The organism is Bradyrhizobium sp. 155 (assembly GCF_023101105.1).
Classification (GTDB): Bacteria; Pseudomonadota; Alphaproteobacteria; order Rhizobiales; family Xanthobacteraceae; genus Bradyrhizobium; species Bradyrhizobium canariense_D.
Genome location: NZ_CP064704.1, coordinates 7,577,628 through 7,692,528 on the forward strand (window position 1 = coordinate 7,577,628; position 114,901 = coordinate 7,692,528).

At 64.3% G+C, this 114,901-nt stretch carries 99 protein-coding genes, 1 tRNA gene and 4 pseudogenes (2 of these 104 only partly in view); 63 read left to right on the forward strand and 41 right to left on the reverse strand.

Going from position 1 to position 114,901, the window contains the following annotated elements; genetic code table 11:
* The 6 genes from IVA93_RS35930 to IVA93_RS35955 all read right to left on the reverse strand — a co-directional run.
* A protein-coding gene (locus IVA93_RS35930; protein WP_204514044.1) for a methyl-accepting chemotaxis protein crosses the window boundary here: on the reverse strand, positions 1–1,151 show its 5' portion. The gene continues 526 nt to the left of window position 1, outside the view; 1,151 of the gene's 1,677 nt are visible here — the first part of the coding sequence; it begins with the start codon at positions 1,149–1,151; its stop codon lies beyond the left edge, outside the window.
* A gap of 358 nt (positions 1,152–1,509) precedes the next feature.
* The gene (locus IVA93_RS35935) at positions 1,510–2,319 is read right to left on the reverse strand and encodes a hypothetical protein (RefSeq protein WP_018455898.1); all 810 of its coding nucleotides are present in this window, start codon (positions 2,317–2,319) and stop codon (positions 1,510–1,512) included.
* Between the two features lie 67 nt (positions 2,320–2,386).
* Entirely contained in the window at positions 2,387–2,896 is a 510-nt protein-coding gene (locus IVA93_RS35940) for an OsmC family protein (protein ID WP_018455897.1), read from the reverse strand.
* A 69-nt stretch (positions 2,897–2,965) separates the two neighbouring features.
* Positions 2,966–3,751: an ABC transporter ATP-binding protein gene (locus tag IVA93_RS35945; protein ID WP_018455896.1), complete on the reverse strand. Its 786-nt coding sequence runs from the start codon at positions 3,749–3,751 to the stop codon at positions 2,966–2,968.
* A 4-nt stretch (positions 3,752–3,755) separates the two neighbouring features.
* The gene (locus IVA93_RS35950) at positions 3,756–4,598 is read right to left on the reverse strand and encodes an ABC transporter permease (RefSeq protein ID WP_247295993.1); all 843 of its coding nucleotides are present in this window, start codon (positions 4,596–4,598) and stop codon (positions 3,756–3,758) included.
* A gap of 231 nt (positions 4,599–4,829) precedes the next feature.
* Positions 4,830–5,801: an aliphatic sulfonate ABC transporter substrate-binding protein gene (locus tag IVA93_RS35955; RefSeq protein ID WP_247295914.1), complete on the reverse strand. Its 972-nt coding sequence runs from the start codon at positions 5,799–5,801 to the stop codon at positions 4,830–4,832.
* 187 nt (positions 5,802–5,988) lie between these two features.
* Here IVA93_RS35955 and IVA93_RS35960 point away from each other — a divergent pair, with 187 nt between their 5' ends.
* Positions 5,989–8,778, forward strand: a complete 2,790-nt coding sequence (locus IVA93_RS35960) for a [protein-PII] uridylyltransferase (protein WP_085361945.1) — start codon at positions 5,989–5,991, stop codon at positions 8,776–8,778.
* Positions 8,779–8,802: 24 nt separating this feature from the next.
* Here the strand turns inward: IVA93_RS35960 and IVA93_RS35965 are convergent, their stop codons facing one another.
* The gene (locus IVA93_RS35965; protein ID WP_018455891.1) at positions 8,803–9,702 is read right to left on the reverse strand and encodes a LysR family transcriptional regulator; all 900 of its coding nucleotides are present in this window, start codon (positions 9,700–9,702) and stop codon (positions 8,803–8,805) included.
* 189 nt (positions 9,703–9,891) lie between these two features.
* On the opposite strand from IVA93_RS35965, the gene IVA93_RS35970 reads away from it, so the two are divergent.
* On the forward strand, positions 9,892–10,260 hold the full coding sequence (locus tag IVA93_RS35970; RefSeq protein WP_247295911.1) for a nuclear transport factor 2 family protein: 369 nt from the start codon (positions 9,892–9,894) through the stop codon (positions 10,258–10,260).
* Positions 10,261–10,354: 94 nt separating this feature from the next.
* Here the strand turns inward: IVA93_RS35970 and IVA93_RS35975 are convergent, their stop codons facing one another.
* Positions 10,355–10,885, reverse strand: coding sequence for a methylated-DNA--[protein]-cysteine S-methyltransferase (locus tag IVA93_RS35975; protein ID WP_018455889.1), 531 nt, complete (start codon positions 10,883–10,885; stop codon positions 10,355–10,357).
* A 90-nt stretch (positions 10,886–10,975) separates the two neighbouring features.
* Between IVA93_RS35975 and IVA93_RS35980 the strand changes: the two genes are divergently transcribed.
* The 3 genes from IVA93_RS35980 to IVA93_RS35990 all read left to right on the forward strand — a co-directional run bounded on the left by IVA93_RS35980 (position 10,976) and on the right by IVA93_RS35990 (position 14,158).
* The gene (locus tag IVA93_RS35980; RefSeq protein WP_231189569.1) at positions 10,976–11,338 is read left to right on the forward strand and encodes a DUF1304 domain-containing protein; all 363 of its coding nucleotides are present in this window, start codon (positions 10,976–10,978) and stop codon (positions 11,336–11,338) included.
* A 135-nt stretch (positions 11,339–11,473) separates the two neighbouring features.
* Positions 11,474–12,700: an ABC transporter substrate-binding protein gene (locus IVA93_RS35985; protein WP_026233046.1), complete on the forward strand. Its 1,227-nt coding sequence runs from the start codon at positions 11,474–11,476 to the stop codon at positions 12,698–12,700.
* Positions 12,701–12,931: 231 nt separating this feature from the next.
* Positions 12,932–14,158 carry an ABC transporter substrate-binding protein gene (locus IVA93_RS35990; RefSeq protein WP_085385519.1) on the forward strand — a complete coding sequence of 409 codons (1,227 nt, stop codon included), beginning with the start codon at positions 12,932–12,934 and terminating at the stop codon, positions 14,156–14,158.
* An 84-nt stretch (positions 14,159–14,242) separates the two neighbouring features.
* Here the strand turns inward: IVA93_RS35990 and IVA93_RS35995 are convergent, their stop codons facing one another.
* On the reverse strand, positions 14,243–14,668 hold the full coding sequence (locus IVA93_RS35995) for a DUF1330 domain-containing protein (RefSeq protein ID WP_018455884.1): 426 nt from the start codon (positions 14,666–14,668) through the stop codon (positions 14,243–14,245).
* Between the two features lie 167 nt (positions 14,669–14,835).
* Here IVA93_RS35995 and IVA93_RS36000 point away from each other — a divergent pair, with 167 nt between their 5' ends.
* Positions 14,836–17,049: a transglycosylase domain-containing protein gene (locus tag IVA93_RS36000; protein ID WP_018455883.1), complete on the forward strand. Its 2,214-nt coding sequence runs from the start codon at positions 14,836–14,838 to the stop codon at positions 17,047–17,049.
* A 355-nt stretch (positions 17,050–17,404) separates the two neighbouring features.
* Positions 17,405–18,064: a hypothetical protein gene (locus tag IVA93_RS36005; RefSeq protein WP_247295909.1), complete on the forward strand. Its 660-nt coding sequence runs from the start codon at positions 17,405–17,407 to the stop codon at positions 18,062–18,064.
* Positions 18,065–18,239: 175 nt separating this feature from the next.
* Here IVA93_RS36005 and IVA93_RS36010 read toward each other — a convergent pair whose 3' ends face one another.
* From IVA93_RS36010 to IVA93_RS36025, 4 genes are all read right to left on the reverse strand, one after another.
* Positions 18,240–19,079: a M48 family metallopeptidase gene (locus IVA93_RS36010; RefSeq protein WP_026233044.1), complete on the reverse strand. Its 840-nt coding sequence runs from the start codon at positions 19,077–19,079 to the stop codon at positions 18,240–18,242.
* A 217-nt stretch (positions 19,080–19,296) separates the two neighbouring features.
* Positions 19,297–20,625 (reverse strand): polyhydroxyalkanoate depolymerase, encoded by a 1,329-nt coding sequence (locus IVA93_RS36015; protein WP_018455880.1) that lies wholly within the window; start codon positions 20,623–20,625, stop codon positions 19,297–19,299.
* Positions 20,626–20,746: 121 nt separating this feature from the next.
* A complete protein-coding gene (locus IVA93_RS36020) occupies positions 20,747–21,565 on the reverse strand; it encodes an ABC transporter permease (RefSeq protein ID WP_018455879.1) in 819 nt (272 codons plus the stop codon).
* Positions 21,566–21,674: 109 nt separating this feature from the next.
* Positions 21,675–22,478, reverse strand: a complete 804-nt coding sequence (locus tag IVA93_RS36025; protein WP_085349757.1) for an ABC transporter ATP-binding protein — start codon at positions 22,476–22,478, stop codon at positions 21,675–21,677.
* Between the two features lie 105 nt (positions 22,479–22,583).
* On the opposite strand from IVA93_RS36025, the gene IVA93_RS36030 reads away from it, so the two are divergent.
* Positions 22,584–23,894 (forward strand): ActS/PrrB/RegB family redox-sensitive histidine kinase, encoded by a 1,311-nt coding sequence (locus IVA93_RS36030; protein WP_018455877.1) that lies wholly within the window; start codon positions 22,584–22,586, stop codon positions 23,892–23,894.
* A gap of 103 nt (positions 23,895–23,997) precedes the next feature.
* Positions 23,998–24,552 carry an ActR/PrrA/RegA family redox response regulator transcription factor gene (locus tag IVA93_RS36035; protein WP_007598178.1) on the forward strand — a complete coding sequence of 185 codons (555 nt, stop codon included), beginning with the start codon at positions 23,998–24,000 and terminating at the stop codon, positions 24,550–24,552.
* A 120-nt stretch (positions 24,553–24,672) separates the two neighbouring features.
* Here IVA93_RS36035 and IVA93_RS36040 read toward each other — a convergent pair whose 3' ends face one another.
* Positions 24,673–25,161 (reverse strand): MmcB family DNA repair protein, encoded by a 489-nt coding sequence (locus IVA93_RS36040; RefSeq protein WP_018455876.1) that lies wholly within the window; start codon positions 25,159–25,161, stop codon positions 24,673–24,675.
* Positions 25,162–25,420: 259 nt separating this feature from the next.
* Between IVA93_RS36040 and IVA93_RS36045 the strand changes: the two genes are divergently transcribed.
* Positions 25,421–27,118 carry an alpha-amylase family protein gene (locus IVA93_RS36045; protein WP_018455875.1) on the forward strand — a complete coding sequence of 566 codons (1,698 nt, stop codon included), beginning with the start codon at positions 25,421–25,423 and terminating at the stop codon, positions 27,116–27,118.
* 158 nt (positions 27,119–27,276) lie between these two features.
* On the opposite strand, the gene IVA93_RS36050 is transcribed toward IVA93_RS36045, so the two are convergent.
* Positions 27,277–28,875 (reverse strand): alpha-amylase family glycosyl hydrolase, encoded by a 1,599-nt coding sequence (locus tag IVA93_RS36050; RefSeq protein ID WP_018455874.1) that lies wholly within the window; start codon positions 28,873–28,875, stop codon positions 27,277–27,279.
* Between the two features lie 171 nt (positions 28,876–29,046).
* Between IVA93_RS36050 and IVA93_RS36055 the strand changes: the two genes are divergently transcribed.
* The gene (locus IVA93_RS36055; RefSeq protein ID WP_018455873.1) at positions 29,047–29,727 is read left to right on the forward strand and encodes an MBL fold metallo-hydrolase; all 681 of its coding nucleotides are present in this window, start codon (positions 29,047–29,049) and stop codon (positions 29,725–29,727) included.
* 118 nt (positions 29,728–29,845) lie between these two features.
* Here the strand turns inward: IVA93_RS36055 and IVA93_RS36060 are convergent, their stop codons facing one another.
* Positions 29,846–31,012, reverse strand: a complete 1,167-nt coding sequence (locus tag IVA93_RS36060) for an extracellular catalytic domain type 1 short-chain-length polyhydroxyalkanoate depolymerase (protein WP_026233043.1) — start codon at positions 31,010–31,012, stop codon at positions 29,846–29,848.
* A gap of 147 nt (positions 31,013–31,159) precedes the next feature.
* Positions 31,160–32,558, reverse strand: a pseudogene (locus IVA93_RS36065) (MFS transporter).
* Positions 32,559–32,788: 230 nt separating this feature from the next.
* Here IVA93_RS36065 and IVA93_RS36070 point away from each other — a divergent pair.
* Positions 32,789–34,024, forward strand: a complete 1,236-nt coding sequence (locus IVA93_RS36070) for an LLM class flavin-dependent oxidoreductase (protein WP_018455870.1) — start codon at positions 32,789–32,791, stop codon at positions 34,022–34,024.
* 64 nt (positions 34,025–34,088) lie between these two features.
* Positions 34,089–35,465: a cytochrome P450 gene (locus IVA93_RS36075; protein ID WP_018455869.1), complete on the forward strand. Its 1,377-nt coding sequence runs from the start codon at positions 34,089–34,091 to the stop codon at positions 35,463–35,465.
* Positions 35,466–35,564: 99 nt separating this feature from the next.
* Here the strand turns inward: IVA93_RS36075 and IVA93_RS36080 are convergent, their stop codons facing one another.
* Entirely contained in the window at positions 35,565–36,407 is an 843-nt protein-coding gene (locus tag IVA93_RS36080) for an SDR family NAD(P)-dependent oxidoreductase (RefSeq protein WP_018455868.1), read from the reverse strand.
* Positions 36,408–36,602: 195 nt separating this feature from the next.
* Between IVA93_RS36080 and IVA93_RS36085 the strand changes: the two genes are divergently transcribed.
* The 10 genes from IVA93_RS36085 to IVA93_RS36130 all read left to right on the forward strand — a co-directional run bounded on the left by IVA93_RS36085 (position 36,603) and on the right by IVA93_RS36130 (position 49,124).
* The gene (locus IVA93_RS36085; protein WP_018455867.1) at positions 36,603–37,568 is read left to right on the forward strand and encodes a sensor histidine kinase; all 966 of its coding nucleotides are present in this window, start codon (positions 36,603–36,605) and stop codon (positions 37,566–37,568) included.
* 208 nt (positions 37,569–37,776) lie between these two features.
* A complete protein-coding gene (locus tag IVA93_RS36090) occupies positions 37,777–39,513 on the forward strand; it encodes a putative bifunctional diguanylate cyclase/phosphodiesterase (RefSeq protein ID WP_018455866.1) in 1,737 nt (578 codons plus the stop codon).
* Between the two features lie 219 nt (positions 39,514–39,732).
* Entirely contained in the window at positions 39,733–40,917 is a 1,185-nt protein-coding gene (locus IVA93_RS36095) for a substrate-binding domain-containing protein (RefSeq protein ID WP_018455865.1), read from the forward strand.
* Between the two features lie 167 nt (positions 40,918–41,084).
* Positions 41,085–41,861 (forward strand): ABC transporter ATP-binding protein, encoded by a 777-nt coding sequence (locus IVA93_RS36100; protein ID WP_018455864.1) that lies wholly within the window; start codon positions 41,085–41,087, stop codon positions 41,859–41,861.
* A complete protein-coding gene (locus tag IVA93_RS36105; RefSeq protein WP_018455863.1) occupies positions 41,858–42,580 on the forward strand; it encodes an ABC transporter ATP-binding protein in 723 nt (240 codons plus the stop codon). Before IVA93_RS36100 ends, IVA93_RS36105 begins: the two co-directional genes overlap by 4 nt.
* Positions 42,577–43,587 (forward strand): branched-chain amino acid ABC transporter permease, encoded by a 1,011-nt coding sequence (locus tag IVA93_RS36110; RefSeq protein ID WP_247295907.1) that lies wholly within the window; start codon positions 42,577–42,579, stop codon positions 43,585–43,587. Before IVA93_RS36105 ends, IVA93_RS36110 begins: the two co-directional genes overlap by 4 nt.
* Positions 43,584–44,669 (forward strand): branched-chain amino acid ABC transporter permease, encoded by a 1,086-nt coding sequence (locus tag IVA93_RS36115; RefSeq protein ID WP_026233042.1) that lies wholly within the window; start codon positions 43,584–43,586, stop codon positions 44,667–44,669. The genes IVA93_RS36110 and IVA93_RS36115 overlap by 4 nt, the downstream gene beginning before the upstream one ends.
* A gap of 136 nt (positions 44,670–44,805) precedes the next feature.
* Positions 44,806–47,916: a bifunctional diguanylate cyclase/phosphodiesterase gene (locus tag IVA93_RS36120; RefSeq protein ID WP_247295905.1), complete on the forward strand. Its 3,111-nt coding sequence runs from the start codon at positions 44,806–44,808 to the stop codon at positions 47,914–47,916.
* Position 47,917: 1 nt separating this feature from the next.
* Positions 47,918–48,973, forward strand: coding sequence for a sensor domain-containing diguanylate cyclase (locus IVA93_RS36125; protein WP_018455859.1), 1,056 nt, complete (start codon positions 47,918–47,920; stop codon positions 48,971–48,973).
* A 74-nt stretch (positions 48,974–49,047) separates the two neighbouring features.
* Positions 49,048–49,124, forward strand: a tRNA-Arg gene (locus tag IVA93_RS36130).
* A 91-nt stretch (positions 49,125–49,215) separates the two neighbouring features.
* Here IVA93_RS36130 and IVA93_RS36135 read toward each other — a convergent pair.
* Entirely contained in the window at positions 49,216–49,425 is a 210-nt protein-coding gene (locus IVA93_RS36135) for a hypothetical protein (protein WP_007598219.1), read from the reverse strand.
* Positions 49,426–49,593: 168 nt separating this feature from the next.
* Here IVA93_RS36135 and dinB point away from each other — a divergent pair, with 168 nt between their 5' ends.
* Entirely contained in the window at positions 49,594–50,697 is a 1,104-nt protein-coding gene (gene dinB / locus IVA93_RS36140; RefSeq protein WP_018455858.1) for a DNA polymerase IV, read from the forward strand.
* Positions 50,698–50,812: 115 nt separating this feature from the next.
* Here dinB and IVA93_RS36145 read toward each other — a convergent pair whose 3' ends face one another.
* The 6 genes from IVA93_RS36145 to IVA93_RS36170 all read right to left on the reverse strand — a co-directional run bounded on the left by IVA93_RS36145 (position 50,813) and on the right by IVA93_RS36170 (position 54,544).
* Entirely contained in the window at positions 50,813–51,106 is a 294-nt protein-coding gene (locus tag IVA93_RS36145) for a hypothetical protein (RefSeq protein ID WP_007598221.1), read from the reverse strand.
* 240 nt (positions 51,107–51,346) lie between these two features.
* Positions 51,347–52,033: a DNA-3-methyladenine glycosylase I gene (locus IVA93_RS36150; RefSeq protein ID WP_018455857.1), complete on the reverse strand. Its 687-nt coding sequence runs from the start codon at positions 52,031–52,033 to the stop codon at positions 51,347–51,349.
* Positions 52,034–52,144: 111 nt separating this feature from the next.
* Entirely contained in the window at positions 52,145–52,672 is a 528-nt protein-coding gene (locus tag IVA93_RS36155) for a GNAT family N-acetyltransferase (protein ID WP_085385541.1), read from the reverse strand.
* A gap of 121 nt (positions 52,673–52,793) precedes the next feature.
* Positions 52,794–53,534, reverse strand: coding sequence for a di-trans,poly-cis-decaprenylcistransferase (locus IVA93_RS36160; protein ID WP_018455855.1), 741 nt, complete (start codon positions 53,532–53,534; stop codon positions 52,794–52,796).
* Between the two features lie 31 nt (positions 53,535–53,565).
* On the reverse strand, positions 53,566–53,940 hold the full coding sequence (locus IVA93_RS36165) for a winged helix-turn-helix domain-containing protein (protein ID WP_007616058.1): 375 nt from the start codon (positions 53,938–53,940) through the stop codon (positions 53,566–53,568).
* A complete protein-coding gene (locus IVA93_RS36170; protein ID WP_018455854.1) occupies positions 53,927–54,544 on the reverse strand; it encodes a hypothetical protein in 618 nt (205 codons plus the stop codon). The genes IVA93_RS36165 and IVA93_RS36170 overlap by 14 nt, the downstream gene beginning before the upstream one ends.
* A gap of 199 nt (positions 54,545–54,743) precedes the next feature.
* Here IVA93_RS36170 and IVA93_RS36175 point away from each other — a divergent pair, with 199 nt between their 5' ends.
* Positions 54,744–55,991 carry a S1C family serine protease gene (locus IVA93_RS36175; RefSeq protein ID WP_026233040.1) on the forward strand — a complete coding sequence of 416 codons (1,248 nt, stop codon included), beginning with the start codon at positions 54,744–54,746 and terminating at the stop codon, positions 55,989–55,991.
* Positions 55,992–56,063: 72 nt separating this feature from the next.
* Here IVA93_RS36175 and IVA93_RS36180 read toward each other — a convergent pair whose 3' ends face one another.
* A complete protein-coding gene (locus IVA93_RS36180; protein WP_083926408.1) occupies positions 56,064–56,342 on the reverse strand; it encodes a DUF3551 domain-containing protein in 279 nt (92 codons plus the stop codon).
* 146 nt (positions 56,343–56,488) lie between these two features.
* Entirely contained in the window at positions 56,489–57,463 is a 975-nt protein-coding gene (locus IVA93_RS36185) for a Bug family tripartite tricarboxylate transporter substrate binding protein (RefSeq protein WP_018455852.1), read from the reverse strand.
* A 125-nt stretch (positions 57,464–57,588) separates the two neighbouring features.
* Here IVA93_RS36185 and IVA93_RS36190 point away from each other — a divergent pair, with 125 nt between their 5' ends.
* Both IVA93_RS36190 and IVA93_RS36195 read left to right on the forward strand, forming a co-directional pair.
* A complete protein-coding gene (locus tag IVA93_RS36190) occupies positions 57,589–58,008 on the forward strand; it encodes a VOC family protein (RefSeq protein ID WP_018455851.1) in 420 nt (139 codons plus the stop codon).
* A 107-nt stretch (positions 58,009–58,115) separates the two neighbouring features.
* Positions 58,116–59,696, forward strand: coding sequence for an AMP-binding protein (locus IVA93_RS36195; RefSeq protein ID WP_018455850.1), 1,581 nt, complete (start codon positions 58,116–58,118; stop codon positions 59,694–59,696).
* A gap of 53 nt (positions 59,697–59,749) precedes the next feature.
* Here IVA93_RS36195 and IVA93_RS36200 read toward each other — a convergent pair whose 3' ends face one another.
* The 3 genes from IVA93_RS36200 to IVA93_RS36210 form a co-directional block, all read right to left on the reverse strand.
* Entirely contained in the window at positions 59,750–60,844 is a 1,095-nt protein-coding gene (locus tag IVA93_RS36200; RefSeq protein ID WP_085349734.1) for an HD-GYP domain-containing protein, read from the reverse strand.
* Between the two features lie 264 nt (positions 60,845–61,108).
* Positions 61,109–63,391, reverse strand: a complete 2,283-nt coding sequence (locus tag IVA93_RS36205; RefSeq protein ID WP_247295899.1) for a xanthine dehydrogenase family protein molybdopterin-binding subunit — start codon at positions 63,389–63,391, stop codon at positions 61,109–61,111.
* Positions 63,388–63,879, reverse strand: coding sequence for a (2Fe-2S)-binding protein (locus IVA93_RS36210; RefSeq protein WP_007616069.1), 492 nt, complete (start codon positions 63,877–63,879; stop codon positions 63,388–63,390). Before IVA93_RS36210 ends, IVA93_RS36205 begins: the two co-directional genes overlap by 4 nt.
* Before the next feature lie 304 nt (positions 63,880–64,183).
* On the opposite strand from IVA93_RS36210, the gene IVA93_RS36215 reads away from it, so the two are divergent.
* From IVA93_RS36215 to IVA93_RS36235, 5 genes are all read left to right on the forward strand, one after another.
* Entirely contained in the window at positions 64,184–64,948 is a 765-nt protein-coding gene (locus IVA93_RS36215) for an alpha/beta fold hydrolase (RefSeq protein WP_018455846.1), read from the forward strand.
* Positions 64,949–64,968: 20 nt separating this feature from the next.
* Positions 64,969–65,304, forward strand: coding sequence for a hypothetical protein (locus IVA93_RS36220; protein WP_026233039.1), 336 nt, complete (start codon positions 64,969–64,971; stop codon positions 65,302–65,304).
* A 12-nt stretch (positions 65,305–65,316) separates the two neighbouring features.
* The gene (locus tag IVA93_RS36225) at positions 65,317–65,487 is read left to right on the forward strand and encodes a hypothetical protein (protein WP_247364342.1); all 171 of its coding nucleotides are present in this window, start codon (positions 65,317–65,319) and stop codon (positions 65,485–65,487) included.
* A gap of 57 nt (positions 65,488–65,544) precedes the next feature.
* Positions 65,545–66,219 (forward strand): dienelactone hydrolase family protein, encoded by a 675-nt coding sequence (locus IVA93_RS36230; protein WP_018455844.1) that lies wholly within the window; start codon positions 65,545–65,547, stop codon positions 66,217–66,219.
* Between the two features lie 136 nt (positions 66,220–66,355).
* Positions 66,356–66,838 carry a hypothetical protein gene (locus IVA93_RS36235; protein WP_026233038.1) on the forward strand — a complete coding sequence of 161 codons (483 nt, stop codon included), beginning with the start codon at positions 66,356–66,358 and terminating at the stop codon, positions 66,836–66,838.
* Positions 66,839–66,938: 100 nt separating this feature from the next.
* Here the strand turns inward: IVA93_RS36235 and IVA93_RS36240 are convergent, their stop codons facing one another.
* The 3 genes from IVA93_RS36240 to IVA93_RS36250 all read right to left on the reverse strand — a co-directional run bounded on the left by IVA93_RS36240 (position 66,939) and on the right by IVA93_RS36250 (position 68,981).
* The gene (locus IVA93_RS36240) at positions 66,939–67,682 is read right to left on the reverse strand and encodes a polysaccharide biosynthesis/export family protein (RefSeq protein WP_018455842.1); all 744 of its coding nucleotides are present in this window, start codon (positions 67,680–67,682) and stop codon (positions 66,939–66,941) included.
* Positions 67,683–67,877: 195 nt separating this feature from the next.
* The gene (msrA, locus tag IVA93_RS36245; protein WP_026233037.1) at positions 67,878–68,534 is read right to left on the reverse strand and encodes a peptide-methionine (S)-S-oxide reductase MsrA; all 657 of its coding nucleotides are present in this window, start codon (positions 68,532–68,534) and stop codon (positions 67,878–67,880) included.
* Between the two features lie 129 nt (positions 68,535–68,663).
* Entirely contained in the window at positions 68,664–68,981 is a 318-nt protein-coding gene (locus IVA93_RS36250; protein WP_007616084.1) for a hypothetical protein, read from the reverse strand.
* 420 nt (positions 68,982–69,401) lie between these two features.
* On the opposite strand from IVA93_RS36250, the gene rpsT reads away from it, so the two are divergent.
* The 12 genes and pseudogenes from rpsT to IVA93_RS36310 all read left to right on the forward strand — a co-directional run bounded on the left by rpsT (position 69,402) and on the right by IVA93_RS36310 (position 85,841).
* On the forward strand, positions 69,402–69,668 hold the full coding sequence (gene rpsT, locus IVA93_RS36255) for a 30S ribosomal protein S20 (protein WP_007598259.1): 267 nt from the start codon (positions 69,402–69,404) through the stop codon (positions 69,666–69,668).
* 1,280 nt (positions 69,669–70,948) lie between these two features.
* Positions 70,949–72,361, forward strand: coding sequence for a chromosomal replication initiator protein DnaA (gene dnaA, locus IVA93_RS36260; protein WP_026233035.1), 1,413 nt, complete (start codon positions 70,949–70,951; stop codon positions 72,359–72,361).
* Positions 72,362–72,741: 380 nt separating this feature from the next.
* Positions 72,742–73,860 (forward strand): DNA polymerase III subunit beta, encoded by a 1,119-nt coding sequence (gene dnaN / locus IVA93_RS36265; protein ID WP_007598262.1) that lies wholly within the window; start codon positions 72,742–72,744, stop codon positions 73,858–73,860.
* 210 nt (positions 73,861–74,070) lie between these two features.
* A pseudogene (locus IVA93_RS36270) lies at positions 74,071–74,435 on the forward strand (endonuclease domain-containing protein).
* Between the two features lie 89 nt (positions 74,436–74,524).
* On the forward strand, positions 74,525–75,661 hold the full coding sequence (recF, locus tag IVA93_RS36275; RefSeq protein WP_018455838.1) for a DNA replication/repair protein RecF: 1,137 nt from the start codon (positions 74,525–74,527) through the stop codon (positions 75,659–75,661).
* A 120-nt stretch (positions 75,662–75,781) separates the two neighbouring features.
* Entirely contained in the window at positions 75,782–76,525 is a 744-nt protein-coding gene (locus IVA93_RS36280; RefSeq protein ID WP_026233034.1) for a hypothetical protein, read from the forward strand.
* Positions 76,526–76,649: 124 nt separating this feature from the next.
* Positions 76,650–78,817: pseudogene (locus IVA93_RS36285) on the forward strand (hypothetical protein).
* Positions 78,818–79,096: 279 nt separating this feature from the next.
* A complete protein-coding gene (gene gyrB / locus IVA93_RS36290) occupies positions 79,097–81,532 on the forward strand; it encodes a DNA topoisomerase (ATP-hydrolyzing) subunit B (RefSeq protein WP_018455834.1) in 2,436 nt (811 codons plus the stop codon).
* Between the two features lie 225 nt (positions 81,533–81,757).
* A complete protein-coding gene (gene murA / locus IVA93_RS36295; protein ID WP_018455833.1) occupies positions 81,758–83,053 on the forward strand; it encodes a UDP-N-acetylglucosamine 1-carboxyvinyltransferase in 1,296 nt (431 codons plus the stop codon).
* A 261-nt stretch (positions 83,054–83,314) separates the two neighbouring features.
* Positions 83,315–84,709 (forward strand): MATE family efflux transporter, encoded by a 1,395-nt coding sequence (locus IVA93_RS36300; RefSeq protein WP_018455832.1) that lies wholly within the window; start codon positions 83,315–83,317, stop codon positions 84,707–84,709.
* Positions 84,706–85,194: a DUF2867 domain-containing protein gene (locus IVA93_RS36305; RefSeq protein WP_018455831.1), complete on the forward strand. Its 489-nt coding sequence runs from the start codon at positions 84,706–84,708 to the stop codon at positions 85,192–85,194. Before IVA93_RS36300 ends, IVA93_RS36305 begins: the two co-directional genes overlap by 4 nt.
* On the forward strand, positions 85,191–85,841 hold the full coding sequence (locus IVA93_RS36310; protein ID WP_018455830.1) for a 2-hydroxychromene-2-carboxylate isomerase: 651 nt from the start codon (positions 85,191–85,193) through the stop codon (positions 85,839–85,841). The genes IVA93_RS36305 and IVA93_RS36310 overlap by 4 nt, the downstream gene beginning before the upstream one ends.
* A 1-nt stretch (position 85,842) precedes the next feature.
* Here IVA93_RS36310 and IVA93_RS36315 read toward each other — a convergent pair whose 3' ends face one another.
* Positions 85,843–86,958 carry an FUSC family protein gene (locus IVA93_RS36315; protein ID WP_018455829.1) on the reverse strand — a complete coding sequence of 372 codons (1,116 nt, stop codon included), beginning with the start codon at positions 86,956–86,958 and terminating at the stop codon, positions 85,843–85,845.
* A 118-nt stretch (positions 86,959–87,076) separates the two neighbouring features.
* Here IVA93_RS36315 and IVA93_RS36320 point away from each other — a divergent pair, with 118 nt between their 5' ends.
* Positions 87,077–88,444, forward strand: a complete 1,368-nt coding sequence (locus IVA93_RS36320; protein WP_018455828.1) for an MmgE/PrpD family protein — start codon at positions 87,077–87,079, stop codon at positions 88,442–88,444.
* A gap of 6 nt (positions 88,445–88,450) precedes the next feature.
* Here IVA93_RS36320 and IVA93_RS36325 read toward each other — a convergent pair whose 3' ends face one another.
* Positions 88,451–89,878 carry a serine hydrolase domain-containing protein gene (locus IVA93_RS36325; protein ID WP_018455827.1) on the reverse strand — a complete coding sequence of 476 codons (1,428 nt, stop codon included), beginning with the start codon at positions 89,876–89,878 and terminating at the stop codon, positions 88,451–88,453.
* A 145-nt stretch (positions 89,879–90,023) separates the two neighbouring features.
* Positions 90,024–91,085 carry an AraC family transcriptional regulator gene (locus IVA93_RS36330; RefSeq protein WP_247789583.1) on the reverse strand — a complete coding sequence of 354 codons (1,062 nt, stop codon included), beginning with the start codon at positions 91,083–91,085 and terminating at the stop codon, positions 90,024–90,026.
* Positions 91,086–91,343: 258 nt separating this feature from the next.
* Between IVA93_RS36330 and IVA93_RS36335 the strand changes: the two genes are divergently transcribed.
* The 3 genes from IVA93_RS36335 (at position 91,344) to IVA93_RS36345 (ending at position 95,732) form a co-directional block, all read left to right on the forward strand.
* Positions 91,344–92,261, forward strand: coding sequence for a pirin family protein (locus IVA93_RS36335; RefSeq protein WP_018455825.1), 918 nt, complete (start codon positions 91,344–91,346; stop codon positions 92,259–92,261).
* Positions 92,262–92,338: 77 nt separating this feature from the next.
* Positions 92,339–93,253 carry a phosphoribosylaminoimidazolesuccinocarboxamide synthase gene (locus tag IVA93_RS36340; protein WP_018455824.1) on the forward strand — a complete coding sequence of 305 codons (915 nt, stop codon included), beginning with the start codon at positions 92,339–92,341 and terminating at the stop codon, positions 93,251–93,253.
* Positions 93,254–93,515: 262 nt separating this feature from the next.
* The gene (locus IVA93_RS36345; RefSeq protein ID WP_018455823.1) at positions 93,516–95,732 is read left to right on the forward strand and encodes an SLC26A/SulP transporter family protein; all 2,217 of its coding nucleotides are present in this window, start codon (positions 93,516–93,518) and stop codon (positions 95,730–95,732) included.
* Here IVA93_RS36345 and IVA93_RS36350 read toward each other — a convergent pair.
* Positions 95,722–96,554 (reverse strand): annotated as a pseudogene (locus IVA93_RS36350) (alpha/beta fold hydrolase). The gene IVA93_RS36345 and the pseudogene IVA93_RS36350 overlap by 11 nt on opposite strands.
* A gap of 221 nt (positions 96,555–96,775) precedes the next feature.
* On the opposite strand from IVA93_RS36350, the gene IVA93_RS36355 reads away from it, so the two are divergent.
* Entirely contained in the window at positions 96,776–97,717 is a 942-nt protein-coding gene (locus tag IVA93_RS36355) for a GlxA family transcriptional regulator (protein ID WP_018455822.1), read from the forward strand.
* Between the two features lie 11 nt (positions 97,718–97,728).
* Here IVA93_RS36355 and IVA93_RS36360 read toward each other — a convergent pair whose 3' ends face one another.
* The 3 genes from IVA93_RS36360 to IVA93_RS36370 form a co-directional block, all read right to left on the reverse strand.
* Entirely contained in the window at positions 97,729–98,448 is a 720-nt protein-coding gene (locus tag IVA93_RS36360) for a hypothetical protein (protein WP_018455821.1), read from the reverse strand.
* 115 nt (positions 98,449–98,563) lie between these two features.
* Complete coding sequence (locus IVA93_RS36365) at positions 98,564–100,057, reverse strand: NAD-dependent succinate-semialdehyde dehydrogenase (protein ID WP_018455820.1); 1,494 nt, start codon at positions 100,055–100,057, stop codon at positions 98,564–98,566.
* A 122-nt stretch (positions 100,058–100,179) separates the two neighbouring features.
* Positions 100,180–100,500 (reverse strand): hypothetical protein, encoded by a 321-nt coding sequence (locus IVA93_RS36370; RefSeq protein ID WP_007603877.1) that lies wholly within the window; start codon positions 100,498–100,500, stop codon positions 100,180–100,182.
* Between the two features lie 347 nt (positions 100,501–100,847).
* On the opposite strand from IVA93_RS36370, the gene IVA93_RS36375 reads away from it, so the two are divergent.
* Positions 100,848–102,041, forward strand: coding sequence for a serine hydrolase domain-containing protein (locus IVA93_RS36375; protein WP_018455819.1), 1,194 nt, complete (start codon positions 100,848–100,850; stop codon positions 102,039–102,041).
* A 79-nt stretch (positions 102,042–102,120) separates the two neighbouring features.
* Positions 102,121–103,815: an AMP-binding protein gene (locus IVA93_RS36380; RefSeq protein WP_018455818.1), complete on the forward strand. Its 1,695-nt coding sequence runs from the start codon at positions 102,121–102,123 to the stop codon at positions 103,813–103,815.
* Between the two features lie 133 nt (positions 103,816–103,948).
* On the opposite strand, the gene IVA93_RS36385 is transcribed toward IVA93_RS36380, so the two are convergent.
* Positions 103,949–104,950, reverse strand: coding sequence for an adenosine kinase (locus IVA93_RS36385; RefSeq protein ID WP_018455817.1), 1,002 nt, complete (start codon positions 104,948–104,950; stop codon positions 103,949–103,951).
* Positions 104,951–105,075: 125 nt separating this feature from the next.
* Here IVA93_RS36385 and murJ point away from each other — a divergent pair, with 125 nt between their 5' ends.
* From murJ to IVA93_RS36445, 12 genes are all read left to right on the forward strand, one after another.
* A complete protein-coding gene (gene murJ, locus IVA93_RS36390) occupies positions 105,076–106,626 on the forward strand; it encodes a murein biosynthesis integral membrane protein MurJ (RefSeq protein ID WP_026233033.1) in 1,551 nt (516 codons plus the stop codon).
* Between the two features lie 73 nt (positions 106,627–106,699).
* Positions 106,700–107,752 carry a tryptophan--tRNA ligase gene (trpS, locus tag IVA93_RS36395; RefSeq protein ID WP_018455815.1) on the forward strand — a complete coding sequence of 351 codons (1,053 nt, stop codon included), beginning with the start codon at positions 106,700–106,702 and terminating at the stop codon, positions 107,750–107,752.
* Positions 107,753–107,860: 108 nt separating this feature from the next.
* Positions 107,861–108,355: a universal stress protein gene (locus IVA93_RS36400; protein ID WP_018455814.1), complete on the forward strand. Its 495-nt coding sequence runs from the start codon at positions 107,861–107,863 to the stop codon at positions 108,353–108,355.
* Positions 108,356–108,529: 174 nt separating this feature from the next.
* Positions 108,530–109,099 carry a NifU family protein gene (locus IVA93_RS36405; protein WP_026233032.1) on the forward strand — a complete coding sequence of 190 codons (570 nt, stop codon included), beginning with the start codon at positions 108,530–108,532 and terminating at the stop codon, positions 109,097–109,099.
* 85 nt (positions 109,100–109,184) lie between these two features.
* Positions 109,185–109,883, forward strand: a complete 699-nt coding sequence (tsaB, locus tag IVA93_RS36410; protein WP_018455812.1) for a tRNA (adenosine(37)-N6)-threonylcarbamoyltransferase complex dimerization subunit type 1 TsaB — start codon at positions 109,185–109,187, stop codon at positions 109,881–109,883.
* Positions 109,880–110,362, forward strand: a complete 483-nt coding sequence (rimI, locus tag IVA93_RS36415) for a ribosomal protein S18-alanine N-acetyltransferase (RefSeq protein WP_018455811.1) — start codon at positions 109,880–109,882, stop codon at positions 110,360–110,362. Before tsaB ends, rimI begins: the two co-directional genes overlap by 4 nt.
* A 38-nt stretch (positions 110,363–110,400) precedes the next feature.
* Entirely contained in the window at positions 110,401–110,856 is a 456-nt protein-coding gene (locus tag IVA93_RS36420; RefSeq protein ID WP_007598312.1) for a Fur family transcriptional regulator, read from the forward strand.
* Positions 110,857–111,537, forward strand: a complete 681-nt coding sequence (locus IVA93_RS36425; protein WP_018455809.1) for an HAD family hydrolase — start codon at positions 110,857–110,859, stop codon at positions 111,535–111,537. It abuts the gene before it with no gap.
* Positions 111,538–111,729: 192 nt separating this feature from the next.
* Entirely contained in the window at positions 111,730–113,118 is a 1,389-nt protein-coding gene (gene miaB / locus IVA93_RS36430) for a tRNA (N6-isopentenyl adenosine(37)-C2)-methylthiotransferase MiaB (RefSeq protein WP_018455808.1), read from the forward strand.
* Between the two features lie 4 nt (positions 113,119–113,122).
* Positions 113,123–114,181, forward strand: a complete 1,059-nt coding sequence (locus IVA93_RS36435) for a PhoH family protein (RefSeq protein WP_081747794.1) — start codon at positions 113,123–113,125, stop codon at positions 114,179–114,181.
* A 61-nt stretch (positions 114,182–114,242) separates the two neighbouring features.
* Positions 114,243–114,752 carry an rRNA maturation RNase YbeY gene (gene ybeY, locus IVA93_RS36440; RefSeq protein ID WP_018455806.1) on the forward strand — a complete coding sequence of 170 codons (510 nt, stop codon included), beginning with the start codon at positions 114,243–114,245 and terminating at the stop codon, positions 114,750–114,752.
* 1 nt (position 114,753) lies between these two features.
* On the forward strand, positions 114,754–114,901 hold the 5' portion of the coding sequence (locus IVA93_RS36445; RefSeq protein WP_026233030.1) for a hemolysin family protein. 971 nt of this gene lie beyond the right edge of the window; only the first 148 of its 1,119 coding nucleotides appear in the window; the start codon lies at positions 114,754–114,756; its stop codon lies off the right edge, out of view.

A 114,901-nucleotide genomic window follows, 5' to 3' on the forward strand; every position in this document is an offset into this window, starting at 1 on the left:
TCCATCATGCCGCGGACGCGCTCGTTGCCCATGCGGACCAGCACCTGTTTCGTGACGTCGGTCGCATATTTCACGACCTTGAACGGCTTGCCGTTGAGATCCATGATCGGATTGTAGGAGGCCTGGATATAGACCTCCCTGCCGCCCTTGCCGATGCGCTTGTATTCGGCCGCCTGATACTGGCCGCGGTTGAGCGCCGCCCAGAACTCGCGATAGCCATTGCCATCGCGCTCCGAGGGCTCGACAAACATGCTGTGGTGCTTGCCCTTGATCTCAGCCAGCGAATAGCCGAGGGCGCCGAGGAAATTGGCGTTGGCGGTGATGATCGTGCCGTCCATGTTGAACTCGATCACCGCCTGCGCCTTCTCGATCGCCGTGATCTGGCCCGCAAGGACGGCATTCTTCAGCTTCTCCGCCGTGACGTCGGTCGCGAACTTGGCGACGCCGAAGGGCTTGCCGTTCTCATCGAGTAGCGGATTGTAGGAGGCGAGAATCCAGACCTCGCGGCCGCCCTTGCCGATGCGCTTGAACTCGCCAGCCTGGTATTCGCCGCGGTTGAGCTTGGCCCAGAACTCGCGATAGGCCGCGCCGTCGCGCTCGGCCTGGGGCATGAAGAGGCTGTGATGCTTGCCCTGGATCTCGGTCAGCGAATAGCCAAGCGCGTTGCAGAAATTCTCGTTGGCCGTGACGATGGTGCCGTCGAGCTTGAACTCGATCACGGCCTGGGCGCGGCCGATAGCGGCGATCTTCGAAGACTCCGTCATGCTCCGGATCTTCTTCTCGGTGATTTCGGTCGCAATCTTGGCGACCATCACCGTCTTGCCGTTGCCGTCGAGCACCGGATTGTAGGATGCTTCGATCCAGATCTCACGGCCGCCCTTCGCGATCCGCTTGAACTCGCTTGCCTGATACTCGCCGCGGTTCAATGCAGCCCAGAACGCCTTGTACTCGGCGCCGTCGCGCTGGTCGGCCGGCATGAACATGGCGTGCTTCTTTCCCTTGATTTCGTCGAGGGAATAGCCGAGGGCGTTCAAGAAATTCTGGTTGGCGCTCAGGATCGTGCCGTCCATGGCAAACTCGATCATGGCCTGCGAGCGGCCGATGGCGGCGAGCTTAGCATCCGCGTCGTTGCGGGACTTGCGGCCAAACATCATTGAATCTCCAAAATCATTAAATTGCGAGACGGGATCAGGTGACGTGACGGCGCGGCACACGCGCTGAATTCCAATCGAATTCCGCCGGTAAAACTCGCGTTGCGAAGACCAAGGCGGATACGCAAGATGATTCAGTACCCATAAGATTCGAATAAAGTGCTAACGAATTCTGGGAGAAGCGATCGCCGACAGAGCAGCCTAAAGCTGCACGACGGTAGGCCTTACACGCTGCTCGGTCGGCGCTGTCACTTGAATGCTTGGTCCTTCAGGAGTTTGAAGGAAAGCGTCTCGCGATCGGTCATGGCGAGTTTTGCTACGGAAGTATCCGGCGACGCCGCGCCGCATGTCCGTAGTGTCACGGCGCTTGCCGCGCCTTGTGCTGCGTACGCCGCCCGATCCCCCACAGCGTCAGATTCCAAACAATGCAGGTGGCGAGTGCAAGCCCAAGACCGACGGCGGAGCCGAACCACGCCACCGCCACGTGCAACACCGCGATCGCCATTCCGAATCCGAGCAGCCCCCAAGCCGAATTGGCCAGCACCGCGGCGGTCGGCGGACCGCCGATTCGCGGATGCAGGATCACCATGATGCTGGAAAACACCACCGGATACAGCGCGATGATGCCGCTGATCCGGGGACCGACCCAGCCCGAGGTCGAGACGACGATTGCGACGAGGGTCGCGACCAGCGCGGCCCGCATCGGCACGTCATACCAGCGCCGCGTCACCAGCGGCATCTTTACATGGCGATAGCCCGCGAGCAGCGGAATGCAGATGCCGAACGCGATCAGATTGGCGGCGAGCCCGGCGGTGAGCGGCCAGTCGAACTGCTTGATGATCGAGGCGAACACGATCCAGACCGCGACCGCGCTTCCGCAACTCACCAGAAGGCTGCGCCGCTGCGCCAGCACCACATAGGTGAGACACATGAAGATCGTCGCGGCATTGACCGGCAAGCTCGACAGCGCGCCCTGCGCGATGAAGGCGGCATCGTGGTCGAGCGCGAGGAAGACGTAGGATGGTCCGGCCGAAACCGGCAAGGTCGCGACCAGCGCGCCGATCACCGGCCCTGAACGCTCGGTGATGATCGACGCCGTCACGACGAACGCCGCCGCGACCATCATGCGCAGAACGAGGATGAGGATGAGGTGGAGCTCGGGGGACATTTTTTTCTTTTGTCGTCCCGGGCTTCGCCGAGACGACACGAATTGTTGGGCGAGCGGCCTTCGCTCGCTACATCCGCTGCATCGACACCGAGACCTTCGGGCCGTTCTTGATGGTCTGATAGACCACGCAGTAGCGCTCGGTGAGCTTGAGCAGCAGGTCGAGCTTGTCTTGCGGCGCATCAGTATCGACGTCGAAGCGCAGACGTATCTCGGCGAAGCCGACCGGCGTCTCCTTGTCGACGCCGAGCGTGCCGCGGAAATCGAGATCGCCCTCGGCGTAGACGTTGCCGGTCTTCAAGGGTACCTCGATCGCGGTCGCGACCGATTTCAGCGTGACGCCGGCGCAGGCGACCAGCGCTTCGAGTAGCATGTCGCCCGAGCAGAGCTCGAGGCCGGAGCCGCCGGTTGCGGGATGCAGGCCGGCCATTGCGATGGCGCGGCCGGTCTCGACCTTGCAGGCGATGCCCTCGCTGTCGGTCGAGCCCTTGGCCCTCAACGTGATCATCGCGGTCTTGGGGTCGGTCTTGTAGCGCTCCTTGATCGGGGCCTGCATCTGGCGCAGTGCTGCGGCGTCCATTTTGTCTCTCCCGGGAAAATCGTCTCTACGAAGTACCGGCTTGCGATGTACCGGCTCGGAGCGAAATTGTCACCACCACATGGCCTGACCGGGACCCTGGGTTGCGTCACGGTCGGGCACGCTGCGGTCGAGCGAACGATCGAGTGACGTCAGCACACTTCGCTTGAAATTCTCGAACAGCGGCGAATTGCGGTCGCGTGGCCTGCCCAGGTTGATCTCGATCTGGTCGAACAGCCGGCCCGGCCGCGGCCGCATCACCAGCACGCGGTCAGCCAGCACCACGGCCTCGTCGACGTCATGGGTGACGAGGATGAGCGTCGGCCGCGTGTCGGCCCAGAGATCGAGCAGATGATCCTGGAGGTCCCTGCGGGTGAAAGCGTCGAGCGCCGAGAACGGCTCGTCGAGCAAGAGCACCTCGGGCTGCGGCACCAGCGCGCGGGCGATCGCGACGCGCTGTGCCTGCCCGCCCGAGAGCTCGCGCGGCCAGGCCTGCGCCTTCTCGGCGAGCCCGACACGCTCGAGCGCACGCGCCACCTTTTCACGCCGCTCGGTCGCGGGCCCATCGGCAAGACCAAAGCCGATATTGTCGGCGACGCTGAGCCAGGGCAGCAGCCGCGGCTCCTGGAAGATGATGCCGATCTTGGCATGCGGCGCGGCGATCGCCTCGTTGTCCAGCGTCACCGTGCCCGAGCTTGCGCGGTCGAGGCCCGCGATGGCGCGCAGCAGCGTGGACTTGCCGCAGCCCGAGCCGCCAATGATGGCGACGATCTCGCCTTGCCTGATCTCGGCGGAGAAGCGCGCCAGCGCCTGCACGCCGTTGGGATAGGTCTTGCTGACCCGGTCGAGCGCCAGCATCGCCTTATGCTCCCGTTGTACGCCCAAAGGCGTCCTGCCAGCGCAGGAAGGGCGCAGCCGCGATCTCGATCAACCAATCCGTGAGCTTGCCGAGGATCGCGAAGATCACGATGGCGGCGAGGATCTGCGCGGGCTTGCCGAGCTGCTGGCCGTCGAGCAGGAGATAGCCGAGGCCTTCGGACGCGCCGATCAGCTCGGCCGCCACCACGAACATCCAGCCCAGACCAAGACCGACGCGCAAGGACACGACATAGGCCGGCAGCACCGCGGGCAGCAGGATACGGCGGATCATGGCAGGCCCGGAGAGACGGAATGTGCGACCGACCTCGACGATCTTGCGATCGACGATGAGGATCGCGCCCATCACGCCGAGATAGACCGGAAAGAACACGCCGACTGCGATCAGCGCGATCTTCGAGGTCTCGAAGATGCCGAGCCAGAGGATGAACAGCGGCACCCAGGCCAGCGACGGGATCGCGCGCAGCGCCTGCACGGTCGGGTCGAGCAGCCGCCGCGCCAGCGACCAATAGCCGGATATGGCGCCGAGCAAGGTCCCCGCGACCACGCCGAACGCAAAGCCAAGGCCGACACGCCACAGCGTTGCGGCGATGTGACGGAACAGTTCGCCGGAGCGCGCAAGATCAACGACGGTGGCGAACAAGCGCGAGGGCGGCGGCACCAGCCGGCCGTTGGACCAGCCGGACCAGACCACGAGTTCCCAGCCAAGCGCGAGGGTCAGTGGCAACAGCAATCCCAGCGTCGGCCCCGCATAGCGCGACAGCCGCGAGGGCGCGGCGCTCTCGGCCGGTTCCGTAGTCTGTTGCAGGACTGGCGCGTCAGAGATCATGGCCGGTAGGAAGCGCGTCCTGTGCGAGATTGCAAGGGCGCGCGGCATTCTCGGCGTCGTCCCGGACAAGCGCAGCGAAGCGGAGCGCAGATCCGGGACCCCTAACCACGGGAAGGCGTGGCTACGGTGACTCGGAGTTGCCCCTTTGGCGCCAAACCACTTCCTGTGGTTATGGGTCCCGGGCTCGCTTCGCGCCCCGGGACGACGACCGAGTTTGCCGCCCGCCTGCCTTTAATTCGTCGGCAGCGGGACCTGATCGTCGATCAACGCATCCAGCGTCGCCTTCACATCGACCTTGGCGTCGACGACGCCGGCCTGTTGCAGGGCGAGGCCCGCGGCGAGGATCGATTCGCGCTGGGGCGCGCCGATGCGGCTGTGGGTCAGCTCGGTGCGCTCCTTGAGTTGCTTGTCGACGACAGGCTCCGGCAGCTTGGTCACGGCGATGAAGGTCTTCTTGAGCTCGTCGTAATTCGCGAGCGAATATTTGCGCGCCTCTTCGTACACCGCGAGCACGCGGCGGGCGGCGTCCGGATAGTCTTTCAAAAACTGCTCGCGCACATTGAGGATGCCCCAAGTGTTGGCGTCGGCCTTGCGATAGAACAGTTTCGCGCCGTCCTCGACCTCGGCCTGCGCCATCATCGGATCGAGCCCGGCCCACGCATCGACGTCGCCGCGGATCAGCGCGGTCTTGCCGTCGGCGTGCTGGAGCAGCACCGGCGTGATGTCCTTTTCGGTGAGACCTGCGCCAAGCAATGCGCGCACCAGGAAGATGTGCGGATCGGTGCCGCGCGTCACCGCGACCCGCTTGCCCTTGAGATCGGCGACATTAGCAATCTTGGAATCCTTTGATGTCACCAACGCCGTCCATTCGGGACGCGAATAGACGTAGATCGACTTGATCGGGTTGCCGTTGATACGCGCGACCAGCGCCGCCGAGCCCGCGGTCGAGCCGAAGTCGATCGAGCCCGCATTGAGGAATTCGAGCGCCTTGTTGGAGCCGGCCGACTGCACCCAGGTGACGGTGATGCCGTCCTTGGCGAACTCCTTTTCCAGGAGTCCCTTCTGCTTCAGGACCATCGACACCGGATTATAGGTCGCCCAGTCGATACGGATTTCCTTGAGCGGATCCGCCGCCCGCGCCGCGGGGGACATGGCAAGAGCGACCGCTCCCGCCAACAGTATGCGTCGTGTAATCCTGGTCATGCCCGACCTCCTCAAAACTTCATTGTTTTTCAATGAGTTAGATCTAGAAATCAACGAGAAAATCCATCCCTCGAAAGCGCGCCGGCTGAGAACAGCTTTGCCCAAAGCCGCACCTTTCCAGCATGGAACGACTATTGCGAGAGAATGGCGGGTGACAGCGCCGGCCGCCTCTTATATCCGGTGAGACATGGACAGCGTCGCGACTGAACACAAGGCCGAGGTGGACGATCGCTTCGACACCGCGCGGATCACCGCCGCGGTCGATGCGCTTGCCGAGAAGCACCAGGGACGCGAGGACGCGTTCCGCACGGCCATGGCGCAACTGCTCAAGGCCGAGCTGATTGCCTCGCGCGCTGCGGCACAGACGATCCTGCTGAAGGACCGTCATGGCCGGCGCTGCGCCGAGCGACTGTGCCACGTGCAGGACGAGATCATCCGCATCCTGTATTCGGCCGCGACCCGCCATCTCTACCGCTCGCCGATTCCGAGCGGTGCCGAGCGCATGGCAGTGGTGGCGACCGGCGGCTATGGCCGCGGCCTGATGGCCCCCGAGTCCGACATCGATCTGCTCTTCATCCTGCCCTACAAGCAGACCGCCTGGGGCGAGCAGGTCGCCGAGGCCATTCTCTATTGCCTCTGGGACATGGGGCTGAAGGTCGGTCACGCCACGCGCTCGGTCGACGAGTCGATCCGGCAGGCGCGCGGCGACATGACCATCCGCACCGCGATCCTGGAGACGCGCTTCCTTACCGGAGACCGGCCGCTCTATGACGAGCTGGTTGCCCGCTTCGACAAGGAGGTCGTGCAAGGCACCGCGTCCGAGTTCGTCACCGCGAAACTCGCCGAGCGTGAGGAGCGGCATCGCCGCGGCGGCCAATCGCGTTATCTGGTCGAACCCAACGTCAAGGACGGCAAGGGTGCGCTCCGCGACCTGCACACGCTGTTCTGGATCGCGAAGTACGTCTACCGCGTGAGCGACACCGACGAACTGGTCGACCGCGGCGTGTTCGACGCGCAGGAATACCGCACCTTCCGCCGCTGCGCCGACTTCCTCTGGTCGGTGCGCTGCAATCTTCACTTTTACTCCGGTCGCCCTGAAGAGCGCCTCTCCTTCGACCTCCAGCGCGAGATCGCGGTCCGGCTCGGCTACACCTCGCATCCCGGCATGCAGGACGTCGAACGCTTCATGAAGCACTACTTCCTGGTCGCCAAGGAAGTCGGCAACCTCACCGCCATCCTCTGCGCCAAGCTCGAGGACCAGCAGGCCAAGCCCGCGCCGGTGCTGAGCCGGATGATGGCGCGGCTGCGCCCCACCGCGGTGAAGCGGCGAGTGCCCGACAGCGACGACTTCATCGTCGACAACAACCGCATCAACGTCGCCGCGCCCGACGTGTTCAAGCATGATCCGGTCAATTTGATCCGCATCTTCCGCCTGGCGCAGAAGAACAATCTCGCCTTCCACCCGGACGCGATGCGCGACGTGACGCGTTCGCTCGGCCTGATCAACGCGCAGATGCGCGAGAATCCCGAAGCCAACCGGCTGTTGATGGAGATCCTGACATCCGACAACGCGGAAATCGTGCTGCGGCGGATGAACGAGACCGGCGTGCTCGGCCATTTCATCCGTGCCTTCGGCAAGATCGTCTCGATGATGCAGTTCAACATGTATCATCACTACACCGTCGACGAGCATTTGATCCGCTGCGTCGGGTTCCTCCAGGACATCGAACGCGGCGGCATCGAGGAATTCGCGGTGGCGAGCGACCTGATGCGCAAGATCCGGCCGGAGCATCGCTCCGTGATCTACATTGCGACGCTGCTGCACGACGTCGCCAAGGGCCGGCCCGAGGATCACTCGATCGCCGGCGCCAAGGTGGCGCGACGGCTCTGCCCGCGGCTCGGCTTCAGTCCGGCCGACACCGAGCTCGTGGCCTGGCTGATCGAGGAGCATCTGACGATGTCCACGGTCGCACAGTCGCGCGATCTCTCCGACCGCAAGACCATCGAGAATTTCGCCGCCGTGGTGCAGTCGGTCGAGCAGATGAAGCTCTTGACGATCCTGACCACCGCCGACATCCGCGGCGTCGGCCCAGGCGTGTGGAACGGCTGGAAGGCGCAGCTCTTGCGCTCGCTGTACTACGAGACCGAACCGGTGCTGACGGGTGGCTTCTCGGAGGTAGACCGCGGCAAGCGGCTCACGGCCGCGTATGCCGAATTCCGTAACGCCTTCGCGGAATGGCCGGCGGAAGAGCTCGACGCCTATATCGCCCGGCACTATCCGGCCTATTGGCTCAAGGTCGAGCTGCCGCGCAAGATCCGCCACGCGCGCTTCGTCCGTGCCAGCGAGCAGGCGGGCCACAAGCTCGCGATCAATGTCGGCTTCGACGAGGTGCGTGGCGTCACCGAGCTGACCATCTTCGCCGCCGACCATCCCTGGCTGCTGTCGATCATCGCAGGCGCCTGTGCCTCGGCCGGTGCCAACATCGTCGATGCCCAGATCTACACCACGACCGACGGTCGCGCGCTCGACACCATCTCGATTTCCAGGGAATACGACCGCGACGAGGACGAGGGACGGCGCGCCACACGCATCGGCGAGATGATCGAGGACGTGCTGGAAGGCAAGCTGCGTCTGCCCGAAGTGGTGGCCCGGCGCACCGTGCGCGGCAAGGCGCGGCCGTTCGTGATCGAGCCGGAAGTGACCATCAACAACCAATGGTCCGACCGCTACACAGTGATCGAAATGTCCGGCCTCGACCGCCCCGGGCTGCTCTACGAGCTGACCACCGCGATCTCGAAGCTCAACCTCAACATCGCCTCGGCCCATGTCGCGACCTTCGGCGAGCGCGCGCGCGACGTGTTCTACGTCACCGATCTCCTGGGCGCACAGATCAGCGCGCCGACACGTCAGGCCGCGATCAAGAGCGCGCTGACCCACGTGATGGCCGGCGACAAGGCGGTTCAGCCAGCGGCCTGACTTCTCTCGTCATTCCCCGCTGAATCATCGCGCCGACTTTTGTTCGGAGAATCGCAGCGCGTTCACCAGCGCAGACAGCGTCGCCGGTTGATGCCGACGACTGGGATAATACATGAAGAAGCCCGGAATTGGCGGAGTCCAATCCTCCAGCACCCGGACAAGGCGGCGCTTCGCAACATATTCGGCGACCTGCTCTTCATAAGCGAGTCCCACACCAACCCCGGCGAGCGCCGCCTGGATCACCAGGTGGGTATCGTCAATGATGAGTGGGCCGTTCACGTTGATCGTGACCGACTTTCGTCCCTGCTGAAACTCCCACCGATATGGTCCACCCGCAAGACGCAGCGTAACGCACCGATGATCGTTCAGATCCTTTGGTTTCTTGGGGATGCTTCGTGAAGCGAAATAGCTTGGCGAGCCCACTACCGCCAATCGCAGTTCGGGCGTGAGGCGAACCGCGATCATATCCTTTTGAATGTACTCGCCAAGCTGGATACCGGCATCGAACTCGCCTGCAACAAGGTCCACGGGGCCAGTGACGGTAACAACGTCCAGAACGATGTCCGGGTAGGACTCAGCGAAAGCTCTCAACCGCGGCAACAACACCATCACGGCAGCTGATCGTGACATTACGATTCGGAGACGACCTTCGGGTCGCTGCCGAACACTTCGGGCCTTGTCGAGGGCGTGACGAATTTGCTCAAGCGCCGGAGACAAGTCTTCCAAAAGAGCTGCCCCCGCAGCGGTTGGCGCAACGCTCTTGGTTGTTCGAGCGAGCAGCTGCAGCTCAAGCCGTTGCTCAAGCCTCCGGATTGTGTGACTCAAGGCAGACTGAGACACACCCAGCTTTATCGCAGCGCGCGTAAAGCTTCGTTCACTGGCCACGATTGCGAACGTCGCGAGCTCGTTCAATTCGTTTGTCATCGTCTATGAATATCGATCATAAGCCCATGCCGCGCAAGTCGGCTGGCTTCATAAACAACTATGCCGTAGGCTCCCACCCGCAATTCGACGACCTACGGTGCTTTTCTGCACGGGCGCCAGGCTGACGCTCGGCACGGCTGGCCGGGCCGGGCCGCATGAATGCCCGGTGTAACGGCTTTGAGGATGACAATGAATACGGACGTTCCCGCCTTGCACTCCCTTGCGCAAACCTATTTCGATGCTGCCTATGAAATGGATGCCGAGAAATTTGCATCCATATTTCACCCCTTGAGTTCCGTGACGAAGGTCGCCGAGGACGGCAACGTGGGCGTGACGCCGATTGCGACCTGGCTGGCAGCGGTCCGCGACATGAAAGCTCCAAAGCAACAGGGCTTCGAGCGAGACGATCAGATCCTGTCGACGGATGTTGAAGGAGAGCTCGCGCTTTTGAAGGTGAAATTGCGCATCCCGCCGCGTTACTTCACAGACCTGTTGTCGTGCTTGAAGGTGAACGGGACCTGGAAGATCGCGCAGAAAGTAATGACGTCGAACGTCTGATGGATTCGGTCACGGCGGGGGAGAGCGGCCGAAGGCTCGCTCGACGGCCCATCGCCGGCCGCCGCCAATCGCTCAACCGTTGTCAAACAGGCGCTTAGACCGCCACGCCTTCATGCCGCAGCAGCCAGCGCTTGCGCTCGAGGCCGCCGCCATACTTCACCAGAGAACCATCGGCGCCGATCAGGCGGTGGCACGGCAGCACCACGCTGATCGGATTGGAGCCGTTGGCATGGCCGACGGCGCGAATGGCTTTGGGCGTGTCGATCCTTGCGGCGAGCGCGCCGTAACTCATTGTGGTGCCGGCAGGGATTTGCGCCAATGCATTCCAGACCTTCTGCTGGAACGGCGTGCCGGCGATGCGCCAGGCGATGTCTGAGAGCTGGCCGAGATCGCCGTCGAAATAGTCCGACAGCGCAGTCCGCATGGCCGCGGGCGCGGGCTGGTCACTCAGGTCCACCAGACCGTAATGCAGGCGCAAGAGCTCGCGCATGCGGTGCTCGTAATCCTCCCAGTCGAGCGCGCGCAAGGCGCCCTCAGCGTCGGTGATCAGCAGCGCGATCCCGATCGGCGTCGCCAGCCGATCGAGGCCGAAGCTTACAGGCGGTTTGGTCGGTCGCGCGGGCATTGCGGCACCATTGCATCGAAACACGCCATCGCACTTGCCACGCCAGCCGTGCTAGCGTCCACCCGAAAGCTGACGCTGGGGGAGCTCAACTTGATCTGGATCGCGAATATCCTGGTGGCGCTGGTCGCCGCACTGCACGCTTACTTCCTGATCCTGGAGATGTTGCTCTGGGACAAGCCGCAGGGCTTGAAGGTTTTCCGCAACACGCCGGAGAAGGCAGCGATCACCAAGGTGCTGGCCGCGAACCAGGGACTCTATAACGGTTTCCTGGCCGCCGGCCTGGTCTGGGGGCTGGTGCACGGCAATCCGGCCTTCGCGTTCCAGATCAAGGCGTTCTTCCTGCTCTGCGTGATCGTGGCCGGCGCTTATGGCGCGGCGACCGTCAGCACGCGGATCCTGATCGTGCAGGCGCTGCCGGCGGCGCTCGCGCTGTTGGCCTTGTTCCTGACCTGAGATGCCATAGCGCGGCACCGCGATCCTTGCGCGGCGCCTGCCGTTCCTCCACAATCTCCGACAGCGATGGCGACCGTTGGCAATCAACGGGACAAGACCGTCGGTCGGAAATTCCGTCAGGAGGAACAAGCCCACATGAGCAATCGCAGAGCCTTCATCACCGCCACGGCGGCGCTCGCCTTCGCGTTCTCCGCCAACCAAGCTCTCGCCCAGAAGAAATACGACACCGGCGCGAGCGACACCGAGATCAAGATCGGCCAGACCGTGCCGTTCTCCGGGCCCTATTCCGTCTACGCCAATATCGGCAAGACCCAGGCCGCCTACTTCAAGATGATCAACGATCAGGGCGGCATCAACGGCCGCAAGATCAATCTGATCCAGTATGACGACGCCTATTCGCCGCCGAAGACGGTCGAGCAGGTGCGCAAGCTCGTCGAAGGCGACGAGGTGCTGTTCACCTTCCAGATCATCGGCACGGCCGCGAACGCTGCCGTGCAAAAATATCTCAACGGCAAGAAGATCCCGCAACTGCTGGCCTCGACCGGCGCCGCGCGCTTCAACGATCCGCAGAACTATCCCTGGACCATCGCCTATAATCCCAACTACGTGTCCGAGGGACGCATCTACGCCAAGTACATCCTCAAGGAGCATCCGAACGCCAAGATCGGCGTGCTCTACCAGAACGACGACATGGGCCGCGACTATCTCGCCGGCCTCAAGAGCGGTCTCGGCGACAAGGCCGCCAGCATGATCGTCGGCGAGGTGTCCTACGAGGTCACCGATCCGACGGTGGACTCGCAGGTGGTCAAACTGAAGTCGTTGGGCGCCGATCTTTTCTATGATGCCTCGACACCCAAATTCGCGGCGCAGGCGATCAAGAAGGTCGCCGAGCTCGGCTGGACGCCGGTGCACATTCTCGACATCAACGCGAGCCCGATCTCGGCGACGTTGAAGCCGGCCGGTCTCGACATCTCCAAGGGCATCATCTCCACCCAATACGGCAAGGAGCCCGGCGATCCGCAGTGGAAGGACGATCCGGGCGTGAAAGCGTTCTTTGCCTTCATGGACAAGTATTTCCCCGAAGGGGACAAGCTCAATACCGTCAACACCTATGCTTATTCAGTCGCCGAATTGCTGACGCAGGTGCTGAAACAGTGCGGCGACGACCTGTCGCGTGAGAACGTGATGAAGCAGGTCGCTAACATCAAGGACTTCACCCCGAGCTTCGCGCTACCCGGCATCAAGATCAACACCGGGCCGAACGACTACCGCGTCAACAAGCAGATGCAGATGATGAAGTTCAACGGCGAACGCTGGGAGCTGTTCGGCCCGATCATGGAGGATGCGGGTCCAGCGGGTTAGCCTCTCGGATATCTCATAGGGCGGGTTACGCCCGGCGGACTGCACTTCGCGCATCCGCCGGCGCTGCCCACCTTACAAACCTGCTGCGCAGCCGCGCATGCTACGAACTGCGGGCGCACGCCCAAACTTGCGTTGCAACAACGCCTCATCCACTATCGCCGTCAGCGGTGACATCAGGTGCGCACAGGCGCACCTGATTGATCACCGGCAACAAACATTGAGGAAATGCGAATGAGGAATGGAATGCTGCATCTGGCCACGGCAACGGCGCTGACCCTGGCGCTATCGGTCTCGGCGGCCAATGCCCAGAAGAAATATGATCCGGGGGCCAGCGATACCGAGATCAAAGTCGGCCAGACCGTGCCGTTCTCGGGACCGGCATCGGCCTACGCGTCGATCGGCAAGACCCAGGCCGCCTATTTCAAAATGATCAACGACCAGGGCGGCATCAACGGCCGCAAGATCAATCTGATCCAGTATGACGACGCTTACTCGCCGCCAAAAGCAGTGGAGCAGGTGCGCAAGCTGGTCGAGAGCGACGAGGTGCTCTTGACCTTCCAGATCATCGGCACGCCATCGAATGCGGCCGTGCAAAAATATCTCAACTCCAAGAAAGTGCCGCAGCTGTTCGCGGCCACCGGCGCCTCGAAGTTCACGGACCCGAAGAACTTTCCGTGGACGATGGGCTACAACCCTAACTATTTCGTCGAGGGCCGCATCTACGGCCAGTACATCCTGAAGGAATATCCAAACGCCAAAGTCGGCGTGCTCTATCAGAACGATGATCTCGGCAAGGACTATCTGAACGGCATCAAGGCCGGGCTCGGCGACAAGGCCGCCAAGATGATCGTCAACGAGTCCTCCTACGAAGTCTCGGACCCGACCGTCGATTCGCAGATCCTCAAGATCAAGGATGCCGGCGCCGATCTGTTCTTCAGCGCCAGCACGCCGAAGCAAGCGGCGCAGGCGATCAAGAAGATCGGCGAGATCGGCTGGAAGCCGGTGCAGATCGTCGACATCAACGCCACCTCGGTCGGCGCGGTGATGAAGCCTGCCGGTCTCGACGCCGCCAAGGGCGTGATCAGCGTCAATTACGGCAAGGATCCGCTCGATCCGACCTGGAAGGACGATGCCGGCCTGAAGAAGTATTTCGACTTCATGGCGAAGTACTATCCGGACGGCGACAAGGATTCGAACTTCAATACCTACGGCTACGGTACCGCCCAGCTTTTGGCCCACGTGCTGCAGCAGTGCGGCGACAACCTGACGCGCGAAAACGTCATGAAGCAGGCGGCTTCGCTGAAGGACGTGACCAGCGATATCGCCCTGCCCGGCATCAAGGCCAACACCTCGGCGACCGACTACCGCGTCAACAAGCAGCTTCAGATGATGAAGTTCAACGGCGAACGCTGGGAGCTGTTCGGCCCGCTCCTGGAAGATGCGGGTCCGGCGGGTTAGTTTTCTCGGAGCAAGCAGGTGAGGCGTGGATGGCCGAGTCAAGCCCGGCCATCCACCTTGAGGAGGGAGTTCCGCCGACGCCGCTCAGGCCGGCACCTCGCCAAAGTTCTTGCCCACCGGCAGCACCGCGTGCCGAATGAGCCGTGAATCCTCCACGGCGGCCTGCCTGTGCTTAACCGCTTCGCGATAGACGGGATCGCGGATCATCTCGACGAACGCGGCGACGCTTGGGTATTCGGCGATGAAGCAATGGTCCCAGCGCTCAGTCTCGGGGCCGATCAGCATCAACTCGAATTTGCCTTGCCAGACGATGCGGCCGCCGAGGCGTTCGAACACCGGGCCGCTCTCGCGGCCATAGGCCGCATAGGCTTCCGCGCCGCTCGCCTTGCGGCCATCTGGATAGGCTGCCTCCTTGCGTAAGCGCACCAGGTTGAGCATGTGGATCGGGCCGGGACGGTCGTTGTCCCGGAACTGCGCGAAAATCTCCTTGGTTGGATCGATGTGGCCCATCTGAGTTTCCTTTTCTTTTATGCCGGCGATCCTAGCTCTGCCGACCTCCCAGCGGAACTGCGGCCAGCGAATGCCGCACCTCCTAATCGCGCGTTAAGCTCTGGGTAACCGGGCCTTAAACAGCGACCGCTAGCGTGCGGCGGGGCGGGCTGACCGGGCGTTTGCGTATGGGGTTGGGAAAGAAAAAGGGTGGGCGGAAGGAGCCGTTGTTCGGCTTGCCTGCGGCACTCGCCGATCTGCGCCTGACCGCGGCCGACCGCATTCCTGGCGGCGATGAGAAGCCGAAGAAATCAACGAAGTCATCTGCCAAGCGCAAGAGCGAGGATGCCGGCGACGAGCCGCCGCGCGAGCGGAAGGCGCCAGCCGGCCGCGGCAGCCCCAAGCGGCGATCGAAGTCACGCATCGGCGCGAGCCTTGGTCGCCTGGTCTATTGGGGCGCGGTGCTGGGCCTATGGGGCGCCATCGCCGTGATCGGCGTCGTGATCTATGTCGGCGCTCATCTGCCGCCGATCCAGTCGCTGGAAATCCCCAAGCGGCCGCCGACGATCCAGATCGTCGGCATGGACGGCAGCATGCTGGCGCAACGCGGCGAGATGGCCGGCGCCAACGTCTCGCTGAAGGATCTGCCGCAATATCTGCCCAAGGCGTTCATCGCCATCGAGGATCGCCGCTTCTATTCGCATTTCGGCATCGATCCCGTGGGCATCCTCCGCGCGCTCGTCACCAACGTGCTCCATCGCGGCGTGTCGCAGGGCGGCTCGACGCTGACGCAGCAATTGGCGAAAAACCTGTTCCTGACCCAGGAGCGCACCATGGCGCGCAAGCTGCAGGAAGCGGAGCTCGCGATCTGGCTGGAGCGCAAGCATTCCAAGAACGAGATCTTGGAGCTCTATCTCAACCGCGTCTATTTCGGCTCCGGCGCCTACGGCGTCGAGGCCGCCGCGCAGCGCTATTTCGGCAAATCGGCCAAGAACGTCACCGTCGCGGAAGCGGCGATGCTGGCCGGTCTCGTCAAATCGCCCTCGCGGCTCGCGCCTAACCGCAACCCCGAGGGCGCAGAAGCGCGCGCGAAAATCGTGCTCACGGCGATGGCGGATGCCAAATTCATCACCGAAGCGCAGGCGCAGGCCTCGATCGGCCAACCCTCCTACAATGTGAAGCCGGTCGGCGCCGGCACGGTCAATTACGTCGCCGACTGGATCGGCGAGGTGCTGGACGATCTGGTCGGCCAGATCGACGAGAGCATCAAGGTCGAGACCACGATCGATCCGAAGCTCCAGAGCGTGGCGGAAGCCGCCATCATCGACGAGCTCGCGGCCAAGAGCGTGAAATTCAATGTCAGCCAGGGCGCACTGGTGGCGATGACGCCCGACGGCGCGGTTCGCGCCATGGTGGGCGGGCGGAACTATTCCGAGAGCCAGTACAACCGCGCGGTCACCGCCAGGCGCCAGCCGGGCTCCTCGTTCAAGCCGTTCGTGTACCTGACCGCGCTCGAGCAGGGGCTGACGCCCGACACGGTCCGCCAGGACGCGCCGATCGAGGTCAAGGGCTGGAGGCCTGAGAACTACACCCACGAATATTTCGGCGCGGTGACGCTGACCCAGGCGCTCGCGATGTCGCTCAACACGGTCGCCATTCGCCTCGGCCTCGAGGTCGGGCCGAAGAACGTGGTGCGCACCGCGCACCGGCTCGGCATCTCCTCGAAACTCGAGCCCAACGCCTCGATCGCGCTCGGCACCTCCGAAGTCTCGATGGTCGAGCTGGTCGGCGCCTATGCACCCTTCGCCAATGGCGGCTTCACGGCGACGCCGCATGTCGTCACGCGGATCAGGACGCTCAGTGGCAAGCTGCTCTACATGCGCCAGGCGGACGAGCACAACCAGGTGGTCGACCCGCGCTATGTCGGCATGATGAACGCGATGATGCGGGAAACGCTGATCAGCGGCACCGCCAAGAAGGCGGAGATCCCGGGCTGGCCAGCGGCCGGCAAGACCGGCACCAGCCAGGACTACCGCGACGCCTGGTTCATCGGCTACACCGCCAACCTCGTCACCGGCGTGTGGCTCGGCAATGACGACAACTCGCCGACCAAGAAGGCCACCGGCGGCGGCTTGCCGGTCGAAGTCTGGTCGCGCTTCATGCGCACAGCGCACGAGGGCGTGCCGGTAGCAGCCTTGCCGAGCTCTCCAGGTGGCTGGGGCCTGTCGAACCTGGCGCAGGCGACGTCGCAGGTGTCGCCGCCAACAGCGGCAGCGCCCGGACCCGCACCGGCCAGCAACGGCGGCTATCGCCCACCCCCCACGCGCGCCAATGCGCGACCGGAGGCAGCCGCAGGACTCGATGGCTGGCTGATGGACCGGCTGTTCGGCGGGAATCGCTAGCGCCGACCTGAGGTCCGGGTGACCTCAAAACAAAAACAAGCGAAAACAACCCCATGCACAGTAGCCGAGGATAACGAAATCAACGGCTTGCGTGAGGCGCAAGACGGCTGATTCTGACAGCAAAGCCATTTGACACCTCGGGCAAAACAGAACCGTTCCGCCATCATCCCGAACGCGGCCGCTATCTCGGCTCTCCCGGTTCGCCACCGGTGTCGTCTTCGGCAAGTCCTGCCTACCATGGCAAAATCGGCCGATCCCCGCAGCTCCCGGAACGCAAAAACACCAGTCTCTTCAAGCTCCGGTCGGCGGCCCGGGATTTGCTCTCACAGGTTGAGCAAGTATCGGAGAGCGTTCCATGATGTCGGGTGTATCCAGCGCGGCGTTGCCTCATCTGCGACCCGCATCAACGTCCGCTTCGAATAGGACATCGAGTCTTCAGCCGGCGGGACCGGATGCGACTGATGCTGCGACCGACGGCTTTCGGATTGACGTCTCGCAGGTCAAGCCCCTGACAGGCGCCAAGTCGATATCGGCGGCGGACAATCCTCACCTGCGCGACCTCATGGCATCGAACTGGCTGATGACCCATGACACGAGCGCAACTCAGTCGGTCGTCTCGGACGATGCCCCTGAGAACACCTATGCTCAGGTGAAGGTCGACGGCAAGGTGGTCGCCACCCTGTACAATGGCGGGTCCTCAACGATGACCAACGAGGCGGCTGGAAAGATCGGCAAGCTGGAGGATCCACCCGATCTGAGTGGACCGGATCTGGCGCAGTGGCGGGCCGACAGATACGCCGAGCGGCTCGGTGGCACCGTTGAAAAAGCTTCCACCGCGATCACGCAATCGCAATGGACCCCGCGTGAAAGCAGCTCCGCAACCTATAGCCGCGATCAACTCGACGCAGCCTTCCAGGCGATGCTGGCCGAGGGCCAGAAGGCCGGCGTGCAATTGCAGTCATCCTATCTCGCCTCGCGCACGCAGCCGGGGACAAGCGCGGATGTCAGCGCCTGAGCAGAGGGATGAATTGAGTACGCGCGGACGTCGCTGCATTCTCAACTGTCATTCCCGCGAACGCGGGAATCCAGTACGCCGCGGCCTCTCGGTTCAATAACAACCGCCTCGGAACACTGGATCGCCCGGTCGAGCCGGGCGATGACAGCGTCAGATGGAGGTTGGCAGCGAGGGCCTAATCCTCGACCCCGTAGCGGTGCAGGTCGTTGCCGTACGTATCGAGCCACTTCTTGGCGCGCTCCATCGACGGGCAGACCTTGCCGCAGACGCGCCAGAACCGCGCCGAGTGGTTCATCTCAACGAGATGGGCGACCTCGTGGGCGGCGAGATAGTCGAGCACGTAGGGCGGCGCGAGGATCAGGCGCCAGGAGAACGACAGCGAGCCGGCCGAGGTGCAGGAGCCCCAACGACTGGATTGATCGCGGATCGAGAGCCGCTTGACCTTGACGCCGAGCTCGGCGGCATAGGATTCCGCCGCACGCTGAAGGTCGCGGCGAGCCTCGCGCTTGAGGAAGTCGCTGATGCGACGGTCCGCATGCTCGACGCCGCCGGCGACGCAGAGAATGCGCTCCCCGCTGTCGCGCACTTCCGTCCACACCGTACCGCGCGTGCCGGCGCGATGAACGATGCGATGGGCCGTGCCGCGAAGTGGTATCACTGTGCCAGGCTGGAACGGCGCGGCCTTCGGCAAACGGCCGAGACGTGCCGCGATCCACGCGCCGTGGCGCTGCGCGAAGTCTTTTGCTTCGGCGAGCGTGCCGCGCGGCGGCATGGTGAGGATGGCTTCGCGATCGCTCGGATGAATTCTGAGCGTGTAACGGCGCGCGCGGCGATGCCGGCGCAGTCGAATCGCAAAATATTGCGATCCATGGGTGATCAGGAGGGTCTTCGGCTCGTGGGGCCGCCGATAGAGGAGTGCGCGAGTGGCCATGTCTGTCAGTCCGGGGGGCAGGAGAGCGCCCGGATTCTGCCATAACCGCCGCCAGGGAAAGCGCTCGGCGCAAAAACAAATCATTTGCCCAATATACAGGGGTCTGGCGTCCGGGAGACCCTACAGACTGGGGTTGGAACCGGCTTTTTTCGCCCCCGTTCGGCGCATGTGGCACCCCCAAGGGGTGAGGTTGGACTCACTCCTACAAAGCTACCTAAATACCGCGAATCTAGCGGGAACTCGCCCCTGTCGGAGCCTCCGACAGGGCGTCGATTTTCAGCGGGAAAGCCGAAAAACGCGATTATTCGGCCGCGAGAGCCTGCAATGAGCTCGGATTCGCCGCCGAGACCATGAAGTCGTGGATGCGCGGCACGATTTCCGATTTGAAGCGCGAGCCATTGAACACGCCGTAATGTCCGACGCCCTTCTGGACGTAATGAACGCGGCGGTGATCGGGAATCGAGCTGCACAATGTGTGCGTTGCTTCGGTCTGACCGATGCCGGAGATGTCGTCGTTCTCGCCTTCGACGGTCATCAACGCGACGCGCGTGACCTTGGAGGGATCGACGCGTGTTCCACGATGGGTCATCTCGCCCTTCGGCAGCGAATGCTTCACGAACACGGTGTCGACGGTCTGCAGGTAATACTCGGCGGAGAGATCCATCACCGCGAGATATTCGTCGTAGAAGTCACGATGCTTGTCGACGAGGTCGCCGTCGCCCTTTACCAGGTTGGCGAATAGCTGCTTGTGGGCATCCATATGCCGGTCGAGATTCATGCTGATGAAGCCGTTGAGCTGCAAGAAGCCCGGATAGACGTCGCGCATCATACCCGGATGCGGGAACGGCACCTTGGTGATGACGTGGTTGCGGAACCAGTCGATGCCGCGCTCCTGGGCCAGGTTGTTCACCGCAGTCGGATTGCGCCGGGTGTCGATCGGGCCGCCCATCAGCGTCATCGAGGTCGGCACAAAGGGATCGCGTAGCGCTTCCATAATCGAAACGGCAGCGACGACGGGAACCGAGGGCTGGCACACCGCCAGCACATGCGTGTTGCCGCCGAGGACATGCAGCATCTCGATGACGTAGTCGATGTAGTCGTCAAGATCGAAGCGGCCGTCGCTGAGCGGCACCATGCGGGCATCGGCCCAATCGGTGATGTAGACCTCATGCGCCGGCAGGAAAGCCTCGACGGTACCGCGGAGGAGCGTCGCGTAATGGCCGGACATCGGAGCGACGATCAGCACGCGTGGATGCGGACTGCGCAGTGGACGGGCGAACTTGCGATCGAAGTAGAGCAGGCGGCAGAACGGCTTTTCCCAGACCGAGCGGACCTCGACGGGAACGCGGATGCCGTTGACCTCGGTGTCGTTGAGGCCCCATTCCGGCTTGCCGTAGCGGCGGGTGGTGCGTTCGAACAATTCGCAGGCCGCGGCAACCGACTTGCCAACCTCGGTGCGTGCCCAGGGGTTCAGCGGATTCTGAAACAGGAGCTTGGTCGCGTCCGTGATCGCACGCGCCGGATTGAGAGAGGCTTGCCCCATCTCGTACATCCAGTACATCGGCGTCGTCAGGACAGGACTGCCTTCGGCCACCAGGGGCGGCGCCCCGCCAAACTCACCAATCGGCATCGCTATATTCCTCTTCGCATCGCAGCATACTGCCGAATGCGTAATATTGCGTCAATGCATGGTTCCGTACATCTACGTGGCCGAGGTGCCCAAACCGGGCAGAATCCACGAGAAAGTGACGTTATTCGCCGCCTGACAGCAGCGAGCCCTGCATCCTGGCGCTGCGCAAAAGGGCAAGGAATGCCCCAAAAGATGCAAGCAACAGCACCGCGTTGATGGCCAACGCGCTCAGCATCAGATCGGTCCTGAAGGTGTTTTCGATCAGCAGCGCGCGCATCCCTTCGAACACGTAGGTCGGCGGCAGCGTCCAGGCGATGTATTGCAACCAGACCGGCAGCACGCTGACGGGATAGTAGACGCAGGCGAGCGGCATGATGCCGAACATCAAGGTCCAGACGATGCTCTCGGCGCCGAGGCCGTTTCGCAGCACCAGTCCGGAGACGAAAATGCCGACCGACCAGCTCGTGAAGATCAGATTGCAGAAGAACGCGATCAGCGGCACGCCGAGCGCATAAACATTGAAGTGAAACAGGAATAACGCGAGCAGCGTCATGGGGATGACGCCGATCGCGAGCCGGATCAGGCTCATGATCATCAGGGACAGCAGAAATTCGATCGGCTTCAACGGGCTCATCATGAGATTGCCGAGGTTGCGCGCCCACATCTCTTCCAGGAACGAGATCGAAAAGCCGAGCTGCCCGCGAAACAGGATGTCCCAGAGAATGACGGCGCCGATCAGGGTGCCGCCGGCACGCGCGAAGAAGTTGGCATTCTGCGCGATGTAAAGCTGCAGAAAGCCCCAGGTGATGACCTGCAGCGCCGGCCAGTAGAGCAGCTCGAGCAGCCGCGGCCAGGACGACAGCAACAGGTACCAATAGCGCAGGATCATCGCGCCAATGCGGTGGACGGAGATGCCGCGGTGGAGGGAGAGTTCGGTCATTGCGGCACCGCGTAGCCCGAATGAGCGAAGCGATATCCGGGACCTTGCTGGCGGCGTTCCCGGGTATCGCTTCGCTCACCCGGGCTACGGTCGCAACATACGGCCTGGCTCATCGTGCCACCTCCTGCGCGCCGTTCACCCTTCCGCGCGCGACGTCCAGAAACACCTCTTCCAGCGTGGTGCGGTTGTAGCGGGCCATGATGGCTTCGGGCGTATCGTCGTCCTCGATACGGCCGCGCTTCATGATGATGACGCGATCGCAGAGCCGCTCGACCTCGAGCATGTTGTGCGACGCCAAGAGGATGGTGGCGTTGTTCGCCATGCGATAACGCTCCAGATGCCCCCGGACCCAGTCGGCGGTGTCGGGATCGAGCGAGGCGGTCGGCTCGTCCAGCAACAGCAGCTCGGGCTGGTTGATCAGCGCCTTGGCAAGCGCAACGCGCGTCTTTTGTCCTGCGGAGAGCTTGCCGTTGGCGCGGTCGATGAACTCGGTGAGATCGAGATCGTCGGCGAGCTCAGCGATGCGATCGGAGAGGTTCTTCACCGCATAGAGCTTGCCGAACACCGTGAGGTTCTGACGCACCGTGAGCCGCATCGGCATGTCGACATAGGGGCTCTCGAAGTTCATCCGACCCAGCACGGACGCGCTGTCCTCCGGCATCCGATGCCCGAGCACCTGCACGCGGCCGGAGGTCGGCAGCACGAGGCCCATGATCGTCGCGATGGTCGTGGTCTTGCCGGCGCCGTTGCCGCCCAGCAGCCCGGTGATGCTGCCGCGCGGAAGCGAAAAGGAGATGTCGTCGACGGCGCGGGTCTGCTTGTAGACCTTGACCAGGTGATCGACCGCGATTGCCGCGGAGAGGCTGCGATCCGCGACAGTCGGCCAGCTTGAAGCCTTGTCATTCTCCGTCATGCTGGGCGTTCTTCTGCTATTGCAGCGGAGAGCGCAAGGCTTGTAATCCGGCGGTTCCGTGAGCCGCGCGCTTGTGATCGAGAAGGCACCGCCCCATTGGCCGAAATGACCGAACTTGCCGCTTCCGACTTTCGCCCCGCGCAGCGGCATATCCGCCTGGATACGATCCTGCGACTGCGCTGGCTCGCGGTGCTCGGCCAGCTCGCCGCGATCTTCATCGTGGCGCAGGGGCTGGAATTCAATGTCGAGATCGTTCCCTGCGTCAGCATCATCGCCCTGTCGGCGGCGCTCAATCTGGCGCTCCAGACCGTGTCCAATCCGCTGCAGCGGCTGGAGCCGATGCAGGCGGCCGGACTGCTCGCGCTCAACATCGTGGAGCTGGCGGGTCTCCTGTTCTTCACCGGCGGACTCCAGAACCCGTTCTCGTTCCTGTTCCTCGCGCCCGTGCTGATCTCCGCGACGGCGCTGCCGGCCCGCTTCACCTTCGGCCTCGGCGTGCTGGCTGTCGCCTGCGCCTCGGTCCTGTTCTTCTTCCATCTGCCGCTGCCCTGGGATTCTGATGATCCGCTGGTGCTGCCGCCGATCTATCTCGTCGGCGTCTGGCTCTCGATCGCGCTCGCGATCGGCGTGACCAGCCTCTACTCGTTCCAGGTCACCGAGGAGGCGCGCAAGCTCGCCGACGCGCTGGCCGCGACCGAGCTGGTGCTGACGCGCGAGCAGCATCTGACCCAGCTCGACGGCCTGGCCGCAGCCGCAGCGCACGAGCTCGGCACGCCCCTCGCGACGATCTTCCTGATCTCGCGCGAGCTGGAGAAGACGGTGAAGGAGCCGAACTTTGCCGCCGACCTGAAGACCCTGCGCGAGCAGACGCAGCGTTGCCGCGACATATTGAGCAAGATCACCCAGCTCTCCTCCACCGGCGCGCCGTTCGACCGCATGAAGCTGTCGGAGCTGATCGAGGAGGTGGTGGCGCCGCACCGCGATTTCGGCGTCGATATCAAGGTGCGCATCGCCGTCGCCATCGTGGCCGAACCGGTCGGCTCGCGCAATCCGGCGATCCTCTACGGCGTCGGCAATATCGTCGAGAACGCGGTCGATTTCGCCCGCACCACCGTCGAGGTGAATGCGTGGTGGAACAAGGACACAATCGAGCTCGTGATCTCCGACGATGGTCCCGGCATTCCGCCTGACATCCTGAACCGGATCGGCGAGCCCTATTTGTCGCGGCGGCGCAGCAAGGACGAAGGCGGCGGCCTCGGGCTCGGCGTGTTCATCGCGCGCACCTTGCTGGAGCGCACCGGCGCCAAGGTCTCGTTTACCAACCGGACCTTTCCGGACCATGGCGCAGTGGTCCAGATCACGTGGCCGCGAGACCGTTTTGAGGCTATCGAGACCTTCGAAGAAACAATAGGATAGGCCGCGACCTTGCGTCGCACAACGGGGCCGATCGACCATTGGCGCCCTTGGCACCGCCCGATTGCGCCGCCATATGTAGACGCGCTGGAGAGAGGACCAAACCTTGAACGCCATCGCCGAACTGAACGAACAGACCGACCGCTCGCTGCTGATCGTGGAGGACGACAAGCCGTTTCTGGAGCGGCTGTCGCGCGCCATGGAAACGCGCGGCTTTGCGGTGACGTCATGCGACACCGTCTCGGACGGTCTGGCGCAGATCGGCAAGGCGGCGCCGGCATTCGCCGTGGTCGATCTGCGGCTCGGTGATGGCAACGGTCTCGACGTGGTCTCGGCGCTGAAGAAGAAGCGCCCCGACGCCCGCGCGATCGTGCTGACCGGCTATGGCAACATCGCCACCGCCGTCACCGCGGTGAAGATGGGCGCGGTCGATTATCTCTCGAAACCCGCGGACGCCGACGACGTCGTCGCGGCGCTGCTGTCGACCGGCTCGGACAAGTCCGAGTTGCCGGCGAACCCGATGTCGGCCGACCGCGTGCGCTGGGAACACATCCAGCGCATTTACGAGATGTGCAACCGCAACGTCTCGGAGACGGCACGCAGGCTCAACATGCATCGGCGCACGTTGCAGCGGATTTTGGCCAAGCGCGCGCCGCGATAACGGTGCCGTAGGGTGGGCAAGGCGCAAAGCGCCGTGCCCACCATGTCTGCTTCAATCTTTGACCTGGATGGTGGGCACGCTCCGCTTTGCCCACCCTACGGCATCGCGCTCGCGGCGCCGCTATTCCCAAAACTCCGCATGCCCCTGCGGATCGACCAGCCGGTTGATCCGCAACGCCGCCGCCATGGCGAACCGCACCGTCATCTGCTTGCGCGTGGCCGCAGCGAGCTTGTGCTCGGGCGCCTCGCATTGCAGGTGCGCACCATAGGCATCCGCGATGATCAAGCCGGTATCTTGCGGAAAGATCTCGCAAGGCAGGTCCTGCGTGAAGGCGAAGAACAGCCGGTCGCAATGCGCCCGGTATTCGTGCCATTTCTGATCGGCGCGCAAATCCTCCACCGACGATTTGATCTCGACGATCCAGACCTCGCCGCGTTCGTTCAGCGCGACGAGATCGGCGCGTCGCCCCGAGGGCAGCGGCAATTCGCTGATGCAGGTGAAGCCGAGCGAGCGCAGCAACCGCGCCGTCCCGCGCGCGATCGCCAGCGCCGTCTCGGATTGTCGGCGGTCCGGCGGCGGTACGAGGGCAATGCGGGCGGTGTTGTCCATCGGGGGAGGATAGCCGATTCCTCCGTCGTCGTCCTGGCCTAGTGCGCAATTGCGCACGGGAGCCAGGACCATGACCCCAAGGGATCGTTGGTGCACGAGGGGATCACCACCAGTCCTCGTCAAATTTCGGCCTGTGGTATTCGGTCCTGGATCTGCGCTTCGCTTGTCCAGCACGACGGCGGGGTACGGAACCGCTCTCGCTCTTAACACTTATCACGCAGCCGCCGCACCTCGGCGGAACCACCGAGGCTGCGCGCGCATGATCGACGATCTCTGGTACAAGAACGCCATCATCTATTGCCTGTCCGTCGGCACCTATATGGACGCCAACGGCGATGGCATCGGCGATTTCAAGGGCCTGTTGCGCCGGCTCGATTATCTGCACGGCCTCGGCATCACCACGATCTGGCTGATGCCGTTCCAGACCTCGCCCGGCCGCGACGACGGCTACGATGTCGCGGATTATTACAGCGTCGATGCCCGCTACGGCACGCTCGGCGATTTCGTCGAGTTCACTCATGGCTGCAAGCAACGCGGCATTCGCGTCATCATCGATCTCGTCGTCAACCACACCTCCGACCAGCATCCCTGGTTCAAGGCGGCGCGGAGCGACAGGAATTCGCCCTACCGCGATTGGTATGTCTGGTCCGACAAGAAGCCGGCCAACGCCAATCAGGGCATGGTCTTTCCCGGCGTTCAGAAATCGACATGGACGCGCGACAAGGAAGCCGGCGCCTGGTACTTCCACCGCTTCTACGATTTCCAGCCCGACCTCAACACCTCGAACCCGCGCGTGCAGGCCGAGATTTTGAAGATCATGGGCTTCTGGATCCAACTCGGCGTCTCGGGCTTTCGGATGGATGCCGTGCCTTTCGTCATCGCGACCAAAGGCGCCAAAGTGAAAAAGCCGGCCGAACAATACGACATGCTGCGGACGTTCCGTGAATTCCTGCAATGGCGGCAGGGCGATGCCATCATCCTCGCCGAGGCCAACGTGCTGCCGAAGACGGACATGGAATATTTCGGCCGTGATGCCGACCGCATGCATATGATGTTCAATTTCCAGGTCAACCAGCATCTGTTCTATGCGCTGGCCTCGTCCGATTCCCGCCCGCTGGGGAAAGCGCTGAAGGCGACCAAGCCGCGGCCCGCCTCGGCGCAATGGGGCCTGTTCCTGCGCAATCATGACGAGCTCGATCTCGGGCGATTGACCAAGGCGCAGCGCGACACCGTGTTCAAAAGCTTCGGTCCTGACAAGGACATGCAGCTCTACGACCGCGGCATTCGCCGTCGCCTGGCACCGATGCTCGGTGGCGACCGCCGGCGGCTCGAGCTCGCCTACAGCCTGATGTGCACGCTGCCGGGAACGCCCGTGATCCGCTACGGCGACGAGATCGCGATGGGCGATGATCTTTCGCTCCCCGAGCGCAATTGCGCGCGCACGCCGATGCAATGGTCGACGGAGCCGCATGGCGGCTTCACCACCAGCGACAAGCCGGCCTTGCCCGTCATCGACGAAGGACCGTACGGCTATCCGCACGTCAACGTCGCCAAGCAGCGGCGCGATCCCAACTCGATGCTGAACTGGACCGAGCGCATCGTCCGCATGCGCAAGGAGGTGCCGGAGATCGGCTGGGGCGATTTTTCGATCATCGCGACGCGCGATCCCGCCGTGTTCATCATGCGCTATGACTGGCGCAACAATTCCGTGCTGTTCGTGCACAATCTCGACGAGAAGCCGCGCGAGATCGCGTTCTCGGCGGGGCTGCCAGGCGAGGCCGGCGCGCACCTGATCAATCTGCTCGCGGAGGACCACAGCCACGCCGACAAGCGCGGCCAGCACCGCGTCGTGCTGGAGCCCTATGGCTATCGCTGGTACCGCGTCGGCGGATTGGACTATCTGTTGAAGCGGAGCGATATCGACGGGACGGTGCGAGGGAACAAGCATCCGGGGTAGTCAGTGCGACCACGCACTCCGTTGTCGTCCTGGCGAAAGCCAGGACCCATTACCCCAATAGGTGATTGTTGTACGAAGCTATCACCACGAATCTTCGTCAAACCACTCCCTGGGGCAATGGGTCCTGGATCTGCGCTTCGCCTTGTCCAGGACGACGGTCAGGGTGGCGTGATGATCACGCCCTCGTTGCCGCGCAGATCCAGCACGCCTTCGATCCGCTCTCGCTCGCGATCCAGGAATGTCGACAGCAGAATCTCGCTGCCGAACCTGATCGCGCTGGTGGTGACCGCGATCGGCTCAGGGCCGAGATTGAGCACCACGGTCACCGCCCTGCCCTCGGCCTCGCGGCGATAGATCAGGAGATCGCCTTGCGCGGCAAGCGGATGATAGTCGCCCGCGACCAGCGGCGGACAGCCCTGCCGCAACGCGATCAGACGCTTATAGAGCGTCAGGATCGAACGTGAATCGGCCTCGAGATCGACGACGTTGTTGCGGATGTGATCCTCCGGCAGCGGCAGCCATGGCCTGACGTCCGAGAAGCCGGCGAAGTTGGAAGAATCCCACTGCATCGGTGTGCGGCAGCCGTCGCGGCCGACACCGATGCCGGGCACGTTCTTCTCGAAGGGGTCGCGCACGTCCTCGGGCGCGATCGCGAGCTGATGCATGCCGATCTCGTCGCCATAGTAGAGCGTCGGCGTGCCACGCAGCGTCAGCAGCAGCATGGCGGCGACGCGGGCCTGCTCCGGCCCGACGCGGCTTGCGACGCGTGGACGGTCATGATTGCCGAGCACCCAGTTCGGCCAGGCGCCCTTCGGCAGCGCCTTCTCGTAATCCTCGACGATTTTCTCGATCGAGCGCGCGCTCCAGAAGGTCGAGAGCAGCGCGAAGTTGAACGGCATCTGCGCGCCGGTGAGATCGTTGCCGTAATAGGCCATGAGGCGATGCAGCGGCAGATAGATCTCGCCGATCAGGACGCGGGCATCATAGGCATCCGTGACGCGGCGCATCTCGGCGATGACGTCGTGCACCTCCGGCTGGTCGGTGGAATATTGCGTCATTATCTTTTCGTTCGGCGGCCGGCCCTCGGCATAATGCGGATTGGGCGGGTTGTCGCGGAACTCGGCGTCCTTAATCAGATGCCAGATCACGTCGACGCGAAAGCCGTCGACGCCTTTCTCCAGCCAGAACCGCATCACGTCATAGATTGCCGCGCGGACATCGGGATTGCGCCAGTTGAGATCCGGCTGCTGGGCGAGGAAGGCGTGATAGTAGTATTGGCCGGTGGTCTCGTCGAACTGCCACGCGCTACCGCCGAACTCGGACAGCCAATTATTCGGCACGCCGCCACCCTCGTCCGGGTCGCGCCAGATGTACCAGTCGCGTTTGGGATTGTCGCGCGAGGAACGGCTCTCGACGAACCAGGGATGCTGGTCCGAGGTGTGGTTCGGCACGAGGTCGAGGATCAGCTTAAGGCCGTTGTCGTGCGCGGCGGCGAGAAGCGCATCGAGATCCGCCATCGTGCCGAACAGCGGCTCGATGCCCGTGTAGTCGGAGATGTCGTAGCCGAAATCGGCCATCGGCGAGGGGAAGATCGGCGACAGCCAGATCGCGTCGACGCCGAGCGATTTCACATAAGGTAGCCGCTGCAAAATGCCGGCGAGATCGCCGACACCGTCGCCGTTTGAATCCTGAAAGGAGCGCGGATAGACCTGATAGAAGATGCCGTCGCGCCACCAATCGCTGCCGCCCTGAGCCATGCGGGAAATCCATCCAAAACTGCTTGTTGCGCGGGAGAACGCGGAAGGAGCGCTCCGGTTCAAACCAGCAGGCGAATTGGGACGGCCGTGTGACGATGTCTGCGGTTGTTCCCAGGCCCCGGGGAGAAATCTTTTGCTTGGCGGCATGGCAAAAATCGGCATTGTGGCGCCATGACCGAGCAAAACGAGACACAAGCTGAGGCCAGCGCGAAGGCAGGCGCGATCATCGTCCCCGTGACGCTGTTCGAGCAGAATTGCACCATCATCTGGGACGAGCCTTCCAAGAAGGCCGTGGTGATCGATCCCGGCGGCGACGTGCCGAAGATCCTGGACGCCATCAAGCAGACCGGCGTCACCGTGGAGAAGATCTGGCTCACCCACGGCCATATCGACCATGTCGGCGGCGCGGCCGAACTGCGCGACGAGCTGAAGGTGCCGATCGAGGGCCCGCACGTCGCGGACAAATTCCTGCTCGACAACGTGGTCGAGAGCGGCGCGCGCTTCGGCATGACGGGGGTGCGCAATTTCGAGCCGGACCGCTGGCTCGACGAAGGCGACAGCGTGGCCATCGGCGATCTCCAGTTCGAGATCTATCATTGCCCCGGCCACTCGCCCGGCAGCGTGGTGTTCTTCAACAAGGACTTGCGCTTCGCCCATGTCGGCGACGTCCTGTTCGCGGGCTCGGTCGGTCGCACCGATCTGCCCGGCGGCAGTCACGCGACGCTGATCGACTCGATCAAGACCAAGCTGCTGCCGCTCGGCGACGATGTCGGCTTCATCTGCGGCCATGGCGCCGGCTCGAGCATCGGCCAGGAGCGGATGACAAATCCGTTCATCACCGGCGAGATGTGAGCGCCTATTCCGCGGCGTCTGCGAACGCCGCGGGCTGGCTCAGGTTGCGGTCACCCCATTCGCGGATCGCAGCGACGACGGGCACAAAACTCCTGCCTTATCGGCGCGACGGCCTGAGTTACTTCATCAATCCCGCGGCCGTGAGCGCGCGCGTAATGATCTGGCCGAGATCGAAGCCGCGGGCCTCCTCGCGCTTCGGCTCGGCCGGCTCTTCGGCGATCGCGGCGCGGATCGAGCGCGCCAGATGCGGCGCGGGCGAGCGGGCCGGCGTCGGCTTTGCCTCCGCCTTCTTCGCAGCGTCGGGAATCCAGCCGGTGAGGCCGAAGAATTTGGCGATGTGATAAGACGAGGAGATGCCGGCCTCGATCAGGAACGCGCCTTCCACGCCATAGCGCTGGTCGTTGTCGGCAAGGCCGAGCGGCGTGCCGTGGGCCATGTCGGTGATGGCGTAGGACTCGACGAGCGTCTCGCCGTCCTTGTTCCACCAGGCCTGGCGCGGATAGCCGTCGATGTCAGTTTCCGCCATCGGCGCCTCGGGCAGATCGTGCAGGTCGAGCCATTGCTTGACGATCTCGTTGGCATTGCCGGGATTGACGGTGCGATCGGCGCTGCCGTGCCACACCGAGATCCTCGGCCAGGGCCCGCGATGATTCGAGGCCCGCCGCACCAGATCGCCAAGTTCACGCGCCGGCCGCTCCGGGGAATGAAACATGCCGTCGAGCGCCTCGCGCAGATTGGTCGCGATGCCGTAGGGAAGTCCCGCGATCACCGCACCGGCCGCGAAGACTTCAGGGTAGGTCGCGAGCATCACCGACGTCATGCCGCCGCCGGCCGACAGGCCCGTGATGAAGATGCGCTTGGGATCGACGCGATGCGTTTCCGTCATATGCGCGATCATCTCGCGAATCGAACAGGCCTCGCCACTGTCCCGCGCCGTGTCTTCCGGATGGAACCAGTTAAAGCAGGTGTTGCTGTTGTTGATGCGCTGCTGCTCGGGCATCAACAGCGCGAAGCCGTAGTGCTCGGCGAGCGTCGACCATCCGGCACCGAGGTCGTAGCTTGCCGCCGTCTGGCCGCAGCCGTGCAGCACGACGACGAGCGCGCGCGGCTTCTGCAGTTGCGGCGGCACGAACGCGAACAGGCGCAGATTGCCGGGATTGTCGCCGAAGCCCGTGACCTCTTGCAACGGACTGGACGCATCGGCGCTCCGGCCAAACTCGGCGAAGCGCAATCCGTCCAGCTTTGGCAGACGTCTCAAGAGATCGACATTTCTGGTTAACGACACGGCAGCTCCTAGCAGGCGACGTTCAACGTCCACCCAAACCAAATAGTTGCTGCAGCGCAAAATAAAAAGACCGTGTGCTGTCGATGAGGTGCTAAATCTCAGGAAAGCCTGCAGAAATCAGCACGCATTAACCGCAATGCCTCAACTTCATGCAGATACCCGGCGCATCCACGCCAGGAATGCGGCGCAGATCATGATTAATGTTGCGAACAGTGCGAGCGAGACGAGAAATCCTGCGCGCGCTGATTGCACCGCTTCGACGGCGAAAAACATGGCGCCGATTGCGGCCACTCCGGCCGCATTTCCGACTTGCGCCGTGGTGCCGTACATGCCGGAGGCAGAACCGGCGGCCACAGGCTTCACCGTCGAGAGCACCGCGCCGGAGAGCGGCGCCATCACCAGCCCCTGACCGTAGCCGAACACGATCATGGTGAGCGCGAGCAGGAGCGCGGACGGCGCGTCGACAGAGAACGCGACCAGCGCAAGGGCCGCGAGGCCCGCGATCTGAAGCGCGCAGCCTTCGATCAAGACCCTGGTGCCGCGATGGCGCGCCCGTGCGCCACTATGGCGCGAGGCCACGACGAAAGCGAGCGCGAGCGGAATGAAGGCCATGCCGGCCGCGAGCGGCGGGATTTCAGCCCTCGCTGCATGAACAGCGTCATGACCAGATAGAACGAGAGATTGGCGGAGAAGAAAAAGAACGCCGCGCCAAGGCCGCGCAGGAAAGCGGCGTCCGCCAGCAGCGAGAGATCAATCAGCGGCATGCCGCCGGCGCGTGTCACCGCATGCTCCAGCTTCGGGAACCCCAGGAGGATCGCGGCGCCGACCGCCATCACCAGCCACAGCCACGGTGCCCAGCCGACATCGTGACCCAGCAGCAGCGGACCGATCATGCACAGCAATCCGGCGAACAGGACGATGCTGCCCGTGATGTCAAGCCGTGTGCCGGCGCGATGCGGTGCCGAGGGCATGATGCGCCAGGCCGCCACCGCGATCACGAGACCGCACGGCACATTGACGAAGAACACCGAGCGCCAGCCGGTGCCGGCGAGATCGATCGTGACCAGGAGACCACCGAGCAGAAAGCCCGCGGCACCCGCGAGTCCCAGCACGATGCCGTAGATGGCGAAGGCGCGGTTGCGCTGTTCGTCGGTGAACAGGAGATGCAGCGTCGCCAGCACCTGCGGCACCATCAGCGCGGCGGAGGCACCCTGCGTCAATCGCGCGACGATCAACTCCGAACCGGATCGCGCCAGTCCGCACCACAGCGACGTCAGGGTGAAGCCGAGCAGACCTGCCAGGAACACGTTCCTGGTGCCGTGAATGTCGCCAAGCCGGTGACGACCAGCGTGGCATAGGCGATCAGGTAGATCGCGATGACGGATTCGATCTGAGCCGGCGACGCCTTCAACTCGACCGCGATGGTGGGAATGGCGACGTTGACCACGAAGGCATCGACGCCGAACATGAACTGGGCGGCCACGACGATCGCCAGCACCCACCAGCGACGCGACGTGTCGACCTGCTTTGTGACGGTTTGATGCATCGGCGCGTGATCCTCGGATGTCCTTGCCGATCATCTCAGACCGCATGCGGCGCCGCGATTACCTCGAAGGTAGGATCCTCGCGCGTTCCGCCTCTCTCAGCGTGCCGGGAGAGGAAGACGACATAGGCATGGCTGCATTCCGCCGCGCGGGACATCGCACGATTGCGTTCGCTGTCTCCAGCACGTAGCTTCGCGCCACAAACAAAAAAATGTAAGCCGGAGAGAACGCCATGGCGCGCCTGAAGTTCGGAGCCTTCCTTGCCCCGCATCATCCGATCGGGGAGCATCCGATGCTCCAGTTCCGGCGCGATCTCGACCTGGTCGAGCAGTTGGATAGCCTCGGTTATGACGAGTTTTGGTGCGGCGAGCATCATTCCTCCGGCTGGGAGATGATCGCCTCCCCCGAGATGTTCCTGGCGGCCGCCGGCGAGCGCACCAAGCGGATCAGGCTCGGCACCGGCGTGGTGTCGCTGCCCTACCATCATCCCTACAACGTCGCGCAGCGCATGGTGCAGCTCGACCACATGACCGGCGGCCGCGCCATCTTCGGCTCGGGTCCCGGCGCGCTCGCCTCCGACGCGCATACGCTCGGCATCGATCCGATGACGCAGCGCGACCGCCAGGACGAAGCGATCGGCGTGATCCGCCGCCTCTTCAGCGGCGAGCGCGTCACGGCGAAGAGCGACTGGTTCACCATGAACGACGCCGCGCTGCAGCTCCTGCCGTTGCAGGAGGAAATGCCCTTCGTCGTGGCCTCGCAGATCTCGCCCTCCGGCATGACGCTCGCCGGAAAATACGGAATCGGCATCATTTCGCTGGGTTCGATGACGACTCAGGGGCTGATGTCGCTGCAGCAGCAATGGCAGTTCGCCGAGGACGCGGCGAAAAAGCACGGCACCAAAGTCGATCGCGCGAACTGGCGCGTGCTGCTGACCTGGCACATCGCCGAGACCCGCGAGCAGGCGCGCCGCGAGGCCGGCCCCGGCCTAATGCGCTGGCACAATGAATATAATGTCGGCACGCTGCAACGGCCCGGGCTCACCGCGTTCGCCTCACCCGACGAGGCCGTGGACAAGACCGCTTTCGTCGACGGCGCGGCCTCCGTCATCGGCACGCCCGACGACCTCGTCAAGATGATCAAGAACGTGATGCAGGTCTCCGGCGGAATCGGCGCCGTCATCGGCTTCGTGCACGACTGGGCCAATCCGGAGAACACGCGCCGGAGCTGGGACATGGTCGCGCGCTACGTGGTGCCCGAGATCAACGGCTACATCGACGGCTTGCGCAAGTCGCAAAAATTTGTGATCGAGAACCGCGCGATCTTCGAGCGCGCGGGACAGGCCGTGATGGCCAAGATCATGGAAAACGAAAAGGCCGCCGAGGCGCTGAAGGTGACCGGCGCCGGCCGCGTTGCGATTCCGGCCGTCAATGCGCCGGATTTGCAGAAGGAAGCGGCGAAGCGGTAAGCGCGGAGTCATCGCAGCTGGATTGTGTTATGTTGGCCGGGTCTAGCCAACCGGAGCAATCGTCATGTCGATGCAGAATGTGGCCGCCCCTGCGCACGGCTTCACTCCGCCCAAGCGCAACGAGCTGACCCACATCCCCGGCGACGAAGGCTGGCCGATCATCGGCAAGACCTTCCAGGTGCTCGCGGACCCCAAAGGGCATATCGAGGCGAACGGCGCCAAATACGGCCTCGTCTATCGCACGCATTTCTTCGGCGAGACCAATATCGTGCTGCTCGGCCCCGAGGCCAACGAGCTCGTGCTGTTCGACCAGCAAAAGCTGTTCTCCTCGACCCATGGCTGGAACAAGGTGCTCGGCCTGTTGTTTCCGCGGGGATTGATGCTGTTGGATTTCGAGGAGCACCGGCTGCACCGCAAGGCGCTGTCGGTCGCATTCAAGTCCGGCCCGATGAAGTCGTATCTGAGCGATCTCGACCGCGGCATCGCCGCCCGCGTCGCGCAGTGGAAGGCCAAGCCCGGCGAGATGCAGCTTTATCCGGCGATGAAGCAGCTCACGCTCGATCTCGCCGCCGCGTCCTTTATCGGCGCCGATATCGGGCCGGAGGTCGACGAGATCAACCGGGCCTTCGTCGACATGGTCGCCGCTGCCGTCGCCCCGATCCGCCGACCGCTGCCCGGCACGCAGATGGCGGCCGGCGTCAGGGGACGCAAGCGCATCGTGGCTTATTTCCGCGAGCAGATTCCGCTGCGACGCGGCAATCTCGGCGGTGATGATCTGTTCTCGCAGCTCTGCCGCGCAACCCACGAGGACGGCGCGCTGCTCTCGGAACAGGACATCATCGACCACATGAGCTTCCTGATGATGGCGGCGCACGACACGCTGACCTCGTCGCTGACGTCGTTCATTGGCGAACTCGCGGCAAATCCCGGCTGGCAGGACAAGCTTCGCGCGGAAGTCATGGCGCTGGGGCTCGCCCCTGACGCGCCAAGCAGCTTCGACGATCTCGAAAAGATGCCGCTGTCGGAGATGGCGTTCAAGGAAGCGCTGCGGATCAAGCCGCCGGTGCCCTCGATGCCGCGCCGAGCCGTGCGCGATTTCAGCTTCAAGGGTTTTTCGATTCCGGCCGGCACTGCGATCGGCGTCAATCCGCTCTACACCCACCACATGAAGGACATCTGGCCGGAGCCGGATCGCTTCGATCCGCTGCGCTTCACCGAAGAGGCCCAGCGCAACCGCCACCGCTTCGCCTGGGTGCCGTTCGGCGGCGGCGCGCATATGTGCCTCGGCCTGCACTTCGCCTACATGCAGGCCAAATGCTTCGCGCGGCACTTCCTGCAGAACATCGAGGTGTCGCTGGAGCCCGGCTACAAGCCCGACTGGCAGATGTGGCCGATCCCGAAGCCGCGCGACGGATTGCGGGTGCGGGTGAAGGCGGTTTGAGCATCGCAGTCGTCATTGCGAGCGAAGCGAAGCAATCCAGACTGCGTCCGCGGAAGCGGCCTGGACTGCTTCGTCGCTTCGCTCCTCGCAATGACGAAACTATCCGCCCCCCTGATCGAACGCCTTGCGCAGGGCCACGTAGCCCTGCTGCTGCTGGCTCCAGTTGCGGCCGCCGGTCATCGCGCCGTCGATGACGAGGTCATGGCCGTTGATGAAGCTGGATTCGTCGCTGGCCAGGAACACCGCAGCATGGGCGATGTCATCGGGAAGGCCGGCGCGCGGGATCGGCTGCGCGGTCTTGTAGACCTCGCGCATCACCGCCGGCGTCTTCTCCGCCGCGTCGGTCGAAAGCCCGAGCGCCTTGCCGAAAATGCCGGTCGCGATGGCGCCGGGCGAGATCGAGTTGACGCGGACGTTGGATTCGCCGAGCTCCATCGCCACGCATTTGGTGAGATGGATCACCGCCGCTTTGGCTGCACCATAGACCATCGATGACGAGAAGCCGGCAAGACGGCCGGCGATGCTGCCATTGTTGATGATGCTGCCAGATCCCTGCTTCTTCATGTGCGGCGCGGCGTGCTTCATGCCGAGCATGACGCTGCGCAGCAGGGTCGCCATCGCCGCGTCAAAGCGCTCGACCTCGAGGCCTTCGATGCCGCCGGTCTGCGCCGGACCGCCGGCATTGTTGAACAGGCAGTCGATGCGGCCGAATTTGTCCACCGCGAGCGCGATCACCGCCTGCATCTGCGCTTCGACCGTCACATCCGTCTGGCGGAAGACGCAATTCGCCCCGAGCTGCTTCGCCAGCGCCTCGCCTTCCGGTATGCGCCGGCCCGCGATCACAATTTTGGCACCTTCGGCAACGAAGACTTCTGCAGTCCGCAACCCGATCCCGCTCGTCGCGCCCGTGATCACCGCGACCTTGCCATCCAGCCTGCCCATGGAATGTCCCTGTTTTCGAACCCCTTGACGCCAAATGGCGGACACCGATCGACGACGGCGCCGCGACGGTCGGCGCCGCGGCAGGCACTATTCCTGCCGGCTTCCGACAAGGCAAGCTTTGCTTGGGGCCGGCGACATGCGTAACATTCCTGGCGATCGCTCGATTGTCGAACGCATATCGCGACCGGACTGCGCATGGGGAAGCTGATCGACGAATTCCGCAAGGGCTGGCAGGGCGTGGCACCGCCGTCGCTCGGCCTGAGCCTTGCGTTTGCGGTCGCCTGCCTGCTGGTTGCGACGCTGGCGCGCTGGGCCCTCGCCCATGTGCGGCCCGACGTCTATTTCACGCCGTATTTCCCGGCCGTGTTCTTTGCAGCCGCGTTCGGCGGCTTCCGCATCGGCATCATCACGGCGCTGGTGGGCGGCGTGCTCGGCGTCGTCGTGAATTTCGGCGATGCCTTTGCCGATAACGCGCGATTCGCCCTGCTGGCGCTGTATTGGGCGGTCTGCGCGCTCACCATCTGGGGCGTCGAGCACTATCGCTCGCTCCTCATCGAGCAGCGGCGGATTTCCAGACGCCTGATCGAGGAAGAAGACTACCGCAAGCTGCTGGTCGACGAGCTCCAGCACCGGCTGAAGAACAAGCTGTCGACGGTGCATGCCGTGCTGCATCAGGTGCTGCACGATCAGCCGCAAATCTGGGCCCGGATCGATCCGCGGCTGCGGTCGCTTGCCGCGACCGACGATTTGATCTCACGGATCGACAAGGCCGGCTGCGACATTCGCGACCTCCTGATCTCCGAGCTCGGCCCTTACGGCCATGTCCGCTTCACGCTCAACGGCGACCGGCTGTTCCTGCCGCCGAAACTTGCGGTCACGCTGTCCCTGATGTTTCACGAACTCGCCACCAACGCGGGGAAATATGGCGCGTTCTCCGCGCCGCGCGGGTTGTTGCAGGTGTCATGGACCGTCAGCGACGATCGCCTGACCGTGACCTGGGATGAAACCGAGGGTCCGAGCGTCGACAAGATCTCCGAGCCGGGTTTCGGCACCAAGCTGTTGAAGTCGGCGCTGTCGGCCTTCGACGGCAAGACTGAGGTTTCCTATCTCAGGACCGGACTTCATTGCACCATGCAATGCCGTATCCCCAAGGACGGTTAGACGCGGCGCCAACGAAACCCGTTCGCGCGCGTCGTTCGCGGTTTCACCGGACGCGTTGACGCCCTGTTAATGACGATAGGCTGCGCGCGTCGCATCGCCGCAAAACACCACCGTAATTCTCCGGGCCCCTTAACCAAACTTAAGAGGGAACCGCGCAAGATCGCGGCCATTGCAAAGGCGCGCTGAAACAACAAGATTCATGACTTCTATGAACGACAACAAATATTCCGGCGCGAGCGAAGCCGAACTCGGATTTCTCAAGGAAATCGTTAGAATGCTGCCTGCCGGCCTGACCGTGCAGGACGCGCAAGGCGAACTTCTCCTGGTCAACGATGTCGCGGCTGCCCAGCTCGGCATGGACGGCAGCCGCCCCTCGCGCGATCTAGCGTCGCGCCTCGAAGCCTGCCGGCAGGCCCTGAGCTCCGGCCAGGCGGTCGTCGCCGAGGAAGCGCTCCACGACGGAGCCGCACGCCAGGTGCTGCTGACCACCCATCGTCCGGTCCGCCTCGACGGACGCGAGCTGCTGATCTCGGCCTCCTCTGACATCACCGAGCAGAAGAATTTCGAAGACCAGCTGTTCCGCTCGGCCTATTTCGACGATCTGACCGGCCTGCCCTCGCGGCGCGTGATCGAGCATCGCGCCACCAGCCTGCTCGCGCAGGGTCGCACGGGCGATCGCTTTGCGCTCGCCTTTCTCGACGTCGACAATTTCAAGCACATCAACGACTATTACGGGCACGCCGTGGGCGACGCCCTGCTGGTCGAGCTGTCGAAGCGGCTTGGACGCGGCTTGCGCGACTCGGACATGCTGTCGCGCATCTCCGGCGACGAATTCCTGCTGCTGCTATCGCCGATCCAGAACCAGGAGGAAGTCGCCGAATTCATGCAGTCGACGCTGGAGCGGCTGACCGCGCCGTTCTTCATCGACAATTCGGAAGTGTTCGCCTCAACCTCCGTGGGCATCAGCCTCTACCCCGATCACGGAAGCAGCTTCGAGACACTGCGCCAGAACGCCGACATCGCGATGTACCGCATCAAGAATGACGGCAAGGGATCGGCGGCCTTCTTCGATTCCAGCATGGAACGCGAGGCGCTGGCGCGGATGAAGATCGAGCAGTCGCTGCGGCAGGCCATCCTGGAGAAGCGCTTCTGCTGCGCCTTCCAGTCCAAGGTCGACATCCGCACGCAGGACGTGAAGGGCATCGAGGCCCTGGTGCGGCTGCGCGACGACGAGGGCGTGATCCAGGCGCCCGGCTCGTTCATCAATCTTGCCACCGAACTCGGGCTGATCGACGAGCTGACCCATCTCGTGCTCGCCGAGATCGTCAAGTCGATCGACCTGATCAACGAGACGTTCGGTGCGGAAGCGACCATCAGCATCAACGTCGCGGCCAAGCAGGCCGGCAACCCGGAATTCATGCGCAGCTTTGCCCAGGCGCTCGACGACACCGGCTTTCCGCAGCGCTTCATGATCGAGGTGACGGAAGACGCCTTCGTCGCCAAGAATCATTTCCAGGCCGAGATCCTGCCGATGTTCCGCAAGCTCGGCGTCGCCATCTCGATCGACGATTTCGGCACCGGCTATTCCTCGCTCTCGGCGCTGGCCGACATCACCGCGGACGAGATCAAGATCGACCGCTCCTTCATCACCGATATCCATAAGCGTCCACGCAACCAGGGCATCCTGCGCGCGATCGAATCCCTGAGCGAAGCGCTCGGCATGACCGTGATTGCCGAAGGCATCGAATCCTACGAGGAGCTCGCCTACCTCCAGGCTGCGACCAAGATCCGTTACGCGCAGGGCTATTACTTCTCCCGGCCGATCTTCCTGGAGGAGCTGAAGCTCGCAACGCCCATTTCCAGCGAAGCACGCGCCAGCGTCACAAACCGCTCGACGCAGCAGAACCGGCAGGGCTATTCCCGCGCGAACGGATACCGGCGGTAACCCCGGGCCTGAGTCGTTACTTTGCAAAGCCTGAGCAACCCGTTCCACGGGTGAGGTCAACAATTGCATCTGCCGATTTCTTCGGCAGAAGCGATCCGGCTCGGCCGGGCCGGACAATATCACACATGCCCGTCGCGTGGTCCGCAGGAAGGTGGAATTGCAATGTCCGCACGGTTGTGCAAATCGCTATGGCCAAAGAACTCATCAGGAGGGACCATCGTGCGCCGATCGCTCATCTTAACAACAACCATCCTCGCCCTCGCCGCGGGCACCTCCGCACAGGCCGACGATCTCAAGATCGCGCTGATCTATGGCAAGACCGGCCCGCTCGAGGCCTATGCCAAGCAGACCGAGACCGGCCTGCAGATGGGGTTCGAATACGCCACCAAGGGCACCATGACGCTCGACGGGCGCAAGATCGTCGTCATCACCAAGGACGACCAGGGCAAGCCGGATCTCTCCAAGGCCGCGCTCGCGGAAGCCTATCAGGACGACAAGGTTGACATCGCGATCGGCACGACCTCGTCGGCCGCGGCACTCGCGATCCTGCCTGTCGCCGAGGAAAACAAGAAGATCCTGATCGTCGAGCCCGCGGTCGCGGATCAGATTACCGGCGAGAAGTGGAATCGCTACATCTTCCGCACCGCGCGCAACTCGTCGCAGGACGCGATCTCGAACGCGGTCGCGATCGGCAAGCAGGGCGTCACCGTCGCGACGCTGGCGCAGGACTACGCCTTCGGCCGCGACGGCGTCGCCGCCTTCAAGGAGGCGCTCGGCAAGACCGGGGCGACGCTCGCCGCCGAAGAATATGCCCCGACCTCGACCACCGACTTCACCGCGGTCGGCCAGCGCCTGTTCGACGCGCTGAAGGACAAGCCGGGCCGCAAGGTGATCTGGGTGATCTGGGCCGGCGCCGGCAATCCGCTGGCGAAACTCCAGGACATGGATCCGAAGCGCTACGGCATCGAACTGTCCACCGGCGGCAACATCCTGCCGGCGCTCGCCGCCTACAAGGGCCTGCCCGGCATGGAAGGCGCGACCTATTATTTCTACGCGATCCCGAAGAACCCGGTAAATGACTGGCTTGTCGCCGAGCACCAGAAGCGCTTCAACGCGCCGCCGGACTTCTTCACCGCGGGCGGATTCGCCGCGGCGATGTCCGTCGTCGCCGCCGTCACCAAGGCGAAGTCGACCGACACCGAGAAGCTGATCACGGTCATGGAAGGCCTGGAGTTCGATACGCCCAAGGGCAAGATGATGTTCCGCAAGGAAGACCATCAGGCGCTGCAGAGCATGTATCACTTCAAGGTCAAGGTCGATCCGAATGTCGCCTGGGCCGTGCTCGAGCCGGTGCGCGAGCTGAAGATCGAGGACATGGACGTTCCGGTCAAGAACAAGCGCTGATCTTTCTTCCTTCACCTCTCCCGCTTGCGGGAGAGGCCGGGAGAAGGCTCTGTCCTCTTGGGGTTCTCGCCTGAGGAGACACCCTCTCCCACCCTCTCCCGCAAGCGGGAGAGGGAGCGCAGCCTGATCGCGGACAAATTCTCCTCTCATCATTTGCCAGATCCGCCATGACGCTGACCCTCGAAACCCGCGACCTCACCATCCGCTTCGGCGGCCATGTCGCGGTCAACAGCGTCACTTGCAGCTTCCGCCCGGGCGAACTCACCGCGATCGTCGGCCCGAACGGCGCCGGCAAGACCACTTATTTCAACCTGATCTCCGGCCAGCTCCGCGCATCGAGCGGCAGCATTCTGTTCGACGGCACCGACATCACCCAGCATTCCGCGCCGATGCGGACGCGCGCAGGCCTGGGGCGCGCCTTCCAGCTCACCAACCTCTTTCCGAATCTGTCGGTGGAGGAAAACGTCCGCCTCGCGGTGCAGGCCGCCAACGGCACTCACTACGACATGTTGCGGCCCTGGATGGTCCGCCGCGATCTGATCGCCCGCGCCGATGCTATCCTGGATCAGGTCGCGCTCGGCGGCCGCCGTGGCGTCGCCGCGACCGCACTGTCGCATGGCGATCAGCGCAAGCTCGAGGTCGCGCTGATGATGGCGCTCGAGCCAAAGGTGTTCATGTTCGACGAGCCGACCGCGGGCATGAGCATCGACGAGGTGCCGGTCGTGCTGAACCTGATCGCGCAGCTCAAGCAGGACAAAAGCAGGATCATTCTCCTGGTCGAGCACAAGATGGACGTGGTGCGATCGCTCGCCGACCGCATCATCGTGTTGCATAACGGGCAGCTTGTTGCGGACGGCAGGCCTGCCGAGGTGATTGCGTCACCGATCGTGCAGGAAGCCTATCTCGGCGTCGCGCCCAATAAAGTTGCAGGGAGCGCAGCATGACCGATCTGTTGAGGCTCTCCGGTGTTCACACTCATATCGGCCGCTATCACATCCTCCAGGGCATCGATCTCGCTGTCGCGCAGGGGCAGACCACGATGCTGCTCGGCCGCAACGGCGCCGGCAAGACCACGACGTTGCGCACCATCATGGGCCTCTGGCAGGCCTCCTCCGGCGAGATCAGCCTCGCCGGCGAGCGCATCGAGAGCCGTGCGACGCCCGACATCGCGCGGCTCGGCGTCGGCTACGTGCCGGAGAGCATGGCGGTGTTCTCCGACCTCACGGTGAAGGAAAATCTGGTGCTGGCGGCGCGCGACGGACCACTCGACGACGCCCAGCTGGACTGGATTTTTGGCTTCTTCCCCGCGCTGCGCCGGTTCTGGCTGTCGCGCGCGGGAAGTCTCTCGGGCGGACAGAAGCAGATGCTGTCGATTGCCCGCGCCATCATCGAACCCCGCAAGCTCCTGCTGATCGACGAGCCGACCAAGGGGTTGGCGCCGGCGATCGTGATGGCGCTGATCGAGTGCCTGAAGGAGATCAAGCGCAAGGGCGCCACGATCCTGATGGTCGAGCAGAATTTCTTTGCCGCCCGCGAGCTCGGCGACAACGTGCTGGTGATGGACAACGGCACCATCGTTCATCGCGGCGAGATGGCGGCCTTGGCCTCAGACGTGCCGCTGCAGGAGCGGCTGCTCGGCCTGAGCCTGGAGACGCATCAATGACCGAGCTCGCCGCAACCGATCCGCTGCCGAAGCCGAAGCGCGACATCGCGCCGATCCTGCTGCCGATCGCGGTCGCCCTGGTGATGATCCCGCTGATCGGCTCGCCCAGCACCTGGCTGACGCTGACGGCCGCGAGCCTCGCGATGGGCATGATGATCTTCATCATGGCCTCCGGCCTGACGCTCGTGTTCGGCCTGATGGACGTGCTCAATTTCGGCCATGGCGCCTTCATCGCGGTCGGGGCCTATGTCGCGACCCTGGTGCTGGCGCCGTTCGCCGCTTCCCTCCAGGCGGATTCGCTGTGGACTAACCTCGCGGTGCTGGCGCCGGCGGCACTGCTGTCGATGGCGGTATCCGGCGCGCTCGGGCTGGTTGTCGAGCGGGTGCTGATCCTGCCCGTCTACGGTCAGCATCTGAAGCAGATCCTGATGACGACGGGCGGCCTGATCGTCGCCGAGCAGACGCTCTATGCGGTGTGGGGGCCGCAGATCATCCCGACGCCGCTGCCGACGTCGCTGCGCGGCTCCTTCATCCTCGGCGACGTCGCGATCGCGAAATACCGCGTGCTGGCGACGCTGATCGGCCTCGCCGTCTTCATCGCGATCCAGCTCGTGCTCAACCGAACCAAGCTTGGCCTTCTGATCCGCGCCGGCGTCGAGAACCGCGAGATGGTCGAGGCGCTCGGCTATCGCATTCGCCGTCTGTTCCTCGGCGTGTTCATGACGGGATCGGCGCTCGCCGGCCTCGGCGGCGTGATGTGGGCGCTGTATCGCGAGCAAGTCCACGCCTCCATGAGCGACGACCTCACCGTCCTGATCTTCATCGTCGTCATCATCGGCGGCCTCGGCTCGATCGGCGGCTGCTTCATCGGCGCGATCCTGGTGGCGATGATTGCCAATTACGGCGGCTTCCTGGTGCCTAAGCTCGCCCTCGTCTCCAATATCCTGCTGATGGTCGCCATTCTGATGTGGCGGCCGCGCGGCCTCTATGCGGTGACCAGCCGATGATGATCCTGTCAGGCGATCCGCCGCGCAGCCGCGTGCTCACGCTCGTTCTCGTCCTCATCATCCTGGCGCTGGTGGCGACGCCGTTCCTGTCTCCCGGGGCGAAGGCGCTGAACGTCGCGGCCAAGATCTGCGTCTTCGCCGCGCTGGTCGCCTCCTACGACCTCCTGCTCGGCTATACCGGCTCGGTGTCATTCGCACACACCATGTTCTACGGGATCGGCAGCTACGCGATCGCGATCGCGCTGTACGGGATGGGCCCGAATTGGGGCGCGGTCGCAACCGGCATCGTGGTCGGCCTGCCGCTTGCCGCGCTGCTTGCGCTTGCGATCGGACTGTTCTCGCTGCGGGTTGCCGCGATCTTCTTTGCCATGATCACGCTCGCGGTCGCATCCGCCTTCCAGGTGCTGGCCTCGCAGCTGTCCTGGCTGACCGGCGGCGAAGACGGGCGCAGCTTTCAGCTGCCCGAGCTGCTCAGGCCCGGCACGGTGCTGATCTCGAAGAACGTGCTGGGATTCGAGGTCAACGGCCGCCTCCTGACCTACTATCTGGTGTTCGCCGTCTCGGCCCTGATGATCCTCGCTTTGCTGCGGGTGGTGAACTCGCCGTTCGGGCGCGTGCTGCAGGCGATCCGCGAAAACCGCTTCCGCGCCGAGGCGCTCGGCTTCCGCACCGTTTTCCACCTGAGCTACGCCAACTGCATCGCCGCACTGGTCGCCGCCGGCGCCGGCATTCTCAATGCACTGTGGCTGCGCTATGCCGGTCCCGATACCTCGCTCAGCTTCTCGATCATGCTGGACATCCTGCTGATGGTCGTGATCGGCGGCATGGGCACGATCTACGGCGCGATCATCGGCGCCACCATCTTCATCCTCGCCCAGAACTATCTGCAGGCGCTGATGGGCGTCGCCTCCAAGGCGGCCTCGGAAGCCGGCCTGCCACTGCTGCCGGGGCTGTTGCATCCAGACCGCTGGCTGCTGTGGCTCGGGCTGCTTTTCATCGCCAGCGTCTACTTCTTTCCGACCGGCGTGGTCGGACGGCTGCGCAATCTCGGCGGCGACAAGAGCGCGAGCGGATCGCATTAACGCGTGATTCATGATGCAGCGCGGCGGCTCGCTCGGCGCAACCGTATTCGTGCAACGAGATTAACGCCCAGGTAACTGGCTTTCCTAAGCTTTACGCCATTTGTGCGGTGTATTCCTGTCCTTCCAGGGGGAGGGAATGCGCCAGGTCTTTGCAGAGATTGCGTCACGAATGTTCCTAGCCGCGAAGCACGGCTGGGAGGCAGCCATCCGGCGCGGACCGGTGCTGTGGCTTACTTTGTGCGGCGTGTTGCTGGTCGCCGGGATCTTCGCGGTGACCGCCATGGCCGTCGGCGAATTTCGCGAACGTACCCTGACCAACCGCGAGCGCGAGCTGGAAAACACGGTGCAGCTGATCGCGCGGCACTTCGATCAACAATTCGAAGATGCGGACGTCGTCGCCGCCGATGTGATCGGGCAGATGAATCTGCCGGAGATCAGTTCCGCCACGGCTTTCCGCGAGCGCATGTCCGGACCCGCGACGAACCAGATGCTGCGGAGCAAGATCAGCTCGGTGTCTTATCTCGGCGACATCGCGATCTACGATGCCGACGGCGAGCTGATCAACTGGTCGCGAGCCCAGCCGCTGCCCAAGATCAACATCTCCTCGCGCGCCTACTTCCAGACCTTCAAATCCGATCCGATGGCCGAACCGGTGATTCTGGAGTCGGTCCGCAGTTTCATCATCGGCAAATGGACCACGATTGTCGCACGTCGGCTGAGCGGCGTGGACGGCAGCTTCCTCGGCACGATGGTCCGCCGGATCGATCCGGACAGCTACCAGAACTATTTCGCATCCGTTGCGCTTGCGGAGGGCACGGCGATCTCGCTGTTCGACCGCAATGGCAAGATGCTGTCGCGCTACCCGCATGTCGAAGAGCTGATCGGCAGGGACTTCAAGGACGCGCCGCTGATGCGCAAGATGCTGGCCGAAGGTGGCCGGCACACCCTGCGCGTCAGGGGCCCGATCGACGGCGACGAGCGCCTCGGCTCCGGCGCCTCGCTTTCGCATTTCCCGCTGGTCATCGTCGCGACCAACACCACGAGCGCGGCGCTGGCCGACTGGCGGCAGCAGACCGGTTTCATGGTCACCACCGCCGCGCTTTCGGCGACCGTGATTGCGCTGATCCTGTTCCTGATCGTTCGCCAGATCAGCCGTCAGAATCGGGAGGCGCAGCAGCGGCTGGAAGCGGAGCGAGGGCGGCTCGACACCGCCTTGAACAACATGTCGCAAGGGTTGATCCTGTACGATGCAGCCGGATACATCGTCACCTGCAACCGCCGCTACGCCGACATGTTCGGCCTCTCCCACGACGTCATCAAGCCCGGCTGTCACATCCGCGAGGCGATGTATCATCGCAAGGAGCGCGGCGCGTTCGAAGGCGATGTCGAGGCATTTTGCGCCGACGTCATGAGGATCGTCGCGGAGGGCACGGTCTCCACCAGAAGCCATCACTTGCCGAGCGGCCGCGCTTTCCAGGTCATCAACACCCCACTCGCGCAGGGCGGATGGGTGGCCACGATCGAAGACATCACCGAACGCCGCAATCTGGAGCAGGAACGCGACCGCAACTACATGTTCCTGCGCGAGATCATCGACCACATCCCATCGCAGATCACGGTGAAGGATGCTCAAACGCGGCAATATCTGCTGGTCAACCGGACCGCGGAAGAGCAATTCGGCCAATCGAGTGAAAACATCGTTGGCAAGACTCCCTTCGACATTTACCCGGATGCCTCCGCCAGAGTCGTCACCGACGACGACAGCAAGGCGCTGCAGATGACCGAGGGATTGTTCAAAGACGAACATGCCTGGCAGAGCCAGGCCAAGGGAATGCGCTACATCACCTCGACCCGGATCGGGATCCGCGACAATTCCGGCGAGCCGCGTTACCTCATCAACGTGGTCGAGGACGTCACCGAACGACGGCGCGCCGACGAGAAGATCGCGCATATGGCGCATTACGATGCGCTCACCGACCTGCCCAACCGGACGCTATTCCGCGAGCAGATCGAGCGCGAACTTGAGAAGGTCGGCGGCGGCAGTCAGTTCGCGCTGCTCTATATCGACGTCGACGAGTTCAAGGGCATCAACGATTCGCTCGGCCATCACGTCGGCGACGAGCTGTTGAAGGGAATCGCCGCCCGCATCCGCGGCTGCCTCGGACAGGACGACCTGATCGCGCGGCTCGGCGGCGACGAATTCGCGGTGATCCAGACCGGCATCAAGTCGTCCGCCGACGTGGTGTCATTCGTGACGCGGATCTTCGAGGCGATCCGCCGGCCCTATCACTGCTTCGGCCATCAGCTCTCCACCGACGCCAGCATCGGCATCGCGATGGCGCCGCAGGACGGCACCGATCTCGACCAGCTCATCAAGAATGCCGATCTCGCGATGTACGGCGCCAAGGCCGGAGGACGCCGCGCTCACCGCTTCTTCGAGCCGGAGATGGATGCGAGCGCCAAGGCGCGCCTGAGCCTGGAGCAGGATCTGCGGCAGGCCCTGGTGAACGGCGGTTTCGAGATCCACTATCAGCCGCTGGTCGACTTGCGCACCAATGAGGTCACAGGCTGCGAGGCGCTGCTGCGCTGGCGGCATCCCGAGCGCGGCATGGTGTCGCCGGCGGAGTTCATTCCGATTGCCGAGGACACCGGCCTGATCAACGAGCTCGGCGACTGGGTGCTGCGCATGGCCTGCAACGAGGCCGCGACCTGGCCGGCGCATGTGCGTGTCGCGGTCAACGTCTCGCCGGTGCAGCTCAAATGCGACACGCTGGCACTGCGGATCGCCGGCGCGCTCGTCGCTTCCGGACTTGCCCCCTCCCGGCTCGAGCTCGAGATCACCGAGGCCGTGCTGATCCGCGACGACGAGGCGGCGCTCTCGATCCTGCACCAGCTCCGCGCCATCGGCGTGCGCATCGCGCTCGACGATTTCGGCACCGGCTACTCCTCGCTCAGCTATCTGAAGCGCTTTCCGTTCGACAAGATCAAGATCGACCGCTGTTTCGTCGCTGATATCGCCGAGACGAGCGGCGCGCCCGTGATCGTGCAGGCGGTGGTGAACATCGCCGCCGCCAGCGACATGACCACGGTCGCGGAGGGCGTCGAGACCGAGGCGCAGCGCGAGATGCTGCGTGCGCTCGGCTGCACGGAGATGCAGGGTTATCTCTTCAGCAGACCGAAGCCGGCCAGCGAAGTGCGAAAGCTGTTCGGTTCGAGCCATGCCTTGCCGGTGGCGGCGGTGGCCTGAGATGGCGAAGCCGGGGAAAACGCCAGCCAAGACGGTCGACGTTGCGGATTCCTATGCCGTGCGGCTGATGCAGCATCTGGTGGTGCCGACCTTCGTGATCGACCCCAAGCGCCGCGTCGTGATCTGGAACAGGGCCTGCGAGCGGCTGACCGGTGTCGCCGCCTCCGAGGTGATCGGCACCAATAAGCACTGGCAGGCCTTCTACGAGACCAGGCGCCCTTGCCTCGCTGACCTCGTCGCGCTCGACCGCCCGGAACAGCTGCCGGCGTTCTATTCGGAATATGCCGCGCGCGGTCATAACGGGCTCGGCTTCAGCGCCGAAAACTGGTGCGTGATGCCGAAGCTCGGCAGCCAGCTCTATCTCGCCATCGACGCCGGCCCCATTCACGACGAGGCCGGCCATCTGATCGCGGTGGTGGAGACTTTGCGCGACCTTGCCGACCAGAAGCGCGCCGAGATGGCCCTGAAGGAGCTTGCCACCAAGGACGGGCTGACCGGCCTGTCGAACCGCCGCGCGTTCGACCAGATGCTGATGAGTGAATGGGCCCGCGCCCAGCGGACGCAGAAGCCCATGGCGCTGCTGTTCGTCGATGTCGATCATTTCAAGCTGTTCAACGACCGCCACGGCCACCAGAGCGGCGACGAATGCCTGCGCGCGGTCGCGTCCGTCGTCAGCCGGTATGCCGTGCGCCCGCTCGATCTCGCCAGCCGTTATGGCGGCGAGGAATTCGCGCTGATCCTGCCGGACATGGGTTGCGATGCCGCCTGCGCCATCGCCGACGAAATCCGCTGCGCGGTGATGGCCTTGCGGGTCACCCACGGCGCCATCGGTGCCGGCGAGCACGTCACCCTGAGTGTCGGCGTCGCCAGCCACATTCCGGACGAAACCGACGACAGCCCCCAACGGCTGCTGGGCGCGGCCGACCAGGCGCTCTATGCGGCCAAACGGCTCGGCCGCAACCGCGTCATGTGCTCCGAACGGCTGCTCGCCGAGTTCGCCAAGCTCGGGCGGGACGGCGTGCCGGTTCCTGACCGCGCGACTCGTAAATCAGCCTAGCCCAAATCAGCCTGGACGAAGCCTGCGGAAGCGGTTGCCCACCCTCCGCCAATCGGCTAAATGAACCTCGACTAGCACCCGTAGCTCAGCTGGATAGAGCGTTGCCCTCCGAAGGCAAAGGTCACACGTTCGAATCGTGTCGGGTGCGCCAGTCTCCTCCAGTGCGCGCTGGAGGCACCCTCACCCGATTTGCGTTGTTACCCCGCCCGCTCAGGTCATCGCCTGCTCGGCGCAAGCCCACCTCAATTCAGCATCGAGATGATCGCCTGAACCTGGTCGGAAGCCGACGTGACCAGTCCGTCGTAGGACGTCTGACCGTGTGCGGCCGCCTTCAGGATGCATTCGGCGACCGCCGCCTTCAGGCCGAACACCGACTGATCGGGCGGCACGCTGGCCATCACGGCCTCCAGCGCCTGACGCATCGTTCGAATGAGTTCGGAGCTGTATTGCATGGGCTGTCCTCCGCAGCCTCATATTAGAGCGCGTGGCCATGCTGGCCACTCACAAGCCTGAGATTGTTTTTTGATGAAGTGGGACATCCCGGAGCGGCGGCCAGCCTGTCTCGAGCGCTGAACCACACCCACCTCGCGCTTCTCATCGCTCGATTGTATCATCTTGCCATGAGCGAATCCGACACGGCGACCGGCGAAGCTTCGCCCGTCCGCAAGATCATCCATATCGACATGGATGCCTTCTACGCGTCCGTGGAACAACGCGATCATCCGGAGCTGCGCGGAAAGCCGGTCGCCGTCGGAGGCTCCGCGGAACGTGGCGTCGTCGCGGCCGCCAGTTATGAGGCCCGCGAGTTCGGCGTTCGCTCTGCCATGCCATCCGTGACGGCGAAGCGACAATGTCCCGATCTGATCTTCGTCAAGCCGCGCTTCGAGGTCTACAAGGCGATCTCTAGGCAGATCCGCGACATCTTCGCGGAGCATACCCCCATCATCGAGCCGTTGTCGCTCGACGAGGCCTATCTCGACGTGACGGAAAACCTGCAGGGCATCCCGCTGGCGCGTGATGTTGCGCTCAGGATCCGCGAGAGGATCAAGGCCGAGACGGGCCTCAACGCTTCGGCCGGCATCTCCTACAACAAGTTCCTGGCCAAGCTCGCCTCCGATCATCGCAAGCCCAACGGTCAGTTCGTGATTTCACCGGAGATGGGACCCGCCTTCGTCGAGACCCTGCCGGTCGGAAAGTTCCATGGGATAGGCCCGGCCACGGGTGCGAAGATGAACGCGCTCGGCATGTTCACCGGTCTCGATATTCGTCGTCAGACGCTGGAGTTCATGAATGCGAATTTCGGCAAGTCGGGCGCCTATTACTACTGGATTTCGCGCGGTGTCGACGAACGGCCGGTCCGGGCCAACCGGGTCCGCAAGTCCATCGGCGCGGAGACCACGTTCTCAAGCGATCTCACCGAATTCGACGCGCTGGTCGCCGAGCTCAAGCCGCTCGTCGACAAGGTGTGGCGCCATTGCGAGGCGACGGGCAGCCGTGGCCGCACCGTCACCTTGAAGATCAAGTTTGCCGACTTCGAGATCATCACGCGCAGCAGGTCCGCTCTTTCGCCGGTTGCAGGCCGGGACGATCTTGAGCGGCTGGCTTGCGGCCTGCTCGAAGTCGAGATTCCGCTGCCCAAGAGCGTCAGGCTGCTGGGGGTCTCGCTGTCTTCCCTCCAGGCCGGGGACGATGCGGAGCCGCCGCAGCTGACTCTCGGCATCTGAACCAAACCGACGGGCTTTCGGCGGACGCAGAGAGCCACGTCGAGCGCGCTCGCAACGCGAATCTACGGTGGCGGGTTTTCAGACTCGCCGCCGAAGGACGATCCGCTGGGCCCGATCAATGCCTCACGTGCTCGAACACGACGATCACGCCCGTCGGTTCGGGCTCGTGTGCCATCAGGCGGGTCAGCTCGGAATCGCCCCAATCGGCGAGGCTGACGACTTCGCCGCTCTGACGCTCGGTGCCGGGCGGCGCCGTGGGCTCGACGACCTTCAGCCCCGTCTCATCGACGAAGAAAGTGTGCTCGCCGAACATGCTGTTGAGCTGCGGCATCGCGGGATGCTCGTCGGGCAGCACTTGAGCGCCGAGCTGGTTGACGGTCTGCTTCACCTGTTCGGATGTGAGCTTCATGAGCTGCTCCGTTTCTGTCACGTCGGTTTCACTGAGCTGAGCCAGAGCGGGCGTTCCCTGCGCTGATGTTCGCCTGGCCCAATCTTCCGAACAGGTGCTACGCACAAATGTTCCGGAGAAATGCATTTCGTGATCGCGCGTCGCGTCTGCCGCGCTTGCGGCACCAGATCGCCACAGGATGCACATGATTCAACATCCCAAGAGCCAAATTCCAAGAGCTGATTTCAAGAGCCGAATTCGTTACTCGCTTCTGTTCTCGCCAACAGAGAGCGCGCAGATGCGTGACAGATATGTGTAGGACAACCCGGTCTCCTCGGCCCAGGCGTTGAACTGCGCCTGCACCTTGGCGAGATCGCCCTTCGACTTGACCTCTTCGGCAATGTCGAGACCGGCATCGCGCAGGCAGGCCACGACGTCCCTGGACGTCACAAAGCCGTCCCAGCCGACGAACCGCAGCAGCATCTGGCCGGTATTGCCACCCAAACGGCTGCCGCGCTTGCTTAGAAGCTCGAGCAGGCCGATCTGGTCGGACGGCGGCCACTTCGTCAGAAACCTGCCGAAGCTGCCGTGCTCTCTTGCGATCTCCTGGACGAAGGCCGCGTTGTCGCGCACCGACATGATCTTGGCACCGTTGCGCACGATGCGCGCGTCGCGCAGCAGGTCCTCCCAATAATCCTCCGGCTGGAAGGTGAGCTTGGCCGGTTGGAAACGCAGGAAGGCGTCTTCAAACCCGTCCCATTTCGTCTCGATCACGCTCCAGGCAAAGCCCGCGCAAAACACACGCTTCGTCATCTCTGCGAGGATGCGGTCGTCGCCGCGTTTGGCGAGGCCCTTCAGGTCGGGCTTTTCCGGCATCAGCTTTTCGAGCGCCTTGGGCCCGCCCTTGCGTTTTTCGGCGCGCGCACGAATGGTCTTGAAGGAGGTCATTGGGAGACACGCGATTGAGGGTGTGCCACGACACCAGAATTCGACGCTCGGGTCCAGCTCCGCCACGTCCGCCGACTTCGGTCGCGCTTGCTCGGTTCGCGGCAAGCCCGGCTATCGCGACAGACGCTTCGCGAGATGGACCGACTGCCAGTCTCCGAGACCGGTGTCCTCGAACCCCGCTTTCTTCGCAAGACCGCGCATCTCGGCGTTCACGCGCGCGGTCTCGGCTGCAATCATCTCGTGACCGAGATCGCTCGCGTGCCTCTCCATCGCCGTCATCATCTGGAGGCCGACGCCCTGGCGCTGAAAGCCATCGGCAACAGAGATGGCGAAATCACCATGCCGTGCAGCCGCATCGTAGGCGTATCTGGTTTCGCCGATGATCGTGCCCTGCCCTTCGTGCCTGATCTCGGCGAGCAGGGTGAAATGACCGGGATTGCTGGTCTTGGCGACGCATTCGGCCGCGATCATTGCAAAGTCCGCCCGCGCGCCCATGAAGCGCTTGTTGCGCGATGTCGTGGAGAGGCTCGTGAAATAGATCGAGAGGATCTCGACATCGGACGCGCTGGCCGGCCTGATACGAAGCGTGGCGTTGCCTTCGGCTGACTCGACAATGGCATCCAGCAACGGCTGTGACATGCGCGCGGCTCTCGGCAGGTTGCATCGAATGCACACCTAGCCGAGACCGCGCGCTTACCGCTTGGACGGTGCTGCCAATCTTGCGGCCGAAAACGAACAGTTCGTTGCTCGGTGCCGGGCGTCACACGCGAGAGAGTGAAGGCACCTCCTCCGGCACGATCGCCTGGAGGCCGCCGAAGCGACGCTCGCGGCCGTGGAAGGAGGCCAGGGCCGCAGCGAGATCGCCTGCGTCGAATTCGGGCCACATCCGCTCGGTGAAGTGCAGCTCGGCATAGGCACCTTCCCAGAGCAGGAAGTCCGACAGCCGTTTCTCACCCGAGGTGCGGATGATGAGGTCGACGTCGCGCAAACCGGCCTCGCCGGTGACGAGCTGCGAGAACGCCTCGCGGGTGAGACTCGTCAGCGCCGCCGCCTTCGCCGCCGCGTTGAGGATGGCGTCGCGGGCGGAATAGTCGACGGCGATGCGCAGATGAAGCGTGCCACCGTGCGCGGTGGCGTCTTCCGCGCGCGCGATCGCATTGGCGATACCGTCGGGCAGGCGGTCTCGCCGGCCGATCACGGTGAGGCGCACGCCGTTCTTGACCAGGCTCTGCACCTCGTTGCCGAGGTAGAATCTCAGAAGCGTCATCAGCGCGGCGACCTCGGCCTTCGGCCTTCGCCAATTGTCGGTCGAGAAGGCGTAGAGCGTCAGCGTGCCGATGCCCTGCTTGGGCGCGGCCTCGACGATGCGGCGGATCGCCTCGACGCCGGCCTCATGGCCGCGCACGCGCGACAGGCCGCGCCGCGTCGCCCATCTGCCGTTGCCATCCATGATGATGCCGACGTGAAGCTTGTCGTTGCGGGACACAAGGTCACTTTGCATTGCAAAGTCTCCGGTCAAAAAAGGGGGAGGATCAGGTCGAGACGATACCGAGACGGCCGAGCGGCGCCGCCTCGCGGCCGGCAGCCTTGGCTGCGTCGCGCACCAGGCGTTCGAGCACGGCGAGATAGTCGAGGAAGCGGCGGCGGCCGGCCTTGGTCAGGCGGCAGGTCGTGTGCGGGCGATTGCCCTCATAGCCCTTGGTCACCTCGACGAGGCCGGCTTCCTGGAGCACGGCGAGATGCCGGCTGAGATTGCCGTCGGTGAGGCCGCAGAGCTGCTTGAGATCGGCGAACGCCAGACCTTTCGGATGCGCCATCAGCGAGGTCAGAAGTCCGAGCCTCGCCTTCTCGTGGATCACGCGGTCCAGTCCTTCATAAGAGAAGGGTGCGCTGTCAATCTTCGACATCATGGTCTCCCGATGCGAAATACAGAATGCCCGCCATCACCGATTGCCCGATCACGAAGGGCAGGCCCATGGTCCATGGCGACAGCGTATGGGTCTGGCTCGCGAGCACCACCACCGCAAAGCCGGATATGAAATACCAGGCGCCGGCGAGCGCCACGGTGCGCGGCAGCGAACGGACGGAGGCAAAAATGCCGAGCGACACCAGGATCTGCCACAGGCCCGGCAGCAGCCACAGCGTTTCGCCCGCGAACTTCCACATCACCACCGCAAGCAGCACACCGGCAACGCCAGCGGGCAGGAATTGCTCGACGGCCTGGTGGATCATGGCATCAGCGAGGCCCGAATGATGGCGGCGCGAACGCGCGCGCATCTCGATGCCGATGATCAGGCCGGAGAGCGCGGCGGCAATGAACCAGCCGAAGAAGAAGCCGAGCGGTTCGCTGGTGGCATCACCAAGCAGCCAGAATTCCAGGATCGCGGTGAGAAGCGCGACCGCGCCGGTCGCGGCCATCGTCGCCGGGCCGTAACCGCGAAATGCCGTGCCTGCCGCAATCTGGCTGCGGATCGCCACGATGTCGGCCAGTGCCTTGTCGAGATCGCGCATTGGCAACGCCAAAACCTCGCTCCGCCTATCCCTGCCGGGTCTATCCGTCTGTTACTTTGTACCGCAAAGCATATCGGATTGCAAAGTAAAGGCAAGTCCCGAAGGTCGCCCGAGAGGATCCGTCCTCAACAGACAACTGCCGGTTGCGCGAGACGTCCTCCCGCGGATAAGATGCGCGCGAACGCGCTGGGGGGAGAGTATGTGGCTTAAGCCATTCATCGTTGCGTCATTATTGCAGGTGAGCGTCGTCACCGCAGCACAGGCAGCCGGCCCATTCGGCAGCGTCAAAATCGGCAACTGGGTCGGCGGCGCGTTCAGCAATGACGAAACGGGAGCCTTCTCGCATTGTGCCGCGACGGCGCCTTATGCCAACGGCGTCATTCTCGTCGTCGGCCAGAATGCTGGGGGCTCGTGGATCTTGAGCTTTGCCAGTCCCAGCTACCGCTTCAAGCAGGGCGAGAATGCCGCGATCGACGTCATCTTTGACGGACAGGAGCAAGCCAGATTGTTCGCCACGGCCAACCAGACGAACATGCTCAGCTCCGTCATGCCTGCCAACGTGGTACGAACGTTTCAGAAGGCAAGCCTGATGGTCGCGACGAGCGGCCGCACCGTGCTGAATTTCGACCTGACCTCGGCCGGGCCCGTGATTGCGGCACTGGCCAATTGCGTCACCAAGGTGAAAGCCGACGGGCTCGACAAGGCCGGCGACTTCACCAAGATCGCCGCCAAGCCGCAGCCAGCGCCGGACAAGCAGGGACCGCCAGCCAACGGCAGCAAACCTGCCAGAGCCAAGAGCGGCACCGGGTTCGTCGTGAGTGCCAGCGGACACGTCGTCACCAATAACCATGTGATCAATGGCTGCGTCGGCGACATCAAGGGCAATCTCACGGGCGAAGCCGGAATGGTTTTGCGCGTGGTGTCGAGCGACGCCAACAACGACCTCGCCTTGCTGCAGGCGCCGTCGACGACCATGTTCAAGGAGTTCGCCCGGATCCGCGACCGCTCGATCCGCTCCGGCGATTCCGTCGTCGCGATCGGCTTTCCCTTCCATGGGCTGCTGACTTCGGACTTCACCGTCACGACCGGCATCGTCAGCTCGCTCAGCGGCATGCGCAACGATTCGCGTTTCCTGCAAATCAGTGCGCCGGTGCAGCCCGGCAATAGCGGCGGCCCGCTGTTCGACACCACCGGGCAGATCGTTGGCGTCGTTACGGGAAAGCTGGACGGATTACGGATGGCCGCTGCGACCGGCAACATCCCCGAAAACATCAACTTCGCGATCAAGACCGGCGCGTTGCGCGACTTCCTCGACAACTCCGTGGTGCCTTACCAGACTGCCGAACCGAAAGGCGAGATCAAGACCACAGACATCGCGGGCAATGCGCGGCCCTACACGATGCTGATCTCGTGCAACGGAATCGAGCAGGCCGACGCGAAGCGGTAGCGGCAACGCGGGCCGGCTGGAGGCGTCGAGCCTATACGAGGCGCTCCAACCGGGCTGAAGTCAGCCAGCTCGCTAGTACGGCGCGACGGGGCGCGGCCGCCGGTGCGATCGCGGTTGCGCCGGAGAAACCTGGCTGTAGGCAAAGCGGGGATTGCGATCGCAGTACAGCAGCCGGCCGGACACGCTGGCTTGGCATTGTTCATAGCTGCTGTAGGAGCATTCCCCCGGATAATCATACTCACCGCCCTGGGCACACCAAGGATAGTCGCGCGCCGCTGCCGGCGTAACCGTCGCGAAGCCGGCAAGGGCTGTCACGCCGAGTGCCACCAGCACCAATTGCGTCTTACGCATGATCTACTCCTCTCCTCACAGCGCATCATACGCGCCATATACCCATCAGGTTTCACGAAGCCGCTTTATTCCAGCTCAATGGCACGGCATCCAAGAAAAAAGCCCTGCCGAACGGCAGGGCTCCATTCCCGGACATCACAAGATCGCTACTCGACCTTCAGGCCGGCGAACTCGACCACCTTCTTCCATTTCTCGGTCTCGGCCTTGATCTCGTCGCCGAACGCCTCGGGCGTCTGCGCCCGCGGCTCGCCGCCGAGTTCGACCAGGCGCTTGGCCATGTCCGGCTCCTTTATCAGCGTGTTGATCTCGCTGTTGAGCTTGGCGATGATCTCCTTGGGCGTGTTCTTCGGCGCCCCCATGCCGAACAGCGCGCTCGCCTCGTAGCCCTTCACGGTCTCGCCGATCGCCGGCACGTCGGGCAGCTGCGGCGAGCGCTCCGCCGTGGTGACGCCGATGGCGCGGAGCGAGCCGGAGCGGATGTGCTGGATGATCGAGGGCATGTTGTCGAAGATCACCTGCACCTGGCCGCCGAGCATGTCGGTGATCGCGGGTGCGGCGCCGCGATAGGGCACGTGCTGCATCTTGCAGCCCGTCAGCGCCATGAACATCTCCCCGGACAGATGCACCGAGGTGCCGTTGCCCGAGGAGGCCATGTTGACCTTGCCGGGGTTGGCCTTCACGTATTCGATGAACTCGGCGACGGTCTTGGCCGGCACGTCCTTGTTGACGGTCATCACGTTCGGCACGCGCTGGAACGAGGCGACCGGCGCGATATCGCGCACGAAGTTGAATTTCAGGTTGGTGTAGAGCGAGGCGTTGATGAAGTTGGCCGGATTGACCAGTTGCAGCGTGTAGCCGTCGGGTTCGGCGTTGACGACCGATTCGGTGGCGATATTGTTGCCGGCACCCGGCTTGTTTTCGATCACGAATTGCTGGCCGAACTTCTCCGACAACCGCTGGCCGATCAGGCGCGCCAGGATGTCGGTGGCTCCGCCCGGCGGATAGCCGACCACCCATTTCACCGGATGGGTCGGGTAATCGGCGGCAAGGGCCTTCGACAGCGGGCTGGCTGCAAGCGGACTGGCGGCGAGCAGGCTCAGCGCGGTACGGCGTGTGATCATCTCAAGGGTTCTCCCAACGTGTTGTTCTTGAAGCCAGATAGCTTGAAAATGGCGTCGGCGCGGTTGTAACAAAGCTTGCCGCAGGCGCAAAGTACACGGGGTGCATCACGACGAAAGGATAAGGCATGGCGGTCAAGGTCGAAGCCCTCGATCATCTCGTGATCAACGTCGCGAACGTCGCAGTGACCGCCGAGTGGTACGGCAAGATTCTCGGCATGGAAGTCAAGGTATTCGACCCCGGCGGCGGCAAAGCGCCGCGGACGTCGCTACAATTCGGTAACCAGAAGATCAACGTCCGGCCGCGCGATGCCGACAAGGTGGAGTGGTTCACCGCGGACCACCAGACCGCCGGCAGCGAGGATCTGTGCTTCCTCACCTCCGCCAGCCCCGACGAGGTGGTGGCGCATTTGAAGGCACATGGCGTTGCGATCGAAGAGGGCCCGGTTCCCAAGCAGGGCGCCCGCGGCACGCTGCGCTCGGTCTATTGCAGGGATCCGGATGGCAGCCTGATCGAGATTTCGTCATACGAGGACGGCGGCCGGTAAGGCCAAGCCGCCTGCCCCACGCACCGTCGCATGAGGGCTGAGAGAGCAGGAAGACGCAATCATCAAAACGCGGCCGCCGGCAAGATGCAGGCTGCACGGGAGGACATATGCCGACTTCGCAAGCCGCCGCCGGAATCGTCGGCCCATTCGACGGGCTCGATGTGCCTTGGCTGCTGAAGATGCGGGCTGACGTGCGCAGCTCACATCCGTTCCTGATCTGGGCGCCGTTCGACGCGCCTGCGCGGCGCTGGAGCTATGGCGAGTTTCACGAGCGGGTCGGCGCGCTCGCGGCGGGACTGACGAAGCGCGGCGTGAAGCCGGGCGAATATGTGCTCATTCACCTCGACAATTGCATCGAGGCGCTGCTGGCCTGGTTCGCCTGTGTCGAACTCGGCGCCATCGCGGTGACCACCAACACGCGCTCGGCGCCGGCCGAACTCGACTATTTTGCCGATCATTGCGGCGCGGTCGCCGCGATCACACAGCCGGCCTATGCCGAGATCGTCGCGCAGAATTGCCGCAACATCCGCTGGATGGCGGTGACTTCGCACGATGCGGGCGCGCCGCCCGGGAACCCGGTCTCACGCGGCGACAGCTTTGAGGAGCTGTTCGCCGATAGCGCCGACCGTCCCAGGCGCGCGATCGATCCGCTCGCGCCGTGCAGCGTGCAATACACCTCGGGCACGACATCGCGCCCCAAGGCGGTGCTGTGGACCCACGCCAACGCGCTGTGGGGCGCCAAGATCAACGCCGCGCACGAAGACCTGCACGCAAGCGACGTGCATCAGGCCTATCTGCCGCTGTTCCACACCAACGCGCTGGCCTATTCGATGCTGGCGACGCTATGGGTCGGCGCCACCTGCGTGATCCAGCCGCGCTTTTCCGCCAGCCGGTTCTGGGGCGCTGCGCGCGAGCACGGCTCGACCTGGACCTCGACGATCCCGTTCTGCATGAAGGCGCTGCTCGAGCAGGAGATCCCGAGCGATCACAAATTCCGTCTGTGGGGCACCGCGATCAACGAGCCGCCGGCCTTCGCCGCCTTCGGCGTCAAGATCATCGGCTGGTGGGGCATGACCGAGACCATCACCCACGGCATCGTCGGCGAGATCGACCAGCCCAACATCCCGATGTCGATCGGCCGCGCCGCGCCGGAATATGAAATCCGCATCACCGACGACGACGGGCGGCCGACCGAAATCGACGGCACCGGAAATCTCTCGATCAAGGGCATTGTCGGCCTGTCGCTGTTCGCCGCATATCTGCACAACGAAAAGGCGACGCGCGAGAGCTTCGACGAGCACGGCTTCTTTCTCACCGGTGACCGCGTGGGGCGGCTGGAGAACGGCTACATTCGCTTCGCAGACCGCAGCAAGGACATGCTGAAGGTCGGCGGCGAGAACGTCGCCGCGTCGGAGATCGAGCAGGTGGTCGCACTGGTCCCCGGCGTGCGCGAGGCCGCCGTGGTGGCGAAGACGCATCCAATGCTGGACGAGGTGCCGGTCGTCTTCATCATCCCGCAGGGTGGCGTCGCCGGTGCCCGGCCTGATCTGCACGACGCCGTGATGGCCGCCTGCCGCGCCGGCCTCGCCGACTTCAAGATGCCGCGCGAGATCCGCTTCGTCGACGACATGCCGCGCTCGACGCTGGAGAAGGTGGCGAAGGCGGAGCTGAGGAAGATGGTGGGGTAGCACGAGCGATTACCACAACGTCGTCCTGGCTTTCGCCAGGACGACACCGGAGTTCAGAACGACCCCAGCGCCACCGGGCGGAACGCTTGCAACAGCTGCTGGTCCAGCTTGCCGCCCATGCCTTCCATCATCGCAAACGCGCGCGAGTGGGTGAAAGGCATGCGATAGGCGCGCTTCTCCACGAGTGCCGCGTAGATGTCGACGATGGTCGTGACCCGCACGATATCGCTGATCTGGTTCGACGAGAGATTGTTGGGATAGCCGGAGCCGTCGAGGAATTCGTGGTGATGCAGCACGACGTCCAGCATCTCCGGCGGGAAGCCGCCTTGAGCCGCGAGCGCGTCATAGCCGCGGCGCGGATGCTGGCGGACTTCAGCCATCTCCTCGTCGGTGAGCTTGCCGGGCTTGTCGAGCAGCGCGGAGGGAACGAAGGCCTTGCCGACATCGTGCAGCAGCGCGGCACGGGTCAGCCGGCGCTGGTCGTCCTCGCGCATGCCGAGGTGCTGGGCGAAGGAGACCGCAAATCCGGTCACGAACAGGCAATGCCGGTAGCTGCCGACATGGTGGCAGCCCACCGTGGTGAGCCACTCGCGCAGCGAGGAGTGCTTGATCGCCTTCAGGATCTTGCTCTCGGCGGCGATGACGTCGTCGAAGGTCAGGGGCACGCCGAGCGGCAGCTTCTCGAACATCTTCTTCAGCACCGCGTGCGCGGCCTCGACGCCGCGATTGAGCGTCTTGCCACGATCGGTCGCGTCATAGACGGCGGTGTCGGGGAAGGCGGCACGGATGCGCTGCAGGATGTCCTCAGGCTGAAGCGGCCGCGAGATGGTGTCGGTGGCGCCCAGCGCCCAAGCCTGCATGGTGCCGTGATGCAGGGCGTCCGCAAGCACGAACAGACGAGGCATGGCGCGATAGGCGTCGCCGCGCAGCTTGTTGCGCACCCGCTGCACGCTGTCGGGCGAGCGCAGATTGATGTCGACCACGAGGCCGGAGAGATCGCGCGAGGGCTGCTCGGGGAGCTCCTGCGTCGTTACCGTGGCAACGTCGCCGACCGCCTTGAGAATGCTGGCGAGCTCGGTGCTCTCGTCGCTCCGGTCGGAGGCGAGCAGAAGCCGGCGTTTGGCGGCGGGTTTGGCTGAGGCGTTCATGGCTTCCCCAAGAGCACGGGCGTGTTTCGGGCAAAAGCCTAAGCCGGATCAGGTTCTCCGGCCCTTAAGAGGCGTGCTCAATGGAACCCTGCGGAATCTGGGACAATTTTACGGAATTCGCGTCCCCGGCGGTTCCAATCAAAAACCTCGAAAACAACCCCATGCACAGTAGAGATGTGGTTGCAAACACAGGGCTTTTTTAACGACGAATCCGCCGGGGGCTGCCCCCGGCGGATCATGTCAGGTCAACAATCGCAACCAGCCTTACGCCTTCATCGCGCCCTTCACGGCTTCGGCCGTGATCGGCAGGGCCCGGACGCGGGCGCCCGAGGCGTTGAAGATGGCATTGCCGATCGCGGGTGCGATCACTGTCACCGCGGGTTCGCCGACGCCAGTGGCCTTTTCGCCATTGGCGATCACGGCGATCGCGACCTCCGGCACCTGGCTCATGCGCAAGGGCGTGTAGCTGTCGAAATTGGTCTGTTCGATGCCACCGTCCTTCAGCGTCGCCTTCTCGTACATCGCCAGTGACAGGCCCCACAGCGCCGCACCCTCGACCTGGGCGCGGATGTTGTCGGGATGCACCTGCGTGCCGACATCGGTGGCGACCGTGAGCTTCTTCACGGTCACTTCGCCCGATGGCGCCACGGCGACGTGAGCGACGCAGGCCGTCCAGCTTGCGGTCGCGCGTTCCTGCGACGAGACGCAGGCCACGCCCATGCCCTCACCTTTCGGCAGCTTCCTGGTGCCGTAGCCGGCAAGACCCATCGCGGCGAGCAGCGTATTGCGCAGCCGCTGCGCACCGCCGTCGTTCTTGCCGGCGCCGTCGAGCAGCGAGATGCGGAACTGCGCGGGGTCCTTGCCCGCCGCCGCCGCGATCTCGTCGATCATGCTTTCGACCGCCCAGAAGGTCCAGCCCGGCGCGACCGAGCGGAGCTGGCCGGACGGCGTCGCGTTGTGCGCCATCTCGTTCTTGATCGCGCGCACATGATGGTTGGGCACGGTGTAGAAGAAGTCGGCCCCGTTCACCGTGAAGGAGTCGAGCGGACCCTTCTTGTCGACCGAGGGCGTCAGGAAATCGGGTATTCCCCAGCGCTGGGTCGGCCACGCCGAAACCACGTCGTGGCTGAGCGCGATGAGCTTGCCGTCGCCGTCCACGCCTGCCTTCACTTTCTGGTAGGTGAGCGGACGCGAGAAATCCATCGTCATGTCGTTCTCGCGCGTATAGATCACCTTCACCGGCTTGCCGATGGCCTTCGCCGCCTGCACCGCCGGAATCATCATGTCGGCATCGAGCCTGCGGCCAAAGCCGCCGCCGAGCCACATCTGATGCATGACCACGAACTTCGGATCGATCCCGGCCGCACCCGCCGCGATCGCGCCGGAGCGCGTTGCGAACTGGTTGCCGGAATAGATGTGCAGGATCTCGCCCTTGAACTCCGCAGTGGCGTTCATCGGCTCCATCGGCGCATGGATATTGATGCTGGTGGTGTACTCCGCCTCCAGCACCTTGGCCGCCGTGCCGAACGCCGCCGCGGGATCGCCGTCCTTGACGAAGAACTGGCCGGAATCCTCCTGCTTCTGAAGCCGCATGGCCTCGTCGAGCAGCGACTGGCTCGACACCTTCGCGTTTGGACCGCCGTCATAGGCGATCTTGAGCGCCTGCGCCGCCTTCTTGGCGTTGGCATATGTGCCGGCGACCGCGACGACCCAGCCCGAGGTCGTTCCGGTCTTGTCGTCGAGGGTGACGGCCTTGATGAAGCCCGGCACTTTCTTGGCGGCACTGTCGTCGACCGATTTCACCGTGGCGCCGAAGCGCACGGGCGGCGTCACGACCGCGCCATAGGCCATGCCTAGCAGCATCACGTCGATGCCGTATTTGGCCGTGCCGTTGGTCTTGGAGGGAATGTCGAGCTGCGGCACCGACACGCCGATCATGGTGTATTGATCCGGCGTCTTCAGCTTGATCGCCTTCAGCTCGTCCGGCGTGAAGGTTTTTGTCGCCTTGCCGCTCTTGACGACATCGGCGAAGGACATCGCCTTCTTCGACTTCGGGTGCGAGATCATGGAATCGCGCACCACGAGCTCCGACGCCGGCACGCCCATCGCGGCGGCCGCGCCTTCTGTCAACGCCATCCGCCCGGCAGCGCCGGCGCGGCTCATGGCCTCGAAGTTCATCATGGTCGACCAGCTGCCGCCGGTGATCTGAGCGCCCAACACGGGATCGTTGAACTTCGGATCGTTGGAGGCAAGCTGTACGCGCATGTCGCTCCACTTCGCGCCCAGCTCTTCGGCCACGATCTGCGCCATGGTGGAGGCGATGTGCTGGCCCATGTCGGCCTTGCCGCAGGTGACGGTGACGAGACCATCGGGCGCGATCGCGTACCAAACGCTCGGCTCGAAGTTCGAAGGCGCCGCAAGCGCCTCACCGATGCCGGGCACGCCGGCATAGCCGAGCACGAGGCCGGCGGCCGCTGTGCCGACCAGGAAGGAGCGGCGGCTGAGATCGGTCGCCTCGGGCGCAACGTTGTTCACGTGCTTGTTCATGTGGGCCTCCGCTCGTTGCCGGAGGCGGATGCGGTGCGCATCTCGGTTGCGGCGCGCATGATTGCCTTCTGGATCCGCGAATAGGTCATGCAACGGCAAAGATTGCCGTCCATATGCGCCACGACCTCTTCCTTGGTCGGGTTGGGATTCTTCGCCAGCAGCGAGGCCGCCTGCATGATCTGACCGGACTGACAGTAGCCGCATTGCGGCACCTGTTCGGCGATCCATGCCTTCTGCAAGGGATGGTCGCCCTTGGCGGCGAGGCCTTCGATGGTGGTGATCTTCTTGCCGGCGACATCGCCGACCATGGTCTGGCACGAACGCACGGCTTCACCGTTGACGTGCACGGTGCAGGCCCCGCACAGGCCGGCACCGCAGCCGAATTTGGTGCCGGTCATCTGCAATTGCTCGCGGATCGCCCAGAGGAGCGGCGTGTCGTTCGCCGCATCCACGGACAGACTCCGCCCGTTGATGGTGAGAGTTGGCATAGGCGTCTTCCCCTGCCGGTGCATGAAGCCGCTTACGGCGGCAACTTGAGTAGCGGACGCCCACCGGGCCGGCGCCAGCCTTGATCGCAAGAATGATCGCGTTCAGGCGCGGAGGCAAATGCAATTTGGAATCGATCGAAACAAACGAGGCGCGCGCATCTTGTGCGTTGCGAGAACAGCGGTGATGCAGCGGCTGAACGCAACAGAGTGCACGCCAAGCAGGCAGGCCATCGCATTCAGGCAGTTTCCTCCGAGTAACCCGGCGCGTTAAGATGGGGGAAGACAAGATAATAAGGTGGATGCAATGCCTAAGATCGATCGGGACGGCGTTGGAATCCATTACGAGGTTCATGGCGAGGGCTGGCCGCTGCTGCTCACCCACGGCTACTCATCGACTTCGGCAATGTGGCATGGGCAGGTCGAGGCACTTGCCCGGGATCACAAGCTGATCTTGTGGGACATGCGCGGTCACGGCCAGTCCGACTATCCCGACGATCCCGCCGCTTACAGCGAAGCACTCACCGTCGGCGACATCGCCGCGATCCTCGATGTGGTCGGCACGGAGCGCGCCATCATTGGCGGGCTCTCGCTCGGCGGCTACATGTCGCTTGCCTTCGCTCGCGCGCATCCAAAGCGCGTCCGCGCGCTGCTGATCATCGACACCGGCCCCGGCTTCAAGAAGGACGATGCACGCGAGGCCTGGAATGCGCGCGCGCTCGCCACTGCCGACAAATTCGATCGCGAAGGGCTCGACGTGCTGAAGGCGGCAACGCGCGAGCGCGCCACCGCGAGCCATCGCGATGCCAGGGGATTGGCGCTCGCCGCACGCGGCATGCTGACCCAGCGCGATGCGAAGGTGATCGAGCTGCTGCCGGAGATCAAGGTGCCCAGCCTGATCGTGGTCGGCGCCGACGACACGCCGTTCCTAGCTGCCTCGGACTACATGGCCGCGAAAATTCCCGGCGCACAAAAAGTCGTGATCCCCGCCGCCGGACACGCCGTCAACATCGACCAGCCACAGGCTTTTGTTGACGCGGTGCTGCCTTTCCTGAAGAACTTGCCGGAATAGGTCGGACAGGAACAGTGGCGATGAAGCGAGCTATATTGGCTGCGGGCGCGGTGTTGCTGTCAGCATCCGCGCAAGCCGAGCAACTCGGCGGGACATTGCCCCGCCTGCCCTTCGTCGCGACCTTGTCGAACAACACGCCGCTCGCTTTCGGCATGGATGCCGACCAGACTGCGCGGGCGCTGGGGCAACCGCTGCAATATGTGCGGGGACGCCCCGGCAACGAGATCTATCTCGCCCTTCGCAACATCGGCGGCAGCAGACTGATCCCCACCCGTCACCGCCTGTTCCTGCAATTCCGCCACGGACGGCTGGCGGGCTGGAAGGAGGATTATGGCGAGAACTGGATGTGGGAGTGAGAGTGGCTTTTCATGACGCAGAGCAATCGTCTCTGCGCCATCATGCGTTGGAGCTGCCACATCGTCACGGCCGGGCTTGTCCCGGCCATCCACGATCTTTCCTACCGCACCAAGAACGTGGATGCCCGGGACATAGGCGAGCGGAAGCGACGCCGTCCTTCGGACGGCTACGCCCGGGCATGACGAGTTTGTGGAACGAGCGGAACCCGCAATCGAAGACTAACCAAAAGGACAACCCGCGTGCGACAGGACATCAAGCTGACGGCCTCCGACAAATTCCAGCTCAGTGCCTATCGCGCTGACCCCGCCGGCACGGCGAAGGGCGCGGTGGTGGTGATCCAGGAGATTTTTGGGGTCAACCATCACATCCGCTCGGTCTGCGATCGCCTCGCCGGGGAAGGCTATGTCGCGATCGCGCCGTCGATCTTCGACCGGACCTCGCCGGGCTTCCAGTCCGGCTACTCGCCCGACGAGATCGCGGAAGCGCGCAAGTTCGTCGCCAGTCCGGACTGGGACGCGATGCTGCGCGACACGCAGGCGGCGATCGATGCGGTGAAGAGCGTCGGCCCGGTCGGCATCATCGGCTTTTGCCTGGGCGGCAGCATCGCCTTCGTCGCGGCGACGCGGCTGTCGGGCCTGAAGGCCGCGATCGGCTATTACGGCGGCGCCGTCGTGCGCTATGCCGACGAGACACCAAAAGTTCCGACACAGCTGCACTTTGGCGAGAAGGATGCCGGCATTCCCCTGACCGACGTCGAGACCATCAAGACGAAGCGGCCGGACGTGGAGGTCTTCGTCTATCCGGGCGCGCAGCACGGCTTCCATTGCGACGAGCGGACGAGCTACGACAAGGCCAGCGCCGACATCGCCTGGCCGCGCAGCATGGAATTTTTCGCGAAGCATTTGAAATCGTAGCGCGCGCGGCTGTCTTCGCTGTCGTTCCGGGCTCGCGCTTCGCGCGCCCCGGATGACGAGCAGGAATCGGGTGGCTGCATCCTGCTGCCCGGCGATAGAGCTGGCTGATCAAGCCAATTCGCGCCGGGAGATCATGATGCAGCAGGCCAATACGAACATCGTCATCCGCAATCCGTTCGGCACCATGGACGTGCCCGCGCCTGATGATCGCGACGTCATGGACTATGCCGCAACCGCCGCGCTTGCCGGCGATGCGGCTGACGTCAACGCGGCGGCATGGGCAATTATCGCGGCACAGTCAGACCCGCTCGACGGCATCTGGGCCAGCCGCTGGAATGGCGGCGCAGATCCGACCATTGCCGGCGATACGCCGCAAGCCTGGAAAGAAGGACGCGCGGAGGTGCGGGTCGCAGGCGAGCGCATTTTCCTCCGCTTCGACTGGGACCATGGCCGCCGGCACGGGCTGATCGATACGGCGCGTGATCGCGCGGGTCGCCTGGTCGGGAAATATATCAACCTGACCAACCCGGCGATCACACGGCCATGGGTTGGACTGGTGGTCGACGCCACCAGGATCGACGGATGTTTTCCGAACGGGCGTCTGGATTTCAGGCGGTGAGCTAGAGCTTCGGTTCTGATTGCATCAGAACCGAGGCTCTAGATTCTTTTCTGACGCGTTTTCTTTACGCGAACCGGTATCCACTTCGCTCGAAAACGCTCTAGAACCAGCGCTCGCCGACAAACACGGTGTCGCCGGGGCTCAAGGGGGTGCCGAGCGGCACCACGGCGCGCATGGCGCCGCCGGCTTCGGTGTGCGTGACGGTGACCACGTCGCGCTTGGCGCGGGGCGAGAAGCCGCCGGCGATCGCGACGGCGCTTTCGACCGTCATGTTCGGCACGTAAGGATACTGGCCGGGCGCGGAGACTTCGCCGAGAATGAAGAACGGACGATAGGCCTCGATCTCGACGGCGACCGAGGGCTCGCGAATGTAGCCGTTGCGCAGCCTTGCGGCGATCTCGCCGGCAAGACCCGCGGGGGTGCGGCCGCGTGCCGGCACGCCGCCGATCAGCGGCATGGTGATGGAGCCGCCGGCGTCGATTGCGTAGCTGTTGGTGAGACCTTCCTGGCCGTAGACAACCACGCGCAGCTTGTCGCCGGCGTCGAGATGATAGGAGGCATCGTAGCGAACAGGCGCCGCCATCGGCGCGGCATAACCGACCGGCATGGGCGCAGGCGAGGCAAAGGAATTGCTGAGTGCTGCGATGGCACCGCCGCCACTGCCGACGACGGCGGGCTGCGGCGCGTTGTACGGCTGGCCATAGACCATCGAATCGAGATCGGCGCGCGGCTGCACATAGGCGACGGGACCAGCGGTTTGCATGCAGCCGCCAAGGGTCAGCGCGGCGGACGCTGCCAGGGATGCTGCCGAGATCGACCATCGAAACGCGCGTGCAACCGGCACCGGACTTATCCCTCGAAACGAGACAGATCCAGTGATGCACCGGTTATGGTTAATAAAGCGTTGAGGGGGCGGGTGGCTTGGCAATGGTACCAAACACTCCGTCATGCCCGGGCTCTTCCCGGGCATCCACGTTCTTGGTGCCGCACGAAATATCGTGGATGGCCGGGACAAGCCCGGCCATGACGAGGGACCAGCTTACGCGCTCACACCGACGCCGATCGGGCAGGACACGCCGGTGCCGCCCAGGCCGCAATAGCCGGCGGGATTCTTGGCCAGATATTGCTGATGATAGTCCTCGGCAAAGTAGAATTCGCCGGCGGGTGCGATCTCGGTGGTGATGGTGCCGAGACCTTTTGCAGCAAGCGCCTTCTGATAGAGCGCCTTCGATTGATCGGCCGCTTTCTTCTGCGCGTCTGAATAGGTGTAGATCGCGCTCCGGTACTGCGTGCCGACGTCGTTGCCCTGACGCATGCCCTGCGTCGGGTTGTGGCTCTCCCAGAACGTCTTCAATAGCTTCTCGTACGACACCTTGGTGGGATCGAACACGACCAGCACCACTTCGGTGTGACCGGTGCGGCCCGAGCAGGTCTCTTCATAGGTCGGGTTCGGCGTGTGGCCGCCGGCATAGCCGACAGCAGTCGTGTAAACGCCGTCGCCGAGCTCCCAAAACTTGCGCTCGGCGCCCCAGAAGCAGCCGAGCCCGAACACCGCCTGCTCGAGACCGGCGGGATAAGGCGGCTGCAACTTCGCGCCGTTGACGAAATGGGTGGTCGCGGTCGGAATGGCTTGCGCACGGCCCGGCAGCGCTTCCGCGGCGCTCGGCAATGCGGTGGTCTTGCGCATGAACACCATGGACGGATCTCCGAATGAGCCGTGCATCGCCTGGGCTAATTACTCAGGCGGCGTGCTCGCGATCAGGTGGGAATATAGGTCTTTACGCACGGAGCGGCAGCCCTGTTACAGCGCGGCATGCTCGAAAGCTCAATCCCGGGAATAGCCGATCAACGGCTTGCGCGGGCGGAACAGGATCATCAGGAGGATGCCGAGAATGCCGAGGACGGCGAAAACCGGCTGATCCAGCACCAGGCGGATCACCGAGGTCCACAGCCAGGGCGCCTTGGCCTCAACCCAGGTCCGGAATGCCGTCTGGCTGGCCTGATTGATGTCGTTCCAGAACTGGCCGAAGCGGGTGAACCGCAGGGTCTGGTCGGCCACCCAGCGGGCGCCATCATAGACCATGAAGATGAACCCGCCGGCGAGCAGCAACAGCCCAATCAGTCGGAAAAAGCCGCGGATCATGCCTCACCCTATATAGTCGTCCGATCGGACGACCCTCGGAACGCCGCCAGCCAATACAAGGGAGACGGCAGAAATTCAACCTCTTCAGGGCGTTACGGCACTCATCCCGGCTCTGAGGGGCTGCTTTTGCAGCCCGGGAAAGCGTTGACGGTACCGAAGACCCTCTCTATAAGGGCGCCAACTGGCGGCGGGCGCAATCCTGCCGCCGCTGTTCTTTGAGCAGATGCAGGCTCTTTGGGCTTAGAGGCTTCTTGGGCTGAGAGGCTCCTTGGGCCTCAGAGGCAGCCGCAAGGCCGTCGCTCATGTTCCGGGAACAGCCTAGCAACCGAACACCCTAATTCCGAGCGTCGATTACGCGGTCAAGCAAGCCGGCGCTACCCGACGAAGACGCGACCGGTACCCGCAAAGGACATTGAGACCATGGCCAATACCACTTCCGCCAAGAAAGCGACGCGCAAGATCGCCCGCCGCACCGCTGTCAACAAGTCGCGCCGCACCCAGATGCGCGGTGCCGTACGTAACGTCGAAGAAGCGATCAAGACCGGCGACCGCGCCGCTGCCGTGACGGCGCTGGCGAATGCCGAGCCCGCCTTGATGCGCGCCGCGCAGCGAAACATCATTCACAAGAACAATGCCAGCCGCAAAGTCTCGCGGCTCACCGCGCAGATCGCCAAGCTCGCCAAGTAAACTCGCGAGCGTTCTGGCACGCCGTCCGATCGAGTCGTTCGATCGGGCGATCACATCGCACATCACACGCGTCAAATAGCCCGGCCTCACGCCGGGCTTTTTTGTTGCCCGTCATATTCACGCAAGCAGTCACGCGTCGAACGACCTTCGATCGGAGGATTGCGGCGCTTGCACCATGACGCGTCCGTAGTTTTACCTGCGAATGGTTTTGCAACAGCGGAAACTTGCACCGCGGTGCAAAAAGCCCCTGCGAGGCGGGCGCAAGTTGAATTCGCGGGCTTGCGAGTTCTGCACACCGTAGTTTCCCCGGATCGCGTCACGCGATGGAGTTACCCTGTGAAACGAGACTCAAAAAACGATGGCTCGCTAACAACTTATCGACATAGTGAGGCCAAGCATTTGGAAAATTCACCCGCGCGTCGCGCGCGTGACGCTTTTGTAAAAAATTTTTGGCGGTGGCGGAGAATTGTCACATCGGACGCGGCATCTTCGATTCTGTGCACGAATCCAAAAACTTGCTCTGAAGCCTGTGCACAAGTGCCGCGTGGCGTTAACGCAGATCAAGATTTTTGATGCCTCAAGTGTGAATCAATTCCGTTGCGAGTCTTTCCGCATAGTGTATTCCTTAAGACGTCAGCGGCGCCCACGATCTTGAGACCAGCGCGGTATCGGAAACGGGGCGAGCGTGCAAATCGGCGGCGGTGTGCACGTAGGCGACGCTTCAACAAGCGATTGTCGGATCAAAACCCACAGCAATGTGGGAACGGTAGCTCTTTGTCTGAATGTCTCCAAGCGGGATCTTTCTCTCGCGCTTAAGAGACATCTTGAAAGCTGCCCCGACAGGCATGATGGCGAAGCCGAGCGGACGACGAGTACACGGGCAGGCATCCGACTACGAAGCGGGTGTCGTTTGGACACGCAGGACCTTGTCGTGAGCAATCACGGCAGGACGGGGAGGTATCATGTCTTACGAACTCAACGCGGTATTGAAACACATTTCGACTTCCAGCATTTCGACTTCCAGCGATGCCGTTTTAGATCCGTCGGACATCAAGCCTCCCGCGTGTAACGGAGCGCCGAGTACGCGCTGACCTCGCGACCCCTCCATCTCTAGACATTGCTGATCGGACGCGGCGTTTCCGCCGAACGGTCGAGCCATGCCTGCAGGTGAAATCGCTTGAGGTCCCGCCATCGCAAATATCCCTGAGCAGGTATCCCTGGCAGGAACTCAGCATGGCGCTCACCACGCAACCTTATCTCTCAAGAAAAGTTCTCAAATGATGACAACCCCGGAACAGGATCGCTGGTCACGCGTGAAGAGTCGGCTGCGCTCGAACGTAGGCGAGGACGTCTATACGAGCTGGTTCGCGCGCATGGATCTGGAAGGCGTCCAGGACGAGAGCGTGCGTCTGTCGGTGCCAACCCGCTTCCTGAAGAGCTGGATCCAGGCCCATTATGCCGAGCGCGTGCTGTCGTGCTGGCAGGCCGAGATGCCGGAAGTGCATCGCATCGATCTCACCGTGCGCTCGGCCGTGCGCCCCGTGGTGCAGCAGAAGGAAGCGCCCGCGCCGGTCGAAACGCGCCGCTCGCCTGCGCCGGAGCTGCGCTCGACCGCGACCGCGCCGGTCTCGGCCAATCATGATGCACTCGGCGGCTCGCCGCTCGATCCGCGCCTGACGTTTGCGAGCTTCGTCGTCGGCCGTTCCAACACGCTGGCGCATGCGGCTGCGCGTCAGGTCGCCGAGGGTCGTCGCGGCGATCCCGTCATGTTCAATCCGCTCTACATCCATGCGGGTGTCGGCCTCGGCAAGACGCATCTCTTGCAGGCGGTGACCTGGGCCGGCAATTCCGGCAACGAGCGCAAGGTGCTTTATCTCACCGCCGAGAAATTCATGTACGGCTTCGTCGCCGCGCTGAAGACGCAGACGGCGCTCGCCTTCAAGGAAGCGTTGCGCGGCATCGACGTGCTCGTGATCGACGATCTCCAGTTCCTGCAGGGCAAGTCGACCCAGGCCGAGTTCTGCCACACGCTGAACGCGCTGATCGATGCCGGCCGCCAGGTCGTGATCGCGGCCGACCGTCCGCCGTCCGACCTCGAAAGCCTCGACGACCGCGTGCGCTCGCGGCTGGCCGGCGGCCTCGTGGTCGAGATGGCCTCGCTCGGCGAGGAGCTGCGGCACGGTATTCTCAAGTCGCGCGTCGCAGCCGCCCGCGCCCATCATGCGACCTTCGAGGTGCCGGAGGAGGTGCTGACCTATCTGGCCCGCGCCATCACCCATAACGGCCGGGATCTCGAAGGCGCGATCAACCGCCTGCTCGCGCATTCGAAGCTCAACAATCGGCCGGTGACGCTGGAGATGGCGGAGCACGAGGTGCGCGACCTGATCCGGCCGCAGGAACCGAAGCGGATCAAGATCGAGGACATCCAGCGCGTGGTGGCACGGCAGTATAATGTCAGCCGCTCCGATCTCCTGTCCTCGCGCCGGACCGCCAACGTGGTCCGTCCGCGCCAGGTGGCGATGTATCTCGCCAAGACGCTGACCTTGCGATCGCTCCCCGAGATCGGCCGCCGCTTCGGTGGGCGCGACCACACCACGGTGCTGCACGCCGTGCGCAAGATCGAGGCCCTGGTTTCCAAGGACACGGCGCTGTCGGACGAGGTCGAATCGCTCAAGCGCCAGCTTCAGGAATAAACGCCTATTTGCTTCTGCGCGGGTGCGACCACATCCAAGCTGCATCGGAGGTCGTCATGCCCGGGCCTGTCCCGGGCATCCACGTTCTTAGGACCGCGAACCCAGACGTGGATGGCCGGGACAAGCCCGGCCGTGACGGGCGCAGAGACGTCCCTGGCCGGCGAGGCGTTCAGCGCGTTGCGGAAACATAGGTAAATCGTGGGGAACTGCCCGCAATCCCTTGAATCCGGGGGCCATCCGCGCCACCTTGCGCGACCCTGACGGCTTTGGTCATATCGGCTGGATGATCCGGCTTTCCGGGGTCTTCGGTGCCGTGGCGCGCGTCCCGCCGCCCGGCTTTTCCAGATTTGTGTTTCCTTGGGGATCGGGCGAGTAGTGCAATGAAGGTTACGGTCGAACGCGCGCAACTCCTGAAGTCGCTGGGCCACGTCCACCGCGTGGTCGAACGCCGCAACACGATTCCGATCCTCGGCAACGTGCTTGTTAGGGCCGAAAACGCGAAATTGTCGCTGAAGGCGACCGACCTCGACCTCGAGGTCACGGAAACGCTCGCGGCGGAAACCGCGACGGCGGGCTCGACCACCGTGCCGGCGCACATGTTCTACGACATCGTGCGCAAGCTGCCGGATGGTTCGCAGATCGTGCTCGAAGCCGACGGCGACCGCGCCGTGCTGGCGATCCGTGCCGGGCGCTCCCGCTTCACGCTGCAGACCCTGCCGGAAAACGATTTCCCGGATCTCGCCGCCGGCGACATGTCGCATTCGTTCAGCCTCGCCGCCAAGGACGTCAAGCGGCTGATCGATCGCACCCAGTTCGCGATCTCCACGGAGGAGACCCGCTATTATCTCAACGGCATCTACCTGCATGCCGCGGGCTCCGCCAAAGCCGCCACCCTGCGCGGCGTCGCCACCGATGGCCACCGCCTCGCCCAGCTCGACCTGGTGCAGCCCAAGGGTGCCGAGGGCATGCCCGGCGTGATCGTGCCGCGCAAGACGGTCGGCGAGGTGCAGCGCCTGATCGAGGACAACGAGGCCGAGGTCACGATCGAGCTGTCGCAGGCCAAGATCCGCTTCACCATCGGCAATGTGGTGCTGACCTCGAAGCTGATCGACGGCACCTTCCCCGATTACGGCCGCGTGATCCCGCAGGGCAACGACAAGGAGCTCGTCGTCGACAAGAAGGATTTCGAGAACGCGGTCGACCGCGTCTCGACGATTTCCAGCGAGCGCGGGCGAGCCGTGAAACTCTCGCTGTCGCCGGGCAAGCTGGTGCTGTCGGTGACCAATCCGGATTCCGGCAGCGCGACCGAAGAGCTCGAAGTCGAATACGCCTCCGACGCCCTCGATATCGGCTTCAACTCCCGCTATCTGCTCGACATCGCCGCCCAGATCGAAGGCGACGTCGCAACGCTCCGGCTCGCCGACCCGGGCTCACCGACTCTGGTGCAAGACCGCGACGACAAGAGCGCGCTCTACGTGCTGATGCCGATGCGGGTGTGAGGGACGTGGTCCTCCTCTCGCGACACCTTTTATGCAGAGACAACCCCTCACCCGGCCTCGCTGCGCGAAGCCCCCCTCTCCCACAAGGGGAGAGGGGGAAGCTACAGCTTCGCCTGCCGAAACAAGCGCAATGCACGTTGCTGCGCCCTCTCCCCTTGTGGGAGAGGGCATCTCCACGGGCGGATACATACTCAGTCGGGTGAGGGGTTCGTGCCGCAGGAACCATCCCATCGGCCAGTCTCCAAACGTCTTCGCCAATTCGCGAAGAATATGCGGCACGAACCGGCGGATGCGGAAGCGGCAATGTGGCGCCTGCTCAGGCACCGGCAACTCTCCGCTTTCAAGTTTCGCCGGCAGGTCCCGTTCAACACCTACATTCTCGACTTCGTCTGCTTTGAGAAGCGCCTGGTGATCGAGATCGACGGCGGTCAGCACGGAGAATCACGACGCGATGCAGCGCGTGACGCAGCTCTCTCGCCGAAGGCTTTGTCATCGCGCGCTACTGGAACAACGACGTGCTCCAGCGACCCACTTCTGTATTGGAGGACATCCTTGCAAAGCTCGCCGAGCGGTAAGATACCCCTCACCCGTCGCCTCACCTTGTGAGGCGCCACCCTCTCCCACAAGGGGAGAGGGGAAGAATCGCGGCCACGACAAAGATCTGATGACCCCCTCCCGCATTCATCGCCTGACGCTGACGCATTTTCGTAATTACCGGGCGGCGGGGCTCGAGACGGCGGCCGACATGGTGGTCCTGGTCGGGCCGAACGGAGCGGGCAAGACCAATTGCATCGAGGCGATCTCGTTCCTGTCGCCGGGACGCGGCCTGCGGCGTGCGACGCTGGACGACGTCGCCGACAATCAGGGCGACGGCTCCTGGGCGGTGTCGGCACAGGTCGAGGGCGCGCTGGGCCTTGCCACGCTCGGCACCGGCATCGATCCGCCGTGCGCAGATAGCCCGGTCAGCCGGCGCTGCCGCATCGACCGCGAACCGGTCAATTCGGCGGCGGCGTTCGGCGACCACATCCGCATGGTATGGCTGACGCCGGCGATGGACGGGCTGTTCATGGGAGCGGCGTCCGAGCGGCGCCGCTTCTTCGACCGCCTGGTGCTCGCCATCGACAGCGACCATTCCAGCCGCATCTCCGCGCTCGAACGTTCGCTGCGTTCGCGCAACCGACTGCTCGAGACGCGCAATTACGACGACCATTGGTGTGACGCGATCGAGCGTGAGACCGCGGAGCTTGCGGTCGCGGTCGCCGCAACCCGCGGCCAGACCGCGGCGCGTCTGACCGGCATGCTGAACGCTCGCGCGCAGGCCTCCGCCTTCCCTTCGGCGCAGATCGCGCTCGACGGCTGGATGGAGAACGCGCTGCTGACGGAGACCGCGACGTCGGTCGAGGACCGCTACCGCCAGATCCTGCGCGACAACCGTCCGCGTGACGCCATCGCCGGCCGTACCACGGATGGTCCGCATCTCACCGATCTGCAGGTGATCTACGCGCCGAAAAGCATGCCGGCGCGCGATGCCTCGACCGGCGAGCAGAAGGCGTTGCTGATCGGGCTGGTGCTGGCGCATGCGAGCCTGGTCGCCGAGATGACCGGCATCGTGCCGCTGCTGCTACTCGACGAGGTCGTCGCGCATCTGGATCCCGGCAGGCGCGCGGCGCTGTTCGACGAGCTGCGCAAGCTCGGCGCGCAGGTGTGGTTGACCGGCGCAGACCCTGCCGCCTTCGCCGAGATCGGCGCCGGGGGCGAGATCTTTGACGTCGAAAGCGGACAGGTATCGGCCCGGCGCTAGTCGCCGCCGTTGAACCGGCCCCATTTCTGCCGCGACTAGTTGCCGGAGGCCGCGCCGACGGCGTCGCAGCCGTTTTGCAATCGCGCAATGACATGCCGCGCGAGACCCCTGGAGAGTGAGATGCGGACGGCAAGGTCCGGGGCGCAAGCTCCGGCACGATGGCGGGCGTTTGCGTGCGGCCTCGTCCTGCTCGCGATCTGCATGCTCGCTGCAAGGGCCGGCGCCGGGATGCCGCATCTCGCGGCGCTGTTTTCCGCCGATCTCACGCCGGATCCCGATGCCAGGCTGCTCGCACCGACCCGCTACAGCTTTCGAGGAATCCACACCACCCTGATGCGGGGCGTCGAAGCGCCGCTTCGGGTCAAGCTCGAGGCCACCGTGCCCGCCGAACTCGGCGACGTCCTAGCCTTCTACCGCAGGGAGCTCGGAAAGCTCGGCTGGCAGGAGCAGCACGATGGCGCCGTCGTCTCCGCCGATCACGTCCAGCTCGCGTTCGCATCTCCGCTCGGTCCGGCGATGCTGGAGCTCGGCCGCAAGGGCAGCAGCACCTTGGTTCATCTCGTGCAGAAGAACTCGGATACTGCAACCCGGGCGAACGTCATGCCCGAGCCGGGCCAGGCGAAGCTGGTGTTCAGCAACATCGGCGAGACGGAAGCCGTGCTCGGGATCAACGCGCACATCATCAAGCGCTCGGCCGGCGCTAACGCCGTCTCGCTGGATCTGGCGCCCGGCAGATATTCCTACGAACTGAACGTACCCGGCCGTCCGGCCCACAGCAATATCCTCACCGTCGCAGCCGGCGACGCCTGGGAGCTCACCATCGGGCGCGACGGCGAGGCATGGTCGCCGCTCCAGCTGTATTGAGCCGTCCGGATCTTTGAACCTGCCCGGTTCCTGCCGCGACTTCTCGTTTGAGACCCGCCGACGGTGTCGCAGCCGTTGCAATCGCGCGCGCCCAAGCGCCGCGCGGCATCCTGGAGACGTAACGATGGCGATGATCCCGCGCGGGATGCAAGTCCCGGCACGATGGCGGCTGCTTGCATGCGGTCTCTTCCTGATGGCGAGCTGCTCGATCGCGGCCGGCGCCGACGAGGGCATCGTCGACGTCCACGCGCTGCCCCAGCTCGAAGGTGCGGTGGAAGACATTTCGCGCCCCGATCCCTATAGCGTCGAATATCGCGTACCGATGCGGCAGGCCGTGACGCTGCCCGCGGTCCAAAAGCTCCTGCGCGACAACGGATGGGTGCCCTATGTGATGCCGCTTGAGGAGAAAAGCAGCCTGCTGAAGTTCAGGAAGGGACGACAAGGCCTTTCCTTCATTTCACGCAGGCGCTCGGCCGGCCCGACCAGTCCGTGGTTTACTACACCACCGACCGGATGTACGGGAACGTGCCATTTCCGGAAGGCGCAAGTGACATCGTGTTCGACGGGACCCGGCCCTATCTCGGCTGCATCGCGCCGACGCCGCTCGATGCAACGTCGGATTTCTACAGCAGCCAGATGGCTGCGATCGGCTGGCAGAAGCTCACGCCGGAAACCGCCGCACGCTGGACCACCAGCCTGAATGAAACCGTTCCCAACGGCCTGCGCGCGTTCTACGCGCATGCCGATAGCAAGGAGACCGGCTTCTATCAGCAGAAGCCCGTGATGCTGACGCTGACGCGCCGCGACGATGGCCGCACCAATGTCGATATCCGGGTCGCCCCCTTCGCGCTGCCGAGCGAGCTCAAAGCCGATAGCGATCTGGCCGGCCTGCCGCGGCCGAGCCCGACCAAGACGGCCAGGGGGCTCGGCGGCGCGAGCGACAACAAGCGCGAAATGTCGGCCGCCGCGATGGCCGAGCTGCCGGCCGTGCTCGCCTTCTATCACCGCGAGTTCGCCGCGCGCGGCTGGCAGGAGGACGGCAGCGCGCAGCTCGCACCCGGTGACGAGGTCGCGATCAAGATCTCTTCGGCGGAGGAAACCGGCGTGCTGCGGCTTGGCCGCAAATATGATTTCACCATGGTCAGCCTGACCGCGCAGGTGAAGGACTCCGCGCTTGCCGCCCGTGCCAAGGCGAAGAAAGAGGCGGACGACAAGTTCCTTGGGGATGCGTTAGGTGCGGCCAAGCAGCTCATCACCGCCGACGAAGCCAGGCGCAAGGTGCAGGCGGCCGCATTGTCCGACGCGCCGCTCAACGCGCAGGCCGACAGCAAGATTCCGGTGCCGCTGCCTGAAAACGCCGAGGGTGTGAAGTTCGAGAGCGACGAGGGCAGGCTCGAGTTCTCCTCGACCTCGAGCGTGAAGGCGCTCACTGCGTTCTATCGCGCATCGCTCAAGCCAGCGGGCTGGAAAGAGCAGCCCTCCGTCATCAATCAGCCCAACATGGCGGTGATGGAGTTCGCAAAGAGCGGCAAGTCGATCTCGATGACCGTGATGCAGATGGGACCGAAGGTGAACGTTAGCGCCAACGGCTCCGGTCTGGTCGTCGCCGCGGCGAAGCCCGTCGAGGCCAAATCGACCCAAGCCAAGGCGGTCCAGACCAAATCGAAGGAGCCGCTCACGCCCGATCCCGATTCGGCCCTGCCGGTGCCGACGCAGCACAGCTCGACCGGCATCAGCTCCACGAAATTTCCCGGCAGCGACCAGTCGTTCCGGACCGAGCTCGAAGCCAGCATCCCCGCCGAGCTTGGCGAGGTCCTCGCCTTCTATCGCGCGGAGCTGACCAATCGGGGCTGGCAAGAGAAGGCCGACGGCGCGATCGTGACGGCCGAGCGGGCGGAGCTCGCGTTCACCTCGCCGCAGGGGCCGGCCGTGCTGAAGCTTGGCCGCGCCCGAGACGAGACCACGGTCAGCCTGATGCAGCGAAATCCGCAGGCCGCGGCCAAGGCCGACATCATGCCGAAGGCCGGACAGGCCAGGCTGATGCTCGGCAATATGGGGCCGAAAGAAGCATCGCTGACGATCAACAATCAGACCGTAAAGATCGCGGCCGGCGCCGGCGGTCCGCAATCGCCGAAAGGCCCGATGCTCGATCTGCCGCCAGGCAAGTACCAGTACGCGCTGCGTCTGCCGGGACGCCCCACTCGCACCGAGATTCTCACAGTGGCCGCCGGCGATGCCTGGGGCCTCCTGGTGGGGCCAAACGGAGATGTGCTGCCGCTTCAGATGTATTGAGCTGCAAGGCCGTTCCGGGGCGTTCCAGGCGCCTCGGAACGCCCTCGTCCCCGCAAAATCCACGCCTTCCACGGCCCGAAACGGCTTCCCGAATCGCGCTTTTTCCAAGCCGCCGAATCGGGCTTCGAAGGCCTTGAAAATCGGCCAAAAAATTCTATTTAATCAAAGACTTGCCGGGGGATACTTTGCGCTAGGCGCAATCCGTCTTTCGTGGCACAAATAGCCCGCATATCAGCGCCTTTTGCGCCGCTGATTCGGGCGACATCTCGAAGGCCTCTCATGACAGAACCTGCTCGGCAGACGCCTGCCGAAAACGAACCCTCAAATCCGAGCGATTACGGGGCGGAATCGATCCGCGTGCTCAAGGGTCTCGACGCCGTCCGCAAGCGTCCCGGCATGTATATCGGCGACACCGATGACGGCTCGGGCCTGCATCACATGGTGTACGAGGTCGTGGATAACGCGATCGACGAGGCGCTCGCGGGCCACGCCACGCGCGTGGACGTGATCCTCAACGCCGACAATTCCGTCACCGTGCGCGACGACGGCCGCGGCATTCCCGTCGACATCCACAAGGGCGAAGGCATCTCGGCAGCCGAGGTCATCATGACCCAGCTCCATGCCGGCGGTAAGTTCGACCAGAATTCCTACAAGGTTTCCGGCGGTCTGCACGGCGTCGGCGTCTCCGTCGTCAACGCGCTGTCAAGCAAGCTCGGCTTGCGCATCTGGCGCGACAACAAGGAACACTACATCGAATTCGCCCATGGCGATGCGGTCGCGCCGCTCAAGGTGGTCGGCGACGCGCCCGGCAGGCGCGGCACTGAGGTGACGTTCCAGGCTTCGACGGAAACCTTCAAGAACATCGAGTATGATTTCGCCACGCTGGAGCACCGGCTGCGCGAGCTCGCCTTCCTCAATTCCGGCGTCAACATCGCCCTCTCCGACATGCGTCACGCCGTCGAGAAGCGCGAGGAGATGCACTATTCCGGCGGCGTCGAGGAATTCGTCAAATATCTCGACCGCAACAAGAAGGCGATCGTTCCGGCGCCGATCATGGTGCGCGCGGAATCCAACGGCATCGGTGTCGAGGCCGCGTTGTGGTGGAACGACAGCTACCACGAGAACGTGCTGTGCTTCACCAACAACATCCCGCAGCGCGACGGCGGCACCCATCTCGCCGGCTTCCGCGGCGCGCTGACGCGCCAGGTCAACGGCTATGCCGAGGCCAACGCGAAAAAGGAAAAGATCGCGCTCACCGGCGACGACTGCCGCGAAGGCCTCACTGCGGTGCTGTCGGTGAAGGTGCCGGACCCAAAATTTTCGTCGCAGACCAAGGACAAGCTGGTGTCCTCGGAAGTGCGCCCCGTGGTCGAGAACGTGCTCAACGAGGCGCTGCAGGCCTGGTTCGAGGAGCATCCCTCCGAAGCCAAGATGATCGTCGGCAAGGTGATCCAGGCGGCGGCTGCCCGCGAAGCCGCGCGAAAGGCGCGCGAGCTGACGCGCAAGAGCCCGCTCTCGGTCTCTTCGCTGCCCGGCAAGCTCGCCGACTGCCAGGAGAAGGACCCGGCGAAATCCGAGCTCTTCATCGTCGAGGGTGACTCGGCAGGCGGCAGCGCCAAGCAGGGCCGCAACCGCGAATTCCAGGCCGTGCTGCCGCTGCGCGGCAAGATCCTCAATGTCGAACGCGTGCGTCCCGACAAGATGCTGCACAGCGAGCAGATCGGCACGCTGATCACCGCGCTCGGCACCGGCATCAGCGACGAATTCTCGATCGAGAAGCTGCGCTATCACAAGATCATCGTGATGACGGACGCCGACGTCGACGGCGCCCACATCCGCACGCTGCTGCTCACTTTCTTCTACCGGCAGATGCGCGAGATCATCGACGGCGGCTATCTCTATATCGCCCAGCCGCCGCTCTATAAGGTCAACCGCGGCAAGTCCGAGCAATATCTGAAGGACGAGCGGGCGCTGGAAGATTATCTGATCGATACCGGGCTGGACGATTGCGTCTATATTCCCGGCACCGGCGGCGATCGCACCGGCCGCGACCTGCGCTCGCTGGTCGATGACGCCCGCGCCGTCCGCGGCGTCCTGCGCAGCCTGCACACCCGCTACAATCGCAAGGTGATCGAGCAGGCCGCCATCACCGGCGTGCTCAACAAGGCGATCTACGGCGATCCGGAGAAAGCCGCCGCGGCAGCCCAATACATCGCCGCCCGCCTCGACACGCTCGCCGACGAGGTCGAGCGCGGCTGGATCGGTCAATACGTCGAAGGCCATGGTTTCCAGTTCGAGCGCACCGTGCGCGGCGTCAAGGACGTCGCCCTCATCGATGACGCGTTCCTGGGCTCGGTCGAAGCCCGCAAGCTCGACGAGTACACCGTCAAGCTCCAGGACGTTTATGCCCGCCCCGGCAAGCTGCGGCGCAAGGACACCGAGCACATGGTCTACGGCCCGGTCGATCTGTTCGAAGCCGTCACCGACGCCGGCCGCAAGGGCGTCTCGCTGCAGCGCTACAAAGGGCTGGGCGAGATGAATCCGGAGCAACTCTGGCAGACGACGCTGGACGTCAATGCGCGATCACTGCTCCAGGTGAAGGTCAAAGAGGTCGACGAGGCCGACGACATCTTCACCAAGCTGATGGGCGACGTGGTCGAGCCGCGCCGCGACTTCATCCAGGAACATTCGCTGAGCGCGACGATCGATATCTGAGATCGGATGGCTTGGACGGTCGTCATGCCCCGGACTTGTCCCGGGCATCTAGGTTCTCCGTGCATCTGGCAAAGGCGTGGATGGCCGGGACAAGCCCGGCCATGACGTAGAGACACGGCTGAACCTCCCCCGCCCTCGCGACAAGTGCAGAATTGCTCCCGCGCTCAATTCTCGGTAGTTTCCGCCTCGAAAACCCGCCCACCCAACACGACAGCGAGAGACCCCGTGGCGCCCATCCAGTACATTGTCGAGGGCGGTCACCGGCTCTCGGGCTCGATCGAGCCTTCCGGCAACAAGAATGCGGCCCTGCCGATCATCGCGGCAGCCCTGCTCACCGAGCATCCGGTGACGCTGGAGAACGTGCCGCGGATCCGCGACACCGAGACGCTGGTCGAGCTGATCCGCTCGGTCGGCGCGGCGGCGGAATGGACCGCCCGCAACACGCTTCATATTCACGCCAAGAGCATCCGCGCCGCCGATCTCGATCCTGATCTGTGCGTGCGCATCCGCGCCTCGATCCTGCTCGCCGGCCCCCTGCTCGCCCGCTGCGGCGAAGTGATGCTACCGCCGCCCGGCGGCGACGTCATCGGCCGCCGAAGGCTCGACACGCATGTGCTCGCACTCGAGCAGTTGGGAGCCAAGGTCACCGCGACCGACCGGCTCGAATTCCGCGCTTCGAAACTGACCGGCGCCGACGTGTTCCTGGACGAGCCCAGCGTGACCGCGACCGAGAACGCGCTGGTCGCAGCCGTCGCCGCCCAAGGCACCACCTATTTGCGCAACGCCGCGTCCGAGCCGCATGTGCAGGACCTCGCCAACTTCCTGGTCGCGCTCGGCGCAGGGATCGAGGGCATCGGCACCAACACCATGATCGTGCACGGTCCGGCGACGCTGGGCGGCGCGACCTACCGGATCCAGCCCGACCATATCGAGGTCGGCTCGCTGATCGGACTCGCGGCCGTGACGCGGTCGCCGCTTCGCATCGTGCGCGCGGGCGTCGAGCATCTGCGCTCGATCCGCATGGGATTCGAACGGCTCGGCATCGTCTGCCGCATCGAGGGCGACGATCTCATCGTGCCATCAAACCAGACGCTGAAGATCCAGGACGATTTTGGCGGCCACGTGCCGAAGCTGGAAGACCAGCCCTGGCCGGCCTTCCCGGCCGATCTGATGTCGATCGCGATCGTCACCGCCACGCAATGCGAGGGCGTGATCCTGATGTTCGAGAAGATGTTCGAATCGCGGATGTTCTTCGTCGACAAGCTGATCGCGATGGGCGCGCGTATCGTGCTCTGTGACCCCCATCGCGCCATCATCGCCGGCCCCAGCCGCCTGCGCGGTGCATCGATGATCTCGCCCGACATTCGCGCCGGCATGGCCATGCTGCTCGCGGCCGTCTGCGCCGAGGGCACCTCCACGATCAACAACGCCGACCAGATCGAGCGCGGCTACGAGCGCATCGACGAGCGCCTCAACGCGCTCGGCGCGAAGATCAGGCGCGTGCCTGAACGGAAGGGCTGAGGCGCTTCTTCCCTTCTCCCCTTGTGGGAGAAGGTGGCGTAGGCGGCCTTTGGCCGCCGTTTTTGAGAACGCCGAAGCTTCGCATCGGCTATAGCGCCGGATGAGGGGTTGCTTCAGCGAGTCCTGCTGCTTGAGGGCCGTACGCGGAGAGATCCCCCTCACCCGTCTCGCCGCTGCTGCGGCGAGCCACCCTCTCCCGCAAGGGGAGAGGGAGAAGACCAAGCCATGTTTTCGTCGCCCGGCTGTGCTATTGACCCGGCCATGCTCGACACCGTCCAGCCTCGTTCGCAGCCGCAAGCCGGCGTGCCGCCAAATCCTCTCGCCGACGAATTCGTCGCGACGCTGCGGCTGGCCGTGCCGATGATGCTGACGCAGCTCGGGCAGATCGCGATGATCACGACCGATCTCGCGCTGATCGGGCGGCTCGGCGAGAGCGCGGTCGCAGCAGCAGCGCTGGCGCACACGGTCTATTTCGTCAGCTTCACCTTCGGGCTCGGATTGATGACGGCGGTGTCGCCGCTGGTCGCGCAAGCCTTCGGCGCCGGCGATGTCAGGCGCATCCGCCGCTCTCTGCGCGTCGGCTTGTGGGTCGCCTTGCTGATCTCGCTGCCGATGATGGCCTCCCCGCTCTATGGCGAGCACATCCTGGTCGCACTCGGTCAGGCGCCGCACTCGGCCGCGCTCGCCCAGCGCTATCTGAATGGGCTGGCCTGGGGCATCGCGCCGGCACTCGGCTTCATCGCGCTGCGCAGCATGATGAGCGCGGTGAACCGGCCGCAGGCCCCGCTATGGATCACGCTCGCGGCGATCCCCGTCAATGCCGCGCTGGTCTACGCCCTGATCCACGGCCTGTTCGGCCTGCCGGAGCTCGGTCTGTTCGGCGCAGGGCTTGCGACCACCATCGTCAATCTCGGCACGTTCGTCGCCACGCTCGCCATTGCGGGGCTGCGCAAGCCGTTCGCGGATTATCGTCCGCTTGCCCATCTCTGGCGGATCGACTGGCCCCTGATGCACAAGCTCATCGCGATCGGCGCCCCGATCTCGTTCTCACTGCTGCTGGAATATGGCCTGTTCTCTTCGGCGGCGCTGCTGATGGGGTTGATCTCGACCACGGCGCTCGCGGCGCATCAGATCGCGCTCCAGGTCACCGCCGTGCTGTTCATGGTCCCGCTCGGCATCGGCATGGCAGCCACGGTGCGGGTCGGCCACGCCTTCGGCCGGGGCGACCCGGCTGCGGTGAGGCGCGCAGGTCTCGTGGCAGCCGTGATCGGGATCGCGTTCGTCTCGGCCCTCAGCGTCGCAATCATTCTCGGCCGCTATGAGCTCGGACGGCTGTTCTTCGGCAGCGGCGAGGCGAGCATGGCGACCGTCGAGCTGACTGCAACGCTGCTGCTGGTCGGCGCGACCTTCTTCATCGCCGATGCCATCCAGACCATCATGGGCGGCGCACTGCGCGGCATCAATGACACCAGAATGACGTTGGTATTCGCCGCGATCGGCTACTGGTGCGTGGGCTTTCCCATCGCCTGGTTGCTCGCTTTTCACGCTGATTTCGGCGCGGTCAGTGTCTGGATCGGACTGTCGATCGGATCGTTCGTCTATGCCGGACTTCTGATCTTGCGCTTCCGGATGCTGACGCGCAAACTGGCGGGATGAACGGGACCGTCCGCGAAGTCATCCCCGATGTCGACGCCGGCACGCTGCTGGCCGGTGCGCAATTCATCGACGCCTTTCGCGTGGAGATCGGCACAGCACCGGTGAATGCCCGCGAGGCCTGCACCAGGATGGTGTTACACGGACCGCGCTGGATCGGTGCACTGACACGCCTGCGCAACATCCTCGTGAGGCCCTTTGGATTGAAGACATCGGGTGAAGGCGCACCAGCGCCGGGCGGCCCGATCGGCTTGTTTCCGGTGCTGAGCGAAACGCCGGAGCAGCTGGTCGCCGGCTTCAATGATTATCATCTCGACTTCCGCATCGTGGTCGATGTCGCCGGCGAAGCGGTGCTGCGCCACGTCACCCTGACCACGCTGGTGCGGACCAACAATCGGCTGGGCCGCGCCTATCTCGCGTTCATCACGCCCTTCCACAAGCTCGTCGCCCGCAGCATGATGGGGCGGCTCGTGGAGCCGGCCCGATGACGCTCTCCGTCGACCTCTTCTACTCCTTTCGCAGCCCGTTCAGCTGTCTGGCGTTGCCGAAAACGCTCAACCTGGTCGAAACCTACGATCTGACGGTGAATTTGCGGCCGGTCTATCCGCTCGCAGTCCGTGTGCCCGGGTTTTTCAAGAAGGCCAGCCCGAACTTCATTCGCTATGTGGTGCTCGACAGCACGCGCGTGGCGCAGCACGAAGGCATTCCGTTCCGCTTTCCCAGGCCCGATCCGATCGTGCAGCACAAGGTGACGTTCGAGGTCGCGGCGGAGCAGCCCTACATCCACCGTCTGACCCGGCTTGGTGCCATGGCGCAGCTCGAGGGACGCTCGCTCGCATTCACCGATGCAATCGCCCGCGTGCTGTGGGACGGCTCGGTGTCGGGCTGGAACGAAGGCGATCATCTCGGGCGCGGCGCCGAAAAGGCCGGCTTCGATCTCGCCGCGATGGATGCCGCAATCACCGCGGACCCTGATCGCTACGAGCAGGTGATCACGGAGAACGAGAAGGACCACGCCGCCTCCGGCCATTGGGGCGTGCCGACCTTCGTGTTCGACAACGAGCCGTTCTTCGGCCAGGACCGCATCGATTTGCTGGTCTGGCGCATGCAGGGCAAGGACCTGATGCGGCGCTAGCTCACTCGGCCAAGCGCGCTGACTTGTCCGACGAGGCTTCCGACCACTCGCCGACGACGCGATCGAGATCGCAGAGATTCTGGTGCATCTGCTCCAGCGAGAAGCCGATCGCGAAGAAGCGCTCGGCGGTGTCGCTCGGCTGGCCGCGGATCAGGCCGTCCTGGCGAACGGCGGCAACCGCCTCGGCGTAATGCTGGAGCGCGACGTGCACGGGATGAATCGGCGGCGCGCCGGCACCAGCCCGCAACGCTTCGGCCGCCGAGCGCAGAAAGCGCACGATCGCCGCACTGACCTCCGCCAGCGGCGCGGCGAGCCGCATCTGCACCTCGGCCGGCAACGGCACCACGGTCGAGCGGCCGATCATCACGACGTCGTGGCGCAGCCGTAGGATCGTTCGCAGCAAGGGACCGGTGTCGGGCCCGCTTGACAGGCGCGCGGCCCGCTCGCGCTCGGCTTCGGCACCGATCGCATTCATGCCCACCATCGCGGTGCCGATGCCGTCCTGGATCCGGTGCAGCGCATCGTTGTCGCGGCCGCGCGTGAGACCCGCGAGCAGCTCGGTGAAGGCGTCCGCGATCAGCTCGAGCAGCCTTGCCGCGCTGGCGCGGATCTGGCGCACCGCGCGCGAGGGCAGCACCAGGAACGAGACCAGCAATCCCGTGATTGCGCCGACCCCGACCTCGCTGACCCGATCGATTGCCGATGTCATGGGATCGGAATGATGCATCGTCGGAACCAGCAGCACGATGATGGCGGTGACCGTCGCTGCATTGAGGCTCGGGTTGATCGCGGCGACGAAGGCGAGTGGCGCGACCGCCAGCACCAGCAGGCCCAACAGGCCGGCCTCGGTCGAATAAGGGATCAGGATCGCGATGGCGCCCCCATAGATGGCGCCGCCGATGGTGCCGAGCACGTAATCGCGCGTCGCCTTCAGCGAGCGCCCGACGCTCAACTGGGTCACGATCAGCGAGGTCAGCACCGCCCAGAGCGGCAGCAGCAGATGCAGCGCGGTGGCGATCGCGTAGGCCGCGGTGGCCGCGACCGTGACCCGGATCGCCAGGCCCAGTTGCGTTCGCCGCGCCCGGACCCGGTCGAACACATCTTTTGGAAGTCCCATCGTGGAATATCCCGATCCTCTTGGAGCCGGCCAAAAGCATAGCTGATGCCCGCAGCCCATGGCCGCTTGAAAGGCCAAATCAGCCCGCCTAACTTGCGCGCCAAAACGAGGAAACACGATGGCCCACGAAACCGCAACGCTCGCTGCCTATGTCTTCAATCTGAAATACGGGGATATTCCGGCGGAAGTGCTGGATCGCGCAAAGGTGCTGACGCTGGACTTCCTGGGCAGCGCCATCCGCGCCCGCAGCGAAGCGGAATCGACCCCCTCGATCCTGAAGATGCTGGAGGCGCTCGCGCTCGACACCAGGGGCGAATCCACCGTGTTCGGCGACAGCAAGACCTGGACGCCGGCGGTCGCGGCGCTGCTCAACGGCGCGCTCGGCCATTCCCTCGACTTCGACGACACCCATGCGGACTCCTCGCTGCACCCGAGCGCGCCGGTCGTTCCGGCCGCCTTCGCCATCGGCGAGATGGTCGGCGCGTCGGGCCGCGACGTGCTGACCGCGATCGTTGCGGGCTATGAGGTCTGCTGCCGGCTCGGCAACGCGCTCGACCCGACCTCGCATTATGCGCGCGGCTTCCATCCGACCGCCACCGCTGGCACCTATGGCGCAGCAGCGGCCGCCGGAAAACTGTTCGGCCTGTCCGAGCAACAGCTCATCGCCGCCTTCGGCGTCGCCGGCAGCCAGGCCGCGGGCTCGCTGCAATTCCTGGTCAATGGCGCCTGGAACAAGCGCTACCAGGTCGGAGCCGCCGCGATGAATGGCGTGATCGCCGCGACGCTGGCGCGCAACGACTTCGTCGGGGCGACGGAATCCGTGGAGGGCAAACATGGCCTGCTCGCCGGCTACACCGACGATGCGCATCCCGACAAGGCGGTCGCCGAGCTCGGCAAGACCTACGAGACCATGAAGATCGGCGTCAAACCGTATCCGAGCTGCCGCTATACCCACGCCGCGATCGACGCGCTGATCGCAATGCGGCGCGAGCACAATCTGACGCCCGATCAGGTCAAGCGGGTCGAAATCGGCCTGCATCGCAACGGCATCACGCTCACCGGCGACGCCGCGACCAAGCGCCACCCGACCTCGATCGTCGGCGGCCAGTTCTCGATGTTCTTCACCGGCGCGCTCGCGCTCGACCAGGGCTCATTTGGCTGGGACGACTACAATCGTCTTGGCGACGCCGCCATCGACGCACTCGCCGACAAGTTCGACGTAGTGCAGGACGATCGCCTCGAAATCGGCCGCACCCACCCCTTTGGCGCGCGCGTGAGTATCACGACGGACGACGGCGTGCATGAGCGGCTCTACGCCGATCCCTCGGGGGAGCCGACCTCGTTCCCGGATGCACAGGCGATGCAGCAAAAATTCTTGACGCTGGCACGCCCGGTGCTGAATGCGCGCGCGGAGAAATTCGCAGACGCGATCATGACGCTGGAGCGGTTCGATCGCGTGGCAAAGGCGACGGAGCTGGGAAGGTAAAGCACCTCAATCCATCCCCGCCACCTTCCCTTTAGCGCGCGTTGCCGCAATCACATCCCGCACCAGATCAAACACACCGTCCGCTTCCGGCGGTGAGTTCGGCGAACGGCCGAGCCGCACGATCACGAGTCGTTCCGACGGAATCACGATTGTATACTGCCCGATCGTGCCCTTGGCGAAGAAGGCATCGCGCGGCCAGCCGTGATCGACGCGAAAGGTCGCGCCAAAGCTGTCGCCCTGGTTGGTCCAGAATCCGGCGCCGATACCGACCCAGGCATTGGGCGTCGCCGACGCCGAGTAATTCACCCAGCCCTCGGGCAGGATGCGCCGGCCGCCGGCGACGCCGTCGTCGAGATAGAGCTGGCCGAAACGCGCCCAGTCGCGCGCGGATGCGAGCATCTCGCTCGACCCCTCGATCGTGCCGGCGCCGTCGAGCTGGAGCGTGACGTGTCGCATGCCGAGCGGCGCGAACAATTCGCGGCGCGCGAAGGCAAGCGCATCGGCGGGATTGCCGCCGGCGGCGTTGCGGATCAGATGCGCGAGCATGATGGTGTTGCCATCGTGATAATTCCACACGGTGCCCGGCGCGGTCGCAAGCGGCATGCTCGCTGCATAGGCGGCCATGTCGGCCTCCACGAATTTCATGCGATTGACCGGCTCGAAGGCGGAGCCAAGCGAGGCCTGAAGCGAGCTGCCGAGCGCCAGGCCCGCGGTGTGGCGCAGCAATTGATCGACGGTGATGGCGTGACGCGGATCGTCCGGATTTGTCCAGGCGGCGACCGGTGCGGGCCCGTCGAGCTTCAGTCGGCCCTGGCGCACGAGGATCCCGGTGAGAGCCGAGATCACGGACTTGGTCATGGAGAAGCCGAGCAGCGGCGTCTCCGGTCCGATGCCGTCCGCATAGCGCTCCGCGATGATGCGGCCCGACTTCATGACGACGATTGCGCGGGTGCGGCGGAATGGCGGCGATGGCGGCTCAGCGAAGGCGCGATCGAGTGCGGCTGACAGCTCCGGGCTCTGTGGCGACACGACCGCGGGCCCGGCGATCTCGGGCAGCAACGCCGGCTGCCTGTCATCCGGCGGCAACGTGACGTCGGTGATCCCTCCGCCGTGCTCGAGCGTGCAGCCGAGTCCCTCGCGATAGACGGCGTGGCTGCGACCGATGCCGAACAGCGTCACCGTAACATCCTTGCGCGCGCGATCGACCCGATAGTCCATCGCCCAGGCGAACAGACTTGCGCCCGGCATCGCATCAATGGTCTCCGTCAGGTTAGGCCTGATATCGAGGCCCGAGACAAACGTCTCCGCGCAGAGCACGTCGGCGATGAAGCCGGTGACGACCTTGGGCACGTCATGGGCGCGAACCGTGCCGAGCGCGAGGCCGGCAAAGACGATGGCGATGGTGAGAAGGACGATCTTGCGGCGGCGGGTCACGGGCTTGCTCCGGCTTGAGGCGTGTGCCGGAGACGAAGCGGCATTCACGCGATGCCCGCTCGCCGGATTTGGAAAACGGCAGAGCCGAAAGCAGCGAGACGCTCGCCGATTCCAAAATAACCTTGATATTACAGCGTGCTAAAGATTAGACGGCATTCACCTTCAGCCGCCGGTACTCCGTCGGCGTCACGCCGGTCACGGCCTTGAAGGCGCGGTTGAAGGGGCCTAGCGACTGGAAGCCAGAATCCAACGCGATGGTGATGACGGGGACCTTGGCCTGGGCGGGATCGGCGAGGGCTGCCTTGGCCTCTTCGATCCGGTGGTTGTTCAGGAACACATTGAAATTGCGGTAGCCGAGCCCCTGGTTGATCAGCCGGCGCAGCCGGTATTCGGGAATCTTCAGCCGGCCCGCCAGCACGCCGATGCTGATGTTCTCCTGGCGATAGATCCGTTCGTCCGCCATCAGCCGCATCAGGGCGTCGATGAGCTTTTGGTCGGGGGCATCCTCGCCGACAGGCTGGCTCGCCGCGATCGCGGGCGCCGCTTCCGCGGCGGCTGGAAACAGGTCGGCGCCATCGACGCGCATCATCGCATAGGCGATGGCCGCGACAATGCCGGCGAGCACGCCTGTATTGACGGTGTTGGCGACGTCGCCGACGTCACTGCCGACGACAAGGATCTGGAGCACCGCGTTCAATCCGCCATAGAGCGCGGCAGCACAGACAATGAAGATACGGACGCGGCGGCGGCGCTCGACCAGATCGGCTGACCATGAGGCGATCGTCTGCACGATCGCGAGCGCAATGAAGCCGAGCACGATCAGGTTCACCGCGGTGACGGCGACCCGGACATGTCCGCCGGGTGCGATCCAGAGACAGCTGACGAAGCTGAAGGCTGCCACCAACGCCCAGGTCAATCCGTGCCACCGGCGCAGGCGAAACTCATCGTCGAACAGCGCGCGCGTGAACAGCCAGAACACCACGATATTGCCGGTCGACAACGCGATCAGCGGCGCATGCCATGCCGGTACCAGCGATGATGTTCCGACAGAATAGCTCACAGCATGCGCGGCCGAGCCGAGCGCAAAGGCCGCACCGAGCCGGGCTGCCAGCACATTGCGGAAATCCGAGAGTAATGACGCTGCCAACACCAGCAGCAGCGCCACGGCGGCGGCGCGAAAGGCGAGCTCGGCTGCGGCTGGGGTCATCGGGTGTTGCGATGGGTCGCGGTTGACATCAGCCGAACATCCTTCGTCAGGCGTATGTTTTCAAGCACCATCCGCACCACAGCTGTCATCGTCCGGCTTGACCGGACGATCCAGTACTCCGAGACGGCCATGATTGAACGGATAGGCCGCCGCGTACTGGATGCCCCGCCTTCGCGGGGCATAACAGCGGGCTTAGCCGCGACGCTGGCGCGGAATCCTGCTAGTATCGAGCCCAAGCAATTTAGACGGAGTTTTACCATGAGCTGGCAACCCTCGAACGATCCCGTGCTCGGCGATCCCATGTCCTGCGATGCGCTCGATCTCGTCATCGTGCCGCGCACGCGCGATCTCGGCGACGGCTTCGCGGTGCGGCGCGCGTTGCCGCACGGCAAGCGGCAGATGGTCGGGCCCTTCATCTTCTTCGACCATTTCGGGCCGGTGCAGTTCGTCTCCGGCAAGGGCATGGACGTGCGGCCGCACCCGCATATCGGGCTTGCCACGGTCACCTATCTGTTCGACGGCGCGATCATGCATCGCGACAGTGAGGGCAACATCCAGGAGATCCAGCCTGGCGCGATGAATTTGATGACGGCCGGCCGCGGCATCGCGCATTCCGAGCGCACGCCGGATGTGCAGCGCGCCTCGGGGCAGAAGATGCTGGGCCTGCAAAGCTGGATCGCGCTGCCGGCCGGATCGGAAGAGATCGCCCCGTCGTTCCAGCACTACGGCGCGGGTGACCTGCCGATGGTCACCGAGCGCGACTTCACCGCAAAGGTGATCGCGGGCTCGTCCTTCGGCATCACCTCACCTGTTTCGATGGTGTCGCCGTGGTTCTATACCGAGGTCACGGCGGCCGCGGGCGCGGTCGTGCCGCTCGACCCTGATCATGAGGAGCGCGCCATTTACGTGGTCGACGGCGAGGTCGAGATCGCGAACGAGCGCTACGAAGGGCCGCGACTGCTGATCTTCCGCCCGGGCGACCGCATCACGGTGAAGGCGCTCAAGGCCACGCGGATGATGTTTCTGGGCGGCGACGCCCTGGAGGGCCCGCGCCACATCTGGTGGAATTTCGTCTCCTCCAGCAAGGAGCGGATCGAGCAGGCCAAGCAGGACTGGAAAACCGGCCGCTTCGCCGCAGTTCCGCAGGAACATGAGTTCATTCCGCTGCCGGAATAGGCTAATCCGGCTTCCGGTCGCGCGATCAGGCTCGGCCGGATGTCCCGTCGCAAGGCCTTGCTCCGAAAGTTCTGCCGATGACCACCATGCTCTCCAGCGACCTGCCCCTGCCCAAGATCGGGCGCGGCAAGGTGCGCGATATCTACGCCGTCGACGACGACCGCCTGCTGCTCGTCACCACGGACCGCATCAGCGCCTTCGATGTCGTGATGGGCGAGACCATCCCGATGAAGGGCGCGGTACTGACGCAAATCAGCGCCTTCTGGTTCAACGAGCTCGAAGGCGTGGTGCCGCATCACATGATCAGCGCCGACACCGACGAGATCATCGCCGCCGTGCCGGCCTTGAAGCCGCATCGTGCCGAGATTCTCGGCCGCGCCATGCTGTGCCGCCGGACCACGGTGTTTCCGATCGAATGCGTGATCCGCGGTTATCTCTCGGGCTCGGCCTGGAAGGAATATGCAGCAAGCGGAACGCTGGCCGGCGAGAAGCTGAAGGCGGGACTTGTCGAGAGCGAGAAGCTGGAGCCCTCGATCTTCAGCCCGGCGACCAAGGCCGAGACCGGCCATGACGAGAACATTACCATCGCAAAAATGCGCGAGGTCGTCGGCGACGAGACGGCCTACACGCTCGAGAGCATGACGCGCGCGATCTACACGCTCGGCGAGGAGCTCGCCCGCGAACAGGGCATTATCATCGCCGACACCAAGTTCGAATTCGGCCGCGACAAGGACGGCCGCATCATCCTGATCGACGAAGTCATGACGCCGGATAGTTCGCGCTTCTGGGCCGTCGATGCCTACAAACCCGGCCAGCCGCAGGCGAGCTTCGACAAGCAGCCCTTGCGCGACTATCTCGATGTCGAGCGCCGCGCCGGCCGCTGGAACGGCGACGCCCCGCCGCCGCCTTTGCCCGCAAGCGTGGTGGACGCGACCAGCAAGCGGTATCTGGAAGCATATCGCCGCGTGACGGGAAGCGAACTCAAGATCTAGTGCAGGCCCTTAGCGTCGTCCTGGACCAGCGAACGAAGTGAGCGCCGATCCAGGACCCATTACCACCGGGCGCGGTTTGGCGAAGACTGTGGCCGTCACCTCGCGGCACGACTCCTCCCTGGGATAATGGGTCCTGGCTTTCGCCAGGACGACACCGAATGGCGGGCGCTTCGGTTTCTTCCATCCGGCTTGCAAGAATCTTGTTGCGCTAAGTCTCCAGTCGTCTACCTCTCGGAGGGGAATACTCAGCGAGTGGCACGGCGTGACAGATCCAGCGATTGGCTTCACTCCGTCGACCGGGCTCAATCCGGCCCTCAAGCGCGCGCTGAACGATATATTGGGCGGGAGCGCCGCCAGCGTCCTGACCGTCACGTTCGGACTGTCCTACGCGCTGCTGATCTTCGCGGGGCCGTTGTCGCCCTATCTGTCCTACGGCATCACGGCCACTTTCGTCAGCTCCGCGGTGCTTGCGGCCGTCGTCGGGCTCGGCAGCTCGCTGCCCTTCGCGATTGCAGCCCCCGACAGCTCGACCGCCGCGGTGACGGGTATCCTGGCGGCCTCGGTGGTCGAACGCATCGAGACGGCGAACCTGTCGACGCCGTTGCTGTCCCCTATCCTGATCACGCTCGGCCTGTCGACGATGCTGACAGGATTGGTGCTGTGTGGACTGGGCCTGACGCGGCTTGGCCGCGCCATCCGTTACGTGCCTTATCCGGTGGTCGGCGGCTTCCTCGGCGCCACCGGACTTCTCATCGTCATGGGTGCGGTCCGGGTGATCACCGACCATCCGCTGCAGTTCACGACGCTGTCGCACTTCGCCGACCGCACCATCCTGCTGGAGCTCGGTGGCGCCTGCGCGATGGCGCTGGTGCTGTATCTCACCTGGCACCGCTCGCGCAGCCCGTTCGGACTGCCGATCATCCTGGTCGGCGGCGTGCTCACCGCGCATCTGGCGTTCTGGATCACCGGCGTTTCCTTCGATGAGGCGCGCACATTGGGCTGGACCTTTCAGCCACCGCCGCAAGCGGTCTTCATGCTGCCCTGGCATACCGACGATCTCGCCCGCTATCCCTGGTTTGCCATACCGGACCTGCTTGGCAATGTCGTCGCCGTCATCTTCGTCACGGCCTCCAGCACGCTGTTCAACACCACCGGCATCGAGGTGGCCACGCATCGCGAAGCCAATCTGGAGTGTGAGCTGAACGTCACCGGCGCCGCCAACATCCTGACCGGCATGCTGGGCGGCTACCCCGGTTGCAGCTCGACCAGCCGCTCGATGCTCAATTTCAGCAGCGGCGGCCGCGGGCGACTGTCCGGCCTCACCGCCGCAGCGCTGTCGCTGCTGGTGCTTGCCGTCGCACCCGAGCTGCTCGGCTTCATCCCCAAATGCGTGCTCGGCGGGCTGTTGCTCTATCTCGGCGCCGACCAGTTGCACAAATGGATCATCGAGTCGCGCAAGCGGCTGTCGAAGCTCGAATATCTCTCGCTGATCGCCATCATCGCGATCATCGTGGCCTGGGGTTTCGTTCCGGGCATCCTGATCGGCGTCATCATCGGCTGCGCGACGTTTGCGTTCAGCGCCGCGCGGGTCGAGTCGATCAAATACAGTTTCGACGGCTCGGAGTACCGCTCCTCGCTCGACCGCTCGCGCGACGACCAGGACGTGCTGCTTGCCCACGGGGGCAAGATCCAGGGCCTCAATCTCCAGAGCTATCTCTTCTTCGGCTCCGCCAACCGGCTCTACCAGCACGTCAAGCAGCTGCTGCAGGAACGCCCCGAGTGCCGCTATCTGCTGTTTGACTTCAAGCTCGTCACCGGCGTGGATTCATCGGCTGCCTATAGTTTCGCCCAGATCAAGCGCAGCGCCGGCGATCTCGGAGTCGAGCTGATCCTGGTGCATCTGTCGGCTGCGGCCGAGAAGGTGCTGCGCTCCAGCGACTTCGTCGGCGAGGGCGTCACCATCATCCCCGAGCTCGATCGCGCGCTGGAATGGTGCGAGAACGAGCTCATCTCGCAGCATCAGGAGCTGGCGCAGGAAGAAGCCAGCCTGCGTGACTGGTTCACGCGAATGCTCGGCAGCGAAGACGGCGCCGACGAGCTGATCCGCCGCTGCCAGCGCATCGAGGTCGAAGCCGGCGAGGTCATCGTGCAGGCCGGCGCCCCCGCCGATTCCATGCATTTCATCCTCGACGGCCGCGTCGGCATCATGATCCCGGCCGATCACGACCGCACCACACGCGTGCGCAGCCTCGGCCGTTACACCACGATCGGCGAGATGGGGCTGGTGTCACAGACACCGCGCAGCGCGACCATCCAGGCCGAGGTCGACAGCGTGCTCTACGTGCTGAATACGCACCAGTTCGACGCCATCAAGACCGAGGATCCAGCGCTCAGCCACAAGCTGCTGACCTATTTCGTGTCGGTCATGGCGGAGCGGCTGACCTTTGCGAACCGCACGATCGCGGTGCTCAGGCGGTAGCCCTCGCATCCAGAAACGTTCTGCAATGTGCTACGAACAAATCCGGGTATTGGAAAGGTGCGCCGTGTCCGGAGTCGGGATACAGGATGAGCTGCGCATCACTCATCGCCTTGAACATGTTGTAGGCGTTGATGCTCGGGAACATTGAATCGTCGCTGCCGTGAACAATCAAGGTGGGCTGCGCGATTGCGCGGAGGATGGACGCCTCGTCCTTGCGGGCACACCAGGTGATGATCGCCTTCGCCTGAGGTTCGCTCACACTGTCTCCGCTTTCGGGATCCCGGTCCTGTGCGCGCGCAGTCCTCGCGCGATAAAGCCCCTACCGGCGCGCTGGCTGGCCTCGGAGGGCGTAAAGAACAGCGGCAGCCTGACATCGGCAGCCCCACGGGCAAAGGCGTCGTTGACGACGGCCATCAGATGCTCCTCGCCGCCGCGCGGCGCCGCTCCCGCCACGATCATCTTGCGGACGAGCCCCGTCCCCCGGGCAGCGAGCACCTGAGCGATCATGCCACCGAGCGAGAAGCCGAGAAGATCGACCTCACCGAGATCGAGCGCCCTGATGAAAGTTTCGGCATCCGCCGCCATCCGCTCGACGTTGTCCGGCGTCGCGCCGGAGCTCGTGCCGACGCCCGCATTGTTAAAAACGATGACCGGCCTGGTTTCCGCGAGCCGGTTCACCACGGCCGGATCCCAGGAATCCATGTTGCCTGTGAAATGCTGAAGCAGGACCAGTGGCATACCCTTTGCCGGGTCGAGGCGCCTGAAGGCAAAGCGCATACCGCCGGCCTCGATGAATTCCGTTCGCGCCGTTTCAAGGGACATGCCTTTTCCTTTTTCTTGAAGTGCACGGATGGCTGCTGGCACGACGGCGAGCACTCCATATATGACGCTCGCCATATGTATGTCGTCTTCCCGCGCTCGAGGGTGGAGACGTATCAGCCGGCTTACGGCATCGACAGGACGTAGATGCCATCATTTCGGCCATCGAATTGGCGAGGGGAGCAGGCGCACAAACAGGTGGTCCGTCGCATCCAGGAGTCATCATGAGAATCGGCTTGGTTCTGTCTCCGAGCTTCCAGGCCGTCTGTTTCGGCGCCGTCGCCGCTTTCGACGTGGCGAACAAGCAGGCTGGAGAAAAAATCTACGATGTTCGTGCGTTCTCGGAAGACGGCGGGCTGGTCACCTCGTCTGCTGGGATGCAAGTCATGACGGAGCCTTTCGATCAGGCCGCTTTCGACACCCTCATCGTCGCGGCGGGCCTCGACATTCCAACCTCATCACCCGGCCTCGTCCGGCTGCTTCGCGCAGCGGCCCGGAATGCGCGGCGGGTTTCGTCGATCTGTCTCGGCTCGTTCGTGCTCGGTGACGCCGGGCTGTTGAACGGGCGGCGAGCGACCACGCATTGGCGCTACGCACAGGAGATGCAGGCCAGATTCCCGGGTTGCAATGTGGACGCCGACAAGATCTTCATTGCCGACGGCCAGATCTGGACGTCTGCCGGCATGAGCGCCGGCACCGACATGGTCGTCGGCATGATCGAACGAGATCTCGGTGCCGAGAGGGCTCGCTCCGTGGCCAAAGGCATGGTCATGTACCACAGCCGCCCCGGCGGACAATCGCAGCATTCGGTTTTGCTGGAGGTGGGAACGAGCGAAGACAGGATCCAGAAGGCCCTGAACTACGCCCGGCAAAACCTGCGCGAGAGCCTCACGATCGAAGATTTGGCCCGCGCCGCCTGTCTCAGCCCGCGGCAATTCACGCGACTCTTCCGCTCGGCGACCGGCACGACGCCGGCCAAGGCCGTCGAAGCCTTGCGCCTCGAATCCGCGAAGCTGATGCTGGAGCAGACTCGTTTGCCGATCGAGGTCGTGGCGCGCGAGACCGGCTTTGCGACCCGTGAGCGCATGCGACAGGCTTTTGTCCGCGTGCATGGCGAGGCGCCGCGGACCTTCCGCAAGGAGGCTGGGCCACTCGCCATGCTCTGACGTGCCTCAAATCAGCTCAGCCGGATATTGGACAGATCGATCGAGACGACCAGCGGCTCGGTGCTGAAGCTGCCGTCGGGTTGCCGTGCATAAATGCGACGCTTGGTCGGAAACCGGATGCCCGAGACCTCGACATAGCCATCGATCAGATGCGCGCCGGGCGTATTGCCGGCGATCTCCACGTCGTAATCGTGCCGCTTCAAGAGTCCGTCCGCATCGAAATAGAGCGTCTGCACCGCGCTGTGCGTTGCGATGTCATTTGGAAAACGGACCGCAAGACGGCGCCACAGCCCGTCATTCGTACGCACCGGCTCCAGCTCTTCTGCCTCGACTCCCGGCCAGGCGAGCACGAACGGGGTGTTGAGGTAAGTCCACATGGCGCAGCCGGCGAAATAGGCGAGCTGGAGATCGGTCCACGGCGTTTGCAGAGTATGACCTGCAAAGCTGCTGCGCGGGTCACGAAGCTCGTCGAGCACCGTGCCGTCGGCCGCTTCGAGGGCGACCCGCCCCGGCTCGAACCGCGAACGGCGGCGCTCGGCGCCGAAGGGCGAGTGGGACGCCCATTCCTGGCGCAGACCAACCGTCACGGTGGTCTGCTGAAGCGTCTCAGGCTCCCCTTTCAAGGACCACAACACGCCCCCCTGCTGAAGGTCGGCCGCGACCTGCTCGAACTGGTTCCAGCGCTGAAGCCCACCATGGGCTTCGATCGCCAGCTCACTTAGTTTGGTCATCACGTTCTCCTGCGTAGGGGCCGTTGCATTGAGCCCTGCTGCAGAGAACGTTAGGCCCTCACGGGAGGACGGCGAACGCCGTAGATGCCGCGTTTCAGGCCACGGCGACCAGCAGCTAAACCCCCGCCATCATCACATATTTGATCTCGACATATTCTTCCATGCCGTGATGCGAGCCTTCGCGGCCGAGGCCGCTTTCCTTGACGCCGCCGAAGGGCGCCACTTCGGTGGTGATCAGGCCGGTGTTGACGCCGACCATGCCGGATTCCAGCGCCTCGGCGACACGCCAGACGCGGCCGAGATCGCGGGAGTAGAAGTAGGAGGCGAGCCCGAACGGCGAGGCGTTGCACATCGCGATGACGTCGGCCTCGTCCTTGAAGCGGATCACCGGTGCGAGCGGGCCGAAGGTTTCCTCCTGCGCCACCAGCGAGTCCGGCTCGACGTCGGCAAGCACCGTCGGCTCGAAGAACGAACGCCCGAGCTCGCTGCGCTTGCCGCCGGTGACGATCCTGGCGCCGCGCTTGACGGCGTCCGCGATATGGCGCTCGACCTTGTCGACCGCTTTCAAATTGATCAGTGGGCCCTGCGTGACGCCGTTCTCGGTACCGTCACCGATCTTCATCGCCGCGACTTTCTTCGACAGCTTCTGCACGAACTCGTCGTAGATCTTGTCCTGGGCGTAGATGCGGTTGGCGCAGACGCAGGTCTGGCCCATGTTGCGGTATTTCGAGACGATCGCGCCGTCGACCGCCGCATCGATGTCGGCGTCGTCGAACACCACGAACGGCGCGTTGCCGCCGAGCTCGAGGCCGAGCCGCTTCACGCCGACGGAGGCCTGCCGGTAGAGAATCTTGCCGACCGCGGTCGAGCCGGTGAAGCCGACGAAACGCACGGCCGGATGCTCGCACAACACCTTGCCGATCGGCGCTGCATCGCCCGTGACGATGTTGAACACACCCTTGGGCACGCCGGCTCTCTCCGCGAGCGCGGCAAGCGCCAGCGCCGACAGCGGCGTTTCATTGGCGGGCTTCAGCACCACGGTGCACCCGGCCGCAAGCGCCGGCGAAACCTTTCGTGTGATCATCGAGTTCGGGAAATTCCACGGCGTGATCGCGCCGCAGACGCCGATCGGCTGCTTGATCGCGAGCAAGCGCGCATCCGGCCGCTGCGTCGGAATCGTCTCGCCATAGACGCGGCGGGCCTCCTCGGCGAAAAATTCGACATAGGCGCCGCCGATGTCGACCTCGCCGAGCGCTTCGGCGAGCGGCTTGCCCTGCTCGGAGGTGAGGATCAGCGCGAGGTCCTCGCGATTGGCGATGATCAGCTCGAACCATTTGCGCAAAATATTGGAGCGCTGCTTGGCGGTGTGCTTGGCCCAGCCCGGGAACGCGCGCTCGGCGGCCTCGACCGCCCTGGTGGCGTCATCGGCCGAAAGCTGCGGAACCTTTGCAAGCTCGATGCCGGTTGCGGGATTGTTGACGGCGAAGACCGGCGAGCCGACCCAGGTGCCGTCGATGTAACAGGCCTCCTTCAGCAGCGACGGGTCCTTCAACCGGTCGCGCAGATTGGACGTGGCGTGCTGGGCACGTGCGGCGGCGGTCGGGGTCATGGCGTTGCTCCTGCGGGGCTTTTGCGGGCTGTTCCGGTTCGGCCGGAATATAGGGAGACGCGGCGCGCAATGCACCGTCCCGCAACGCACATCTGCTGGGAGCCAGGCTCGGAGCGGCGGAGTTACGCCGCGCCGCTCAGATAGGTCTCGCGCCGCCCGATCATGCGCTCGGCGGCGGCCTTGGCGTCGGCCTTCGAGGAGGTTGCGCAGGTCCGGTATTCGAGATCAGGAACGTCGGACGCGTTGCGGCGGCCGAACCAGGACTTTGAACCGACCGGCAGCAGCGCCAGCGCCTGTGCCAGATTGTCGACAGCGCCGAAGGAATAAAGTGCGCCGGTGCCGGCGATGCGGACCTCGTAGATGCCGGGCGCGATCGGCGCTTCGAGATTCTCGCCCCGTCCGGGACGGGGATAGCGCTTCCATTCGCTCCAGGTCGAAATCATCTGAGGTCCCCCCTCGCGGCCGGTGGGCGGCCGCCAATTTGCATCAAGTCTTAACGTCGACCGTCGATCGGCCGAGAGCTGAACGCCGCAGCTCACAAAATGTTTCAAGTGCTTCAAACAGTCGAAACATCTCGCCAGCACCCATCCACGGTCACGGCTGGTTGCGGCCATCCACCACAGATTGTGACGGAGTGTTGCAGGTCAGCCGCCTTGTCGTCGTGCGAGGGGAGCCGACCGTCAAGTCACGACATCGCGACCGCGGCAGGTACGCGGATGTGCTTGCCGCGCGGCGCACGCGGGAGGACAATCGATCGCTTCCAACAATAATCAAACCGGAGGAAACGCGGATGCAAGGCAAAGCTGAGATCGACGAGATTCTGCGCCAGAAGAGCGAGGCCAGGGAGATTCCCGGCGTCGTCGCCATCGCCGCCAGCGGTACCGAGGTGCTGTATCAGGGCGCGTTCGGCAAACGCGACCTGTCCAAGCCGGATGCGATGACCGCCGACAGCGTGTTCTGGATCGCATCGATGACGAAGGCGGTGACATCAGCGGGCGCGATGCAGCTCGTCGAGCAAGGCAAGCTGTCGCTGGATGCGCCGATCGGCGAGGTGTTGCCCGATCTCGCCAAGCCGCAGGTGCTCGAAGGTTTCGATGCCAAGGGCGAAGCCAAGCTGCGGCCGGCCAAGGGGCCGATCACGCTGCGCCAGCTCATGACCCACACCGCCGGCTTTGCCTACAACATGTGGAACGGCGATCTCGCGATCCATCTCGAGAAATCCGGCATCCCCGCCATCACCACCTGCCAGAACGCGGCGTTGAAGACGCCGGTTATGACCGACCCCGGCACGCGCTGGGAATACGGCACCAATATCGATTTCGTCGGCAAGGCGGTGGAAGCCGTCAGCGGCAAGCGCCTCGATGCCTATCTGCGCGACAATCTGTTCGCACCGCTCGGCATGAGCGATACCGCTTTCAAGATCACCGACGACATGCGCAAGCGTCTGGTCGGCATGCATGCGCGCGGCGAGGATGGCCAGCTCGCCGCGATCCCGTTCGAGCTCGAGCAGGAGCCGGAATTCCACATGGGCGGCGGCGGCCTTTATTCGACCGCGGCCGACTACATCAAGTTTACCCAGATGATCCTGAACAAGGGCCGCGGCAACGGCAATCAGGTGCTGAAGGCCGAGACCATCGCGACGATGGGGCAGAACCACATCGGCGACCTCGCCATGGGCAAGATGACCACGGCGGCGCCGATGTACACCAATGACGTCGATCTCTATCCGGAGCAGGTGAAGAAGTGGGGCCTCAGCTTCATGATCAACACCGCCAAGACCGCCGAGGGCCGCAGCGCGGGCAGCCTCGCCTGGGCGGGCCTCGCCAACACCTATTACTGGATCGACCCGGCGCGCGACGTCACCGGCGTGATCCTGATGCAGCTGCTGCCATTCGCCGACGCAAAGTGTCTCGAGGCTTTTGCCGGCTTCGAGCGCGGCGTCTATGCCGGGCTCGATGCGGGAAGCGGGCAGAAGGCGGCGTGAGGCGCGCCTGACTCTCACGACGCGTCACGGCCGGGCTTGTTGTCCCGGCCGTGCACGCAGCTGACTGGAGGACACGATCTTGGCAGACAAAGCCGACAGTTACGTTTGCGGCACCTCCGACACGCCGCTGCTCGGCGACACCATCGGGCGCAGCCTCGATCAGGCCGCGCGGCGCTGGAGCGATCGTGAGGCGCTGGTCTCGCCCAGCCACGGCGTGAGATGGAAATGGGGAGAGTTTGCCCAGCGGGTCGACGCGCTCGCCGCCGGCTTTGTCGCGCTCGGCCTCGAACGCGGCGCGCGGATCGGCATCTGGTCGCTGAACCGGCCGGAATGGACACTGACCCAGTTTGCCGCCGCCAAGGCCGGCCTCATCCTGGTGACGATCAATCCGGCCTACCGGCTGAGCGAGCTGGAATTCGCGCTTCACAAGGTCGGATGCAGCGCCATCGTCACCGCGACGGCATTCAAGACCAGCAACTACATGGACATGCTCAACACGCTGTTGCCGGAGCTCGCGAGCGCCAAGCCCGGGCAATTGCGCGCGGCGCGGCTGCCGGCCTTGCGCATCGTGATCCAGATCGGCGGCCCCGCCTGCCCGGGCACGGTCCCGTTCGACGAGGTCGCCGGCATGGGCGGTACCCTGCATCGCGAACAGCTCGCCGCGCTCAGTGCCTCGCTGCAATTCGACGATGCCGTCAACATCCAGTTCACCAGCGGAACGACGGGATCGCCCAAGGGCGTGACGCTGACCCATCACAACATTCTCAACAACGGCTATTTCGTCGGCCGCGCCATGCGCCTGACCGAACAGGACCGCATCTGCATTCCGGTGCCGCTCTATCATTGCTTCGGCATGGTGATGGGCAACCTCGCCTCCGTCACGCTCGGCGCAACGATGGTCTATCCCGGCGAGGGGTTTGATCCGCTCGCAACGCTGCGGACGATCGAGCAGGAAAAATGCACCGCGCTGTACGGTGTGCCGACCATGTTCATCGCCGAACTCGACCACGGCGAATTCTCAAACTTCGATCTGACATCGCTGCGCACCGGCATCATGGCCGGTGCACCCTGCCCGATCGAGGTGATGAAGCGCGTCAACAGCGAGATGAACATGGGCGAGGTCACGATCGCCTATGGCATGACCGAGACGAGCCCGGTCAGCTTCCAAAGCGCCGTCGACGACCCGCTCGATCGCCGCGTCTCGACGGTCGGGCGAATCCATCCGCATGTCGAGGTCAAGGTCGTCGATCTCGAGGGCAAGATCGTCAAGCGCGGCGAACGGGGCGAGCTCTGCACCCGCGGCTACAGCGTGATGCTGGGCTACTGGGAGGAGCCGGAGAAGACCGCGGATGTGCTCGACGCCAACGGCTGGATGCATACCGGCGACATCGCCATCATCGACGACCAGGGTTATTGCAACATCGTCGGCCGCATCAAGGACATGGTGATCCGCGGCGGCGAGAACCTCTATCCCCGCGAGATCGAGGAATTTCTCTACCGCCATCCCAAGATTCAGGACGTGCAGATCTTTGGCGTTGCGGATACCCGCTACGGCGAGGAGCTCTGCGCCTGGATCCGCGTCAGGCCCGGCGAGACGCTGACGAAGGAAGAGGTGCGCACCTTCTGCGACGGCCAGATCGCCCACAACAAGATTCCGCGGTACGTGGAATTCGTCGACGAGTTTCCGATGACCGTGACCGGAAAGGTCCAGAAATTCCTGATGCGCGACGACGTGGAGCAACGGCTTGGACTGAAAGCCGCGAAGACGGCGTGAGCCGCAGCTGTCATTCCCCGCGAAGGCGGGGAATCCAGTACGCCGAAGCTTCTCGATTGAATCACGACCGTCTCGGAGTACTGGATCGCCCGGCCAAGCCGGGCGATGACAGCGAGGATGAGGCTATTCCACCTTAAGACGTCAGCCCGCGCTGCCCGGCGAGCTCCTTCAGCGACACCTGTGGACGCGCGCCGATGTGCTGGATCACTTCGGCGGCCGCGAGCGCGCCGAGTTCGCCGCACTGCTTGTGGGGCAGGTTGCGCGCCAGACCGAACAGGAAGCCGGCGGCGAAGAGATCGCCGGCCCCGGTGGTGTCCACGAGTTTCGCGATCGGAGACGCCGGGGCTGCGACTGCGTCAGTTGGCGTCACCACCACGCAGCCTTTCTCGCTGCGGGTGACCACGCCGAGATTGACGTCGTTGCGCAGCTGCTTGAGCGCGGTGTCGAAGTCCGAGGTCTGGTAGAGCGAATGCAGCTCGGACTCGTTCGCGAACACGATATCGACGGTGCCGTTGCGCATCAGCCCCAGGAACTCGTCGCGATAACGATCGACGCAGAAGGAATCCGACAACGTCAGCGCCACCTTGCGCTTGGCATCATGAGCGATCTTGGCCGCCTTGACGAAGGCGTCCTTGGCGTTCTTGGGGTCCCAGAGATAGCCCTCGAGGTAGACGATGCCGGCCGCGGCGATCTCGGCCGGGTCGATGTCGGCGGGCGACAGGTCCTGCGCGGCGCCGAGATAGGTGTTCATGGTGCGCTCGCCGTCGTCAGTCACCAGGATGTAGGAGCAGCCGGTCGCAGGACCGTCCTTCGCCGCGGGCGTGTTGAAGGCGACGCCGGCCGCGCGGATGTCGTGGACGTAGAGCTTCCCGATCTGGTCGTCCTTGACCTTGCCGACATAGGCGGCGCGCGCCCCGAGGCTGCCGATGCCGACGATGGTGTTGGCGGCCGAACCGCCGGAAACTTCCGTCGCCGGGCCCATGTCCTTGTAGATGGCGGCGGCCCGCGCCTCGTCGATCAGGGACATGCTGCCCTTGGTCATGCCGTGCTTGCCCAGAAAGGCTTCGTCGGTCTTGACCAGCACGTCGAACAGCGCGTTGCCGATGCCGAGAACGTCATATTTCACGTCAGCCATTCACCTTGATCCTGTTTGGCGGATTGCGATACCCGCGGAAATCCGCTTCCTGTCGGTCTGAAATCTGGCTCGCGGCCTATCACGGCCGGCCCTTCGCGGGCAAGCAACGGTATTATGCAGTTCCGATGATCCGCTCCTTCCTGACCGTCTCGACGGGGACACTGGCTTCACGGCTGCTGGGCTTTGCACGCGATTCCCTGATCGCGGCGCTGCTCGGCACCGGCGCCGTGGCGGACGCGTTTCTGGCGGCATTTCAGCTCGTCAATGTGGTGCGGCGCCTGCTCAGCGAGGGGGCCCTGAATGCGGCGCTGATCCCGGCCTGGCTGCGCGTTCGTGACCGCGACGGCGAGGCGGCTGCCGCGGCGTTCGCGGGACGCGTGCTCAGCTCCGTGAGCGCGGGCCTGATCGCAATCTCAATCGTGATTGCACTGCTGATGCGGCTGATCATCATGATCATCGCGCCGGGCTTCGTCGGCAGCGCATCGCTCGATCTCGCCGTCCAGAATGCGCGGCTGATGCTGCCTTATCTTGCCTTCGCGGGACCCGTCACGGTGCTGATGGGCCTGCTCAACGCGCAGGGTCGCTTTGCACTCACCGCGTTCTCGCCGCTGCTGTTCAACATCGCCCTGATCGCTGCGAGCACAACACTCCTGCTGTGGCACGTCGACGCGACCGTCGCCGCGTGGATATTGGCGGCCTCCGTCGGCATCGCCGGCCTGTTGCAGCTCCTGATGCTGCTGTCGCAGCGAAGTGCGCGTCTGGCGACACCGTTGCGCGTGAGCTTCGACAAGGACATGCGCGGCTTCTTCGCCAAGGCGATCCCGGGCATGATCGCGAGCTCCGGCCCGCAATGGCTGATGGTTGCCGGCGCGATCATCGCCTCCGCCACGCCGGCCGCGGTCTCCTGGCTCTATTTCGCCAACCGCTTGATCGAGCTGCCGCTTGGCATTGTCGGCGTCGCCATGGGTACGGTGCTGGTGCCGGAGCTGACGCGCGCGGTGAGGAGCGGTCACCGTGACGCGGTTGCGTATGCGGAATCGCGTGCGCTGGAACTCGCGACCGGGCTGGCATTGCCGGCGACGCTCGGCCTGATCGTGCTGGCCGAGCCGATCGTGCGGCTGCTGTTTGAACACGGCGCCTTTGGCGCGGAGGACAGCGCGACCACGGCGCGCGCCCTGATGTGGCTGGCGCTGGGACTGCCGGCGCACGTGCTGATCAAGGCGCTGTCCCCGACCTATTTTGCCCGCAGCGACACGATGACGCCGCTGCTTGCGACCGCGAAAGGGTTCGTGGTCGCGGTCGCGCTCGCGATCCTGCTCGGTCACTTCTTCGGCGCGAGCGGGATCGCCGCCAGCATTGCCGCCGGCGCCTGGAGCAGTGCGATCTCGCTGCTCCGGAAAGGCACGCGTGAATTCGGCTTCTCGGTCGACGCCGCCGCCCGCAAGCGGCTGCCGCGAATCGTGCTCGCCGCGCTCGCCATGGGCGGCCTGCTGTGGCTGACCGCGGGCCTCTTGCCTTCACAGGCCCATGGGCTCATCCGCTTCATTGCGCTGGGATCACAGATCGCCGCCGGAATCGTCGTCTATGGCTTGCTCCTGCAAATCCTCCGCGTCGCGTCCTGGCGCGAGGCGGCCGGTGCCTTGAAGCGCCCCGCCCAGCCCGATCCCGGCGCCTGAAGTCAGCGAAATTCCCTTGACGGGGCAGCGCCGCTGTTGGAAACGACGCCCCGTATCTTGCAGGGAAGCTGCCATGCCATTCGTTGAACGGGTTTTTTCGGGCGTCCAGCCGACGGGCAATCTGCACCTCGGCAATTATCTCGGCGCAATCGTCAACTTCGTGAAGATGCAGGAAACCCACAACTGCATCTATTGCGTCGTCGACATGCACGCGATCACGCAGGGCGTGGACGTCTGGGGCGGACCAGTCGAGCTCGCGCGCAACACCCGCGAGGTGACCGCGGCGTTCATCGCCAGCGGCATCGATCCGAGCAAGCACATCGTGTTCAACCAGAGCCAGGTCTCGGGCCACGCCGAGCTCGCCTGGATCTTCAACTGCGTCGCGCGCATGGGCTGGCTCGGCCGTATGACCCAGTTCAAGGAGAAGGCCGGCAAGGACCGCGAGAACGCCTCCGTCGGTCTGTTCGACTATCCCGTGCTGATGGCGGCTGACATTCTGCTCTACCGCGCCACCCACGTGCCGGTCGGCGAGGACCAGAAGCAGCATCTCGAGCTGTCGCGCGACATCGCGCAGAAGTTCAACAACGACTTCGCTGAGTCGATCCGCAACCTCGGCGCCAATGACGGCCTGTTCTTCCCGCTGCCGGAACCCTTGATCACGGGCCCGGCGACGCGCGTGATGAGCTTGCGCGACGGCACCAAGAAGATGTCGAAGTCGGATGCGTCGGATAATTCGCGCATCAATCTGACCGACGACGCCGACACCATCGCGCAGAAGGTCCGCAAGGCCAAGACCGACCCGGAGCCGCTGCCGACCGAGGAGAAGGGTCTGGAAGCGCGTCCCGAGGCCGACAATCTCGTCGGTATCTTCGCCGCGCTCTCCGGCCGCTCCAAGGCCGACGTGCTCAGGGATTTCGGCGGCGGCCAGTTCTCCAGCTTCAAGAACGCGCTGGTGGATTTGTGCGTCACGAAGCTCGCGCCGATTGCCGGCGAGATGAAGCGCCTCGTCGCCGACCCCGGCCATATCGACGCGATCCTGAACGATGGCGCCGACCGCGCGCGCGCGATTGCCGACGAGACCATGACGCTCTCGAAGGACATCGTGGGCTTCATCCGTCGGCGCTGATAATAAGTTCGCGAAAACGCGGCCGACGCCACGGCGCCGGCTCGCTTCTGCTCTCCCCAAGTACGACGGAGTGTGGCAGCATGTCAGCGTGGACATTCCGGGACATGCATGACCAGCAAGCGACTTTGCTTCGAGCCGGGTCACAAGCCCAAATGCCTCGTCATCGTCGACGACACCGCCGAATGGGATCGCGCGGTCTATTACGCCAGCCGCTGGGCGATTCGGGCCGGTGGCGGCGTGGTGATGCTCCGCATCATCGAGCCCGAACAGCAGAGCCAGGAATGGCTGGGGGTCGCCGACATCATGCGCGCCGAAGCGCATGAGGCGGCCGAAGCCGCGCTCGACCGTGCCGCCGGCCGCGCCAACGGCATCGCCGCGATCACGCCGGAACGGGTGATCCGCGAAGGCGCTGCGATGGAACAGCTGCTGGCGGTGATCGACGAGGACCCCGACATCGCCATGCTGGTGCTCGCCGCGAACCCGGGCGCGGAAGGCCCGGGGCCATTGGTCGCGCTGCTCGCGCACGCGCTGGGCACGTTCCCGGTGCCGGTGACGGTCATTTCCGGCGCGCTCAGCGACCAGAGCGTGGATTCGCTGTCCTAGACTGCTGCTCGTTCGCCTCGCCCCGTTAGCCGGCAGAGGGAAGAAGCGGGTACCCTAACCCGCTGATATAACAGGTGAACGGCCAGCTTACCCCTTGACCGTGCGTTCGCCGTCGCCATCTGCTAGTGGATAGAGCACGCGCCGGCCTTGAACCGGCGACGTCTGGAGAAAACCATGTTCATTCAAACCGAAGCCACCCCCAATCCCGCCACGCTGAAGTTCATTCCCGGCCGCGTCGTGGTCGACGGCGGACCGATGGAATTTGCCAACCGCGAATCGGCCGCACGCTCGCCGCTCGCCGAAAAGCTGTTCGAAGTCCCCGGCGTCACCGGCGTGTTCTACGGCTCGGACTTCATCACCGTGACCAAGGCGAACGGTGAATGGCAACAGCTCAAGCCCGCGATCCTCGGCGCCATCATGGAGCACTACATGTCCGGCGCGCCGCTGCTCGCCGACGGTGCGGCCGCGAGCGATGTCGATCTCGACGAAGAGGACGAGTTCTTTGACGAAGCCGATGCCGAGACGGTCGACATGATCAAGGATCTGATCGAGACCCGCGTGCGGCCAGCGGTCGCCAATGACGGCGGCGACATCACTTTCCGCGGCTTCAAGGATGGTATCGTCTATCTCAACATGAAGGGCTCCTGCGCCGGCTGCCCGTCATCGACCGCGACGCTCCAGCACGGCATCCAGAACCTGCTCAAGCACTTCGTCCCCGACGTGGTCGAAGTCCGGCCGATGTAGGCTGGGGCCGCAAAGGCGTGGACGGCCGGGACAAGCCCGGCCATGATGACGAGCATTCCATGACGGATGGTGCTACCATCGTTCCATGCTGATCCTTGCCATCGATACCGCGCTGGAAGCGTGCGCGGTTGCCGTTCTCGACACCGATGCCGGCCAGCTCCTCGCGCAGGAGCAGCTTCTGATGAAGCGCGGCCACGCCGAAGCGCTGATGCCGATGATCGCGCGCGTGATGCAGTCAGCCAACCTCGCCTTCACAGCGCTCGAGCGCATCGCGGTCACCATGGGCCCCGGAAGTTTCACCGGCCTGCGCGTCGGCATTTCGGCCGCCCGCGGCCTTGCGCTTGCTGCGAAGCGGCCCGCCGTCGGCCTGACCACCTTGTCGGCCTATGCCGCCGCCGTCGTCGGCCAGAGCGGAGCGGCGCCGGTGATCTCGGCGATCGACGCGCGGCACGACCACGTCTATTTCCAGATCGTGGCCGGTGACGGCAGTCAGCTGGTGCGGCCGGGCGTCGCTCCCATCGACGAGGCGATCGCGGCGTCGCAATTCGGCGCGCCGCATCTGGTCGGCAATGCCGCGAAGATCCTCGCCGAGCGCTGGCCGAAAGATATGCCGCAGCCGGTCGCGGTCGACGCGCAGCCCGCGCCCGACATCGGCTGGGTCGCATGGCTTGGCGCCGCCGCCGATCCCGCGACAAATCCGGCGCGGCCGTTCTATCTGCGGGCGCCCGACGCAAAGCCGCCCGCACAACTGCCGCTTGCAGCACAAGCCGCAAGCTCACGATGAAATGGTTGTCGGAATGGTGGCGCGGCGGTACGGCCGTCGTCGAGCCGGCTGTCGCGCGCGACGTCGCACGGCTTGCGCAACTCCACGGCGCCTCCTTCGCGCGCGGTTGGGGCGAAGGCGAGTTCGAGAGCATGCTCAGCGAGCGCAACACGCTGGTGCACCGGTTGCGGCTCGGCCGCAAGACCGTGGGCTTCGCGGTGTCGCGGATCGGCGCAGACGAAGCAGAGATTCTCTCGATCGCGGTCGATCAGGCCCATCGCGGCCGCGGCCTCTCTCGCACGCTGCTGATGACCCATCTCGGCCACCTGGCAGGACGCGGCGTGCGCACAATATTTCTTGAGGTCGAGGAAAATAACCAGCCGGCGCGGCGGCTCTACGACCGAGCCGGATTCATGGTGGTCGGACGCCGCGAACGCTACTATAAGCAGCCGAACGGGGAACAATTGAACGCACTTCTGATGCGACGTGACTTGTCGTAACATTGATGGCAGAAAGCGCCCCGTCAGGCGGACATCACATGACTGGTCTTAAACCTTCCCCCGCTTCCAAGGCGTCCGGCATCGAGGCGCGCTGTGCCGCCACAGGCATGCGCATGACCGAGCAGCGTCGTGTCATCGCCCGCGTGCTCGCGGAGGCGGTCGATCATCCCGATGTGGAGGAACTATATCGCCGCTGTGTCGCGGTCGACGACAAGATCTCGATCTCGACCGTGTATCGGACCGTCAAGCTGTTCGAAGATGCGGGCATCATCGAGCGCCATGATTTCCGCGAAGGCCGCGCGCGCTACGAGCAGATGCGCGACAGCCATCACGACCACCTCATCAACCTGCGCGACGGCAAGGTGATCGAGTTCACCTCCGAGGAGATCGAGAAGCTCCAGGCGGAGATCGCCCGCAAGCTCGGCTACAAGCTGGTCGATCATCGGCTCGAACTCTATTGCGTCCCGCTCGACGACGACAAACCCACAAGTTAAGTGGCGATCGATCTCGTCATCTTCGATTGCGACGGCGTGCTCGTGGACAGCGAGGTGATCTCCTGTCGCGCGCATGCAGATGTGCTGTCGAGGCACGGCTATCCGATCACATCGGAGCAGGTGCTGGTCCGCTTCCTCGGCGTATCCGAGAAAGATGCACGGCGAATGGTCGAACAGGAGATCGGCCGCAATCTTCCCGATGATCTCGAAAGCCAAGTGAATGCTGCGACGCTGCAATTTTATGCCAGCGATTTGCAGCCGATCACCCATGTGGCCGCAGCGATTGGCGCAATCGATTTGCCCAAATGCGTTGCGTCGAGCGGCACGCCGGAGAAGATCCATCATGGCCTGACCTGCGCCGGTCTCTACGATCTGCTTGCGCCGAACATCTTTTCCGCGAGCCAGGTCGCGCGCGGCAAGCCCGCGCCCGATCTTTTTCTGTTCGCCGCCGCGCAGATGAAAGTCGCGCCGGAGCGGTGCCTCGTGATCGAGGACAGCGTCCCCGGGGTGACCGGCGCGCATGCCGCCGGGATGACCGTGCTGGGCTTTCACGGTGGCAGCCATTGCCCGCCGGGCCACGCTGAAAGGCTCCGGGCCGCCGGGGCCGGATTGACGTTCGACGATATGCGGCAATTGCCGGAGCTGGTCCGGCGGGTCGCGGCGGACACCCTGGCGGGCTGATTCAGGGTATTTTCTGAGTGCAGCTGGCGGCTGCCGGGACACGCACACGCCCGGAATCCCGAGGTTTTGGCGGGATTCCGCACTTCCCGCCAGCGCTCGCCCCGGAATGACAGCCCAAAGGGCGCCAATCGCTGGATTTTCGCCTCCCCAGCCTATATCTGAGGGCGGTCCTCCACCTCAATTCCGGATTCCATGACGCCGCCGCGCAAGCTGCACATCAAATCATATGGCTGCCAGATGAACGTCTACGATGCCCAGCGCATGGTGGACACGCTGGCCCCGGAAGGATTCGTGGAGACGGCCAGCGCTGATGACGCCGACCTCGTCATCCTCAACACCTGCCATATCCGCGAGAAGGCCTCGGAAAAGGTCTATTCGGAGCTCGGCCGCCTGCGCGTCGCCAAGGACGCCGCCGCGCGCGACGGGCGTACCATGCAGATCGCGGTCGCAGGCTGCGTGGCACAGGCCGAGGGCGAGGAGATCGTGCGCCGTGCACCCGCGGTCGACGTCGTGGTGGGACCGCAGAGCTATCATCATTTGCCGCAGCTGTTGAAGCGCGCCGGCAATGAAGGCCGCGCCATCGAGACCGAATTCCCGGCTCAGGACAAGTTCGGCTTCCTGGCCCAGCCCAAGCCCGGCGCGATCCGCGCCCGCGGCATTTCCGCTTTCGTCACGGTGCAGGAAGGCTGCGACAAGTTCTGCACCTTCTGCGTCGTGCCTTACACGCGTGGCTCGGAAGTCTCGCGGCCGGTGACAAAGATCGTCGACGACGTGAAGCGGCTCACCGAGAACGGCGTGCGCGAGCTCACGCTGATCGGACAGAACGTCAACGCCTATCACGGCGAGGGACCGGACGGAAAAAGCTGGCCGCTCGGCAGGCTGCTGGAGCACCTCGCGGCGCTCCCGGGCGTCGCGCGGCTGCGTTATTCGACCAGCCATCCGCGCGATGTCGATGACAGTCTGATTGCAGCCCATCGCGATCTCCATGCCTTGATGCCGTTCGTGCACCTGCCGGTGCAGTCGGGCTCGGACCGGATTCTGGCTGCCATGAACCGGAAACATACCGCCGATGATTATCGGCGTGTCGTCGACCGTTTCCGGTCCGCACGCCAAGACATTGCTTTCTCATCAGATTTTATCGTCGGCTTCCCCGGCGAGAGCGAGCAAGATTTTCTCGCGACCCTCGCGCTTGTCACGCAAATCGGCTACGCTGCGGCATATTCGTTCAAATACTCCGCCCGGCCGGGAACGCCGGCCGCGGACATGCAGGAGACGGTGTCCCCCTCCGAGATGGACCAGCGATTGGAGCGGCTCCAGGAACTGATCGACAGCCAGCAATCGGCCTTCAACAAGGCTGCGATTGGCTCAACGGTCGATGTGCTGTTCGAGCGCCCGGCCCGCAAGGACGGCCAGATCGTCGGCCGCACCGCCTTCCTCCAGCCCGCGCATGTGATGGCCTCCCCGGACATCATCGGACAGATCCTGCCGGTCCGGATCGACAGTCTCGAACGCTACAGCTTCCTCGGTGAGCTCGCCATGGCGCACGAGCCCGCTTTATCGCCCATCGCCACTGGAGCCTGAACCCTTGCCCAAAAGCGCATCGGATTCGTCTTCTTCCATCGCTCCCAGCCGCAAATTTGACCGCGACATGCAGGTTCCGCCCGAGACCCAGGTCGTCATCGATTTCGACGACAACCGCGCCGCGTCCGCGCTAGTTGGCCCTTATGGCCAGCATCTGGCACAGATCGAACGGCGGCTTGGCGTCGTCGTCGATTCCAAGGGCAACCACATCACGATTGGCGGCTCGCGCGACGGCTGCGATGCCGCGCGCCGGGTGCTGGAGACGCTCTACGCCCAGGCCGTGAAGGGACAGGATCTCGACCAGGGCGAGGTCGAGGGCGCGATCCGTGCCGTGATCGCGCAGGGCTCGCTGTTCGAGTTCGATGCCAAGTCGGCCAAATCCACCTTCGACAGCATCAATCTGCGCAAGCGCCCGGTGCGTGCGCGCACGGCGGCGCAGGATTCCTATATCCGCGCGCTGAAGCGCCACGAGCTGGTGTTCGGCATCGGCCCCGCCGGCACCGGCAAGACCTGGCTCGCGGTCGCGCATGCCGCGCAGCTATTCGAGCGCAAGGAAGTCGACAAGATCATCCTGTCGCGCCCGGCGGTGGAAGCCGGCGAGCGGCTCGGCTTTTTGCCCGGCGATCTCCGCGAGAAGGTCGATCCTTATCTCCGCCCGATCTACGACGCGCTCTATGACCTGATGGACGCGCGCATTGTCGAGCGCGCGCTGCAGACCGGCGAGATCGAGATCGCGCCACTCGCCTTCATGCGCGGTCGCACGCTGACCAACGCGGCCATCATCCTGGACGAGGCGCAAAACACCACGTCCATGCAGATGAAGATGTTCTTGACCCGCCTTGGCGAGAACAGCCGCATGATCGTCACCGGCGATCCCTCGCAGATCGACTTGCCGAACGGCCAGACCTCGGGCCTCGCCGAGGCGACGCGCCTGCTGAGCGGCGTCGAAGGCATTGCGCAAGTTCATTTCAAGGCCGAAGACGTGATCCGCCACGAGCTCGTGGCGCGGATCGTCTCCGCCTACGAAGGGTCGCCGCAGCGGCCGGCCGCCGGTAAATCCTGACGAGACAGCAACCGGACCATATGGGCGCGGACACGGCGCCCCTTCGTTCGGAACAAGGACAATGTCACACCCCAACCTTCCCATCACCGAGGTCCTCGTCGTCGCCGATTGCTGGCAGCGGGAGCCCGAATCCGAAGCCGTGATCCAGCGCGCCGTGGCGGCCGCCGCCGAGAATGTCGACGAAGACGTTGCGGAGGCGGAAGTGGCGGTGATGCTGACCGATGATGCCGGCATCCGCACCCTGAACAGCAACTGGCGCGGCATCGACAAGCCGACCAACGTGCTGTCGTTTCCCGCGCTGCAGCCGGAAGGCGACTGGAAGCCTGGCGATGCGCCGCGCATGCTGGGCGACATCGCGATCGCCTACGAGACCATGCGGCGTGAGGCGGACGAGGAACAAAAGCCGTTCGATCATCATTTGAGCCATCTCGCCGTGCACGGTTTCCTGCATCTGGTCGGCTACGACCACGAAAACGAAGACGACGCCGAGGAAATGGAAGCGCTCGAACGAGAGATCCTGGCTCATCTCGGCATTCCCGACCCCTATGCCGACCGCCCAGGGACGCATTGAGATGCCGGATTCGGACCCGACTCACGACAATCCGCGCAACACGGCCAATTTACCGGTCGTGGTGACCTCAGGCGAGGTGATGCGCCCGACCGCGGAGGGCTGGCTGCTGCGTGCCATTCGCAGCCTGTTCGGCTGGAAGGCAGGTTCGG

Bases quoted from the DNA above. Each gene is read 5' to 3' on its own strand.
- IVA93_RS36015 (WP_018455880.1), bottom strand. From the start codon at position 20,625: ATGCCGATTGGTGAGTTTGGCGGGGCGCCGCCCCTGGTGGCCGAAGGC.
- rpsT (WP_007598259.1), top strand. From the start codon at position 69,402: ATGGCCAATACCACTTCCGCCAAGAAAGCGACGCGCAAGATCGCCCGC.
- IVA93_RS36405 (WP_026233032.1), top strand. From the start codon at position 108,530: ATGTTCATTCAAACCGAAGCCACCCCCAATCCCGCCACGCTGAAGTTC.
- IVA93_RS36055 (WP_018455873.1), top strand. From the start codon at position 29,047: ATGACCGAGCAAAACGAGACACAAGCTGAGGCCAGCGCGAAGGCAGGC.
- IVA93_RS36020 (WP_018455879.1), bottom strand. From the start codon at position 21,565: ATGACCGAACTCTCCCTCCACCGCGGCATCTCCGTCCACCGCATTGGC.
- IVA93_RS36215 (WP_018455846.1), top strand. From the start codon at position 64,184: ATGCCTAAGATCGATCGGGACGGCGTTGGAATCCATTACGAGGTTCAT.
- IVA93_RS36070 (WP_018455870.1), top strand. From the start codon at position 32,789: ATGGCGCGCCTGAAGTTCGGAGCCTTCCTTGCCCCGCATCATCCGATC.
- IVA93_RS36280 (WP_026233034.1), top strand. From the start codon at position 75,782: ATGCGGACGGCAAGGTCCGGGGCGCAAGCTCCGGCACGATGGCGGGCG.
- IVA93_RS36085 (WP_018455867.1), top strand. From the start codon at position 36,603: ATGGGGAAGCTGATCGACGAATTCCGCAAGGGCTGGCAGGGCGTGGCA.
- IVA93_RS36005 (WP_247295909.1), top strand. From the start codon at position 17,405: ATGATGTCGGGTGTATCCAGCGCGGCGTTGCCTCATCTGCGACCCGCA.
- ybeY (WP_018455806.1), top strand. From the start codon at position 114,243: ATGTCACACCCCAACCTTCCCATCACCGAGGTCCTCGTCGTCGCCGAT.
- IVA93_RS36420 (WP_007598312.1), top strand. From the start codon at position 110,401: ATGACTGGTCTTAAACCTTCCCCCGCTTCCAAGGCGTCCGGCATCGAG.
- IVA93_RS36365 (WP_018455820.1), bottom strand. From the start codon at position 100,057: ATGACCCCGACCGCCGCCGCACGTGCCCAGCACGCCACGTCCAATCTG.
- IVA93_RS36160 (WP_018455855.1), bottom strand. From the start codon at position 53,534: ATGCAAAGTGACCTTGTGTCCCGCAACGACAAGCTTCACGTCGGCATC.
- dnaN (WP_007598262.1), top strand. From the start codon at position 72,742: ATGAAGGTTACGGTCGAACGCGCGCAACTCCTGAAGTCGCTGGGCCAC.
- msrA (WP_026233037.1), bottom strand. From the start codon at position 68,534: ATGGTGTTCATGCGCAAGACCACCGCATTGCCGAGCGCCGCGGAAGCG.
- IVA93_RS36175 (WP_026233040.1), top strand. From the start codon at position 54,744: ATGTGGCTTAAGCCATTCATCGTTGCGTCATTATTGCAGGTGAGCGTC.
- IVA93_RS36110 (WP_247295907.1), top strand. From the start codon at position 42,577: ATGACCGAGCTCGCCGCAACCGATCCGCTGCCGAAGCCGAAGCGCGAC.
- IVA93_RS36025 (WP_085349757.1), bottom strand. From the start codon at position 22,478: ATGACGGAGAATGACAAGGCTTCAAGCTGGCCGACTGTCGCGGATCGC.
- IVA93_RS36320 (WP_018455828.1), top strand. From the start codon at position 87,077: ATGGCCCACGAAACCGCAACGCTCGCTGCCTATGTCTTCAATCTGAAA.
- IVA93_RS36000 (WP_018455883.1), top strand. From the start codon at position 14,836: ATGGGGTTGGGAAAGAAAAAGGGTGGGCGGAAGGAGCCGTTGTTCGGC.
- IVA93_RS36120 (WP_247295905.1), top strand. From the start codon at position 44,806: ATGCGCCAGGTCTTTGCAGAGATTGCGTCACGAATGTTCCTAGCCGCG.
- murJ (WP_026233033.1), top strand. From the start codon at position 105,076: ATGATCCGCTCCTTCCTGACCGTCTCGACGGGGACACTGGCTTCACGG.
- IVA93_RS35990 (WP_085385519.1), top strand. From the start codon at position 12,932: ATGAGGAATGGAATGCTGCATCTGGCCACGGCAACGGCGCTGACCCTG.
- rimI (WP_018455811.1), top strand. From the start codon at position 109,880: ATGAAATGGTTGTCGGAATGGTGGCGCGGCGGTACGGCCGTCGTCGAG.
- IVA93_RS36210 (WP_007616069.1), bottom strand. From the start codon at position 63,879: ATGCCAACTCTCACCATCAACGGGCGGAGTCTGTCCGTGGATGCGGCG.
- IVA93_RS36090 (WP_018455866.1), top strand. From the start codon at position 37,777: ATGAACGACAACAAATATTCCGGCGCGAGCGAAGCCGAACTCGGATTT.
- IVA93_RS36220 (WP_026233039.1), top strand. From the start codon at position 64,969: ATGAAGCGAGCTATATTGGCTGCGGGCGCGGTGTTGCTGTCAGCATCC.
- IVA93_RS35965 (WP_018455891.1), bottom strand. From the start codon at position 9,702: ATGACAAACGAATTGAACGAGCTCGCGACGTTCGCAATCGTGGCCAGT.
- IVA93_RS36170 (WP_018455854.1), bottom strand. From the start codon at position 54,544: ATGCGCGATCTCGACAAGGCACTGGCCGACATCGTGGCGATCCGCAGC.
- IVA93_RS36180 (WP_083926408.1), bottom strand. From the start codon at position 56,342: ATGCGTAAGACGCAATTGGTGCTGGTGGCACTCGGCGTGACAGCCCTT.
- IVA93_RS36340 (WP_018455824.1), top strand. From the start codon at position 92,339: ATGACCACCATGCTCTCCAGCGACCTGCCCCTGCCCAAGATCGGGCGC.
- IVA93_RS36310 (WP_018455830.1), top strand. From the start codon at position 85,191: ATGACGCTCTCCGTCGACCTCTTCTACTCCTTTCGCAGCCCGTTCAGC.
- IVA93_RS36400 (WP_018455814.1), top strand. From the start codon at position 107,861: ATGACCAGCAAGCGACTTTGCTTCGAGCCGGGTCACAAGCCCAAATGC.
- IVA93_RS36150 (WP_018455857.1), bottom strand. From the start codon at position 52,033: ATGACCTCCTTCAAGACCATTCGTGCGCGCGCCGAAAAACGCAAGGGC.
- IVA93_RS36050 (WP_018455874.1), bottom strand. From the start codon at position 28,875: ATGGCTCAGGGCGGCAGCGATTGGTGGCGCGACGGCATCTTCTATCAG.
- IVA93_RS36075 (WP_018455869.1), top strand. From the start codon at position 34,089: ATGTCGATGCAGAATGTGGCCGCCCCTGCGCACGGCTTCACTCCGCCC.
- IVA93_RS36250 (WP_007616084.1), bottom strand. From the start codon at position 68,981: ATGATCCGCGGCTTTTTCCGACTGATTGGGCTGTTGCTGCTCGCCGGC.
- IVA93_RS35960 (WP_085361945.1), top strand. From the start codon at position 5,989: ATGGACAGCGTCGCGACTGAACACAAGGCCGAGGTGGACGATCGCTTC.
- gyrB (WP_018455834.1), top strand. From the start codon at position 79,097: ATGACAGAACCTGCTCGGCAGACGCCTGCCGAAAACGAACCCTCAAAT.
- tsaB (WP_018455812.1), top strand. From the start codon at position 109,185: ATGCTGATCCTTGCCATCGATACCGCGCTGGAAGCGTGCGCGGTTGCC.
- IVA93_RS36315 (WP_018455829.1), bottom strand. From the start codon at position 86,958: ATGGGACTTCCAAAAGATGTGTTCGACCGGGTCCGGGCGCGGCGAACG.
- IVA93_RS36100 (WP_018455864.1), top strand. From the start codon at position 41,085: ATGACGCTGACCCTCGAAACCCGCGACCTCACCATCCGCTTCGGCGGC.
- dinB (WP_018455858.1), top strand. From the start codon at position 49,594: ATGAGCGAATCCGACACGGCGACCGGCGAAGCTTCGCCCGTCCGCAAG.
- IVA93_RS36010 (WP_026233044.1), bottom strand. From the start codon at position 19,079: ATGATTTGTTTTTGCGCCGAGCGCTTTCCCTGGCGGCGGTTATGGCAG.
- IVA93_RS36190 (WP_018455851.1), top strand. From the start codon at position 57,589: ATGGCGGTCAAGGTCGAAGCCCTCGATCATCTCGTGATCAACGTCGCG.
- IVA93_RS35975 (WP_018455889.1), bottom strand. From the start codon at position 10,885: ATGCCCGCGCGACCGACCAAACCGCCTGTAAGCTTCGGCCTCGATCGG.
- IVA93_RS35950 (WP_247295993.1), bottom strand. From the start codon at position 4,598: ATGATCTCTGACGCGCCAGTCCTGCAACAGACTACGGAACCGGCCGAG.
- IVA93_RS36330 (WP_247789583.1), bottom strand. From the start codon at position 91,085: ATGACCCCAGCCGCAGCCGAGCTCGCCTTTCGCGCCGCCGCCGTGGCG.
- IVA93_RS36185 (WP_018455852.1), bottom strand. From the start codon at position 57,463: ATGATCACACGCCGTACCGCGCTGAGCCTGCTCGCCGCCAGTCCGCTT.
- IVA93_RS36040 (WP_018455876.1), bottom strand. From the start codon at position 25,161: ATGGACAACACCGCCCGCATTGCCCTCGTACCGCCGCCGGACCGCCGA.
- IVA93_RS36135 (WP_007598219.1), bottom strand. From the start codon at position 49,425: ATGCAATACAGCTCCGAACTCATTCGAACGATGCGTCAGGCGCTGGAG.
- IVA93_RS36300 (WP_018455832.1), top strand. From the start codon at position 83,315: ATGCTCGACACCGTCCAGCCTCGTTCGCAGCCGCAAGCCGGCGTGCCG.
- dnaA (WP_026233035.1), top strand. From the start codon at position 70,949: ATGACAACCCCGGAACAGGATCGCTGGTCACGCGTGAAGAGTCGGCTG.
- trpS (WP_018455815.1), top strand. From the start codon at position 106,700: ATGCCATTCGTTGAACGGGTTTTTTCGGGCGTCCAGCCGACGGGCAAT.
- IVA93_RS36145 (WP_007598221.1), bottom strand. From the start codon at position 51,106: ATGAAGCTCACATCCGAACAGGTGAAGCAGACCGTCAACCAGCTCGGC.
- IVA93_RS35935 (WP_018455898.1), bottom strand. From the start codon at position 2,319: ATGTCCCCCGAGCTCCACCTCATCCTCATCCTCGTTCTGCGCATGATG.
- IVA93_RS36375 (WP_018455819.1), top strand. From the start codon at position 100,848: ATGCAAGGCAAAGCTGAGATCGACGAGATTCTGCGCCAGAAGAGCGAG.
- IVA93_RS36030 (WP_018455877.1), top strand. From the start codon at position 22,584: ATGACCGAACTTGCCGCTTCCGACTTTCGCCCCGCGCAGCGGCATATC.
- IVA93_RS36335 (WP_018455825.1), top strand. From the start codon at position 91,344: ATGAGCTGGCAACCCTCGAACGATCCCGTGCTCGGCGATCCCATGTCC.
- IVA93_RS35985 (WP_026233046.1), top strand. From the start codon at position 11,474: ATGAGCAATCGCAGAGCCTTCATCACCGCCACGGCGGCGCTCGCCTTC.
- IVA93_RS36305 (WP_018455831.1), top strand. From the start codon at position 84,706: ATGAACGGGACCGTCCGCGAAGTCATCCCCGATGTCGACGCCGGCACG.
- IVA93_RS36370 (WP_007603877.1), bottom strand. From the start codon at position 100,500: ATGATTTCGACCTGGAGCGAATGGAAGCGCTATCCCCGTCCCGGACGG.
- IVA93_RS36115 (WP_026233042.1), top strand. From the start codon at position 43,584: ATGATGATCCTGTCAGGCGATCCGCCGCGCAGCCGCGTGCTCACGCTC.
- IVA93_RS36225 (WP_247364342.1), top strand. From the start codon at position 65,317: ATGACGCAGAGCAATCGTCTCTGCGCCATCATGCGTTGGAGCTGCCAC.
- recF (WP_018455838.1), top strand. From the start codon at position 74,525: ATGACCCCCTCCCGCATTCATCGCCTGACGCTGACGCATTTTCGTAAT.
- IVA93_RS36045 (WP_018455875.1), top strand. From the start codon at position 25,421: ATGATCGACGATCTCTGGTACAAGAACGCCATCATCTATTGCCTGTCC.
- IVA93_RS36355 (WP_018455822.1), top strand. From the start codon at position 96,776: ATGAGAATCGGCTTGGTTCTGTCTCCGAGCTTCCAGGCCGTCTGTTTC.
- IVA93_RS35970 (WP_247295911.1), top strand. From the start codon at position 9,892: ATGAATACGGACGTTCCCGCCTTGCACTCCCTTGCGCAAACCTATTTC.
- IVA93_RS36165 (WP_007616058.1), bottom strand. From the start codon at position 53,940: ATGTCGAAGATTGACAGCGCACCCTTCTCTTATGAAGGACTGGACCGC.
- IVA93_RS35940 (WP_018455897.1), bottom strand. From the start codon at position 2,896: ATGGACGCCGCAGCACTGCGCCAGATGCAGGCCCCGATCAAGGAGCGC.
- IVA93_RS36200 (WP_085349734.1), bottom strand. From the start codon at position 60,844: ATGAACGCCTCAGCCAAACCCGCCGCCAAACGCCGGCTTCTGCTCGCC.
- miaB (WP_018455808.1), top strand. From the start codon at position 111,730: ATGACGCCGCCGCGCAAGCTGCACATCAAATCATATGGCTGCCAGATG.
- IVA93_RS36195 (WP_018455850.1), top strand. From the start codon at position 58,116: ATGCCGACTTCGCAAGCCGCCGCCGGAATCGTCGGCCCATTCGACGGG.
- IVA93_RS35995 (WP_018455884.1), bottom strand. From the start codon at position 14,668: ATGGGCCACATCGATCCAACCAAGGAGATTTTCGCGCAGTTCCGGGAC.
- IVA93_RS36105 (WP_018455863.1), top strand. From the start codon at position 41,858: ATGACCGATCTGTTGAGGCTCTCCGGTGTTCACACTCATATCGGCCGC.
- IVA93_RS36360 (WP_018455821.1), bottom strand. From the start codon at position 98,448: ATGACCAAACTAAGTGAGCTGGCGATCGAAGCCCATGGTGGGCTTCAG.
- IVA93_RS35945 (WP_018455896.1), bottom strand. From the start codon at position 3,751: ATGCTGGCGCTCGACCGGGTCAGCAAGACCTATCCCAACGGCGTGCAG.
- IVA93_RS36205 (WP_247295899.1), bottom strand. From the start codon at position 63,391: ATGAACAAGCACGTGAACAACGTTGCGCCCGAGGCGACCGATCTCAGC.
- IVA93_RS36125 (WP_018455859.1), top strand. From the start codon at position 47,918: ATGGCGAAGCCGGGGAAAACGCCAGCCAAGACGGTCGACGTTGCGGAT.
- IVA93_RS36235 (WP_026233038.1), top strand. From the start codon at position 66,356: ATGCAGCAGGCCAATACGAACATCGTCATCCGCAATCCGTTCGGCACC.
- IVA93_RS36385 (WP_018455817.1), bottom strand. From the start codon at position 104,950: ATGGCTGACGTGAAATATGACGTTCTCGGCATCGGCAACGCGCTGTTC.
- IVA93_RS36155 (WP_085385541.1), bottom strand. From the start codon at position 52,672: ATGTCACAGCCGTTGCTGGATGCCATTGTCGAGTCAGCCGAAGGCAAC.
- IVA93_RS36080 (WP_018455868.1), bottom strand. From the start codon at position 36,407: ATGGGCAGGCTGGATGGCAAGGTCGCGGTGATCACGGGCGCGACGAGC.
- IVA93_RS35955 (WP_247295914.1), bottom strand. From the start codon at position 5,801: ATGACCAGGATTACACGACGCATACTGTTGGCGGGAGCGGTCGCTCTT.